A 108,137-nucleotide genomic window follows, 5' to 3' on the forward strand; every position below is an offset into this window, starting at 1 on the left:
TCCTTGATTGAAGTGAGTGCGTCCTGCACCGCCGTCCGGGTGTCCTTCGATTTGATGTTCGAGGCTTCGGAGTGCTCCTGGGTGACGTGAGCGACGACATCGCTGATCAGCTTGTCCTCGGGCACGTAGATAGAGACGAGTTGGGTTCCCGAGCCCTGGTACCCTTTGAGTTCCTCTATGACCTTCCGGAACTCGTATTTCTGCTTGTCAGATTGTTCCTGTTCCTGCTGCTCGCTCATTACTCTATGTTGGCCGAGGTGGCGTAAGAACCTGTTGACAGCGAGGGGCGCGAACGAAGTGAGCGGCCCTCGTACCGAAGCGGCGACCGAAGAGAGCCGCGGAGGAAGCCAGTGCGATTCGAGCGAAGCGAGAATCGCAGGACGGGCGAGCGGGGAGGGACGACCCGCGAGCAGCGAAGGGCGCGAACGAAGTGAGCGGCCCTCGCACCGGAACGGCGACCAACGGGAGCCGTGGAGGGAGGGAGCGAAGCGGCAAAGCCGTGAGGCCGATACGACAGACGTGACAACCGAGATACCTGACTGGCCGTGAAACCACCTATTCTGAACGTCGCCTGGCCCGTCACGATCCAACAAATGACAGTCGCATTTATATGACTGCCTGCATTGTACCCAAGCAATCAGACTATGGCGGGGTATGTGTGTACGATTGCGGGCGGCAAGGGCGGCGTCGGAAAGACGACGACCGCGGTAAATCTCGGGGCTGTGCTTCAGGAGATGAGCTACGATGTCGCCGTCGTCGACGCGGATCTGGGGATGGCGAACCTCGGCTCGATGCTCTCTGTAGAGCCCGAAAAGAGCCTCCACGAGATTCTGGCCGGTGAGGCTGCCGTGAGTGAGGCTTTGACTGATGCGCCGGGTGGACTCACGGTGATTCCGGGTGAACAGTCGCTGGAGGCGTTCGCGGACGCTGATCCCGCAAAGCTCAGGAAAGTCATCAAGACGCTCCGAAATGCCTACGACGTGGTGTTGATCGATACCGGGGCTGGACTGAGCCACGAAGTCGCCGTGCCGCTTGGGCTGGCCGACGGAATCGTCCTCGTCACGACCCCCGACGACGTTGCGGTGGGCGATACGGTCAAAACGGCCCAGCTAGCGAACCGAATCGACGGGACCGTTCTCGGTTCGATCATCAACCGCGCGACCCGACACACTGACGTCGCGGCCATCGCCGAGCAGATGGAGTTCCCGCTGCTTGCGGTCATTCCGGACGACCCGCAGGCGACGACAGAGGAACCGCTCGTGCTCAACGCCCCCGAGAGCACGGCTGCCGACGCCTATCAGCGGCTGACCGAGGCGCTGGAGGGTGTGTTCTTCCGCGGCGAGAGCCCCGAAACGGATATCGAGACGATACTCGACGACGAGTGGTTCCTCGACGACACTGAGGATCACTCCGATGTCGACGACGACGAGGACTCCGGCGGTGTGTTCGGCCTCTTCAACTGACGGCTCTGTACCCGCCAGCCGGTCCGGTCTCAGCCCGCCGCTCCGACCGCATCTCGCTGTCTCTGACTCATTCCGGAAGCGGCGGCCACAGCGTCGCGACCGTTTCCTGAATGAGTTGAGTCTGTGCCCGGCGCAGTCGCTCCGAGAGCGACGACGCAGAGATGTCCAGTTCCTGGGCCACGGCGTCCAGCGACGTGCGCCGCGGAATCTCGAAATACCCCATCTCGTACGCCGTCCGTAGCGCTTCCAGTTGTCGGTCAGTGAGCCCGTTGCCGGGCGACTTCGGCTCCGCATCTCGGGTCAGCCGCTCAAGTCCGAAGTCCGCGTTTCGCTGCCAGAACGAGGCGAACTCGGTGAACGCCGCTCGGTCGGCGAACCATCCCAGTTGCTCCCACCCGTCTGCGGTCACGGTTATCCGTTCGATGATGGCGTCTGCCGTGGCGAGTGCTTCGAGTCCGTCCAAGTCGTCGATTTGGCCACCGAGTTGCTCCTCGAAGCTCAGTGCCGGCACTGCCTGATACCGACGGGTGTCGCCGGCCGTCCCGATCCGCGTCCACTCCTGAACGTCGTAGGCATCAGTGAACGCCCGCTCGATGGCCTGCTCGGAGCCACCCGTCACGGTCCCAATAAACAGCGGGCGACGACCGTGGTTGTACTGCAGTGAGAGGGTGATCGTCGCTTCGGGTACCGCAGCCGCGACCGACACGAGCGGCAATGAGTCGCAATCGATCTGAAATTCTGCGATAAGCCCCATACGGCATCGCTCGCTGCCAGTGCTGAAGCGCCTGTCGAAACAGAGCATCGGCGTGGCTGTCGGTCCTGCTCTTGACACCCCTACTTAAACGGCCCAATCACTGAGAGAACGGCTTAGCCCGACTGCGTTCGACCGTATGTTGTATGCAGCCGACACAATCCGCAGATGAGATCGGAGTCGAGTTCGAGCGCTACGGCGACGGCCAGCCACTCCTCCTCCTGTACGGCGGGATGGCCCCCACGGAGTACTGGGGACCGGTTATCCCAGAGTTCGAGGGCTACGGTGCTGTCGTCCCCCAGCGTCCGGGGTTCGGGACCTGTCTCGACTCCCCGGCGGAAACAAACGCCGACGAGGTGCTGGATCGTGAGGTCCGATATGTCCGGGCGCTTGCCGACGCTGTCGACGGCGACCCAATCCTGTTCGGCCACTCGTACGGCGCACTCACCGCTATCGAGGCCGCGGCGGGTACGTCGGTCGAGGCAGTTATCGCGTACGAACCGGCGGTACTTCCCGCCGAGTACCGGGCCGACGCTGACCTCGCTGACCGAATGGCATCGCTCGTACAGGATGGAAAGCGAGAGGAAGCGGTGAAACGCTACATCGAACAGGTCCTTCACCCAGACGGTATCGAGGACCTCGACGCCTGGCTTGCGGAGTGGCCTGTCTGGCCCGACTGCGTGGCCCTCGCTGAGGAGGTCGTTCGGATGAACCGGTCCGTCGAGCAGTACCGGCTCCCCGACCACTTCGATGTCGACACACCGACTCTCGTTCTGTCTGGCACCGGCGGGCCGGACTTCCTCCGGCAGAGTGCCCGGGCCGTTCACGACGCACTCCCACACAGCCGATTCGTCGAGTTCGATGGGGTCAGCCACAGCGGCCCCGCCGAGGCACCTGCACTAATCGCGGCGGAAGTCGACGCGTTCCTGCAGAATTAGGCCGGCTCGACGGACTTTTCGCGGCAATCGCGCCTGTCACATCGGATTCCCGACGCAGACCGCTCCTACATCGAGGTCGGCGCTTCGACGCCCAGCGCGTCGAGGGCGTTCGCAATCGTGGTCCGGGTCCCGTCGACGAGGGCCAGCCGTGCGGCGCGGGTCTCGCCGTCGGCGTCGAGAACCGGACACTCCCGGTAGAAGGCGTTGAACGTTTCGGCGAGGTCGCGGGTGTAGGTGGCGACGGTGTGCGGCGTCAGGTCGTCCGCGGCCGCCTCGATGACGGCGGGGAACCGGGCCAGTTCGCGGAGCAGGTCCCTCTCTTCCGGTTCCGACAGTGGATCGAGGTCGGGTTCGGCTGGGATGTCAGCCTCCACGTCGCCGAGGATGCCACAGCAGCGCGCGTGGACGTACTGGACGTACGGCGCGGACTGGGCCTCGAAGTCCAGCGCGCGGTCCCACTCGAAGGTGATGCCCTTCGTCGGCTGTTTCGAGACGATGTCGTAGCGCACCGCGCCGATGCCGACCTGACGAGCGATACGGTCGATATCGTCCGCGTCGAGGTCGCCGCGGGTCCGGTCGTCCAGTCGGGACTCAACCTCTTCGCGCGCGCGGTCAATAGCTTCATCGAGCAGGTCGTCGAGGTCGATGCCGGTCCCCTCCCGCGTGCTCATCCCGCCTTCGGGAAGGTTCACCCAGGAGTAAAACACCTGTCGGAGCTGGTCGGTGTCGTTGTCCAGCAGTTCCAGGGCCGCCGAGAGCTGGTCGGCCTGGAGCTTGTGGTCCTCACCCAGCACCGTGACGGCGCGGTCGTAGGTATCGAACTTCCACTCGTGGTGGGCCAGGTCGCGGGTGGTGTACAACGATGTGCCGTCGGAACGCAGGAACACGAGGTTCTTTTCGAAGTCGGGCAGGTCGAGCTGCCAGGCGTCCTCCTCGTAGACGGCGCAGTCGAGGTCCTTCAGCCGGTCGACCAGGTCGTCCGTGTCGCCGTTGCGCATGAACCGCGTCTCTTTGACGAACTCGTCAAACTCCGCAGGGAGGCGACCGAGCGTGTTCTGCATTCCGCCCAGCACAGTGTCGACGACCTCGGCGACGCGTTCGTACGTCTCTTCGTCGCCGTCTTCGAGGCCCTGCAAAATCGACTGGACCTCGGCCTCCGCTGCCTCGACTTCGTCGGGGTCGCCCTCTTCGAGGACAGTATTGCCCTTGCGGTAGTACCGAACCATCTCGTACTCCGGGGACTCTCGCTCGGGCTCGGGCAGGTCGGACTCGTCGAACGTCTCGTAGGCCCAGGTGAACACGGCAATTTGGCGGCCCGCGTCGTTGACGTAGTAGTGGCGGTCGACGTCGTAGCCGGCGTAATCGAGCACCCGAGCGACGGCGTCACCGATGATAGGGTTTCGTGCTCGCCCGACGTGGACCGGGCCAGTCGGATTCGCGGAGGTGTGCTCGACGACGACGCTGGTGTCGCGGTCGGGAAGCCGCCCGAACTCGCTCTCCGTGACTGACTGCAGGGTCTCGGCGAAGTACGCCTCGCTCGGGAGGAAATTGACGTACGGCCCTTGTGTCGTCACAGCACTGACGTAGGTGAGGTCGTCCGTGTCAATCGCCTCGGCGATGTCGCCGGCGACGTTCGGTGGCGCAGTACCGACCTCGCCGGCCAGCCGGAAGGCGACGCTCGACGCCAGCACGGCGTCGACGTCCTCCGGTGGTTCCTCGATACCGAGGTCCTCGGCCGGCAGGTCGAGGGCTGTGAGTGCGTCGGCGAGGGCGTCCTCGACCTCCGCACGGAGCTGCAGGAACATACGCCGGGCTTTCGCGGCGGGGAGTAAATGGGTAACGAAACCCCAGCCACGTTAGACCGATTCCTGTCTGTCTCAGGTCAGGAGCCGCGGGCCGAACACCATCAACAGGAGGCCGCCGATCATCGACACCGTGATCGCGATGGAGACGGCCGTCGTCACCCGCCGCCCGTCCGAGACGGGGAGCCGCGAGACGAACGACTCGGTCGATGCCCGCAGGATGTGGCCGCCGTCGAGCGGGAACGTCGGGATGAGGTTGAACTGGCCGATGACGAGATTGATCCAGCCAGTCCAGAACAGGACGTTCGCGAGCAGGAACACCGGCGTCGTTCCGAGCGCTCCGAGCGGTCCCTGGACGGTGTAGAAGTTCGTCGCGATGCCGGTGAAGCCGGCGAAGTTGTAGCCGAAGCCGCCGGCGACGCCGATAAAGGGGAGCAAGAGCGTGCTGAAAATCCGCTGGGCGAACGAGAACTCGGAGACTGACGTGGGGGTGTCAGGCGATCCGCCGAGGAATTCCAGGAACGCGGCGGCGGGATAGGCGTCGATGCCGAAGTCACTGACCTGGATGCCGCTGATACCCTGCTGGATGCTGACGCCGATGATACCGTTGTCGACCTGCTCACTCTCGGCCATCGTCACCTCGTAGGTCTCGCGTGCACCGTCGACGTAGCCGGTGACCGACACCCGGTCACCGGGTTCGCCGCCCTCAAGCGCCTGCATCAGCGCCGTCCCGCTGTGCGTTCGCTCCCCGTTGACCTCGGTGATTATCATGCCTTCGCCGCTCGGTGCCCCTTCCCCGGCGAGCGGGCCGTCCTCGGCGACCAAGACGTATGCGCCGAGCGGGGTCGTGACCGTCTCCCCGGACTCGGTTTCGACTGTTGCAACGGGATTGTTTCGAGCCGCCTGTTCGAACTCACTGCTGGTAGCCACGGCAGTCCCGTTGACCGAAACAATCGTCTCACCGGTTCCAAGCGGCGCGCTCTGGAGGGCCGCCGAGACGACGACGGACCGCTCGACGGTGACTGTTTCGGCATCCTTACGGGCCACTTCGACAGTCTGTGCGTCGCTTTCGGCGAGCACCGATTCGAGTTCCTGCTGGCTCTCGACCGACTGGCCGTCGACGGCCGTAATAACGTCGCCTGACTCGATACCCGCATCAGCGGCGGGGGTTCCGTTGATCGGACTTCCGACCGGCACGCCGTCGACGACGGCGATAGCGCCGGCGACCGGCCCGAACAGCAACAGGAGCGTGATGATCGCGAGCGCGAAGTTGTTGGTCACGCCGGCCGTGTACATCCGGGCCTGCGCACCGCGGTCGGACCGCAGGAGTTCGTCTTCGTCGGGTTCGACGAACGCGCCGATGGGGATGATCGCCAACAAGGCCAGCCCCATCGACTCGATGTCGATGTCCTCGACGCGACAGAAGAGCCCGTGGCCGCCCTCGTGGACGACGAGGCCGAGCAACAACCCGAGCACGATCTCGGGTGCGACCGACAGCGGGAGGAAGTCGTTGACGCCGGGAATCGCCAGCGCGTTCCGCGGCTCGTTCAGTGCGGAGGGCTGTGGGTTGACGAGCGCCTGGTAGGCCCCGAGCGCAACGAGGAGGAAGGAGCCGACCATCACCACGAGTCCGAACCCGACGCCGAGGTTCCCCCAGGCCCGCCAGAACCGCTTTGGCCGTGCAAGCCAGTCGAGGACAGCTTTGCCCTTCTGCGTGTGAATCGTCGTAATCGGGCCGCTAAAACGAATATACTCGGGGACAACGCCGCGGGTCCGCAACGCCATCGCGAGGAGGGTGTAAGCGACAAGGCCCGCAAGGACCCACGTCAGCGTACTCACCATTTACCCGAAACTAGGTTTAGCCAAGCAAGAGGGTTTGGTTTGGGACACACCGCCAGCAGCCAACGGTGAAGTGACCGCGCTGCAAACGACCACACAATGTACGACCACGTTCTCATTCCCGTCGACGGGAGCGACGAATCCACGGCAGCCGCACGGCGCGGCCTCGCACTGGCCAAGGACTTCGACGCGACTGCCGAGGCGGTTCACGTCGTCGACCAGCGAGCACGCAGGCTCACGCGAACGGATCGCGAGAGCGGACGCCTCCACGAACACGGCGAGTCCGTCCTCGCGGACATCGAATCGCTCGCCGCCGATATCGGCCAGCCCGTCACGACGGAGCTTCTGGAGGGGAAACCGAGCGTACAGATCGACAAGTACGCCCGCGAAACCGACGCAGGGCTCATCGTCCTCGGTCGACAGGGACTGACCGGTCTCGGGAAGCGACTCCTCGGTGGCGTCACCGAACAGCTCCTGCATCGAACTGCGGTGCCCGTGCTCGTCGTTTCGGGGGAGAAACAGGCGGAAAGGCGCGAATTCGACTACTCACGAGTCCTCGTCACAACTGACGGGAGCGAGAACGCAAACACGGCGACGCGACACGGCGCGGCGGTAGCAGACCGGTACGACGCGACAGTACACGTCCTCAACGTCGTCGATATCCAGGCCGCCGGCGGAGCGTTCAACGCTGGCGGACTGAACGAGGCGTTCATCGAACGACTGGAAGCGGACGGGCATGACGCCGTCGCAGCAACCGCCGACGACCTCGAAACGGCGGCTTCGGACGTATCGGTAGAAACCGCCGTGGAACGGACGGACTCGCTCGATGGCGTCGCCGCTGGCATCCGCGAGTACGTCTCCGATCGGGACATCGACCTCGTCGTGATGGCGTCACACGGGCGCTCGAACCTGAAGCGCCAGCTGCTCGGTAGCGTCACGTCGCAACTGCTCCGAACTGTCGATGTCCCCGTGCTAGTGACGCCCCGTTCGACCTGAGCGGATGGACGAACCACCCGTTCTATGTATCGTGGGAATGTATCGCAAGACGGTGCCGGACAATGCCAGAAACCTGCGGTATCTGTGGTGAGACGGTCCCCTTCGACGCTACCGTCCACGCGATGATTCACACGCACAGCGAGACGGGCGTCATCGACGTGTACGTCTGTCAGGACTGCTACGACGAGCGTCTCGGACCGATGTTCGAACGGGTCGACACGCAGGAACAGTCGCCCTGAAGTCGCCGTTTCAATAGCCTGTTACGGGTGGGTAGGACCCGCCTACCCCGGGACTACTCGTTCCGGCGGAACCGTTCCACAACGAACTCCTGGTCCAGTTTCGCGATGAACGTCCCGAGCTGCGGGCCTTCGGTGTCGTCGAACAGGAGCTGGTAGCCGGCCGAGAAGAACTCGCCGATATCGATGTCGTTTCGCTTCGCCGTCTCGTAGATCTCGGATTGAATCGCCTCGCCATCGTGGCCCTCGGCGATGAAATCGGCCAGTTCGTCCAGCGCGGCCGCCGTCGCGTCATCGAAGGACACGTCCGGAATCTCGGTTCGCTTGAGTTCGTAGTTGAATTCGTTGTTCGTCAGGCTGGCCCACTCCTGGGCGCGCTCGACGCGGGCGAGCGCCTGTTCGACGGCCCACTCCGGCGCATCGTCCGGGATGTGGCCCTCTTTCCGGGCGATCTGCTCCCGCTGTTCCGGGTCGTCGGTCATCCCGAGGACGGCGGCGAACGTGTAGGGGATTCGAACCCGCTGTTCACGCGGTTCGTCCACGACCATCGGATAGGCTCGCTCGGCGAGTTCCGCGTCGTCCTCGCTGGCCTCGGCCTCTCCGAAGTACCGTCGCTCGAACCGGTCGAACTCGTCGACGAGCTGGTCGACGTTCTCGACGGAGAAGTCCCGCTGCTTCCGCGGGTCCTTCACGAAGAAGTATTTGAACACCTCGGGTTCGAGGATATCCAGCACCTCGTCGACGGTGATGACGTTGCCCGAGGACGAGGAGAGCGGTTCGCCGTCGAGCGTAAACCACTCGTACACCATCGGGACCGGCGGCTGGATGTCCAGCACGTTCTCGGCGACGTCTTCGCCGGAGGGCCAGGAGCCCTCGGCGTGGTCCTTGCCGAACGGCTCGAAGTCGACGCCCAGAATTTCCCACTGGGCGGGCCACTCGAACCGCCACGGGAGCTTCCCGTCCCGGAGCGTCGCCGTTCCCTCGTGACCACAGCCCTCGATGGTCTGGTCGCCGGCTTCGACGTCCTCACAGACGTATTCGACTTCGCCGGCGTCGAGGTCGACATCGGTGACGCCCTCGGTGAGCTTGCCGCACTCCTCGCACTGGGGCAGGAACGGGACGTAGTCGTCGCCGACCTTGTTCTGGTATTCGGCGAGCACGTCGCGGGCCCGGTCGGCGCGTTCGAGCACGCGGCGGGTCACGGGTTCGAACTCGCCGTCGGCGTACAGCTCGGTGTTGGAGACGAACTCTACGTCGACGCCGACCAACTCGGCGCTTTTTCGCAGGAGTGTCGTGAAGTGCGCGCCGTAGGAGTCACAGCAGCCGAAGGGGTCCGGGATGTCGGTGTACGGTTTCCCGAGGTTCCGCCCGAGCGCGCCGGCGTCGACCTCGCCGAGGCCGACGACGTTCCAGTCGAGGTCGGCGAGCTGGCGGGGCACCGCCCGAAGCCGGTCTTTGTCGTCTGCGGTGAACACCTGTCTGACTTCGTGGCCGCGGTTCCGCAGGGCCTCGGCGACGTAGTAGCCCCGCATGATCTCGTTGAAGTGGCCGATGTGAGGAACACCCGACGGGGAGACGCCGCCCTTGATGACGATTGGGTCGTCGGGGTCGCGCGCTTCGATAGCGTCGGCGACGGAGTCGGCCCAGAACGCCCGGCCGCCGCCGCGGCCAACCTCGTAGGGGTCTTCCGCCATCTATGCCTCCGGGAGAATCTCGGACCCGTCGAACTCACCATCTTCGACCGCGCGCACGACGTGTTCGGGGTCGGTACCGTCGAGCACTATCGTCCGGATGCCGGACCGCTGGATGATTTTCGCGGCCAGCAGGTCGACGGGTGCGCTGCTGCCAGCGTCCATCTCGATGTCGGCGATCACGTCGACGAGTTCGCTCGCGCCGAGTTCGTCGAACCGCGTCGCGTCGTCGTCTTCGTTCGGGTCGGCGTCGTAGACGCCCGGGACAGACGTCGCGTACACGAGCAGGTCCGCGCCCACGTACTCCGCGAAGGCGGCCGCCACGGCGTCGGTGGTCTGTGCGGCGACGATGCCCCCGAGGACGGGGATGTCCCCGCGACGGATGGCTTCCCGGCCCTCGTCGTAGCTCTCGGCGGGTGTCGGCGCGGCGCGGTCGTCCAGGGCGGCGATCAGTAGCCGGCCGTTCAGCCGCGTGACGGCGATACCGAGCTGGTCGAGCTCGATTTCGTTTGCGCCGAGGTCGCGGGCGGTGCCGATGTAATCGCGTGCGGTCGGTCCGCCGCCGACGACGGTCCCGAGCGTGTGTCCCTGTGCATCGAGCGATTGGATGGCGCCGGCGTAGTCGGCGACCCGTTCCGCGTCGAGGTCCGGGGCCAGTACGCTTCCGCCAATGGAGACGACGACTTTCATTAGCCCGCCGTAACCGCGATGCACTCTTAAGGGTTGTCAAGGCCACTGACTGCTGTCTCTCTAGTCGGCCCTTTCTGGTACCCACTGCGATCGCTGTCGGTCGCGTCCCCGCGAGAATGTCCGTCTGACGCGTGCCCGACGTGCTGACGCGTGTCTGACGCTTCTGGAAAACTAACGGTGAAATGCGCCGCTTGTTGGCGCTACAGATGGTGATATCTCTCTTTCACAGACCGCTCAAAACACCACGAAACTTGCGTCGATTTACGGTCTAAGAAGGCTTTGTGAAATGTCTAAAAGAATCTGAACCGGTTGTAAAAAATGCGTTTTAGCTCGATTTGTCCTGAAAGTGACCGAAGTGACCTGAAGGTTCCTTCCTTTATATACTCCCGGCGGGGTTACGAAGAAGTGAGGTGACAAAGATGAGCGCTACCGCAACGCCCTCCGGCGAGGAAGAGCCCTCCAAAGAAGAGCGACTGAAGTCGTTCCTCGCAGAGAAGGCAAGTGACGGCGAGATGTATTTCAAGAGCAAGTTCATCGCTGATGAAGTCGGTCTCTCCCCGAAAGAGATCGGTGCCCTGATGGTCAAGCTCAAGGACAGCGCGTCCGAGATCAACGTCGAGAAGTGGTCGTACACGAGCGCGACCACCTGGCGTATCGAGCCAGCGTAGACGACCGGTCCCCGCGTACAGTTCTCGGACGATAGTACCTGCTATAGTAACAATTGAAACGATTTATACACTGATCGCACTGCCATCGTGCGATCAGGTGTGCATTGATTTTCAATAGCTACTATAGCTGTGTGATCGTTCGCGGAGTATTTGTGCCCGCAACGTTTACGAGTAGCCGATGAGTGGCTCCGCGGACCCGCCGTCGCCTGACCGACTGGCCGGCGTGTTCTCTGTCTCGTCAATGCGGCGGACGGATGGATCTGTCCAGTATCTCGGCGACCCGATAGTGCCACCAGCCGCCGCTGTCGAGCAACTCAGACCGCTGTTTCGACAGCGGGGCTACGACGTTCGGCTCGAAGAACTCGGCCCGGAATCCGGCGATACAGCAGCCACTACGAGCAACGGTGGTACTACTGTCGTCGGCAGTCCGGCGGTCGATGACTCGATGACCGCCACCGGTGGTGCGTTGAACGCGCGCCCGAACCAGTACGCACTGATCGCGGAGCCCGCCGACACGGACACTGGCGGTATCCCGTGGCTCAACATCGGGCTCCTGTTCGCGACTATCGCGTCGACCCTCTACGTCGGCGCGAGCGCCTGGTACTACATCCCGGTCGCGGAGGACCCGCTTCGGATTTTCGAGGCCTGGCCGTTCGTGGTCGCGATGCTCGGCGTGCTCGGTATCCACGAACTGGGCCACTACGCCGCGGCCCGATACCACGGTGTCGACGTGACGCTCCCGTATTTCATCCCGTTTCCGTCGTTTCTCGGAACGATGGGGGCGGTCATCAACATTCGCGGACGCATCCCCGACCGGACGGCGCTGTTCGATATCGGTGTCGCTGGCCCGCTCGCTGGGCTCGTCGCGACGACCATCGTCACGGTCATCGGCCTCTCGATAGACCCGATTACGGTGCCGGAACGCGTGGCAAGCAGCGACACCGGCGTCATCATTACGTTCAACTATCCGCTCCTGTTCCAGGCGCTGGAAGCCCTGGTGAACACGCTGGGACTCGGGACCGAGGTCGGCCCCGGCGAATCGGTCCACCCGATCGTGTTCGCCGGCTGGGCCGGGATGTTCTTTACGTTCCTGAACCTGCTCCCGGTTGGGCAACTCGACGGCGGCCACATCGTTCGGTCAATCGTCGGGCAGCGCCAGGAGACGGTCGCCGCCGCCGTTCCCGGAGCGCTGTTCGCACTCGCCGGCTACCTGTATTTCACCCGCGACCCGCCGCCGGTCGGTTTCGGCGTCTGGGGCCTGTGGGTGTTCTGGGGCCTGTTCGCCACCGGACTCGCGTATGCTGGTCCGGCCAGACCGACAGTAGATACGGAACTCGACCGACGGCGGGCGCTGCTCGGCCTGTTTACGTTCCTACTGGGGCTGGCCTGTTTCACGCCGGTTCCGTTCGAGATAAGTGCGATTTGACCGTTAGCTCGCGTCGCGGTCTGGCCGTTCTCAGTGTGAGTACCCGCGGTCCGGAAGCGTCTCCCCGTTGAGCGTGACACCGAGCTCGGTGGCCGTTCCGATCCGGTGGAGCGAGCACGGCACGGCTTGTCTTGCCTCGGGAACATCCGCCTCGGGCAGCGTACAGACCAGTTCGAAGTCCTCGCCGAAGAACACGCCCAGCTCTCTCCGCTTCTGCTCAGTCTCCGCGAGCGCGTCGACTTGCGCGTCTATCGGGAGCGGCTCTTCGACAGCAAAGCCACAGCCGTTGGCCTCGGCTAACTGGTGCAGCGAGCGGGCCAGCCCGTCGCTCGAATCCATCATCGCCGTCGCGTGCGGTCGGAGCGCGACGCCCGCACGTACGCGGGGTTCGAACTGAAACAGCTCGTTCGCCCGGTCGGTATCACCCCGGTCGAACAGTTCGAGCGCGGCTGCTGACCGGCCCAGCGTGCCGGTGACACAGACCGCGTCGCCGGGCGACGCGCCCGAGCGCCGGATTGGGTCCGCGGCCGCCCCGATGGCCGTCGTCGCGACGGTGAACTCGTCGTGGCTGTCCAGGTCACCGCCGACGTACTCCGCGCCGACCGCGTGACACACGTCCTGTGCGCCGTCGACGAACGCCGCGAGTTCGTCCGCTTCGAACGACGGCGCGCCGTACGCGGCCACCGCGGCTGTCGCGTCGGCCCCCATCGCGGCCACATCCGACAGCGAGGCGGCGACGGCCCGCCAGCCCGCCGTGTAGCGGGTCGTCCCCGTCGGGAAGTCCGTCCGCTCGTGGAGCATATCCGTCGTGATGACCTGGCCGTCCACGACGGCGCAGTCGTCGCCCGCGTCGGGAAGTCGGTCGGCGAGGTCGGCGAGTGCAGCCCGCTCGTCCATACCCGGTCGTCGGTGTCCCGGGGCAAAACCCTCGGGGTATCGGTCGGCGGGACAGGGTCGGTGGGTTGAAACCGGAGACTGCCAATCCCATCCACATGGATGGGAACCGGATGGCGACGGTCGTCGGGTTCGCGGCAGCACTGGCCGTCCTTGGGGGGCTGGTGTGGTTTGTCGGCATCGACGAGACGCTGGATGCGCTCACCACGGCGGACCCGTGGGCGCTTCTCGCTGTCGCGGGCATCGCCATGCTCTGGCTCGTCTCGTGGGGGCTGGCGCTGTGGACGGTCCTCCGAGCGCTTGACGCACCGGTTGCGCCACACACAGCCGTTCTCGTGTTCGTCGCCGCCGTGTTCTCGAACAACGTCACGCCCTTCGGCCAGGCCGGCGGCGAGCCCGTGAGCGCGCTGTTGATATCGACAGCCGCCGACACCGAGTACGAGACCGGGCTGGCGGCTATTGCTACCGTCGACACGGTCCACTTCCTGCCGTCGGTCGGGTATGCCATCGTCGGCTTCACGTTCGTCGCCGCTGGAGCGGTCCAGTTGACCCGAAACCTGGCGTTTGCCGCCGGTGCTGTCGCGGTGCTCGCGGTCGGCATCCCCATCGCCGCCGTCCTGGGCTGGCGACACCGGGACCGCATTCAGGCGGCGGTCGTTCGCGGTGTCGCACCCGCCCTCGCCGCGGTGTCGAAGGTCGTTCCCCGGTGGTCCCCGCCGTCCGCCAAAAACATCGAGACGCGAATCGAGGGGTTCTTTTCGGCCATCGAACGCATCGCGACGGACCGGCGGACAGTCCTCCAGACCTTCGGGCTCTCGGCCTTTGGCTGGGTCTGCCTGTCGGCGTCGCTGTGGACGTCGCTGTACGCCGTTGGGGCACCAGTCCCGGTCGAGGTCGTCCTGCTTGTCGTCCCTGTCGGGAGCATCGCCAGCGTCGTCCCGCTTCCCGGCGGGTCGGGCGCTATCGAGACGGTACTCGTGACGCTGCTGGTCTCGACGGCCCCGATTTCGGCCGCCCTCGCCACCTCTGCGGTGCTGATCCACCGCGTCGGGAGCTACCTGCTGCCGACGGTTATCGGCGGCGGCGTCGCTGCCGCGCTCAGTGTCGACCGGGCCGCGTCCGAGGAGTGACACTCACGGTTCCCGACGGGAGAGAGCATCACTGCCCTATGGGCGAGTGAACGGTTCACGCCCGCCGACTGCGAACGACGCGTTTAAATGACGGCGACGGAAAGGAATCTGCAATGGCTACACTCTACGACGTTCCCCCCGAGGAACTCATCGAGGCACTCACGGAGACGCTCGCAGACGAAGACGATATCGAAGCCCCGGACTGGGCCGAGTACACCAAGACCGGTGTCGACCGCGAACTCCCACCCGAGCAGGAGGACTTCTGGGCACGACGAGCGGCCAGCCTCCTCCGGAAGGTCGCCGTCGACGGTCCCGTCGGCGTCAACGCCCTCCGCTCCGAGTACGGCACCTCGAAGCAGGGGACGACCCGCTACCGCGTCCGGCCCCACCGGAAGACCAAGGGCTCGGGCAACATCATCCGAACGGCGCTCCAGCAGCTCGAAGACGCCGGCTACGTCGAGACCAGTGAGAACGACGGCCGCCGTGTCACCGGCGAAGGCCGCAGTCTCCTCGACGACACCGCAGGCGACCTCCTGACGGAACTCGACCGTCCGGAGCTCGAACGCTACGCGTAACTGACGCCTTTCTCGCTGTTTTTCAGCCGGCCCGTAGCTCCTGCTCCGAAATCGTTTTCCGACCGACTCCAGTACTCTAATACAACTATGAGTGGCGACCCCAGCGAGGAGGAGCTCGAAGAACTTCGGAAACAGAAGATGGAGCAGCTCAAGGAACAGCAGGGCGACGAGGGCGAGGCGCAGGAGGCGGCCAAGCAGCAGGCCGACGCCCAGAAGCAGGCAGTCCTCAAGCAGAACCTCACCGACGGCGCACGCAAGCGGCTCAACACGGTCAAGATGTCGAAACCGCAGGTCGGGGAGCAGATCGAACAGCAGGTCGTCGCGCTGGCCCAGAGCGGCCGCGTGCAGGGCCGGATCGACGAGGACCAGATGAAGGAGCTCCTCTCGGAGCTGACGCCCGACTCCAAGAGCTTCGACATCAAGCGCCGGTAGATGCGCTGTGCCCTGTTGTACAGCGGGGGCAAGGACTCGACGCTGGCGGCGCTCTTGCTCGACTCCTTTTATGACGTGACGCTCGTCAGCGGCTCCTTCGGCGTCTGTGACACTGCCCCCGCTCGGGAGGGTGCGTCGGCCGTCGGCTTCGACCACGCGACGGTCGATCTAGATCCGGACGTGGCCCACGACACCGTTGAGCAGATGTACGACGACGGCTACCCGCGCAACGGCATCCAGCAGGTCCACGAGCACGCCGTCGAAACCGTCGCCCGCGGTGACTGGATCGCCGACACCGACGGCATCGACACGTTCGACGCCGTGGCTGACGGCACCCGACGCGACGACCGGGTCCCGACCATCGAGCGCCCGCTCGCCCAGAGCGTCGAGGACCGCTTCGGCGTGGACTACCTCGCGCCGCTTGCTGGCATCGGCCGCGGGGCTATCGACGCGATGGCTGCAAACCGACTCGTGGTCGAGAGCGGCCCCAGCGCCGAGATTCCGAAGGCCGACTACGAGGTCGAACTCCGCGCGCTCCTGCGGGAGCGCTACGGCGAGGGTGCCGTGACCGACGTGTTCCCCGAGCACACGCAGTCACGCGTGCGGGGCCTGCGGTAGCCGTCAGCGGTTCGGTCCTGCGCGTGCGTTCGTCGGATCAGGCGATGTCCCGGCTGGTGTCCACGTTGATCCGGTCGGTGAGGTCGAGGAATATCGGTTCGGTGAGCGCTCGGCCCCCGCGGAACTTCGGGACGAAGAGCCTGTTTTCGATGGCGTCGTCGTTTCGCTTCGTTTCGAGATCGAACACGATGTCGCTCGTGTACTCTGTCCGGTGGCGCTGTGACGGCGTGGAGCCGTGTTTGAGCGCGTACAGAACCGCAACGCTGTCGGTCTGTGTGAGTCTGGATTGCAGCGTTTCGAGGAAGGCCCGAAACTCCCCCATGTCGGCGCGCTCAAGTGGTTCGACCGGATCGACGACGAGGAGCGACTCCTCCGTGACTCCCTCGACGTGGGCGAGCGCGTCGCTGATCGGGGCTTTGCGGTCCAGTTGGCTGACTGCGAGGTCGTCGTACGTCCCCCGCTGGGACCGCAGCGCCGACGTGACTGTTGTCGGTGCCTGTTCGCCGGAGAGATACACCGTCTCCTGCTGGGCGACGAACTCGGAGAGAAACAGCTCCGCCTGGCTCGCCGGTTCGGCGAGCAGCGTGACGAGGCTCCCTGTCGGAATGCCGCCGTCGAGCTTCCGGTCGAGTGCTCGAACCCCCGTCTCGAATCGCTGTGTCACTGTCTCACCCCGCGCGGCGTCCACCGATGCCTTGCCCATCCCATAGGGCCACCCTCGATAGACCGCGTCTTTGTTGTCCCCTCTCTAACACGGACCGTTCCCCGTGTAGCCGGCCACTAGCCCTTTTGACGCCAGCGCGTGCCGGCCACGCCCGTCTGTCACGGACGGACTACTGTCGAAAGCAGCAGCGAGCCCCTGTTTTAGTGAGTCTTTACTGGGCACGGTTCGTTGGTCACGGTCAGCGTGAACGAACAGGTTCAAGCGCGCCCTCGCTGTAGACGCGGGTATGTACGACTCCGTCAAGGGCTTTCGTGATTTCTACCCCGAGGAGATGCAGGCTCGGCGGTGGGCCATGGACACGCTGGAAGACGTCGCACAGCGCTACGGCTTCCGGGGGATCGGCACGCCGGCGCTGGAACCGACCGAGATGTACGTCGACAAGAGCGGCGAGGAGATCGTCGAGGAGCTGTACAGCTTCGAGGACAAGGGCGGGCGCGAGGTCGCGCTCACGCCGGAGCTGACGCCGACCGTCGCGCGGATGTTCGTCGCCAAGCAACAGGAACTCTCGAAGCCGATCAAGTGGGTTTCGACGCGACCGTTCTGGCGCTACGAGGAGCCCCAGCAGGGGCGGTTCCGTGAGTTCTACCAGACCAACGTCGACATCTTCGGGTCGGCGGAGCCGACGGCCGACGCCGAGATTCTGGCCGTCGCCGTGGACATGCTCACCGACCTCGGGCTCACCGCCGAGGATTTCGAAATCCGCGTCTCCCACCGGGACATCCTCGCGGGCGTGCTGGAGTCCTTCGGGGCCGACGTGGACGTGCCCGAAGCGATTCGCGCAGTCGACAAGCGGGCGAAAGTCGACCACGACGACTACCTTGACGCGCTCGTCGAGGCGGGGCTCAACTACGGGCAGGCCGACAAATTCGACGAGATGCTGCAGATCGATGCCGAGGAAATCGAAACGCTCGCGGACCTCACCGGCTCCGAGGACGTCCGCGCGGCGACTGACAATCTTCAGGCGGTGCTCGACGCCGCCGAGGACTTCGGCGTCCGCGAGCACCTCACCGTCTCGTTGACGACCGCGCGCGGGCTGGACTACTACACCGGCGTCGTCTTCGAGTGCTTCGATTCGACGGGCGAGGTGTCCCGCTCGGTGTTTGGCGGCGGCCGCTACGACGATCTCATCGAGGGCTTCGGCGGCCAGCCGACGCCGGCCGTCGGCTTCGCGCCCGGCCACGCCACCCTTCAGTTGCTCTGCCAGCGCGCCGGCGTCTGGCCCGCCGAGGAGCTATCGACGGATTACTACGTCCTGCAGGTCGGCGACACGCGCCCGACCGCGGCCCGCATCGCTCGCGACCTGCGCGAGCGCGGCCACGTCGTCGAGAGCGACGTCGCCGACCGCTCCTTCGGCGCGCAGATGGGCTACGCAGACGGCATCAACGCCGAGACGGTCGTCATCGTCGGCGAGCAGGACCTCGAAAACGACGAGGTGACGCTCAAGGAGATGGACGACGGCGAGCAGATCAGCGTCCCGCTCTCGGCGTTCCCGGGCGACCACGACCGGCCGACGTTCGAGAACTTCGCGGAGTAACGCGGCCGAGCCATCGGTCCGCGACAGTAGCTTTTTGCGACCACCGTGTCGAGTAGTCGACATGCAGCTCCCCTCCATCGCCCTCCCGAGGTGGAAGCTCGTCGCGACCATCGCGATACTGTCGACGGGCCTTGCTATGCTCGCAGGTGCGGCCGGCCTTGGCGGGTCGATTGCACCGGTGTCGATCATCCTCGGCTGGTTCATTCTGGCCCCGCTCGTCGCCCTTCTGGGTTCGAAACTACCGATGATCGAGTCCCCGGAAGACGAGACAGCCCAGGATGAAACCGATGCACCCAACGCAACGGAACCGACGGTGGACCCGGTCGATCACCTCCGAGAGCGCTACGCCCGCGGTGAACTGACAGACAGCGAGTTCGAGCGGCGGCTGGACCGCCTGCTGGAGACCGAATCGCTCTCAGCGACCAGCGAGGCAGAGAACACGACCGGTGAGGCCGACAGGGAAGTCAGCCTCGAAACCGAGTGAACTGGCGAGTCATCGCCATCTGGCCGTACCGCGGGTGCGTGTGCAGCCGAGGCACTTGCGGCCTCACTCCTTCGAGCTAACGACCTCGAGATCACTGTCGGTCAGGCGAACGTGCAGAAGCGCATCGTCCGGGCCCGGATCGACCACGTCGTCGAGTTCGGGCGCACAGCCGGTCATTCCGAGGTCGTTGAAGCCATAGGCGCCACAGATCACCGCGTCGACCAGCCGGTGATAAGTGCCGTCCCGCTCGGTCGCCAGCAGGTAGCCCACGCCCTCGATTGCCGTGTCACACGCCGTGCAGGTCAGTGTCTCTGGATGCGAGGGGGGTCCATAACTCCGCCTTCGCGTAGCCGCTACTTGTCGCTGTGTGCGGCTGTTCGTGAATTTCCCGGTCAGAGCGCCCGTTCCATCTCCATTTCCACGCGCTCTTTGGCGATCGTCTCGAAGCCGACCGACTCGTACAGCGCTCGTGCGACGTGGTTGGTGTTCGAGACGGAGAGCCAGACCCGTTCGAGGCCGTTCTCCTGGCCGTAGCCAAGCAGCACGCGGATGAGCTGTGAGCCGATCCCGGCGTGCTGGTAGTCCGGATGGACGAAAATCGCCAGTTCCGAGGTGTCCTGATAGGGGACGAGGACGGCGTGGCCGACGGATTGCTCCTCGTGCCAAGCGACGACGTTCAGGCCGTCTTCGACGAGATTCGGCAGCCAGTCGCGGATGTCCGCTTCCGTCCGGGGTGGGACGCCCTGTGACCGGGAGTCGGGCCCGAAGTCAACATACATCTCCACCAGCGGGTCGATGGCGCCGTCATAGGCCTCGATTGTCACCGTCCGCCCGTCGTTGTCGGTGAACGTTTCGGGCGGGCGGGGGAAGTCGTGATCCGCCGCGGCGGCGTTGGACATACTCCCACCTTTGTTCTCAGCATGCCTAAGTTCGTCTATCCTTCCCAGCGACTGAGATTCGGGTGAGACAAGTGGCTCGCAGTCGACAAATCGGTATGCGCGCCTATCGCGTGGCCTACGACGGCCGACCGTATCACGGGTTCCAGCGCCAGCCCGACGTCGACACTGTCGAGGGGCGACTGCGCTCGGCGCTCGTCCGCCTCGGCGTCTGCGAGCGCGGCGACGGCTTGCCCGAGTGCTACGCGGCCGCTGGTCGGACTGACGCCGGTGTGTCCGCGCGGGCACAGACAGTCGCCTTCGACGCGCCGGCGTGGCTCTCACCGGCGGCATTCAACGGCGAACTTCCGGACGACATCCGTGTGTGGGCCAGTGTCGATGTCTCCGAGGGCTTCCATGCGACCCACGACGCCACCGAACGCACCTACACCTACTACCTGTACGCGCCGACGGACGCAGACCGACTCGGACGCGAACCGGTCAACGACGAGCGGTGGGGCGAGGCCGTCGACGCACTCGCCGGGAGCCACGACTTCCACAATCTCACGTCCGACGACACCGGCACTGAGCGCACGGTGGACATCGACTGGACGCGAGACGGCCAGTTCCTCGTCGTTCGGCTCACGGCCGGCGGGTTCTGCCGCCAGCTGGTTCGTCGGCTCGTCTCGCTCGCGGCGGCTGTCGCGGACGGCTCCGCCCAGCTGTCGAAGGTCGACCGTATCCTCTCGACGGAGTCCGCCAGCGGCCCCGACGGCGTCCCGCCGGCCCCGCCCGAACCGCTGGTGCTGACCGACGTCCGTTACCCGAATGTGACTTTTTCTCGGGACGAGGACGCCGCTGCGGACGCACGGGCGGTCTTCGAACACCGACGCACCGAAGCCCGCACGACAGCGCGAGTCGCCGACCACATAACCGACGGGCTGTAGTCCCTCGTCGCTGAAACGAAGGCTTACTTCGGCCCCGTCCCAAGAGCGGGCTATGAGTTCGGTACCCGCACGGAGCGACATCGACGAGGCGTACAAGTGGGACCTCGACTCCCTCTACGCCAGCGACGAGGATTGGGAAGCCGCCTACGAGGAGGCGGAGGAACTGATCGAGGACCTGTCCGCCTACGAAGGACGGGCCACCGAGGACGCTGCGACGCTGTTAGAAACCCTTGAGACCTACGAGGAACTGATGCGGACGGTGTCGAACGTCGCCGCCTACGCCCGGATGCGCCGGGACGAGGACACGACAGACGACACGTACCAGGCGCTGACTGCCCGCTCGCAGTCCCTCTCATCCGAGGCCAGTTCGGCTGCCTCGTTCCTCGACCCGGAACTGCAGGAGTTGGACTACGACGATATCGAGGCGATGCTCGACGCGGAACCGGGGCTGGAGCCCTACGAGCATTACTTCGACGACGTGCTCCGGATGAAAGACCACACTCGCTCGGCCGAGGTCGAGAATCTCCTTGCGGAACTCGGTGAGGTCACCGGCGCGCCCGGCGAGGTGTACAACATGCTGGCCAACGCCGACATGGAGTTCCCGACCGTCGAGGACCCCGACGGCGACCAGCAGCCGATCACGCTCAACAACTTCACGACGCTGCAGAAACACCCCGACCGGGAGTTCCGCCAGCGCGTCTACAGGGCGTTCTACGACGAGTGGGAGACGGTCCGAAACGCGGTCGGCACGGCCTACAAGAACGCCGTCAAAACGGACGTGAAGATGGCCAACGCCCGGGACTACGACACCGCTCGCGAGGCAGCACTGGACGGCCCGAACGTCCCCGTCGAGGTGTACGATACGCTCGTCGACACCGTCCACGATAACCTCGACACGCTCCATCGCCATGCCGACCTCAAGCGCCAGTCAATCGGGGCCGACGAACTCCGGATGTGGGACCTCTACGTCCCGCTCGTCCAGGAGGAATCCCCCGAAATCGAGTACGAACAGGCCTGCGAGTACGTCACCGAGGCCGTCGCGCCGCTGGGCGATGACTACCAGTCCCGGCTCGCCGACGGGCTGGACTCGCGGTGGGTCGACGTCTACGAGACCGAGCACAAGCAGTCCGGCGCGTACTCCGGCGGGACCTACGACTCCCAGCCGTTCATCCTGATGAACTACCAGGACGACGTGGAGTCGATGTACACGCTGGCCCACGAACTCGGCCACTCGATGCACTCGGAGTACACCAGCGAGGAACAGCCCTACGTCTACTCCGGCTACGAGATATTCGTCGCCGAGGTCGCGAGCACCGTCAACGAGACGTTGCTGACCCACCACCTGCTGGATACCGTCGAGGACGAACGCCTGCGCCGACATATCCTCAACGAGTACCTCGAGCGGTTCCGGTCGACGCTGTACCGCCAGACGATGTTCGCCGAGTTCGAGCACCGCACCCACGAGATGTCCGAGGCCGGCGAGCCGCTGACCCCCGACCGCCTGGACGACCTCTATCGGGACCTGAAAGGCGACTACTACGAGCCGGCGGTGCTGGACGACCGCATCGCCCGCGAGTGGATGCGCATCCCGCACTTCTACCGGGCGTTCTACGTCTACCAGTACGCGACCGGGATTTCGGCGGCCGTCGCACTCGTCGACGGCATCCTCGATGAGGGCGAACCCGCCGCCCAGCGGTACGTCGACTTCCTCCGGAGCGGGTCGCGGCAGTACCCGCTGGAGCTGCTTCGCGACGCCGGCGTCGACATGGCCAGTCCTGACCCCGTCGAGTCCGCCCTCTCGACGTACAGCGAGTACCTCGACGAGTTCGCCGAGCTGCTGTAGGGCGGCCAGTAGCTATCCGGTGCCTGTCTGGCTGTTCGAGCCACCGGTCTAACCGAACGCTACAGCCCCGTCTCGACACGGATAACTGTTTCACCCCCTGTGACCCGAAGGCACTTTGTGTCTCAACCGTATAGTACCGACCATCCAAATGTCGCGCAGTCCCTCGCTTCCGGAACGACCACGGTTGGAACTTGATCCCGATATGACGCCTGACGAGCGCCTGGAGGCACTCCGGGAACATTTCAAAGAGATAGTACAGGTCAACGAACAGCTGACTGAGCAACTGGACGCCGCCCGTGACCGGCAGCACGATCTCACGGACGAGGTCGACCAGCTCGAACGGGAAAACGAGACGCTCAAAACCTCGTCGCTGTACATCGCGACAGCCGAGGAGCTGACCGACGACGGCGTCGTCGTCAAACAGCACGGCAACAATCAGGAAGTGCTGACGGAAGTCTCGCCGTCCATCCGTGACGGCCTTGAGGCCGGTGACCGCGTCGCCATCAACGACTCTTTCGGCGTCAAACAGATCCTCGATCCCGAAACCGACGCCCGCGCACAGGCGATGCAGGTCGATGGCTCGCCGGACGTTTCCTACTCGGACATCGGCGGCCTCGAAGAACAGATCCGTGAGGTCCGAGAGGCCGTCGAGGAACCGCTCGTCAACGCCGAACAGTTCCGTGAGGTCGGTATCGAACCGCCAAGCGGTGTCCTGCTACACGGCCCGCCCGGCACCGGGAAAACGATGCTGGCGAAGGCCGTCGCCAACGAGACCGACGCGACGTTCATCAAGATGGCCGGCTCCGAACTGGTCCGGAAGTTCATTGGTGAGGGCGCGCGACTGGTCCGAGACCTGTTCGAGCTTGCCGCCGAGCGCGAACCGGCTATCATCTTCATCGACGAGATCGACGCCATCGCAGCCAAGCGAACGGAGTCGAAGACCTCCGGCGACGCCGAGGTCCAGCGGACGATGATGCAACTGCTTTCGGAGATGGACGGCTTCGACGAGCGCGGCGAGATCCGCATCATCGCCGCGACGAACCGCTTCGACATGCTCGACCGGGCCATCCTCCGCCCCGGCCGCTTCGACCGCCTCATCGAAGTCCCGAACCCCGACGTCGAGGGCCGCGAGCGCATCCTCGAGATCCACACCCAGGAAATGAACCTCGATGACGACGTGGACCTTGGCGCGTTTGCCACCGAGACCGACGGCCTCTCCGGCGCGGAACTGGCCTCGCTGGCGACAGAGGCCGGGATGTTTGCCATCCGCGACGGCCGGACGACGGTCCAGCAGTCCGACCTCCACGACGCCTACGAGAAGATTGAAGCCGACGACGACGCCAGCAGCGTCCCCGTCGCGTTCGCGTAACAACCACCTTTTTCAGCGTCGCCTTTCCTCGCGCGCTCGTAGAGCGCGCTGTGGAAGGCTCCTTGAAAAACGTGGGCGAAAAAAGCCGGCCGCTCACGCTGCTCGCGGCCGGGGAAACCGCGGCCATTCGGCCGCGGTATGCTAACCGCACCGATTCTCATTGTCTATTCTGCGATAACTGTGTTCGGTCGTTTCCGTTCTTATCGTGACTGCCTCCCGTCCCCACGCGATTTAAGCCACCCCGCCCGGTATCAGCGCCCGTGACAGAGCGCGGACGGACGCGGCGGGCGTTTCTGGGGACGCTCGCGGCGACGATGGTCGGGTCAGTTGCGGGGTGTCAATCACAGTTCGATCCGCTCGCATCGACGGCGCTTGACGAACACGCCGCCACACAGTTCCGGCAGGGGCTCCTGAACCAGGGGTATCAGGACGTATCGGTTCCGGACGCTGTCGAGCGGGCCTGGGAACTCCCGGCCAACCGCGGGGACCACACCGCGGCAAAGGGGAGTCCCGCGCTGGCACCGACTGGCGACCTGATTCTGGCCGACGATACCGGCCGCGTGCGGGCCATCGCACCTGATGGCGAGGTCCAGTGGGCGACGACCATCACGCAGGCGACGCGCGGGAGCCACGGCACGCCGGCTATCGCCAACGACACCGTCTACATCGGGGCCTACGACGGCGCGCTGTCGGCGCTGGACCTCGAAACCGGAAAGCGGCGCTGGCGGACGGAACTCGGTGATGCCATCGGCGCGAGTCCGACCTACTACAACGGGTCGCTGTACGTCGCTGTCGAGCACGCGGCTCCGAGCGGGAGCGTCGTCGCTGTCAACGCCGCCACCGGCGACGTGCAGTGGCGCGACAGTCGACCGACCGACCATCCGCACTCGACGGTGGCGCTGGACCGCGAACACGGTCGTCTGCTGTTTGGCTCGAACGACGGCTACTGCTACGCGTGGTCGTTCCCGGGCCTGGAACAGGTGTGGCGCTATGACACCGGCGGCGACGTGAAAGCCCCCGTCGCCGTCGCTGACGGGACCGCTATCGTGCCGTCGTGGGCCGAGACGGTCACCGCCGTCGACGTGACCGACGGCTCGGAGCAGTGGACCTTCGAGGCCGACGCCGACGTGATGTGTGCGCCGGCGGTCCACGACGGCACCGTCTACGTCGGCAGCCACGACGACCGGGTGTACGCGCTCGACCTCGAAAGCGGCGAGGAGCAGTGGCGCTACGACACTGGCGGGTGGATTATCGGGAGCGTTGTCGCCACCCGAGACCACGTCCTCGTCGGGTCCTACGACGGGCGACTGTACGCGCTGGAGCGGGACACCGGTGCAGTGGCCTGGACCACCGACAACCGCGGCCATGTGACGAGTGCTCCGCTGGTGACCGCCGACGCCATCTACTACGCGGAGCGTGCGGCCGAGGGCGACCCGAACCGACCGGGAATGTGCTACAGACTCGTTCCGGCATAACGAAGCGAAACCCCTTACCCCGCGGACCGTCGAGAATCGCCTATGAGTACCATCCGGGTCGTGTGGGGGACTGCGACCGGCCCGACCGCACTGGCCGCGTACGACGCGGCACTCGCCGAGGCGGGCGTCCACAACTACAACCTCATCTCGCTCTCGTCGGTCATTCCTACCGAGCCGGCTATCGAGGTGACAGGGACGGCACCGGATCTGGGGCCGCCCGGCGAAGCGCTAGAGGTCGTCCAGTCCTCGGCGACAGCCGAGCCCGGTGAGAGCGTGGCCGCTGGTATCGGCTGGGCCCGCAGCGAGGACGGGCCGGGCATCTTCTACGAGGTCGACGGCACCAGCGAGGACGCGGTCCGGATGGAAATCCGCGAAGGACTGGCCGCCGGCCGGGACCTCCGGGATTGGGAGTTCGTCGAGGAGAACGTGTACGTCGAGTCGGCGACTGACGATGCCCAATACGCCAGCGCCGTCGTGCTCGCCACCTACGGCGAGAGCCACCCCGTCGTGTAAGCGGCGTTGCACCGACGGTTCCGGTCAGAACTGTGTTCGACCCTGGGTTTTTAGTCTTCCCCCCCATAGAGACAGAGAACGTTCATGTACGGTAATACGTCGTTTGGTGGGGAGACGGAAGAAGTGACGCTGACCGCGGAACAGCGCGAGGAGCTCCGCCGGGACCTCTCGAGCGTCGCCGCCCGGACCCGCGAACTCCTGCCCGGCGAGTTCGTCGTCGGCTCGGAGATCAGCAACAGCACGACTGGACCGCGGGCCACAATCGCGGTCCAGCCGCCCGTCGGATCGGTCGTCAGCGCCGACTACACGCCCGAGGACCCGGAGAGTGCGAGCATCTCCGACGCCGAACGCGACGACCTCGCGCAGGGCATCGCCGCCTCCGCCGCCCTGCAGGTCAAGCAAGTGATGGGCGACGACACCTCGCCGACGGCGCAGTAACAGTCGCTGCTCTCAGTTTTCTGCAGCACAGTCGTGGTGACGCGTAGTCGCTGATATCAAGCCCGACCGCCGCTGGTGACCGGCGGGTCATAAAACAGCGCGTAGCCGATGGAGCCGGTCGCTGGGAGGCTGCCGGCACTCAGCGCCGTGACGAAACTAAGCGAGGTGACGACGGCACCGAGCGACGCCAGTAGCATCGAGAGGGCGATGCTGGCAAGCACGAGGTCAGGCATCGACAGGGACCCAGGCATTCGTGTCTGTATGGAGACACGCCTCCTAATTAAATATTATTACTCGCGCAAACAGCGCACCGAGTACCGCCTATTTGCCCCAGAAGGGGTCGCGATTCCGGTGTTTCTCCAGATACATCGACAGCGCCTCGCGTTCGTCGACGGAGATGTCTTCCTTGAGTTCCTGTTCGAGAATCTTCGCGTGTTTCTCCGGTATCTCCACCCAGAGGTCGTCGCCTTCCTCGACCTGGCGGCCGACGGTCGGCCCCTGAATCGAGACGGCCATGCGCTCGCCGGCGCGGGCCGAGTCGACGTCTTCGCCCTCGTCCTGAATCGTTTTGAGGGTCCCGACGCGGTTTGCCTCGCCGTTCTCCCACCTGACGACGTTGACGTTCCGACGGAGTTCACCTGAGAGGATTTCGACGCCGACGACGGCGGGGTCGGACTGGCGGAAGGTGTGGTCCTGCAGAATCCGGAACTTCGCCGGGCGGGTGATGTTCTCCAGAATCTGCTCCTGCTGGGCCTCCTCGATGGCGGTGACGTGGTCGTCGTAGGACTCGACGAGCTGGTAGATGACGTCGTCCTCGAACAGCTCCACGTCCTCCTGTTCGGCGAGGTCCCGAGCGTCGTCGAGCACTTCGACGCTGAAGGCCAGAATCGCCTGATTGGTCGGCTCGCCGGCCGTTTCGGCGACTCGCACGTCCCGCGGTGCGACCGCGCCGACCTCGGCGCGCATGACGGGGATCTCTTCCTCTTCGAGGGTGCTTGAAAGCGCCTCCAGCGAGCCCAGCGTGTCGGCCTTGATGACGACCCCTTCTTCTTGGGTCGTCACCTCGATCTCGGCGAGTTCCTCCTCCACCTCGGCGATGACCTCGCTGCGGTCGCGGTCGCGGATGACGCGGATCGGCGCACCGGCCATCGCGTCGCCGAGGTCCGGCGCGGCGATCTTGACGCCGTCGGCGGCGGCGACCTGCTCGACCTGTTCGAACTCCTGTTCGGTCCGGATCTCTTCGAGCGGGCGTGGCCGGAGCAGCGCGCGGACGTCAGTGACAATTGGCCCTTGAAGGCCGCCGACCACGATGGTGTCGTCGTTGCGGATGGTCCCGTCGTAGATGATGGCGTCGAGCGTCGTCCCGAAGCCCTGGGTGTCTTTCACTTCGAGGACGGTCCCGACACCGGGACCGCTGGTGTCGATCTCCATCTCCTCTTTCATGTACCGCTGGGACAGCCCCATCATCACCGTCAGCAGGTCGGGGATGCCCTCGCTGGTTTCGGCCGAGACCGGCACGACGCCGATGTTAGCCTGGAAGTTCTGGACGCGCCAGTACATGTCCGCCGAGAAGCCGTTGTCCGAGAGTTCGCCGATGATCTCGTACAGCTTCTCGTTGAGGTCGGACTGGACGCGGTCGGACTGGGCGTCCATCGTCTGCTGGACCGGCTGTCCCTCGTTGGGGTTCCAGCCGGGGACGGTGTCAATCTTGTTCGCGGCGACGATAAACGGCGTCTGGGTTCGCTTGAGGATGTCGATGGCCTCCAGCGTCTGTGGCTGGAAGCCGTCGTTGACGTCGACGACGAGGATGGCAATGTCGGCGAGCGCGCCGCCCCGGGAGCGAAGCGTCGAGAAGGAGTGGTGGCCCGGTGTGTCGATGAACAGCAGGCCGGGCAGGTCGAAGTCAGTCGGGTCGACCAGGTCACCGGCGATTTCGGAAATCACGTCCAGCGGGACGGCTGTCGCGCCGATGTGCTGCGTAATCGCGCCCGATTCGCCGGCGGTGACGGCCGAACCGCGGATCTTGTCGAGCAGGCTCGTCTTCCCGTGGTCGACGTGGCCCAAAACGGCGACGATGGGCGTCCGCAGGGTGTCGTCGGTGGCTGTGGTGGGGTCCGTGTCAGACATAGATGGCTCCAGAAGTTGTCAGAACCGAGTCGTCGGTGGCAGTTAAGTTCGTCGTCATCAGACGCGCGCGACCGAACGTAGGGCTAAGCGGGCGTCACTCGGTTACAGTGAACGACCCCGTCATGCCGACGCTCTGGTGGGGGACGCAGTGGTACTCGTACTCGCCGGGGACCTCGAACCGATAGGCGTACTCGTAGCCCGAACTGTACGTCGTCCCATCGTCGCCGGGCGTCCCCGACCAGTCGCTGTCTTCCGGCGTCGCGGTCGGTTTGACGTTGTGGCCGCCGGCCTTCCAGACCCACAGAACGGTGCTACCGGCCGGGACCTCGAAGGTTTCCGGAGCGAAACTGAAGCTTCCCGGCGCGACGGCGACCTCCTGTTCGGCGTCCACCGGCGTTCCGGTCGGCGTGGGCGTCGCTGTCTCGGTCGGGGCGGCCGTAGCAGTCGGTGTCGGCGACTCAGTCGGAGTCGGTGTCGCCGTTTCAGTTGCCGTCGCGGTTCGAGTCGGCACTTCTGTGGCGGTGGCTGTCGGTGACGGTGTTCCGTCGCCACTACAGCCTGCCACGGTACCGATGACGGCGGCCGCGAGGCCCCCGAGAAACTGCCGCCTGTTACTGTCCATACGTCCCCATCGGCCGCCTCTCGCATAGGGTTGTGGCTCGCTGTAGATGTTCCGGGGCGTGGGACGGTCGAGGACGGCACCATGGCCGCCGATACTGGTATCCATCCGTCCCCATCGCCGCTCACCTGTCGGACATCCCCGTGGCGTTTATGTAACCTCGTTCGGAACAAGGGGGTATGGCTGCAATACTCGCAGAAAACCTGTCGGGGAAAGACGTGATGGGGACTGACGGCGCGGAGATCGGCAGTCTCTACAACATCACGATGGACTTTTCGTCGGGCGCGCTGCACAACCTCGTTATCGACCCTGCGGAGTCGCTCCGCAACACGAACTTCGAGTACAGTGACCAGGGCCGCCTGCTTGTCCCGGTTGAGCGGGTCAAGGCGGTGAAAGACCACATGATCGTCAAACGCTAGATGTACGTTCTTGACTCCTCGGCATTTATCAACGAGTATCACACCGACGAGCAGATCGCAACGATTCCGCTCGTCAGAGAGGAACTGGAAGACGAGGCCGCCTATCGCTTCGACGCCCTCGAAGGCTCGGGCATGCACCTCCACATTCCCGAGGACAACACCGTCGAGCGCATCGAGCGCGCTGCCAGCGAAACCGGTGACCTCGCGGAACTCTCGGAAACCGACATCCGGCTGATCGCGGCCGCGTTCGAACTCGACAGTCGACTCGTCACAGACGACTACGCGATGCAGAACGTCGCGGAGAAACTCGACGTGAGCGTCGAGGTAATCGCCCGCGACGGTATCACCGAACAGCGGGACTGGCTGTTCCAGTGTGCCGGCTGCGGCCGTGAGTTCGACGAGAACCGCGACCGCTGTCCCATCTGTGGCAGCTCACTATCGCGGAAGAACCCGGCTTAGACGGTCTGTTCGTCCCGGGCTTCGAGTCCGAGCTCGACCAACTGTGAAAGCACTTCCTCCTCTGTGATGCCGTAGCGCCGCGCAAGCGTTTCGATGATCCGCGCTTGGTCGTCATCACAGACGATGGTGAACCGCCGAGCCATGCCATCGCCTACAACGGTAGTTCGCATAAATACCCGTCAGACAGCAGTCAGACGGCTCAAACTGCCGGATTTCCTGTAATCTCGATGTACAATGTGAGAAACTGGATGGCGTTGAACGCCCCGTGGATGAAGATCGGGACGAGCAGGTTCTCGGTCTTGAGATAGCTGAGGCCCAGCAGCGTCGACAGGACGAACACCAGTAACAGCGAGAGGGCGGTCTGTGTCGGCGTGCCAGCGGCGTACTGTCCGAAGTGGACGACGCCGAAGACGGCGCTCGTGAGTATAATCGCCTGCAGATCACTGAAATCGTCGTAGAGGTACTTCTGGATGATGTTTCGGTAGATGAACTCCTCGCTCGGCGCGATAGTGAGAAACGCCAGCGGCACCATCACAAGCAGGAACGACGGGTCTCTGTTGGCTAGCTCTTCGACGCTGCTCCGAGCCGCTTCGAGTCCGAGCGCCTGAATGAGGTAACTGAAGCCAAACAGCGCGACCATGAGGACGACGACGCCGCCGACGCCGTAGCCAACGTCGCGGAGACTGGGTCGCCGCAAATCGAGATCAGCCCAGGTCCGGTCTAGCCGGTTGGCGACGGCCGCCCCGAAACCAACGAAACCGACGCCGATACCGATAGTGAGCGTGATGTACACTGGGCCGGTGACGGTTCCGCCGTCGAGCGCCGCGGCGCTGACAAGCCCTGCGGCCGCGGCTCCGAGCACGACGAACTGGGCGAACAGCGTGCCCACGAGGAAGCCGGCCAGCCCGATTCCTGTCGCGACCGAGAGCGCTCTGGCGACCGTGTACAGCCGGTCGTTCGGCACGTCGGACGCCAGCGCCCAACCCAGCGCAATCGTCACGCAGCCGGCCAGCACCGTGAGATACACGGCGATTCCGACGGTCGCTTCGACGCCGGTACGGAACTCCGGTCCGAAGAAGGCGACGAGCGTCGCGAGCGTTGCGACGACGCTTGCGCCCGTCGCGCCCAGGCCCGCCTGTCGGCGGTCGAGTGCGCCGTGACGGACGAGTGAGAAGGCGAGCGCCGCGACGACGAAGCCGGCGACGGCTATCTGTCGGGCGGTGACCGGGCCGACCGTCGTCGCCGGTGTCATCCAGCTAACGACGCCGGTTTCCGTGGCGACGAGTACGACGAGACCGAGGCCAGCGGCGAGAACACCCCAGTTCGCGGCAGTGTCGTCCATTATCGGCAGTCCGTTGCGCCGGCCTAAAGGGACTCCGTTTCGCCGATCCGCAGCCGCTCGCGCTCGTCGATAACCGCCGTCTCGTCCGTCGTTTCGCCGCGGATGAGCGCCCGCGTGGCGTTTTTGCCCCACTCGACGGCCGGCTGGGTGAATGTCTCCACGTCCGCGAGTTCGCCGACGAGGACGCAGGCCGCCTCCATCGCGTACAGCAGTTCGCCGACGCTCTCTGCGTCGAGTCGGTCGATCTCTACTTCCAGCGCCGGCCGGTCAGCCGCCGGCAGGCTCGCCACCGTCGCTTCGTACTCGGCGTCGATGAGGCCGCCGAGGTCGGTTCCGGCGAGATACGAGAGGTCATCGTGGTCCGGGTCGGGAATCGCCACGTCGGCGCGCTCGCGCGGTCGGACGAACGTGACGACCTTGTCGCGGTGGCCGGCGCGGTACAGCTGGAGCTGGGAGTGCTGGTCGGTCGCGCCCAGCGCCCGCGCCGGCGTCTGGCCCCGCCCGTCCTTGCCCAGGCTCTCGGCCCAGAGCTGTGCGAACCACTCGCCGAAGGACTCCAGCCGCTCGGCGTAGGGCATGAATGCGTTGACTTTCGCGCCCTCCTCTTCGAGTGCGTAGGCCATCGCGCCGTAGGCGTAGGCCGGCGAGTCATACAGCGACGGCGCGAGGTCGTCAGCCGCCTGCTGACCGCCGGCAAGCAGCCCCTCGATGTCGATGCCGAGGATGGCTGGCGGGACGAGCCCGACCGCCGAGAGCGCGCTGAAGCGGCCGGGGACGCCCTCGGGGACCGGCAGCGTCGGCAGGTCGTGCTGGTCAGCGAGCGCCCGGAGCGGGCCGGACTCGCCCGTGGTCACGACGATGCGCTCGGTCCAGTCGACGCCCCGGTCCTCGTAGGCCTCGCGGACGACGAGGAAGTTCGCCAGCGTCTCCGCCGTCGTCCCAGAACGCGAGACGACGTTGATGGCTGTGTCGGCGAGGGAGAGGCCGTCGAGCGTCCGCCGGACGTGCTCCGGGTCGACGTTGTCCAGCACGACGTGACTGCCCGGGTCCTCTGCCAGTGCCTCCGTGATGGTTTTCGCCCCCAGCGCGGAGCCACCGATACCGACGGTGATGACTGACTCGGCGTCGGCGACTGGCGCGACGGCGTCGCGGATGGTCTCGGCGTCGGTTGCTTCGGGGAGGTTCAGCGACGCGTAGCCGAACTCGCCCTCCTCCCGTCCCTGCTCGATTTGCTCGTGGGCCGCGGCCACCCGCTCGTCCAGGTCGTCAAGTGTCGCCCGCTCGACGCCCGGGTCGGCGGCACTGGCAAGCGCGGCTCCGATATCGACGTACATACTGGGGGTGTCGATGGGCGGGTACAAACAACTCCCGGACGGCATGGCAGCAGACGTGGCTCCGTTGTCACCGCTGGCCAGACAACACCGCGCTTAACCACGCGCTCGCCTAACCCATCGGCATGACAGACGCGACGGCAGAGCAGTCCGTCACAGCCGACGCCGACGACGACCGGCCCGAACCGTACAACGGCCTGCCGGGTGCGTTCCCATACGCGTTCCGGGCCAGCGACTCGCTGCTGTTCAAAGCCTACGTCCCGGTTGCGCTGTTGCTGTCTGTGGCGATTACGCTCGTGTTCTCGTTCGGATTGATAACGCAACTCGCCGAAACCGGGAGCGTCCGCGGCGGAACGTTCACCTTTTCGCGGAGCTTCTTCCTGTTCGTCGGGCTGTTGCTCGTCGCGCCGCTGCTGGCTCCAGTGCTCTCCGTCGCGCGCCGCCATCGACGGACCGCATCCTCGGTCGCCTACGACCGCGCCCTCGCCCTTTCGGCGTTTCTGTTCATCGGGTCGATATACCTCGCGCTGTTGACCTCCGCTCCGGCGGAGCTTCGAGAGCCGACACAGAGCGCTGTCGTCGGCTTCTTCTACTCGTTGCCGCCGATTGCCGGCGTCGTCCCGCCGATGCTCGCGACGCTGGGGATATATCTGACTCACCGACTGTTGAAGTAGCACCGCCAGTCCACGGCTGTCCACTCTTACGGCATACCACTCCAGCCCGTCCCCGGGTCGAAACGGGCAAGAACGCCCGTGCCGAACGTATCTCTATGACAGCCATTGAAGGGACATTTCTGGTCACGAATGCTGATGACGCGTCGGCGACGCTTCGGAACGTCGCGGACTCGCAAGTGCTGACACTGTCGGACAACCCCGGCGTCGAGGCCGGCGAGGTCGTGGAGGGGACAGTCGAGCCGGAGCCGCCGATGGAGGTCACGTACACCGTCACTGAAGTCGCCGAGCGGCGACGCATTCCCGTCGAGACGGTCGACCTCGCGCCGACGGCGCAGACGACCGAAATCGCGGCCGAACAGGCCCCCGGCGAGCTAACGACGGTCGAACGCGCCGGCGAGGGCGAGGTTCACGTCCTGACGGTTCCGGACAACGAGACGGACGAGGCGGCGGCGGATGTCGTCGACGACGAGGCCACCCTCTCGCGGGCGGCCAGGCTCGGCGTCGACCGCGTCGAGGTTCGGACGGCAGAGGGCGTCGTCAGTGTGCGCTACCTGCCGGACTGACGCGTACTCTCGTCCGCTCCAGTTTCCTATTCGGTCGGTCCGGCGGCGCTCTGGACCTGCCAGCCGCCGGCGACCCCGCAGGCCTCGCGCTCGGTGTAGACGAACGCGGTGTCTTCGGTCACCGCGGAGCCGCCGTCGACGGATTCGACCCGGAGCGGGAAATCTAGCGTGTCGCCACAGCAGCCGACACCGACGAACTCCGTCCACACGTCGCCCGGCGCGGCGGTGTCGTGTGTCTTCCGGAGGTACGCGCGGAACGGCGAGCCGTCGATTTTGTCGCGACCCCAGCCGCTGAGGTCCGCCGGATAGGAAAGTTCGACCCTGGTTGCGCTCTCGGGCATAGTCGGATATACGTGATAAACTGCCATAGATGTACGGCACGGCGGATGTCAGCGGCAGTGATTGAGAAGGCTTATTCGCCCCCGTCTCACACCGTTCCGTCATGTTCGAGTTCGAGGTCCCGGAAGTCGATTACACCCAGTATTCGAACCGCCAGCTGGTGGCGGTTCCGCTGGTGGTGCTTGCGCTCTCGCTCGCGGTCATCGGTGGCTGGTGGGCTGTCACCGGGGCACCAGTCGACCGGGGCATCGACTTTACTGGCGGGACGGAATTAACGATAGGGACAAACGCGACGCTCACAAACGAAGACATCAAAGCCACATTCGATGAGCCGGTTGTTTCGGTGCAGGGTATCACGACGACTTCGGAATCCACCTACGAGAATCAATATGTCGTCACGTTCGATAATTCGGCCAACGTGTCTTCGGTTCGGTCCGCTGCCCAGTCGGCAGAGGAACTGACGCTGTTGGGGAGCGGAACGACATCGCCGCTGTTTGGCGGGCAAAACCAGCGTCTCGCAGTCATCGGTGTCGGAGTTGCGTTCCTCGGGATGAGCCTGCTCGCCTTCGCCTTCTTCCGTACATTCGTCCCGAGTATCGCCATTGTTATTTCGGCGTTTTCCGACATCATGATTCCGCTCGCGATAATGAACCTCCTTGGAATCAAGCTTTCACTGGGAATCGTCGCAGCGTTCCTCATGCTGATCGGGTACTCTGTCGACTCGGATATTCTGTTGAATAACCATGTTCTCAGACGTTCAGGCGGGTTTTACGAATCGACGTACCGTGCGATGCGAACCGGTGTGACGATGACATTAACGTCTATTGCAGCGATGACCGTGATGGCGGTCACAGCGACACTATTCGGGATTGGCCTGATGGCCGATATCGGTCTGATACTGGTTCTCGGACTGACGGCAGACCTAATGAATACGTATTTACTCAACGTTACGCTGCTTCGCTGGTACAAATATGAGGGGGTAAACCGATGAGTACTCTTCGAGAAAATTGGCGAGTCGCTCTACTGGTCGTGCTTCTCCTGACCAGTGCTATCGCGCTATTCGTTCCCGGTGTCCCGCCGGGAACGAGTGCCGATGGACCGACCGACGAATCTGCCCCAGAAGCGGGCGAAGCCGAACAGTTGACAAACCTCAACTACGGTATTCAGCTCAGTGGCGGAACCCGACTTCGCGCCCCTATCGTCGGCATCACTGCCGAGAACGTCAACGTGACACAGGCGGATTCGACACAGCTTGAGCAAACAGTGGCCGACGAACTTGACCTCGACACGGTAGACGTCCGAGTCCGACCTATCACCTCCGAGCGAAGCACAGGGGCTGTGGAGGTCGTTACAAAGAACGTCACGCATCAAGAACTCCGAACGGCACTCGAGAACAACGGGTATCAGCCGACTACCGTACGTGACGGCGTGACCCAGGAGACGCGTCAACAGATGGTCGAAGCTGTTGACGAGAAACTCCGGACATCAGCGCTCAGCGGTGCGTCAGTCCAGATCGTCAACGTTCCCGGTGGCCAACACTTCGTCAGTATTACTGCCCCAGACCGGGACCGAGAAGAGCTCGTCGACCTGCTGAACGAGCGCGGGACCGTCAAAATATACGCCGTGTATCCCGGCGGTGAAAACGGGACCTTCGTCCGCGAAGAAGTGCTCAAGCGGTCTCAGATGAGTGATATCTCGGCTGCGGACAGGGAAGGCGTCGGTTGGGCTGTGTACATCACAGTCAGCCCGGATGCCGCCGACGAGTTCTCACAACGAATGGTCGATGCCGGGTTCGGCGACGGGGCTCCGTGTGGAAACTACAACCATTCGGATATTCAGCAAACGACTGCCGGTGGGTCGGCAGACCCAGCACTCGCAAACGACGAACCTGGCTGTCTGGTCCATACGTTAAACGGTGAGGTTGTCACAGCCCGGGGTGTGACGCCGGGCCTCGGCGAGAGCTTCGCCAGTGGCGAGTTCGCCAACGACCCTGTGTACGTGATGCAAACTGGAAGCTCGGAAAACCCCGCTGAGACGGCCAATAAAATCGAGCTGAACCTTCGTGCTGGACAGCTTCCGGCGCCGCTCGACCTCTCTGAAGACTCCGGCTCGTCGCTCGACCCGGCGCTTGCAGAGCGGTTCAAGCAGAATTCGCTGTTGACCGGATTGCTGGCTGTCCTCGCAGTCAGTCTCGTGGTCTACGTGCGATACAAACGGGTTGAGGTCGTCGTCCCGATGGTCGTCACGGCGCTGTCGGAGGTGTTCATCCTCCTCGGGTTCGTCGCCTTCGTCCAGTATCCGCTGAACCTCTCGCATCTGGCCGGGTTCATTGCGGTTATCGGCACGGGGGTGGACGACCTCATTATCATCGCTGACGAGATTCTCCAGCAGGGAGAGGTCGAGACGGGACGCGTGTTCCAGAGCCGCTTCCGCAAGGCGTTCTGGGTCATCGGCGCGGCCGCGGCGACGACCATCATGGCGATGAGTCCGCTGATGGTCCTACCACTCGGGGACCTTTCCGGGTTCGCCATTATCACCATCGTGGGCGTCCTCATCGGCGTACTCGTGACGCGCCCGGCCTACGGTGATATCCTGCGAAACCTCGTGCTGGACGAGGACTGAGCGGCTCTTGCTTTCTGACTGACACACCCCACGTTCGCTGTCGAACTGTACCCGTTCAAAAGTCGCCCAGCGACGCCTGTTCTGCCGCCGCCAGCACGTCGTCACACGTCGACCACGAGCGGCGAGCACACGCCGGTAGCTCGCCGTGGCGGTCGACGTAGTCCGCCAGGAACGCCCGCGTCGTCGGGTCGCTGGGGTAGCCCGACCCCACATCGCCGTACTCCTCGGCTAGGTCCGCGACGTGTGCGTCGCGGGCGACCTTCGCGACAATCGAGGCGGCACCGACCAGTGGGTCCGTCTCGTCTGCGCCGTGTTCCGCGGTCACCGCCACGTCAGTATCGACCGCGTCCGCGACCCGGCGACCGAACCGCGCCGCGTCGGTGTCGCCGGCGTCGACTGTGCCCGATAGACCGTCTCGGGCTACTGCCGATAGCGCCTCTGCCTGCCCGTCGACGGTCAGCGTGTTCATGTCCGTCCCGTCGGCATCGATACGTTCGACCGGAATCTCGGCGACACCGACGGCGTCGGCCGACTCGCGGATGTCGCCGGCCAGTCGCTCGCGGCGCTCCGGCCTGATGTCCTTCGAGTCGCCGACACCATCGGGTAGAGCCGCTGGGTCGGCCCGGACAGCGGCGGCGAACATCGACCCCAGAACCGGCCCTTTCCCGGCCTCATCGACGCCAAATCGCATGACTATCCTCTGGACGGCGCTGCAAAAACAGCTTCCGATTGGACGGCGGCCCAGCGCGTTACTCTCTGAGGAACTCGTCTTTCGCGAACGGCTCGTCCTCGCCCTGCACGTCGATTACGTCGAGCGCCGTCACCACGGCGTTGGTCTCAAGCAGGCCGGCCAGGCTCGGCTCCGTGCGCCCCTCGTCGCTGGAGACGAGTTCCTTCACGTACAGGCCGCCCTCGCCGTGGATGCGGAGTTCGGCGTGACGGTCGTCGGTCAGTTCGCCCTCGGCGTCGTACACCGTCCGCGTCCGGGTGATGTCGGCCCGGCGGTGGGTGACCCGCTGGGGCGTCTCCTGCTGGATAGTCGTCCCGTCCAGTTCCGCCAGCGCGTCCTGCAGGGCGTCGGCCTCAACCGGCTCCCCGAACTCCACGTCCATGCGGTAGGTCTTCGATGCGTCCAGTTCCTTGACGCGCTCGACCATCTCGTGGGTCGCCGGGTGGAGGTCCGTCACCTCGACCTTCCCATCGGCGAAGGCGTTGATGTCGGCTTCGAGTTCGTCGGCGTCCACGTCGCGCTTGCGGGGTTCCATCACCTCGATGACGAACGGGCGGCCCGAATCGAGCATCCGGGCGTCGACGTCCTCGCGGCCGGCGCCGTGGAACACGGCCTCCTCGCCGTCCATCGCCTCGCGGACGACGGGCGCGGACAGTTGCTCGACGCTCTCGTCGTAGCGGTAGCCGCTGCCGCCACAGCCGTCGCAGGGCTCGCCCTGCCACAGTCCGGTCCCGTTGCAGTCGTTGCAGGGCCACTTCGTCTGGGGAATATCGCGTTCGAGCTTGCGGTAGCGGCCGTAGACGAACGCGGAGTTGACGTGGGTCTCCACCTCATCTGTCGCGAGGTCGAGCGTAAGCTGGACCGCCGGACGGCCGAACTCGACCTCCGCACCGGTCAGGTCGCCGATCCGTTTTCCGACCTCGCGGTTGAGTTCGGTCTTCAGCGCTTCGCCGGCGTCGGGGTCTAGCCCGATGTCTTCCCGGAGCAGTTCGTCGTTCTCTTCGAGTAGTGGCGGCACCTTCGTCCCGACCTGGTAGGTGTCGAACTCGTAGCCGCGGACGGCGCTCGCGGCCTGTTCGGCCCACCAGTCGAAGCGGTCGCATTCGTTTTCACAGACCCAGCAGTCCTCGCCCGCCTCGAAGGGGTCGTCGTCTGCGAGCGCAACCGTCACCCGCAGGGCGTGGCCCCGTTCGGCGTTGGCCAGCCCGAAACTCCGGTCGGCGAAGAGTCGGCCGAGACAGGAATCACACAGCGGCCCGGTGGCAAGCGCCGCACGGGCGTCCTCAAGTATGCTCATTGCCTGAGCCGACGCGTCGCCACCGTAACTGCGTTTCGACCTCTCGGTCACCCGAGTCGGTCAGCCCTGCGACCTTGCCTGCGCTCACTTGCCAGCCATGCCGCCGTCGTCTGTGGCTTTGCCTTCCGACTGTGCTTGGTCGAACAGTTCGCCCGGAACCTCCTCGGCCGAGATGGAGATGGACCGCTGGGGGAACGGAATTCCGATGTCCTCAGCCTGGAACCGCTTGTAGATCGCGCTGTTGAGCTCGTGGGTCGCACGGGCTGTCAGGGCCGGGTTGCTGACCCAGCACAGGAGCTCGAAGTTCAGCGCGGAGTCGCCGAACTCCCGGAATCGGACCCGCGGATTCGGCCGTTCCTGCACGAGGTCTTCGGCCTCGGCTAGTTCCAGGAGAATCTCCTCGACGTGGTCGATATCCGTCCCGTAGGCGACGCCGACAGGCACGCGAATCCGGCGCTTGCGTCTCGGCGTCGACTCGTTGATGATGGCGGCATTGTTGAGCTTCGAGTTCGGCACAGTAACGAGGATGTCGTCGCGAGTACGGATGACTGTCGAGCGGACAGAGATGTCCTCGACGCGACCGCGCTCGCCGGTCTCCAGAACGACGAAATCGCCGACCGCGTACGTCCCGTCGAGATACAGCGACAGCGAGCCGAAGAAGTTCGCCAGCGTGTCTCGGGCCGCCAGCCCGACAATGATGCCCATAATCCCCGCCGAGGCAAGCAGTGGCGTCACGTCGATGTCCCAGAGGACCAGTAGGAGGAGGACGCCGCCGCCGGAGATGAGCGCGCTCCAGACGTTCTGGAGGATAGGGACCATCTGGCGGTCGATGTACGCCGAATCCGTCGCGATGGTTGATGCCTGGCGGCCGATACGCAGCAGAATCACCATCCAGACGATGACGACCAGCGAGAGCGTCCCGGCTTCCAGCGAGACGGCGACCGCCGGCCGGATGTCATAAATCTGTGCGCCAGCGTACGCGCCGCCGAGGCCGACTGTGACGTACACGGCGGTGTGGATTCCACGGAAGACGATGTCGTCGACGTCGCCCTCGATATGGGGTGTGACCCGTCTGAGCAGTCGGTCGCCGAGGACGCGGATGACCAGCGCGAGCGCGACTCCGCTGCCGACGAGCACGAGAAACCCCTGCCAGGCCGGTAGTCCCGACAGCAGGTCTACCACCCCGCTTCCCAGTTGCATACCCCCGTTTGGACACCAGCGCTATATATACTGCCACGTCGACGGCCCGAACCGAACGGCCTTTGTCCCGCGGCGTCCGCTCCGTGGGTATGAACCCGATTCTCGTCGCTATTCTGCTGGGCCTGCTGCAAGGGATACTGGAGTGGATTCCGGTCTCCAGCGAGGGCGGCGTCGCCCTCGCGTCGACGGTGGCCACTGGCGTCTCCCCGGCCGCCGCGACCCGCCTCGCGCTCTTTCTCCACGCCGGGACAGCGGTCGCGGCGACGGCCTACTACCGCACCGAAGTTCGAACCATCCTGCGTTCGATCCGAGAACTCTCCCGTCGCCCGTTCGCCGACGAGACGGCGGACCTCTCGTTTATCGTCATCGCGACGGCGGCGACCGCCGTCACCGGTCTTCCCGCGTATCTGGTGCTCGACGCGGCTGTCTCAAATCTTGAGGGCGGGCTCTTTCTGGCGCTGGTCGGCGGCCTGCTCGTCGTCACCGGTCTGCTCCAGCGCTTCGCCGCGGCGCTATCGCTTGGTGAGCGCGAGATTCCGGACGGGGTCGACGCCGTGCTGGTGGGCGTCCTGCAGGGCCTGGCTATCCTTCCCGGTGTCTCCCGGTCCGGGACGACGGTGAGTGCCCTGCTGCTCCGAGGCCACGAAGGCGAGTCGTCGCTTCGGCTCTCGTTTCTGCTGTCGATTCCGGCCGCGCTCGCCGCGAACGTACTGGTCCTCGTTGACGACGGCGTGCCGGCAATCGACCCGCTGCCGGCCGTTGTCGCCCTCGCTGTGAGTGCCGTGGTCGGCTACCTCACCGTCGATGCGCTGGTCCGCCTGGTGCGACAGGTCCCGTTCTGGGCGGTCTGTACGGTGTTTGGCGGGCTGGGCGTCGTCGGCGGGCTGCTCGTCGCGCTGTAGCGACCAGAGGGCGGCCTACTCCTCGTACTCGACTTCGGTGCCGCTGGCGACCGGCTGAAGGATGTACTCGCCTGTCTGGCCACGCTTGACCGGGGTGAAGTCGGCCGTGAACACGGTGCGGGTATCCGCGCGGATTTCGTACTCCTGCGTGAACTGTAGCGGCGCGTCGCCGGGCGTATCGACCGTCGCGTCACCGCCCTCTGCGAGCGTCCCGTCGACGCCTGTCACGTCGAGCTGGAGGAACTCGTAGGTGTCAACCTCGAGTTCGGTCTCGTCGACGAGCGAGGTGTTGCCGTCCTGCAACTGGACCAGGTCGGCTTCCTGGGCCTCGTCGAACTCGTGGTACTCGCGGGCGTCGCTCGTGTCCGCTGTCGTCGATTCTTCGGTCGCTGTGTCCTCCTCTGAGACTGGCTTTACCCAGATACCGGCCATCGTGATGACACACGATTCGAAATCAGCGATGTCGCCCGGCTGGTCGGTCACCTGTGTCGCGAGCGTGCCTGTTTCGGTACCGCTCCCGGAACAGCCGGCGAGGCCGACCGTGCTCGCTGCCGCGAGGCCGCCGGCGGCTTTCAGATAGTCGCGTCGAGACGTCGTTCCTGACTGCTGTGGATCGTGCATACACTTTTTTACAGCCGTCCCAGGGTAAAGGAGCCGGCAGATAGTCAGGCCGATTTCAGCCGAGTTTCGCCCGATTTGCCGGCAGTGAACGGTTTCTGGGTGACACAGACCGGGTGGTATCGACCAGTGCCGTGCTGGCGACGATGGAAGTTATTTATCCCTTGGCATCAAATCTGTAGTACCAGCGGCCATGAGTGGTGACGAACGCAAACTAGTCGACACATCGGGGGACTTCCAGTACGTCGTCCGCGATGGCGACACGGTGACCGACCCGAAGTGGCGTTCCTGTCGACTCATCGTCACCAACAAGCGACTCATTCTGGCGACGAACGGCTCGAAACAGCCTATTCCACACTCCAACATCACCCTCCCGTCGAACCCCGACGATCTGGTCCCCGACGGCGGGACCGGCGGTGCAACCGCGCTGGAGGTCGGCAACAACGTTCTGCTCGTCGACACGCCGAACCTGGACGACTTCGAGACGGAGTACGTCCGCGCCACGCTACAGGGCGAGGTCATCCTCGCGCGACAGCAGGCGGTCGTCGGCGGCGTCGTTCAGGAGGACGCCGAGTGGAGCAAGGCACGGTTTCAACTGGACGATGACATCATCCGCCTCCAGTTCCCCGGCGGCAAGAGTATGTCCTTCGAAATAGAGGACGTCGGAACCATCGAAACCGGGACCAGTACCGTGATGGGCCAGGAGCGGGAGGTCATCGAGGTCGAACACACTGACGACCAGGACCGCAGCGTCGAGACCCACATCTCGGGGATGGACCACCACACGCGGGCGCTGAAGACGCTCTTTACCCGCGTTATCGAGGACCGTGAGGACGATTACGAACTCTCGGAGATGGAGAGCCAGGTGTTGATGGCGCTGTACTCCGGTGTCTCACCGTTCGAGATGTCCGATTTCGTCGGAACGACGCCCGACGAAGTCGAGGAAATCTATCAGAAACTGCTTGATATTGGGGCGGTTGACGAGGTCCGGGTTCGGACCGAGGTCGCGTTGAACGCGCAGGGGCGGAATATGGCGAGTGAGGCAATGAGTGAGAAATAGCGAGGGGCCGACCGGAGGAGGGCCCTCGGATAGCGAACGAGGAACGCAGTGACTCGTGAGCGGCGTGGCGCTACGCGCCGTAGAACGACTTCCTCTGACGCCGGTCGATCAAAGATCAGGCGGGGACCGCTCCTGACCCGGAGCGGTGGGGCGGTACCGCCGAACGGCGCATCCACTGTGACCCACAGTGGAGGTTGGCCTGCCGATCATATTGTGGTCCAGGCAGTCCAGCCGGCCTCGCGTGCTGTTCCCGTCTCGCAGCCGTTACTCGCGCAAGAACTCGGTGTCTTCGGCCTCCGTCACCGACACCCCGTCCGGAAGGTCGGACTCCGGAACCGGCGTCAGGGTGAGGACGTCACCCGCCTCCGTCTGTACCCACTCCTGTCCAGTCGCTTGGCTCCAATCGTGTGGTTCCCAGAACCCCGACTCGAAGCGCATCCAGATGTCGAGACCACTGTAGTACTCTCCCGTCGAACTTTCGTATATCATTGCTGAACTCCACAGCGTCTGCTGCCGTCGAAAGAGTCAATGCACCTACATGGTCTTATTAGTACCGGCGAGACCGAAATTCTACGGCCTTGAGAATAGAGGGGTGCTTGGATGGCCCGGGTACGGAGGTGATTCAGCCACTATACGTGTATGTTTCACAAACCCCTCGTGAATTGGCTGTGAATCCGTCGCCACCGTGAAAAACGGAGCCCGACCTACTGCTGTTCCATCGCCAGCTCAAGCGACCAGAAGAAACCGTAGTACGCGACGACGCCGCCGGCGAGCGTCAGGTAGTAGACCCACTGCGGAGCCGACAGCAGGTCGAAGATGACGCTCACGGCGGTTACCCAGGCGATAGCGAACACGAGGTCGACGAACATCCCTCGCTTGTGGTCGCGGACGTGGTCGCGGAGGGTGTCGACGACGCTCATCGGCGGCCTCGCGAGGTCCGCAGCGATTGGTGTCGATTCAGTGCCATGGTACTGTCAGTCTTCAACGTCCGTCTCGCCGTGGACGTCGACGACGAGCACTGGCAGTCGCGTCCGGCGGAGCACTTTCTCCGTGACGCTGCCGAGGATGACGCGCTTCAGTCCCGAGCGGCCGTGGGACCCCATCACGACGAGGTCGATGTCGTTGTCCTCGACGAACTTCCGGATGGCGCGGGCCGGTTCGCCGGCGGTGATGTGCTCTTCGACTTCGAGGCCGTGTTCGGCGGCGCGGTCGCGGACGTAGCCGGTGGCGTCGTCGGCGTCTTGCTTTATATCGGTCATCTCCTCTAAGTTCCCCTGGCGGATGCGGTCGACCTGCTCTGTCCCCAGCGAGTAGCTGGTGGCGTCGACATCCACGACGTACAGCGCGTGGACCGTTGCGCCGTACTTCGAGGCGATGTCGACTGCCTGGTCGACCGCGTTTTCGGCGGTTTCGCTGCCGTCGGTCGGAACGAGAATGTTGTCGTACATGGGTTTAGTCGTCTGCGGGGGTGCCGCCGCTGGTGCTGTCACCGACGACGTCTGCGGCGGTTTCCTGTTGCCCCATCGGCTCGGGGCTGTGACACTGTCGAACCATCTTCTTCGTCTCCAGGGGCGGCTCGGGCGTCGCCAGCGAGACGGCGATGGTGACGATGAACACGACCGGCGTCCCGATCAGCGCAGCGCCGATGGGCGGGACGTACTGGGCGTATATCGGAACGAGTGCACCTCCCTCGCCAGCGGCTGCGCCGAGCGCACCGATGTAGTTCGGCAGGACGCTGTTGATAATCGAGGTGATCCAGATGAGCAGGCCGAGCACCATCCCGGCCAGCGCGCCCTGACGGTTCGTGTTCTCCCACCAGAGGCCGAGGAAGAACATCGGGAACAGGACGACGCCGGCCAGCGAGAACGCGTAGGCGACCAGTTCGCCGATGAGCGCCGGTGGGTTGAACGCGGTCACCGTTACCAGCGCGCCCATGCCAATGATCGTCCCGCGACCGATGAGCACCTGCTGTCGCTGGGTCGCGTCGGGGTTGATCAGTTCGGTGTAGATGTCGTGTGCGACCGCGGAGGAGGCCGTGATGAACAGCCCGGCAGTCGTCGCGATAGCCGCGGCCATCGCACCGGCCGCGACGAGGCCGACGAACCACGTCGGAAGTTTCGCGAACTGCGCGGCGAGCACGACGATCACGTCACCCTCAGCGCCGGACATCCCGCCTTCTGCGGCGTAGGCGCTCGCGCCGGTCGTCGCTTCGAAGAGGTCGACGCCGAAGGCAGCCATCGCGGGCGAAGCCCAGTACAGCAGGAGGATGAAGAACAGCCCCCACACGCAGGACCAGCGAGCGACGCGCTCGCTTCTGACCGTGTAGAACCGGACGAGGACGTGCGGGAGGCCGCAGGTCCCGACGATGAGCGAGAACGCCGTCGCGATCCAGAGGTAGAACGGCTGGTTCACGAACGGTGCGGAGAACTCGCGACCGAGGTCGGCGATCAGCGCGCCGTACTCGATCTGTGGAAGTATGGTCGAGTAGCCCTGCGAGAAGCCGACCACGTACACGCCCGCGAGGAACGCGACGATGAGGATGGTGTACTGGACGGCCATATTTTTCGTCGCCCCCAGCATCCCCGAGAGCGCGAGATAGCCGACGGTGATGGTCATCATCACGACGATCATCGGGATGATGTCGAGGCCGAAGACGTACTGACCGACCAGCCCCATGCCGCGGGCCTGGCCGACGGAGTAGACGTACGCGATGAGTAGCGTGGTGAACGCGGCCAGCGCGCGGGCGGTCGGCGAATTGAACCGGTCGCCGACGAAGTCCGGCGCGGTGTACTTCCCGAACCGGCGCATCTGCGCGGCCAGGAAGATGAGCAGGATGAAGTAGCCGGTCGTCCAGCCGACGATGAACGCCAGGCCGTAGAAGCCCGAGAGCGCGACCAGCCCGGCCAGTCCGAGGTACGAGGCGGCGGACATCCAGTTCGCGCCGATGGCCATCCCGTTCTCGATGTTCCCGATGCCGCGGCCGGCCACCCACATCCCCTCGGTGTCGGCCACCTTGAAGACGTAGCCGATGACGAGGAACGAGGCCATCATCAAGAAGACGATGATCGCCGGAACGAGTTTGAACGAGATGTCCAGCGCTTCCGCCTGTAACGGGACCGTCACTGCTCGACACCCCCGTCAGCGGCCGTCGCCTCGCCGGTCTCGGGAGCCGTGCTCTCGACGGAATCGGGGTCGATACCGTACTTCTGGTCGAGCCCGTCCCGGTATCGCGTGTACACTATCGCCAGGATGAGCGCACCCGTTGGCGCGCCGAGCGAGACGAGGAAGTAGTGCAGCGGGAAGCCGAATATGGGCGTCTGCACGGTCATCATCTCCGGCGCAAGCGCGGTCAGCGTCACCGGCCCGAACACGACCAGCGCCCAGAGCACGAAACTGCTCCAGATGATCTTCAGGTGGTCGCGCATGAACGGCGTGCTCGGCCGTAACAGGTTCACCTCCCTGTCGAGGTAGTCGATGTCCTCGTGGGCGGTCTCCGTGCCGCCATCTGATTGGATAGTTGACTCTTCTCGATCCGCAGGCGTGTCTCTTGACATGGGTTGATAGGTTGAAAATTCGTGGTGCTGTTCGCCGCTACGGCTCAGTCACCCTGGACTTTGGTCTCGATATCACTGACGACGTCAGGGTTTCGCAGCGTGCTCGTATCGCCCAGTTCCTCGCCGTTGGCGATGTCTTCCAGCAGGCGGCGCATGATCTTCCCGGAGCGGGTCTTCGGCAGTTCGGGCGTGAAGATGACGGCTTCCGGCCGCGCGATTGGCCCGATAGCGTCCTCGACGCCGTCGATAATCGCACTACGGAGGTCTTCGTCTTCCTCGTAGCCGTCCTCGGTGATGACGTACGCGTACACCGCTTCGCCCTTGATATCGTGGTCGCCACCGACGACAGCGGCTTCGGCGACGCCTTCCACGCCGACGATAGCGCTCTCGATCTCCATCGTCCCGAGGCGGTGGCCGGAGACGTTGATCACGTCGTCGACCCGCCCCAGCACGGTGATGTAGCCGTCGTCGTCGATCTTCGCTCCGTCCTCGGGGAAGTACACCCAGTCGTCGGAGTCGTCGCTATCGGTGTCCGAGTACTCGGCCCAGTATTCGTCGATGAACCGTTCGTCGTTCTTGTACAGCGTCCGGAGCATGCCGGGCCACGGCTTGTCGACGGTCAGGTAGCCGGCGCGGCCGGGTTCGACTTCCTTACCCTCGGTGTCGACGATGCGGACGTCGTTGCCCGGTAGCGGCGGCCCGGCCGACCCGGGTTTCATGTCCTTGACGCCGGGCAGCGTCGTTATCATCATGCCGCCGGTCTCGGTCTGCCACCAGGTGTCGACGACGGGGCACTCCTCGCCCCCGATATGTTTGTAGTACCATTTCCAGGCGCGAGGGTTGATCGGCTCACCGACCGTCCCCAGCAGGCGCAGGCTGGAGAGGTCGTGCTGTTCGGGGTACTGCTTGCCCCACTTCATGAACGCGCGGATGGCCGTCGGCGCGGTGTACAGCTGGTCGGCCTCGTATTCCTCGACGATGTCCCAGAGGCGGTCCTTGTCGGGGTAGTCCGGCGTCCCCTCGTACATCATCGTCGTCGTCCCGAGCGCGAGCGGGCCGTAGACGATGTAGGAGTGGCCGGTAATCCAGCCGATGTCGGCCGAGCAGAAGTACGTGTCCTCGGGTTTGATATCGAGCACTGCCTGAGAGGTCCAGGCTGCCCACGCGAGGTAGCCACCCGTGGAGTGTTTGACGCCTTTCGGCTTCCCGGTGGTCCCGGAGGTGTACATGAGAAACAGCATATCCTCGGCGTCGCGGTCGACCGGTTCGACCGTCTCGCCCTCGTTGTCGGCGATGACATCGTCGAAGGCGACCTGATTGCCCGCGTAGTCGTGGTCGAAGCCGTCGCCGTCCATCAGGCGCTCGGCGACGATGGCGCGTTCGACCTCGTGGTCGACGCCGCTCAGCCCCTCGTTGGCTTTGTCGAGGTGGTCGAGCGGGTCCCCTCGTCGGTAGTAGCCGTCGCAGGTGACAAGATACTCAGAATCGGCGGAGTTCATCCGCGTCGCGAGCGCGTCCGCGGAGAAGCCGGCGAACACGACGGAGTGTGGCGCGCCGATGCGGGCACAGGCCAGCATGGCTATCGGCAGCTGCGGGATCATCGGCATGTACATCGTCACGACGTCGTCCTCGCCGACGCCCATCTCCCGCAGGCCGGCCGCGAACTCGTTGACCTTCTGGTGAAGTTCCTCGTAGGTGTAGGTGATGTTGTCTTCCTCGACCGGCTCACCCACCCACTCGATAGCGGCTTCGTCGCCGCGCTCCTCCAAATGGCGGTCCAGACAGTTCGCCGAGGCGTTTAGTTTCCCGTCCGTGAACCACTCGTAGAACGGCGGGTTCGAGTCGTCGAGTACCTGATCGTAACCCTCCTCCCAGTCGAGCAGGTCGGCGGCCCCCTCCCAGCACTCCGGCCAGTTCTCGGTAAACTCCTCGTAGATACCCTCGTCCGTGACGTTCGCCTGCTCGACGAACGACTCCGGGGGCTCGAAAACCTCCTGTTCTTCGAGCCGTGCTTCGAGTTGGACATCTTCATCTGACATGGTCTATCATCGATATTTCACAGTGGCCATATAAACGGGGGGTCTAACTACGATAACATGAAACAGGGTTTCAGTTGTCGGTCGGCTGTCGCGGTTCGGTCGGCCGGTCGTCGAAAAACGCGGTCAGGACCTTCTGCTGGGCTTTCCTGAGGTGATTGTGTAACGTCGGCGACGAGACGTCTAGCGAGTCCGCTAGCTCTTCGGCGGTCGACCCGCGGGGCCACTCGAAGTAGCCGCTGTGGTAGGCCGCCTGGAGGACGGTCTCCTGCCGGTCGGAGAGCGTGTCGGTCAGTCGGTCGCGGAACCCTGTCTCTGTTTCGGCCGGCCGTTCCGTCTCTCGCTTCGCCGCTAACGACGTCTCCGGGTAGGCGTCGGTGACGGCGTTGACTGTCGGTCTGATGTCGGCCTCGCTGGGGAGCTCGACGGCGATAGTCGCCACGCCGTCGGTGGCCGTCACAGAGCGAACGCGGCCACCGCTCTCGACCAACTGGAGCGCTGGCGTGTCGGTGACTACGACCTCCAGTAGCACGCCGTCGCTGTGCTCTTCGAGGAGTCTGGCGTCGGTCACGCCGTCGTCGGTGTCCGCGTACGACAGTATCGCGTCGGCCGAGGCACCTTCGACCATCAGGTAGTACAGCAGCGACTGGCCCGCAACGGGAACGACGCCGGACAGTTCGACCGTACACTGCAACGCCCCGGACACCCCGGCGGTGAAGGTTCGCCCGTCCGCACAGTGGAACTCCAACTCGGTCACCGTGTCGGCAAGCAGGAGTCGCTTGCGTTCGGCGGCGACCTGTGCGTGGCCGACCTGAACCCCGAGTGCGGACAGTACGGCGCGTTCCGCGTCGGTAAGCTCCTCCCTGGAACCGACCCCGATGACACCGGAGACGGCGTTTTCTCTGACGAGCGGGACCAGAGCGACCGGTCCGGCGCTGTCGTCGACGACACGAACCTCGCCCACGTCTAGCGGCGCGGTGACCGACTCGATATGCTCGTGAATCTGGCGCTCGACGGCCGACTCCGAGATCTCTGTCGTCGTGCGCAGTGTCAGCCCGTCGCCGGTACGCTCGGCGAGCCAGGCGAACTCGAAGCCCGCCGTCTCGGTCAGGTGGTCACAGACTGCCGTCGCAATTGCTTCGCCGGTCGCGGCGGCCGCAAGCGCCTCGCTGACCGTCGTGATCCAGTCGAGGGCTCGCCGGGACTCGCTCGGGGCCGCCCGCTCGCCGGACTCATCCACGGCCGCGACGATGGTTTCGCGGTCCGGTTCGTCAAGCAGGGGGTCCAGTCGGTCGAGGCGGTCCCAGCCGCCGAGCGCGCAGACCACGTCCGGCGGGACGCCGTCGTCCAGCAGACTCGCAGCGAACCGCCATCGGAGGTCGCGCGAGGAAACCCCTCGCAGGTGCGGCGCCGTCTCGGCGGCCCGGTCGGCCACCTCGCTGACGAGCATCTGGAGCCGCCGCGGGGAAACGGAAACCAGCGGCTCGTCATCGGCTTTCCCGGACGCGTTTGCGTACTTCCGCATGTCGTGTTCGACCGAGTCCGGGAGGTACGTTTCGCGTACAACCTCGTTGCCGTCCCGAACGGCAAGCAGGCGATGTCCCTCGAACTCGGTGATATCGGCCAGCCGAACAGCCGTCATCTCCGCCGGACGGAGTCCGACCTCCGCGCCGAGCCGGAGCACGAGGTCGGACCGGTGTGTCTCGGCCGCACGCCGGAGCTGTTCGTACCCTCGTTCACCGATGCGGTCCGCTGCTCCGTCCATACGTTTCGGAAAATAAAAGAATACCGAAATAAGTATTGCGGTCATATCGTGCGTTTGTCTGAGAAAAGACCGATAAAACAGTCACTAAAGACACTATTGCCGCCCCAATGTTTCGGCAATATAGAAAAATACGAAACTTCTCACTCCTTTCTCGTCGTCGACTGGATTTCGCCGAGGATTTCGGGGTTCCGTAGCGCGCTGGTGTCGCCCAGGTCCTCGTCGTTGGCCACTGCCGTCAGCAGGCGGCGCATAACCTTGCCCGAGCGCGTCTTCGGAAGGTCGGGCGTGAACACGATTTCCTTGGGGCGGGCGATACCACCGATAGCGTTGACGACGCCCTCTTCGATGGCTGCTCGGAGTTCGCTCTCGGCGTAGCCGTCCTCCGGGGAGGCGAACGCGTACACCGCCGTTCCGGTCGTCTCGTCGTCGGCACCGACGACGGCGGCTTCGGCGACGCCGGTGACGCCGGCGACCGTCGACTCAAGTTCCTTGGTGCTGAACCGCCGGCCGGCGACGTTAATCGCGTCGTCAATCCGACCGAGAAAGGTGATGTAACCGTCGTCGCCGACCGAGACGCTGTCTTCGGGGTAGTACCGCCACTCCCCGGCGCTGTCCGGGACGCTGCCCCAGTCCGCTCCGTCGAGTAACGCGCGCGGCATCCCCGGCCAGGGGCGCGTCACGACGAGTTCGCCGGCCGTGTCCGACTCGACCGCCGCACCTTCGCGGTCGACGACGGACGCCTCGATTCCTGGCAGCGGCGTTCCCGCGGCCCCGGGTTTCATCTCGTCGACGCCGGGCAACGTCGATACGAGCACCGCTCCGGTTTCGGTCTGCCACCATGTGTCGACAATGGGGCACTCGCCGCCGCCGATGTGCTCGCGATACCACTCCCATGCGCGAGCATCCATCGGTTCGCCGACCGTACCCAGCAGGCGTAGACTGGAGAGGTCGTGTCGGTCGGGGTACTCCTCGCCCCACTTCATGAACGCCCGAACGGCTGTCGGCGCGGTGTAGAACACGTCGACGGCGTACTTCTCGATGAGTTCCCACAGCTGGTCTTTTTTCGGGTGGTCCGCCGTACCGTTGTACAGTACCGTCGTCGTTCCGAGCGCGAGCGGGCCGTAGACGATGTAGGAGTGGCCGGTAATCCAGCCGATGTCGGCCGAACACCAGTAGGTGTCCTCGGGCTTGATATCCAGGACCGACCGGGCGGTCCAGGCGACGTGTGCGAGATACCCGCCGGTCGTGTGGGTGACGGCCTTCGGCTGGCCGGTCGTCCCCGATGTGTAGATGCGAAAGAGCGGGTCGTCCGCCGCCCGCGAAACCGGCTCGACTTCCTCGCCCTCGTGGGCCGCCAGCAGGTCGTGATAGTCGTCGTAGTCGTCGCCTAAGTGCACATCACGGCCCAGCCGGTCGAGCACCACGACCGACACGTCGTGGTCGACGGCGATGCGCGCGTTATCCGCCTTGTTCTTTTGTGCGACGGCGCTACCGCGGCGGTAGTAGCCATCGCAGGTGATGAGGTACTCCGAGTCGGCTCGCTCCATTCGCGTCGCCAGTGCGTCCGCGGAGAACCCGGCGAAGACGACGTTGTGTGGCACACCCAGGCGCGCACAGGCCAGCATCGCGACCGGGAGTTCGGGCACCATCGGCAGGTACAGCGTCACCACGTCGTCCGGGCCGACGCCGCGCTCGCGCAACGCCGCGGCGAAGGCGTTGACTTCCCGGTACAGTTCGAGGTAGGTGTAGGTGCGGGACTCGCCGAGGTGCCCCTCCCAGACCAGTGCGAGCTGGTTCTTCCGCTCGGGGAGGTGTCGGTCGAGACAGTTGTATGCGGCGTTTAATCGGCCACCGGGGAACCATTCGAACGGTGGCCCGTCTGTTCCACGGAGCACCGTCTCGAACGGAACCTCCCAGTCAAGCAACGCGGCGGCCTCGCGCCAGCAATCGGGCCACTCCCGTTCGAAGCGGTTGTAGACGGCCGGGTCCGTCACGTTCGCCTGTTCGACGAACCAGTCCGGTGGTTCGACTGTCTCTCGCCCCGTCTGGGACTGGCCCCGATCCGGTTCGTCACCCCGTGTCATCAGTTGACAGTACACCGCCGTACTCAAAAAATATCCTATCTAATTGTGCACGATTCCGCTGTGAGTGGCTCACCAGTGCAGTCGGCCGTTCTCACTTTCGACACTGGCGACGGAACTTATATTGAGTCCTGCGGTCAACGAGTGTACGAGAGGCCGGTACGGGGTATGAGCGACACCGAAAAGAAGATCGCCGATACGAAGGGGCAGTTCCTTCAGGCGGTCTCACAGGGCCAGCGCCTCACCGACGCCGAGTGGCGAAACTGTCGCATTATCCTTACCACCGAGCGGGTCGCCCTGCTGGGTGACGACAAGCGACAGATTTCACTGACCGACATCGACCGTATCGCCGACCGGTTCGACGTGAACCAGCAGAGCGCCGGCGTCTCCGACTACGTCGCGCTCTACGTCGGCGAGGACGTTATCCTCGTGTCGGCATCGGACCACGGGACGTTCGAGACCGACTTCTACCGGGCGAGTCTCGACGGCGCAATCGTGCTGGTTCAACACCCTGCACTGAAAGGCGGCGTCGTCCAGTCCGCCGAGTGGACGAAGGGTCGCCTCAAAGTGACCGACGAGGCGCTGAAACTCGCGATGGCTGACGGGCAAGCCGTTGTCATCGACCGCGCCGACATCGGTGACCTCGCTGTCGAAGAGAAGCAGGTCAGCGGCGAGGAACGGACGGTCATTCAGGTCGAGCACAGCGAGGACGACATCAGCGTCGAAACACATCTCGCGGGCGAGGAGTTCCACGCAACCGTCCTCCGGACGATGCTCGAAGAGAGCGCCGAACAGAACCAGGCCGATCTGGACCTGAGCTCGACTGAGAAGCGGGTAATCATGGCGCTGCACTCCGGCGTGTCGCCGTTCGACATTCCCAACTTCGTCGGCATTGACGTTGAGAAAACCGAGGAAATCTTCGACCGACTGATCGAACTCGACGTGATAAGCGTGCTCCGGGAGCGGACGGAAGTGAATCTGACGACGAAGGGCCGTCGGGTCGCCGGCGAGCGGATGGGCGAGCAGTAGTCCGTACCCGGAACCAGTGAAGCATCGCGAGGACCGACTGTCTCGGACGCTCCCTCCCGTTCGGTTTCGACGCCACAAACTGGACATGCGTGGCGAGTAGACGCCGACCAATCTCGGTAAGGCCGCCATATTGAAGCCCCTCCTCCGTCTGCAACAGGTATGCACATCGATACGGCTGTGGTCCTCGCTGCGGGTGAAGGGACTCGCCTCCGGCCGTTGACGCGAAACCGGCCAAAACCAATGCTTCCGGCCGCGAACCGTCCGATCCTCGAACACGTCTTCGACGCACTAGTCGAGGCAGGCATCGAGAAGCTGGTCGCCGTCGTCGGCTACAAGCGCGACCGCGTTCAGGACCACTTCGGGCCGACGTACCGTGGCACTCCTATTTCCTACGTGAGCCAGACGAAACAGCTCGGTAGCGGGCACGCGCTCCTCCAGGCGCGGAGCGTCGTCGACGGCCCGGTTCTGGTGATGAACGGTGATCGTCTCGTCGACGCGGCCACTATCGAGTCGGTAGATACCTCCTACGCGGAGACTGGGCACACAAGCATCGCTGTCATCGAACGACAGGACACCAGTCGGTACGGTGCCGTCGAGGTACAGGACGGCGATATTGTCGACATCGTCGAAAAGCCCCAACACGACGAGTTCAGGCTCATCAACGGCGGCGTGTACGCCTTCGACGGCGACATCTTCGAGGCTATCGACGAAACGACGCGGCACGCCGGCGAGCTGGCATTGACCGACACTATCGAACTCCTGCTCGAATCTGACCGCATTCAGGCAGTCGAGGTCGACGGCATGTGGGTCGACGCGACATACCCGTGGGACCTGTTGACCGTCGCGCGCGAGGTACTGGCGCGGGGTCGGGTCGTCGAATCGGCCCGCGACGAGCAGGTATGGGTCGACAACTCCGCACGCGTTCACGACGAGGCGACCCTCCAGTCGCCGGTCGTCATTGGCCCGGACTGCGAGGTCGGACCGGACGCTGTCATCGGTCCGAACGTCGCGCTTGGCCGTAACACCACTATCGGGGCCAACAGTGTCATCCAGCACACCGTCCTCGACGCCGATACGCGTGTCGACCCGAGTTCGACCCTCATCGATACTGTCACCGGTCAGGACGTGAACCTGGGCGTCAATACGGTCGTCCCCGGCGGCCCGGCCGATGTCCAGGTCGGCACGGAAGTGTTCGAGGACCAGCGGCTCGGTGCCGTTATTGCCGACCGTGCTGTTGCGCTCGGGGACGTGAGCTTCGTCTCCGGATCGCTCGTGGGCCCCAACGCTCGGCTCGCCACTGGCGTGACAGTCGATGGAACCGTCCGCGAGGGCGCGGAGGTGGTCCGCTGATGTGTGGTATCATCGGCTGTGTCGGCCGCGGCGACGAGACGCTCGATACGCTCGTCCACGGCCTTTCGAAACTGGAGTACCGCGGGTACGACTCCGCTGGCGTCGCACTGGCGAACAGCCACATCGACCTGTGCAAACACTCCGGCAAAATCGCCGACTTGCGCGACGCGCTGTCGGAACGGACGCTCTCGGGCTCGGTCGGCATTGGCCACACTCGCTGGAGCACGCACGGCCCGCCGACCGACGAGAACGCCCACCCCCATCAGGATTGCACCGGTGAGGTCGCAGTCGTCCACAACGGTATCATCGAGAACTACCAGTCCCTGAGAGACGAACTCGTGAGCGCCGGCCACACCTTCACATCTGACACCGATACGGAGGTCGTCCCCCATCTCATCGAGGACGCGCTGGATGCCGGAGCCGACCCCGAAGACGCTGTCAGAGAGACGGTCAGCCGACTTGAAGGCAGCTACGCCGTCGCCGTCGTCATCGCCGGCTGTGACTCGGTGTTCGCCGCGCGGAACGACTCGCCGCTCGTGTTAGGCATTGACGACGATGCGACGTATCTGGCCAGTGACGTACCCGCCTTCCGGGACTTCACCGACAAGGTCGTCTATCTCGCTGACGGCGAGTTCGCCCGACTCAACGGTGATGGGTGGACTGTGACTGACATCGACGGCAATGTCGTCGAGAAAGACATCGACACTATCCAGTGGGACCCCGAGGAGACCGGCAAGAGCGGCTACGACCACTTCATGCTCAAGGAGATTCACGAACAGCCGCGCGCGCTCCGGCAGTGTCTCCGCGGCCGCGTCGACGAACTCGCCGGGACGGTCGACATCGGCGACCTCGGAGATCTCTCCCCGACCGGCGTCCAGTTCGTCGCCTGCGGGACCTCCTACCACGCCGCCCTGCACGGCGCGCAACTGTTCCGCGAAGCCGGTATCCCCGCCCAGGCGTTCCTCGCAAGCGAGTACGCCACTGCCACGCCACCCATCGGTGACGCGCTCGTCGTCGGCGTCACACAGAGCGGCGAGACCGCGGACACGCTATCGGCACTTCGGGCGGCCCGCCGCCGTGGCGCGCGCACGCTGGCCGTGACCAACGTCGTCGGCTCTACCGCGGCCCGCGAGTGCGATCACGCGCTGTACATCCGTGCTGGGCCGGAGATCGGCGTCGCCGCGACCAAGACTTTCGCCTCACAACTGGCCGCGCTGAACCTGCTCGCGCTCGGAACGTCCACAACCGGCGACGCCCGGCAGGTCATCAGCGCGCTCCGCGACCTCCCCGGCCACGTTCAGGAGGTTCTCGACGAATCTGCCGCTCAGGAGGTCGCTGAGTTGTATCAAGACGCCAACGCCTACTTCTTCATCGGCCGCGGGTATCAGAATCCCGTGGCGCTCGAAGGCGCGCTGAAAATGAAGGAGATTACGTACAAGCACGCCGAGGGCTTCGCTGCGGGTGAGCTGAAACACGGCCCGTTGGCGCTGGTGACCGAGAACACGCCCGTGTTCGCTATCGTGACTGGTGACGACGAGCGCACCCGCAAGACGATCGGGAACGTCAAAGAGGTCGAAGCAAGGGACGCGCCGGTGGTCGCGATTACGGACGGACAGAGCGACGTTGAACGGTACGCCGACCATGTGCTCCAGATTCCGGAGACCCATCCGCGAGCCGCTGCAGTGCTGGCGAACACGCATCTGCAACTGGTGTCGTATCACACGGCTGCGTTGCTGGGGCGGAACATTGACAAGCCGCGGAATCTGGCGAAAAGCGTGACAGTCGAGTGAGCAGCGCGTAGCTGGCTATTTGCGGCTCTCTGAGAGCTCTACCGGATCGGGGTTGCCACTAATTTAGCTGTTGTTGAACCGGAGCGGCTCGCTTTTCCAGAGCAGGCTACAGAGGTGGGGGCAGAATTTCTCTAGGGTCGCGCAACTTAAGATGTGACAGCACCGTGCATAGAGTGTATAACTCGTATGCTTCCCAGGGTTTGTGCCGCGATACCCTCTGCTGGAGCGTTTTTCGGAGATACGTGAGTTCACTACGAACGGTGTACTCCGGCCGATACTGGAGCAAGTGGGTCGTACAATGGCCTGCCAGTTCTCACCGATTTCTGTATGCCATCACGAGGTCAATAAGAACGCTCCAGACCTGCCTTGAAACAAGCTTCATATCATAGCTAAACGACTGGTCACGCACGTATTCGAGGTCGTATCGTAGCTTTTCGCTCGGCTCTTTTCCAGTCACATGATTAACCTGGGCAGGCCCGGTCAGGCCTGGCTTGACGAACCATCGTTTCTGCCAGTCAACGACACCGCTCTGGATATCCGAGTCCAGTTCCGGCCGTTCTGGCCGTGGGCCGACGACGCTCATATCTCCCCGTAGTATCGACCAGAGCTGTGGGATCTCATCCAAGTGCGTCTGTCGCAGCACTCGGCCAACCGATGTCACGCGTGGATCGATCCCACCCGCATCCTCGTCACTGATTTTCACGCCGGTCTCGTCTTCGGCGTTCTCGATCATCGACCGGAACTTGTAGATGGAGAAGGTTTCTCCGAAAACTGCTGTTCGGTCTTGCTGGTACAGTATTGAGCCACCGTCTTCTGCTTTTATCGCAAGTATAATGCCAATAATCACGGGCGATAGCGCGACCAGCCCAGCCGATGCAAACGCGATATCGAACGCGCGCTTGAGAATATAGTCCTGTATGTCCCATGGCTCGATCTCCACGTCGATCAGGGTTCCGACGCCACCGCTGGCGGTCAACACAGAGTCTGTATGGTCGCGATGGACTTTCGCGTTGACACCGTACTCGTAACAGGCGTCGAGAGCGCCGAAGAACTCTGCCCGGTCGGCATGTTCAAACGCTAGCACAACAGTGTCGATATCATACTCGACGAGTACGTCCTCGATTCGCGAGAGGCCACCTAGCCGTTCCAACCCACTGGTGTTAGTTCCGCCGTCAGCGATGGCTTCGGTCCGTTCGACTGTCGTAATGACACTCGTTGGACAGAGATAGCCCAGAAGCGTCCCGTCGACTTCACTTGCCACTTCTTCTATCACCTTGAGGTCGTCCCCAACGACGATGGTTCGTTCGCCGTTTGACGACGGCCGCTTGCGAATCCACACGAACCATGCGGGCAGTGCGACCAGTAATAAGGGAGTTACTAACACGACCGTCAAGCGCGGCAATCGGTACGTGTAGTCGAAGTAGCCGATTGTTGCCAGAACAAGAACTGCTACGAGCACCCGCTTCTGGGCCAGTGCTATAGCGTCGAGAATTCTTCGCGGGCGGGGTTTGTACAGTGGGAGGAACACACTAACGACGACTGCGATTGTGACCAACAGTTCAAACGTGAACTCCGACCCAGTTGGGGGGTCAGTCGGTAGCCGATTGAACACCGGGATGGTTGTCGCTATCGACTGGATGGTAGCGTTGTTAACAAGTGCGACGGCGGCCGCTGTCAGCACGACGACGCCGGCTACACTTGCGACCCGGTACCGCCAGCCACTATCCATTATCAGTGTGATTGCCGAGTTCCGGGATAAGTCCTGCGTCCCGGGACTCAAATACTGAAGCTACTGTAGTCAAACCGCCCTGAATAGACGGTGTGCTACTGAGAGACAGTATTGCACGAGAGCTGTTTGCGTACTGACGCACCCACGACGAACGTACCAGCGCAGTCGTATCGGCTATCACAGCGTCGATCCAACTACGTGACTGTGTGGTCCTCACTGGTTACTGACCAGGCTATCCTGTGTTGGCCTCTCACTCGCTTGCAGCGATGTTCTCGGCAGCCATTTCCGGGTCAATCTCGCCCTGCAGCCGTTTCTCGGCCTGGTCGCGGTCCGCTGGATAGCCGATATCGTTCCGCCAGCCGTCCATGCGGATCGCGTCGATCGTCCGCCCGGAGTGCAACAGGAGGTCAATCGCGTCACTGATCTCGTACTCGCCGCGGTTGGAGGGCTGTACCAGATGGCAGGCGTGGAAGATGGCCGGCGTGAACGTATAGAACCCGGTCATCACTAGGTTCGACGGCGGGTCCTCCGGTTTCTCGACGACTTCGGTGATCTCGCCGTACTTGTTGGTGTCACAGACACCGTACCGCCCGGCCTCATCCCATGGGACTTCCTCAACGAGGAAAGCGGCGTCGGCACGTTCCTCCGCCTGCCGGTTGACGACATCTCGGAGGTTCGCTTCGAAGATGTTGTCGCCGAGCATCAGCATGAAGTCGTCGTCGACGTGCTCCTCGACGGTCAGAAGCGCGTGTGCGAGGCCGTTCTGTTCGCGCTGGTGGGTGTAGGTGATCGGGACGCCTTCGAACTCGTCCTCGTAGTGATTAATGATGGCCTGCTTCTTGTAGCCGACAACTACCAGCAGTTCGTCAGCGCCTAGTTCGATCAACTGCTCGAAGCAGTGGGTCAGAATCGGTTTCCCCGCGACCTCTACCATTCCCTTCGGCTTGTCTTCGGTCAGCGGGCGGAGACGGGTCCCCTCACCAGCGGCGAGTACGACAGCTTTCATATATCTCAATTCGTTGGCCGTCCGATAAAACTCTTGTCGAATTATAAGATCCGAATTATAATATCCGCCCCTCGACTACTGCCGCCCGATGAACGTCAGTATTGTCGGGAGCGGATACGTCGGGACGACGGTCGCGGCGTGTCTTGCGGATCTCGGACACGAAGTGGTAACGATAGACATCGACGAGGACATCGTCGACACGGTCAACGACGGCCGGTCGCCGATACACGAACCTGGCCTCGACGAACTCGTCGCCGAACACGGCGGCGGTCGACTTCGGGCAAGTACCGACTACGACGAGATCCTCGATACTGAACTGACGATGCTGGCGCTCCCGACGCCCTCGAACGACGACGGGAGCATCGACCTCCAGTTCATGGAAGCCGGTGCGGCATCCGTCGGCGAGGCGCTGGCCGGTGCCGAGAACGCGGCAACGGATCCACACCTCGTCGTCACGAAGTCGACTGTCGTCCCAAACACGACCGAGGACCGGCTCGCCCCCCGTATCGCCGACGCCGGTCTCGAACGCGGGACGGACTTCCTCGTCGCGTCCAATCCCGAGTTCCAGCGCGAGGGGACGGCCGTGGCGGATTTCCTGAACCCCGACAAACTCGTCTTCGGGACGGACGACGACCGTGCGACGGCGCTTCTCAACGAACTGTACGAACCGCTTCGCGAGGCCGCTGACGATGATGTGCCGGTCGTCGAAACCGGTATCGCCGAGGCCGAGATGATAAAGTACGCCAACAACACGTTTCTGGCGACGAAAGTCAGCCTCATCAACGACATCGGGAACATCTGCAAGGAGTTCGGCGTCGACGCCTACGAGGTCGCCGATGCCATCGGACTCGACGACCGCATCGGCGACCAGTTCCTCCGGAGCGGCGTTGGCTGGGGCGGCAGTTGCTTCCCGAAGGACACGGACGCCATCATCGCCGCGGCACGGGAGCAGGGCTACGACCCTGCTGTTCTTTCTGCGGCCGTAGAACTGAACGACGACCAGCCCAAGCGCCTCCTCTCCCTACTTGACGACCACGTCGACGTGTCCGGCAAACGCATCGCCGTTCTCGGCCTGGCGTTCAAACCCGGAACGGACGATATCCGGAACACGCGCGCGGTTCCGGTCATCGAGGGACTCAAAGAACGTGGCGCGGAAATCGTCGCCTACGACCCCGTTGCCACCGAGAATATGCGCGAACGCTATCCCGACATCGAGTACGCCGACTCGGCCGCAACCGCTCTCGCGGGTGCGTCAGGCGCTGTTGTCGTCACTGACTGGGACGAGTTCGCAGCGCTCGACGCTGCGTTCGACGAGATGGCAGACTCCGTCGTCGTTGACGGTCGACGCATCATCGAGCGGCGCGACGGCATCACCTACGAAGGATTGACCTGGTAGCGCAGTCAGTTACCTGCCTGTATTTGCCTGTCGATGACGGCTACCGTGCCGGCAGCGAGTAGCGCCACAACGAGCACGGTCGGGTCCGAAGACACGTACAGGCTCGGCGTCGGCGGCCGCCAGTTCGTGAACGGATACAGCCAGGCGCTCGCTCGCCCGTCGGCGTACACTCGCATCCCATCGAGCAGCAGCGACGTGAGGCCGCCGAACGTCACGAGTCCGAACACGCGCCGCCAGTGGCGTCTCTCGAATGCGACGGTGATGACACCGGCCAGTAGCAGGACTCCGCCGAGTGTGGAGAGGGGCGCATAAGTGAACGGCATGCCCAGAAACGCTTCGACAGTGCTCCCGTCCACCACGATCCCGACTTTCACCAGATCGGGAATCGCCGCACCGCCCATCCCAACGATGACCCAGCGCTGATCGAGCCAGTCGATGCGCCAACTCGCGACCGTCAAAAGGATGTATGGTACGAGCAGGTGAGTCAGCAGGTCAGCCATCGCGGGCCTCCAGTGTCCACGTATCTCGGTCAATTCGCCAATACCGGAAGAACAGGAGCAGGAATCCGAGCGCGCCGACAGCCGAGGCACCGTACTTGTAGAACTCCGCCCACCGACTGCTGTTGACGACTTCGACGCGCTCGGCCGCTATCGTCTGATTCGATTCAAGCGTTCCGTACACCTGAACGACGCCACCGGGTTCGACGGCCGCTTCCGTCCCAGTGACCCTGAGCGTTATTGCCGTCCCGTCGCTTTCGGCCCTGATTGCCATTCCGCCATCGCCGGTCTCTGTCACTGTTCCAAACACCATGAGGTGCTGTCCGACGTACGACTCGTACCCGGTCGAAAGGTCCACAGCATCTGGATACGGGGACCGCTGCTCTTCTGTAACTGCCGCGTGGACGAACAGTCCACCGAGTATCAGACACAGCACAAGTACGATGACGGCACGAACCCAGACGCGCACACTCTCTGTTCTTTCGGTGGGTACAATGGTCGTTTCGCTTCAGAACCACAGCGTGTCTGTCTCGGAAAATCACTCGACAGTGACGTTGCCGCCGTCGTACACTGTCTGTTCTGTGACTTCGACGGTCGTTTCACTTCCGCTATCGGTCGTCACGGTGTACGTCCCGGGGTTTGCGACGGTAACAGTGAACGCACCGTTTCGGTCGGCCGACGTCCGGCGCTCGTAGTCGACCTCCCTGTCTGAGACGGCGACTGTCGTTGCGACCGAGACGGTCGAATTCGGGGCTGCAGTCCCCCGGATCTCTCCACCGGGAACGACCGCGAACGCCTTGTGGCTCCCGTCTTCGCTCGTGAAGAGCGGCCGGTAGCGGGCCAGTCCGTCCACATCTCCGTTCTGGCTTCCGAAGTGCTGGTGTAACCGAGTGTACATCGTGCTCGGTTCCTCCAGTTCCATCTCTGTCGTTACGACGTATCCGACTCGACCGGAAATCCGATTGTGGGCCTCATCAGGGTCCGTTGCTGCGACAAACGGCCCGTACGTCTGGCGGGCGTAGCCGTAGCTCCGTGACTCACCGTTGACGAAGTAGTTGTACACGCGGTTCTGTCCCCAGCGGCTGAGGACGTAGTTTTCGGGGTATTCGAGCCCGCGATCGGCGGCGTCTGCCTCGATTGCAGTCGCCGCGTCGTATGTCCCGTCCTCGACGAGCACCTGACTCGTCTTCACCGGCACCTGCACCATTCCGAGGGCCCCGAACAACAGGAACAGTACGACCAGCGACGCAACTGCCCGGGTGTCGGGAACGAGTACGTCCCGTAGGTCGCTGTCGCCAGTCGTCAGCACCGGTCGGGCGAGATCGACCCACGAGGCGGCCCAGACGAACGCGAGGCCGGCGAACAGTGCGAGAAACGGGGCCAGTTCGCCGACGAAACGGACCTGAATCACGGCGAGAGCGAACAGCACCCAGGCGTAGCTACTGGCGACGAGCCAGCCGCTTCGGTCGTTCCGAGCGAGGTCGATGCCCCACACCATCGCCGGGAGTGCCAGGAACAGCGTCAGGCCGAGCAGGAACAGGAAGCCGAAGGCGTCTGCGCTGAACAGTCCGTACGTCTCGGCGATCGCGTCGGACCGAAACAGCGTATCGAGCCGCCTGTCGAACGTGCCCCACTGTTCTGTGAAGCCGAAACGAAAGACGAGGAGGCTGACGACGCCAAGTCCGACATCGACCACAGCCAGTTGTCTGGCAGTGCCACCGAATCGTCTGGCCGCTTCTGCTGTCGCGATGACGACAACAGTGCCCAGCGTCAGCAGTGCTGGCGTGCTAGCGACGAGCGCAGTCTGCCAGCCGGTGACAGTATGAACACTCCAGGCGAGTATCGCGCCGAGGCTAACGCCGGCAAGGACCGGCGCGTTCCTGACCAGTGCCGACCGGTCGTTTGAGCCATCCAGCAGTGTCTGTCCAAGCACCACCAGACAGACCGGCAGGACAAGCAGCGGCCCGGCTTCCCACGCAAGTACCTGTCCGGCAATCCCGACACCGATACCGACCGCGGCGATCCACGGCTGTGGTCGACGAAGCGACGTTCGGCTCGTGGCCGTCGTTAGCGCGACCACGAGTGCAAGCGCGGTGAGTCCCAGCCAGGGATAGTCGAAGGCGTGGTGATCTGCGAAACCCAGGCTCGTCCGAAAGGCGTGGCCGGGAATAAATGCCAGGAAGAGGACCGATGCGAGACCGACACGCCGATCGCCGGACACCCGAACCGCGAGTAGATAGAGCAGGACGCCCGTGACGAGTGCCGACACGACCGGATACCAAGCGAGAACGTGGCCAATAACTGCTTTGCTCCCGCCGAAGAGGCTGGCGACCCACCAGAGCGTCGCGACCGTGAGTGGCTCCCCGTTAGTTACTACATCCGGAATCACGGAGAGCGCTCCGAAATCGGCCGCGCCGCCGGCGTTGGCCGCGACCTGCTCGACGTGATATCTGTAGTAATACGGATCGTTACTCGACAGGACGATGTCGTCGCCGCGGTAGATCGACCCGATGACGTACGTTCGGGCGACAAACACGACCGCTAGAGCAGCGACGAGCAGGCCAGTTGCTCGCGCGTCGAAATCAAACCGTAGCGCGTCACCGAGAGCCGTCCCGCTCTCGCTGTCGCTACCGACCTCGGAGTCGCCGCTGAGCGCGGCCCGCACAGCGTCGGGATCAGCGACGCGGTACTCGTCACCGTCTTTCTCGACGATGCCCGCGGAGACGAGTTCACCGAACTGGCCCGAATCGATGGGAATGTCGTCAAACGTCCAGCCGTCCTGTTCGTCGTCGACGGCCAGAACCGCCGCTGTCGTGTCTCGTAGCTCGGGCCGGTCATCGAGTACCGCTCCCGCCCCGGGCGTATCGCTCATGTATCTTCTCTTTCCGGTCTGGCGAATAAATCCATCGGGACTCGTCGTCTACGTGTTTGCCGACTCTAGCGCCGCTCGAATCGCCGATTCTACGTCGTGTTCCGGCGTCCAGCCCAGTACGTCCGTCGTTCGGCCGGTGTCGACCGGGAACGAATCGACGAGCGTCTCGTCGTCGCCACGCGGGTTCTCGACCAGTTCCACGTCGGCATCGATGTCGGCGATATCGGCGGCGATATCCCTGACGAGGTTGGCGACGGTATGGACGCCCGGGTCCTCGTCGCTTGCGATCTCGTATTTTTCGACGCCGGTCTCGCCGCGGTCCAGTTGCTCCAGTAGCCGTTCGCAGCTATCGACGTAGGCCCGGGCCACGTCCTTGACGTGAATGAAGTTCCGGGACTGCGTTCCGGGCTCGTAGACGGTCAGCGTCTCGCCAGCGAGCGCGCGGTTCACGAAGAAGTTGATAACGGTCCCCTTCGAGACGGTCTGGCCGTCTATCTTGTGGCTCCCATAGAGGTTCGATATCATGAACTGGTGGGCAGGGAACGCGCCGTCGGCGTACGTCTCGACATCGCGCTCGTTGAGCAGTTTCGTTCGGCCGTACCAGTTCAGCGGGTCCCGTGGGTGGTCGACTGTAATGGGGAATTCCTGTGGGTCGCCGATGACGGCCATCGAGAACGGGAAAATCAGTGCTGCGCCTGTCTTGCGGCAGAACCAGGCGACGTTGTCCGTTCCCTGTACGTTCACTTCGTACGCTAGGTCTTGTTTCTCCTCGCAGTCGTCGACGCCGGACACCGCCGCAAGGTGCATCACGACGTCGGCCCCGTCTAGCGCCGCTTCCAGACGGTCTCGGTTCCGGATGTCGACGTGTTCGATGTCGACATCGCCGACTGACCGCACGGTACCGCGATAGAAGTTGTCGATGGCAGTTATCTCCCAGTCGGGGTGGGCCTGCTGTAGCTCGTAGATGACGCGGCTGCCGATGTAGCCCGCACCGCCGGTGACAGCGATGTGGGACGTGGTGTCTGTGGGTTCTGTCTCAGGCATTGGTGGTGAATTTCTCCGCGAGGTCGCGAACGCCCTCGCGGAGCGTCCACGATGGTTCGAAGCCAGTCTGACTCAGTCGGTCGAAGTTGACGTGATACGACGGGCCGGGATGCTCGTCTTCGAGATAGGTCACGTCGACTGGAGCGACCTCGTCCGCGACGATGTCTGCAATCTCCGAAATCTGGTAATTCGATTCCATCGACCCGACGTTGTACACCGGTTCGTCCCAGGACTTGGGATCGCACACCGCCTCCGCGTAGGCGCGGGCAGCGTCCTGAACGTGGATGAACGGCCGCCAGTTCGAGCCGTCGCCGTAGACAGTGAGCGGGCGGTCGGTGAGCGCGCGGAACACGAAGTAGTTCACGACGAGGTTGAACCGGATGCCCGGCGAGTGGCCGAAGTTGGTAGCCATTCGCAGGGCGGTGCCAGTCATATCGAACTCGTCGCAGTACTCCTGCAGTAGCGTCTCGGACTGGAGTTTCGTCTCCGCATAGGGATTGATTGGGTCCGGGTCGACTGTCTCGTCAATGTCGGTGCTGGTCGCGCGGCCGTAGACGTTACACGAGGAGGCAAAGACGACGTGGTCGACGCCGAGCTTGCCCGCCGCGGTCAGGACGTTCTCAGTGCCGTCGTAGTTGATGGCGAACGTCTCCTCGCGGCGCTCGTGGGTACTCGACGCGCCAGTGATAGCCGCGAGGTGGATGACGCGGTCGACGCCGCGCATGGCGCTCTCCACGTCGCCGTACTCGCGGACATCGCCACGGCGGAACGCGAGGCCGTCGCCGAGCGTCCCCAGCAGCGCCCGCGGCGACCCCGAGGAGAGGTCGTCGAAGACGACGATGTCGTCGACGCGGGCGTCCTCTCGGAGCAGTGGAATCAGCGCGCTGCCGATGTAGCCACAGGCCCCGGTGACCAGCACGTCCATCGTCAGTCCTCGCTCAGGACGCCCGGCAGGAACCGGTCCTCGTGGGCTTCGATGGTGTCGGCGTACCGCGTCAGCGTCTCGAAGATGTCGCCGACGCCGTCCTCGAAGGACTGGGACTGGCCGCCGATGAGGTCGTCGTAGCGGTCGTTCTCGATCTCCATCTTGTGGGTCTCGTCCTCGTCGCGGGGGTTCTCGAAGTGCTCGACGTCGACGTCGAGGTCGTACTCGCCGCCCACGTCGGCAATCGTCTCGGCGATTTCGACGATGCTGATGGCGCGCGTGACCTGATTGTACACCGTCAGTCCGTCAGGACGTTCGTCAGGGTCGGTCAGCGCCACTTCAGCCAGCCCTTCGACGGCGTCCTCCAGCGAGATGAACGGCTTGCGCTGTTCGCCCTTGCCGTAGACGGTGACGGGGTAGCCCGCGACGGCCTGCGCACAGAAGCGGTGCGTGACCGTGCCGAAGTAGTAATCGAAGTCGAAGCGGGTCTTGAGCCGGTCGCCCTCGCGGGTCTCCTCGGTCTCTGTCCCGTAGACGATGGCCGTCCGAACGTCCGAAATCGGGATGTCGAACTGCGTGTGGGCCAGGCGCATGTTCTGTGCGTCGAAGCCCTTGGTCGCGTGGTACCAGCTCCCGCCCATGTTGGGGAACGGCACGTCGTCGCGCTCACCTTGGTTCTCCATCGCCGCACCGCCCTCCGGAATCGGGAACTCCGGCGCGCCGTAGACGCCCGTCGTCGTCGTCTCGACGAAATGGGTGTCCGTGAGGTCGTGTTCTTCGAGGCCCCACAGGAGGTTCCGCGTCGCCTGAAGGTTGTTGTGCTGGGTGTAGTTCGCCCGCTCGCCGTTGATCTGGGAGTACGGCGCGGACGGCTGCGCGGCGGTGTGGACCACGACTTCTGGTTCGTGGACCGCCAGCAGTTCATCGACGAAGGACTTCTCGGCGAGGTCGCCCTCGACGAAGGAGAGGTTCGTCAGCCCGTGGACCTCGCGAGCCGCGTCGAGGCGTTCGTCGATACTGGCGACCGGTGTCGCGCTCGTCGCGCCGACGTCCTCGACCCACTCTCTTCGGGCGAAGTTGTCGACAAGCAGCACTCGGTCGTCCGTTCGGTCCGCGATTCGCAGTGCGGCCGGCCACCCGACGTAGCCGTCGCCGCCAGTGATGAGGATGGTCATAGTTACTCAGTTAGTGAGTAACTGCGATGCGTAATCAATCTTCTGTTCAGTTGCCTGCTAGTCTCGTACAGCCTGACTACTCATGAAACACGTATTCGTCCTCAAAACAGCACTGTTCACCCGCTACTGGGTGATATCGAACTGCTCGAAGTATTCCGTGACGTACTGGTTCGCGTCTGCCGGAACCTCTGTGACGATGCGATACGAGTCGTGCTGGTCGTCGAGTGCTATTTCGGCCCCGTTGTCGGGGACGGCTCGATACACAATTGGTACCGTGTGTCGGGAGTCGACGCCATCAACTGAAGAAACGTCCCAGAAGTGTTCGCTGACACCGAGCTGTTCCGTCGCAACCGATGTGAGGCCAAGCTCCTCTCGGGCGATGCGCGCCGCCGCGTCGTCCAGTCGCTCCCCCTTGTAGAGGCGACTCCCCGGCCAGAACCACTCGCCTTTGGCTGGCTCGTTCTGACGTCGTGTGAGTACGATTCCGTCCTCGTACTCGACGACGAGGTCGACACAGGGCTGGGGCATGTTGTCGAGACAGGTGGCGAACGTCTCCGTCGGAATGCGTTCGTCGTGGCGGTCCATACCTCCCGCTTGCGGGCCGCCGGTGAAACCGCTCCGCTTCTCGCTGTTTCGCAACCGTTAAAACTGCCCCTGTCTTCTATCCGATTGCTATCGCACGGGCCGGTGGGGTAGCCTGGTATCCTTCGGCCTTCGGGTGGCCGTAACCGCGATTCGAATTCGCGCCGGCCCATACCATACAAACCCTTTTTCCCGGGTTTCCTAACAGTTAGCGGCCGCTCTACGGGGTGGTCGCTGTGAGTATTCAGCGGGCTCACGAGCTGTCCATCTGCGACTACTGCGGCGGCTACATCGAATCACCACGACAGCCGTGTCCGGCGCTAGACAAGGGGGTGTGTCGTCCATGAGCCGTGCCAGCCGGAGCTGGCAAGCGAGCGACGACCTGCCTCAGTCTGTTGGTGGCCCGTCGACGTTGTCGATGCCCGACGACTGGACGCTGTCGACGGCGTGGAAGCGCGCACAGTCCGAGAACGACCGAGGCGGCGCTATCAACGACGCCGAGCGTGTCGTCTACCTGAGCGACGGCGACAGCACTCACCGCGTGCTGTGGGCGCTACAGGGCCGCACACTCGTCGCAGACTGCGACTGCGCCGGCTACCAGTACCACGGCGGCTGGTGTGCCCACGTCGCTTCGCTGTGGTGGCAGTGGGTCCGCGGGCAGATCGTCGTCGCACATCTCGACACCGGCCGCGAGTACCCATCACCACCAGCATGGCTCCGCCTCGACGACGAACCGACCGCTTTCAACCAACTCACTCCTGCCGAACTCGACGCTTACCTGACCTGTGACCTCGGAAGCCTCGGGGTTCGGGAGTACGCCCGACTCTCCGGTCGCTCGCCCGGAACCATCGGGAACCTACTCCGCTCTGCCCGTGACGAGATGGAGGGCCGCCGATGACACAGGCGCGCACGCCCGCCCTAGCGCGTGACCTTCTGGCGACCCCATGGGGGGCTGTCCTACACGTACCAACATCGGCGTCCGTCACGCCGCCGTATGGGGATTCGGCCCCGTCTTACGGGGAGGTGGCTAGTCAGACATGACTGGTGGAAGCCAACTTCACGAAGAAGATGGGAGTGACAAAATCACCTTCCGTCTGTCGACCACGCTGAAAGAACAGTACAAGGAACAGGTCGACAACATGAGCGCCGATCTAGAGGAATACGTTCGTCAGCGCGTTTCGGAGCCGGAGACTGATGGCGGGCTTGAACCATATGCTGACCCGGACAATCGAGAACTTGCCATTGCCTACCGGACGCTCTGCGAGAAGCGCACTGATAACGGCATTGTCCGAGGAGAAAGCGCGAAGCGTGCACTTGCTCAGGCTGTCGATAGTATCGACCAACAAGACGCACAGCGCCTTCTTGCCCGGCTTGAGAAGCGCGGGTATGTCCATCTTCAGAACGGGATACCACCAAGCGACTACACCGCTGTCCACGTCCGACCGTTCTCACGTAAGGGTGGAACTCAGAACCAAACTGCCGATGCGTGATTTCCGTCTTGCTTAGTTAATTATTAACTAAGCAACAGGTTTTATTTTGTATATCGCCCCATCAAAGACTATGACTCGAAATACAACCGGTGTATCGATGCCCGAGTCAATGGTCGAAAACATAGACGAGAGCTACGTAGCGGCCGGATATCACAGCCGATCCGATTTGATCCGAGATGCGGTTCGTGACAAGTTGTCTCAGATTGAACGCCAGTCAAAGTAACCTGTTTCTCTATTCTCTGCTGTTGACAACAAGCGAGAACCCTTGGTAGTAGTGCCACTATCGCCGGCCGCATGGCCGCCAGCGAGGAAACAGACAGCTCCCAACCCGCGGACCCTTCTACAGTAGCGGAATTAGAGGCGCTACCGTACAGCGAGAAACAGCGTCTCGCCGGGGAACACGGGTACGGGCGAATTGTCGGTGTAGAGGAGGCAGAATTAGAGAATTTTCTCACAGATACACTCGCACTCAGTGAGAGCGAGAACGTCGACAGTGGCAACGATAGCGAACCGGAGGGAGGAACCCAGACAGTGACAAACTCAGAGAGTACGAGCGCGAGCACAGAGACACAGACAGACGCTATCTCCGTCGGTCACGAGGGGAAAGAGAAGCTATCCCCTGAAGGAGCGCCAGACGACGAAGGAACAGCAGTAGAACCACCCAGCGGTGTCGACTTAGACGGGCTGTCACCAGACGACCTCGAACCGAGTGAGTCGGCGTCACCAGCGAATCAGAGCGAGAATAGCGAACACGCTGAGAAACCAGAACAGCAGGAGCAAAACGACAGTAGCGAGAACAGCGAGGATAGCGGTGGCCTGTTGGACCGGATACGCGGCAATAGCGACCGTTCAACAGACGAAATCGTAGCGGAAGCAGATAGCGAGGGAGAACGACAGCGCCGCGAGGAAGTCCGTGAGACGTTCGCTGATGCCTTCGGGGAAGAGTCAGGAGAGAGCGGCGACAGTGCCGAGGGACAACCCGACTCCGGCGGTGACCACTCACCAGCGGGAACCCAGCAGGCCAGCGGCATGGTAGTTGATGAGACGGTCGTGAAGCACCTCATTGGAATGCCCTTCTCGATGACCGCGACGATGACTGACTGGGAGGGCTGGGAACTGTCTGAACAGGAGAAAGCGGCCAACGCAGAGCTGTTCATCGCCATGTGCGACGAGCACGATGTCGATGTCAGCCCGACAGCGATGTTCGCTCTATCGATGCTGGGAACCGCTGGGGGCCGAGCGATGCGCTATCGTCGCCATCGAGATACTGACCCGGTTGAGACTGACCGGAAACAGAGCGAAGACGCTCCTGAATTCAACGACGACGTGACAGCGGTACGCGGTCAGGACGGCCGCCGAGATCGCCGCGACACTCGCGCCGAACACAGAGCAGAACAGAGCGAGAACAGCGCAGAAAGCGAATTCGATTTTGAAGACAGCAGTACCTGGTAATCATGCAGGAAATCATTCAGCAGCTCGCGTTAGTAGCGAGTCAGGCAGACGAATCGCCCGAAGAACGAACGCAGCGACTCAAACAAGTTGCCGACGACAGCGGTGCAACGGCCCGGACACTCTACGAGGTGGAGGAAGACCTTCGCGGACTGGGATGGTCCGCCCTCGTCGACAATGAGGAAACAGTCGACCAGATCGAGGCGAAGCTACAGGGGTTCGCTCCGATGTTCGGCCTCGACCCACAACGCGCGGAGGACCAGTTCGGTCCTGAGACATTCATCCATCTCTTCTCGCAGTACGCGCTTGCGAGGCCGGAGGCGACAGCCTACGCTATCGCTACGCTTGACGACGTACTCACTCGGCGCGGGCTGTACGATGAGCTTGACGTCGACGTACCGGAACCCGGCGAGTACAGCGGCAGCGAGGGGCAATAGCAAGCGATGGATATTGACCTGAGCGAAATCTCGGTCATCCTCGGCCAGAAGAACTCGGGGAAGTCAGTGCTATTCGAGCACCTGCTGACCCAGACAGAGCGCTACATCTGTATCGATCCGAACGCCGAGCATGGGCCACCGGGTGCGGTGTTTCCCGATAATCCCGGTGACGTGCTCGACCACTGGATGCGCGGCAACACTCAGCAGGTAATTCGAGAAAATCCGTTCACCGAGGATGTCCTCGACGAGTACCTTCGAGCGTTCGGCCAGCTCAAGCGGTGTTACCTCTATCTCGATGAGGCACACAACTGGATGTCCGCACATCATATTCCCGAAGTCCTTCAGCACCTCGTGAAGTGGCACGTCACCCACGCTAACTGTGGGTTGGTACTCGCCGCTCACAAGGCGAAAGAAGTCCACGATCAGATCTGGACACAGACGGACAACTACCTGATTTTCGCCTACGGTGACCACGAGGACAGCAAATTCAGCAAGGTGAGTATCCCCGACAAGCACCGGGTGACCGAGATGGACCCGAACGCGTACCAGTTCCTCACGTACAAAGATGTGGCTGGAGCATCATCGACTATCAGAGGGCCGGTTGAGATTCCGGCGCACCTACGATAGCGTAAAATAGCGCGTACAGACTTCTCGCGGCCATCCGCTATCGGTGTTGTCAACAAACAAATACTGAATCATCCCTCGCGGCAACTACTGGTCGCATGGTTTCGACCAGCACAAGCGGAAACTCGGAGTCGGGTGGGTCACCCAGTAGCTCCGGGTCCAATGGTATCGTCGAGTTCCTGAAAACGCCCATCGGGATGGCTGCTGTGGGCGGGTTCGGGGCTGCAATCATCGCGGGCTACTTCATCATCTGAATTATGGCACTACAAGTCTCTGAACGGAACGCTGCTATCGGTGCCAGCGCGGCGGCAGGGCTTCCCGTTCTGATGTCGGCAGGAGGTATCAACATCGAGGATCGACTGGTGGACGTATCGAATGCAGTGTTTGAGGGCGACCTCGGCTCTGCATCGATGGTCACCGGTGGGGCCTTCTCGCTCATCGGGCTCGGGCTCATTGCGGCAGCATGGGTCGGCCCGCTTCGGGGCTCGCTCGGGATGCTCGCTATCGGTATCGGAATCGGCTTCGCTATGCTCGGTGTCCAGAGCTTCGACGCTGCACGGAGGGCCAACTGATGACCGACGAAACACTCAGCACGGAACTCCAGTACGCGACAGTCTCCGAGAACGTCGCGGGTACGCCGACGCCGATCACGACGTGGGACGTGCCGGAGGGAATCGCTATCTCTATCGCACAGGGATCGCCAGCGATTCTCGACGTTGAAGCCAAGGACGGCGGCAACGTCTCGCGCTCGACGAAGATCGGCTTCGGCTATCGGGAACCGAACGACCCGCTGGATTCGTGGACGGTCATCAGCGAGTTCGCCGTCTCACCGTTCAACACACTGTCGCTGAAGGACCAGCAGTCCGGCGAGAACGCACAACGCCGCCGGGTTCGGTTCCTCCGTGACCGAGTTCCGAATGGGCGGCTGACGCTGGAAGACGCTGACGAGCTGGCGCTTCTGGTGAACGGCCCCGACGTGGTCGACCCGGCAACGCTGTTCTTCAACTACCCCATGCAGGTGGACAACCGGTAGACCATGAGCGGAGCCAACGCACGGCCGGGGAAGACGGTCTACCTCGGTTCTGAGATGTTCGATTTCAAGAGCTATCAGCCCGGTTCAGAGGGAATCGTCGCCACGACGAAGGTCCCGAGCACACAGGTCTGGAAGGTTCCAGTCGGGATGCCGCTGGTGGTAGCACTCGTCGGCAAACAGACAGCGACGGCAGCAGGGGGTGACACTACTACGGTCGACCTCACTCCCGAGGCCCCGATCGTCGACTACATGGACGACGTGACTGCCGGCGAGTACACGACCGACGCCTCGCTCGTCGGCTACTTCGACAGCGACGGTGACGGTGACCCGGATACGCTCATTACTGACAGCACAGACACGCAGTACACTGGCACGTTCGGGACTGACGGCGATTTCGTTGCGTCGGCAGAGCTGAAAGAGACGACCGGAAACGGCGATGTCTCAGTCGCCTTCTACGCGGTGATGCGCCACGGGCTGACGAAGATACAGAAGCGCAACAGTGGGAAGGGCAACGTCTCGCAGGAACTTCAGAGCGAAGACAGTATCACATGGGCGTTCTCGAACCCGGATTCGCCGGAGACGGACCGCCAGATCACATGGGACGGACGCAACAGCGGGATGCGCGGTGTCCTCCCGCCGAAGTTCAACATGGACCTGCTGTTCTTCGACACAGAGTTCGCCACGGCTGTCGAGGCAGCCGACGCGGAGAACGTCGAGGTGAGTATCCCGGTGAATCAGCGGCCCCTTCGACCGGATGAGGAGGCTGCTGAACTCCGGCGAAAGGTGACCCAGACCATGGTGGCCTAACGGGCCACCGTTCCAACACATGGTGATTCTACACGACACTGACGACCCAGATAGCAGCAGTACCGATACTGGCTGCCCGTGTGACAGCGGCGGGAACGTGCTTGCAGGGCTTGCGGAGAAGGCCCGGATAGTGGCCGACCTGATAGCGCCGTTCTCGTCGCTGTTGACTTCGCTGGTGCAGGCTGCGACTGTTCTGGCACTGATTCGGGGGCAGTCGATATGAGCGGGTATGGACTCATCGGGACAGATACACCGATAGACGATCTGCTTGAACAGTACTTCCCCGGCGCACCGAGGAACGTGCTGTACGAGGCTTTCGAAGACGAAACGAACGCGCTGCTGGCGGCCCTGCTGATGGAGATGCGGGGCGACGACATCGACCAGAACGTTTCGGGCGACTCGGAAGCGGTGTACTACAGCGAACCCGGCGTTCCGGTTGACGATACCGACGAAGAGACGGTTTCGTGGGACTTCGCCGCGGATACCGTCGTCGTCTACGGATTTGACTCCCCGATAGTTGTCGCGTTCAAGTCGACAAATAAGGCTGACCGGTTCATCCCCCTGACCCCGTCGGACGCGCCGTTCTCTCTGTCCCCGCCGGGCGGACTGGGTGCCTCAAAGCTGTGGTATCGGAAGATGACCGAGGGAGACGCCAGTACCTCCCTGAACGTGCTGGCACTCAAGTAAAATGACGTTTACAGGACCAAACGCAGTTACCTGGGGCGAAGCGCTCGCGGCACTCCGCGACAACATCGACAGTATCAGTGGCTGGAGTATCATCGACACATCGGCCAACGGCGGTGCGACTCCGCTCACTGCTGGTGAGTGGTTCGTGCTGGAGACGCCGAATGGCGAGAACCATCGTCTCAAAATCCGAGATAACAGATATAGTAGTGGTATCATCATGGAATCCGGCCCCTCATGGGACGCTGGAAATTCGACATGGGCCGACCGCTACGCCAACGATATCGAAGCGAAAACCGGAGATGATGGATACGACACTCCGATGGCGTACGCTCCCGACGACCATGGTGGCGAGCGGATGTCTATGTCCCACTCTGTGAGTTACTATCTGGACTATACAGAGTCTGGATGGGTATTCTATGCGGAACGGAACGAGGGCGACGGTAACGACGAAGATCTCGCCATCGGAATGGCCGAACTCTCGAAGACGTGGGACTTCGACTCGGCGGCCAACCGCGAAAGTAACTACGCAATCTTGTGGCACGCACAGTGCTTCGACGGTGACTACGATAACAGACGAAAGAGGCAGTGGACGAACTTCCTCCCGGCGATGAGCGGCACGCAGTCGGGAAGCACACACCACGGCCGCGGGATGGTGAATCCCGACAACAACTACGCGAACTACACCACGACCGACAATGTCGTTGCCAGTTCGCAGTATCGGAACAACCGCAACAACGATGCAATCATCGGGACCCATGACCTGTGGATTCGGGAGGAAAGCGGTCAGGACGCAAGCCACGAGGACACGATACAGGACAGCGGTGCGAACAACCTGTACAAGCTCCTGAAGGCCCACAACGTCGCGCAGGTCGGTATCGGGATGAGGTAATCCGATGGCGACGTACACTGAAGTACCGGCCGGGACAACCGCAGGAAGCCAGACGCGCCCAATCCCGGCGAGGACGGGAGCCGCTGCTGACGGGGAAACACTGAGCACAGAGCGTCCAGCTCCGCAACGGGCGGCGACCGTCGCAGCTGGTGCGACGACCGACACGATACGGCCCCGTCCACGTCGGCCCGGTGACCGAGCAGATACGGTCACCGTCTCCCTCGACCGGCCACGGGTCACTCGTTCTCGGGACCACGCCACCAGCACCGACCGGAGCGGGGTACTTATTCCCGCAGCGTTTCGGCCGGTGAGAGTTTCGGTGGTGGACCCGGACGGGAATCCACTACCCGAAGTTGAATGGGTAATGTCGGCTGGTGTGTTCCCGACAGCGGCCGCTATCGACGGTAGCGCACAGGGTGACCTCCCGTGTCTTGCTACGACGTACAGCCAGTTTATGGGCGTAGCGCGCCGGGACGGTGGTCCTAACGGAGTTCAGTACACATGGTTCTCACCGGCTATCGATGCTGATGGGAACCCACTACAGGAGCCTATCGGCCCGCTTGATGACAGCGCTGAGATCGTTCTCGACCCGGTCGAGATCAAGGGTCTGTACGCTGGGACCGGGGCAGACTTCGGAGGGATGTTAGGATAATGGTGAACCTGAATATCGACCAATCAGAGCCGTATATCGACAGTATAGACGTACCGAGCGAGGCCCGCCCAGACGAGTCGTTCACCGTGACGGTCACAGTCGGAAACGAGAGTTCGATTATTGCCCCGCAGGATGGGACGTGTCAGAGCGGGATACTCCAGTTCAACACTGGATGGCGGACGCCGGTCATCATCTACGTCGACGGGCAAGAAGTCCATCGAGAAACGAAGTGCCTTGACGGCAATAGCGCCCCGAAGACGGTGACCAAGCGAGTGACGCTGGGTAGTGGAGAACACAGCGTCACCGCGGAAGTGCTGAAAGTTCCGAATGACACGGTTGCAGAAGAGCGGGCCGCGGAGGTAACCGTTCACTCTGATGCACAGGACCCGGCCCTGCCGACGACAGGTGACCGACTGACAGAGATGATTACCGATATCGCAGACGCACTTGGCGGAACGACCCAGCAGGTGATGCTGGGGTTCGCTCTAGCCGTCGTGCTGCTGGTGGTGATCTGAATGGTGACGTTCGCTGGCAGTATTCCAGACGGCGGGCTCGTACTGGAATCAGTCGGAACGACCTCGTTCGCTGTGTACAGTCCCGACGATCCGCGCGTCGACCGACGGCAGGAATATGAGCCCCAGCTACAGGCCGAAGTGACGAACACCTCGTTCAAGGAACGAGAGGCAGCGGTCATCTGGACATTCGATGAAACCCATGTCCAGAGTCAGACTGAGACGATTGAAGCCGGACAGACGGCTACAATCTCGAATCGGGTTCCGTGGGAGAGGCTACAGGAGAACTTCGACCTGATTCCGGGCGACTACGAACTCGGTGTGCAGCTGCTTGGCGGCCCGTCGTGGAAAAAGCAGACGACGACGTACGGAACGATGCACGTCTACGAGAAGCGTGTACCCGACTCCGGTGATGAGCCGAACGACGAACCCACGTACCCACCCATCAGTGACGGCGATCCGCCTGACGGAAGCAGTGACCCGCCGCCTGAGAACACCGGGCCAGAGTCTCCGCCTGCCCTGCTACCTGACGGGTTCCCGACGCTGCCGGCGGTCGGGCCGTTGACTGCCCCACAGACAACGCTCGCAGCCCTCGCGGTCGTTGCGGTGGTGGTGCTTCGATGACGGTAGCACGGCTACTGGGGCAGGTATTCGGTGCGTTGACCGGTACACTTGGTGTGCCCGGAACGCTGCTACTCATCGCCGTCGTCGTTGGCGCCGTGGCAATCTGGAGGGACGCTGATGGTTGAACCGTACACCGCAGCGGCATGGGCGGTCAGCGTCTCATCGATGCTCGTGGTCGGTATCACGGGCTGGGTCGGCCGCCGCGTGGTCGGCTACGTCGAGGAGACGCGCAACGAGGCGCAAGCGGCCCACGAAACCGCAGAGAAAGCCGTCCGTGTTCTCCGGGGTGAGGAAGGAATCGACGACGCCGGGCTCGTCGAGGACGTCCGGTCACACCGCCGGGCGCTCGTTGACGAAGGTATCTACCCACCGAAGGCAACGGACGGAGGTGAGAGCGATGCCTGACCTGACGTGGGTACAGCTGGGCGCTCTCATCTGGTTCTGTGTCACGTTGGCGGTCACCGACGGTGCGGCGCTCTCCCGGCTGGGAATCGCGTGGCTGGCGAAGCGGTTAGGACTACGGCCAGCCGAGATAGTGCGCTTCGAGGCGGCGGCTGGCGGTGGTGAGGAGTGACGGAAGTTCTCGATATCCGGTCGCTCCCTCGGACTCGACAGGAGCGGTTACAGCGGTCGAAGTCGTTTGGCGATGTTGCCGAGGAGATCGTGGCTGAGGTGTACGGCTTGGAGGGCCTATCGCTTGACCCGGACTGGTGGGACCTCAGACACCCCAGCAGGGCGACAAAATACCAGGTCAAATCGACATCAACGACAGTCGGCAACAGGTATCCCGGCGATGGTCGCTTTCGCGTCTGGGAAGGACAGACGCGCTCTCTCATCGCGTCGGACGCACAAGCGACAGCGTGGTACGCGTTTGTGTTCCTCGATGAGGCGGACGGCGTACTCCGAACCACGCGCATGAAGCCGTCGACGGTGAACAACCTCGTCCAAGAGCGGGGCGGATGGAACCGTTCGGGTCACTCGATGGGGAAGCAGCACAAAATCCCGTGGGACGAGGTTTTCTGAGTGTCCGGTTCTCGGGTGAGAGTCGGATGTCTGAGTTTATAACCTCCAAAACGGATATTTAGCTATAAATCCCCAAGCACACGACATATACCATAGATATTTAAACAGACAATATTAAATATGTAATATGGATTGGGAAAGAGGTACTGTACAACCCTCACTCAAAGAAGAGATACTGGATATTATGCAAAGTGATAAGGATCAGATTTGGAATCCTGCTGAATTACGGGGAGAAATCTATCCTGACCTCGAATTTCCAACGGGTGGTATATCTGATTTCGAAAACCAAATTGAGGCTTTCGGCGTTCTTAGAGCAACTTCTACAATTGAATCCCTCCTTGAAGTTCTGGTAGCAGAGGGAAAGGTAGAAAAGAGAGAATTCAAAGTTGATTCTATAGCAATGATTACAAAAAACGAAAAGGAATACGAGGAAGTGGCTAAACAAACTGAGGAGGAGGACGTAATGACTGTACAGACGTTCTATAAAGCTACTTGATAGGTCTGTCTCTATCTTCTCAGTCCGTTATATAATTCTGCGTGGACTCCTCACTCCAATGATCGTGTCCGCTTCTGTGGGGAGAGTCGGACAAATATTTTCCATCCACAATTGAATCCGAGCCCAATATTTACCATATGGTGGCATACTATTATAGACAATGTCTGACCCAATCGCGGGCGCAATTGCGGGTTCCGTTGCGAGCAAAGCTATTGAGAAAGTAGTGACCTATATTGATGAATCAGAAGATGAAGAGGCAGCATGGCGGCGGTCGGGTTTGGAAGTGGCTATTCAGGCAGAAGCATTCTATCAACAGGAACTCGTTGCGGGACGAACCTATGACCCTGATAAGATTGAGCATGAGCTAAATCAATACGGTCAAATGGCCCAACAGTTGGCTATTCGTGGAGAGGTAAGAGGATTTGAAGAAGAGTTTGTAAGTTTGCTTCGTGAGCTCGGTAATTCCCTTGGTGAGTTCGCTGATACACCCGGTGGAATGGGACATGATCGAACGGAGGATTGGGAGGATATGGTGAGCGAGCCACTGAGAGAACTAAAACAGCAAGTGGAAGCTTGAGACAAAACGAGAACGGACTGCAATTGTCCGATCCTCTGGCGAGCCGGATATTGTCGTGCCCGAGAACCCGGCATTCTGGTGCAATCTGGCCAAATCTGGCCCCTGTTACCCCCCGAGTTGACCGAAAAAACTAGATGTTTTGCAATAGAACTGGGGAACGAGTGCATGAGGCTGAAGGACTACGACAACGACGATGGGAAGCGGGTGTGGCTGTCGGACGACGAACTAACGCGATTTATCGAGCAGGCCGAAACGCCACATCAACGACTCGCGTTCCTACTGGCCGGTCGGGTCGGACTCCGGCGCTCGGAAATCATCGAGGTATGTCCGCAAGACCTCGTCGACGGACCGACTGGCGATCACATCCGAGTCTGGGAGAGCTACGCGAAGCGGGACAAGTACCGAGAGCCGCCAGTCCCGCAGGAAGTCGTTACCATCGCGGAGACGCTGGCGTACCAGCAGGACGACGACGAGCCGCTGCTGGACGTGGCTGGGTCAACTGTGTACCGCTGGGTCCGGCGTGCAGCTGACGCACTGGAAGAAGAAACCGGCGACAGGGGTTGGCAGTACCTCGACGTTCACGATCTCCGCCGGACTTGGGGCACGTACCTACTGGAACAGGGTGTGATCCCGTCCGTTGTGATGTCCTTCGGCGGCTGGGAGGACTGGGATACGTTCAGGAAGCACTACCTTGGAGAGTTCAGCCCGGAGGCGATTCGACGAGAGCGCGGGAAGGTCGACTTCCTCGAGGGCGGCGACGAGAGCGCGGAGGTGGTCCATCCAGGTACGATGCTGCCGGCCTCTCACCATACAGCGGACTAATTCTCTCAGTCACCGAAACAGATACCAACCTCTTGTACACAACGTATACATATGAGCACTATCCGAGTCACCGACGAAGTGAAAGAACGACTGCGTGACCTGAAGCGGGACGAGGAAAGCTTCAACGACCTTCTGGACCGACTCAGTCGAAGCGAGAAAGACGTAGAAGCAATAGCCGAGTCACTTCCCTCTGTCGACGAGAAAGAGATCGAGCAAATGGACGAAGCCCGCGAACGGCTGAATGAATCGCTGGAGGACCGCCGGTAGATGATTGTTCTCGACAGAGATATTCTGGTTAAGCTTCGAAATTCCGAGGAAGCGGTGGTTGAGCATTTGAAGCAGTACCGTACCGACGAATGGACAATCCCCTCTCACGTCGCGTGGGAGTCGTTTCAGCGCTACGACAGTCGGAGCGATATGCTTCAAGAGCAACAGCATCTCCGGTCAAGTCTTGACCGGATACTCCCGTTCACGTCGGACACCGCACTCGAAGCCGCCTATCTCGATGAGAAACTACAGTCTCAGGGCGTGACTCTCGATTCCGCGGACCTCCTGAATCTAGCAACTGCACACACCGAGGGTGGCACCTTCATTACCCACAACAAGAATGATTTCGACAAGGAGCCCCTTCTGGAACTTACCGACGTGGATGTTGTGCATACCGCCTAATCTTGCCGAGGCTTCATTTACTGGACGCTATGATAGTCTGTGACTGGAGCGGCTGGGACGGTCTACAGACGTTCCCTGACCACTACCGCGGGACGCACACGCCCGAGGCGAAACTGCGAGAGAGCGAGAAAGTGGGGTGGCTGTGATCCATTTTGTAGTATGCCATGTGGCATACCCAAAGGTCTAAATCAATCACTCACTAGGTTATTATAATGAGTATGAACTGGGAGTCCGAACGCGACATGGCGCGTGACGTTCGGGAGAACAAGGAACTGTACGAAGCCTGTGCTGCATCGCCTGAAGACGACGAATAGCTGTCTTATCGTTCTTCGGTTGGACTTCTGAGAACCGTTTTGAAGAACAGTATCCAGACGAGAAACATCCGGTCCCGTCTGTAGAGCGTATCCAGTCTGATATCCTCAATTTCTTTCCGGACTTTGTGTGGGCGAATGACTGTTTCGCGTAGGACCTGTGGCGGCCACTGACGGGTGCAAGCAGTCCAGCGTACTGAAGCCACTTGTACCTGTCCCGAATGTAGCCGGAAGAGATATCGAACCCACGTTCTCGTGAGAGGATGCCTGGTGATGCAAACCCCAGATTGAGTACGCTATTCAGCTAATTGGTATTCGAATTCTACTTCAACAACATCATTTGACAAGTTAGAGGGTGGTGCAGCTTCCCCTGCATTAGAATTGTCAAATATCAGTCTATATGTTCCACTTTCTAAAAATCCGCTCACTTCCTCACCTGTGCTATCAAGAGCACTAACATCGGTGAAATATTCGTACCTTTCTTCACCCTTGAATGAGGAATATTCTGATTCAGAGAGAACTAATACGTCAATTGCTGGTCCTTCTCGGACTATGAAATCGTACTGCAAACGGCCAGCCGAATTAAGTTCTAGAGTATAATACCACCACTCGTCTTCTTCTATATTTCTTGTATCGGACTCTGAAGCAACTACTTGGCTCAGGTTGCTATTTCCTGGGAAATCGTCCATTGAATCAGGAACACCATCTGCGTCCCTATCAGGTCGTGGAGTCGGTGTATCCTCTTGCTCTTGCTGCCCATCGGAACTACAGCCAGCGAAAGCGATTACAGAACTCGTCCCAGCGAATGTTTTGAGGTAGTCTCTTCTTTCCATGCGGGAAGACATACTGTCTTTTGTAATACCATAAATTTAGCTATATTATTCATGGCCTAATGCGGAAAGTGGCACCCAAATCTATCCAACCGGGTGGCGTGGCATATCGATCCTCGAAGACCTTGCTTGGTGTCGGCCGGGGACAGTGCTTCGCATTAAGCTCGCCCTTTAGATACAGAATGCCCTCGCTCGTCAGATCGTACAGATCTCCACTGACAGGTGAAACTAAACCGGCGTACTGGAGCCACTTACATCGATCCCGGATATGGCCGGACGAGAGGTTGAATCCACGTTCTCGTGAGAGGATGCCTGGTGATGCAAACCCATTCTCACGAATCCACTCCATGATACGCTCATCTACCTGAATCATCCAAGATGCGGGCTTTCGTGGTGTCATTCACGCTTGTTCGTGATTCTCGCCTACGCTGGGACCGTCGTCGCTATGCGACTCAACTTTATCAGGTGCATTCTCGGAAGTATCAATCTCACCTACTAGGTATTTCTCTCCCCGTTCTGTGATTCGATAGACACCGTTTCCAAGATCCTTCACAAGACCGTGTTCAGCCAACTTGTTCAAGCGGTTAGACACCTGCTGTCGACTCCGTACAATGAAATCCTGCTCGGATAGCTCTTTGGCGGTAGTTGTTTCAGTGCCCTCCAAATGTTCCAATATCCTATCATCAAGCAATACCATCCACTCGCCGCTGTATCTCATATTGATAACTAACTAATCGGCGTGCTAATATTCCTGTGGATAGCAAATCAGTTAGTACTTACCAACTAGGTTAGCTTGCGTAAAATATATTTGCTGTTGGTTAATTAGTTGCTAACGCAATGGCACAGAGAAGCCTGTCAGTGTCCATTTCGATGCCGGTAGAAATGGATGAAGATATCCAGAGAGAGGCAGAGAAGCACGATATGGGGTATTCAGAGTACGTTCGCCACGTTATCCGCCAGGCAACGGACTCACCATTTGAGTGCCCAGACGCAGTGCTGTGTAAGGACGAGAATCACGAAAAGGGGGCCGCGTAAATGCCTGGCAGCAATTCCCGGGGCCCCGATTTTTCTGAGGATACCCGCGACGAAAAGACTGACGACGACGCGGAGGACGGCCCATGAACGACGAGAAGATCGACCCTGAGGACCTGCCACTGCATCCGGAGTACACGCCGGCGATGGTCCAGATTCAGGGTCAGGGCGTCGTCTACGTCGCGGACTACCAGACGCTCGAAAGCGGCTGGGTACGTCTCACCGAATGGCGCGACCGCCGCGTCAAACTCCCGCCGCACAAGATCGAGGCAATTCGAGAAGTGCGGACGGAGTACTACGACGCTGGCACGGACGGCGAGTACGCGAAGGCGAAGCGCGTGGCCCACGACGAGCAGCGAGAGGAGGCCGGCGCTGACGACTCCGGCGGCAAGGTGGTGGTCGCGGATGACTGACGCCTATAGCCTCACAGTCGAACTCACGCGGGGCGGCGACAGCAACAACCGCGACAAGATGAAGGCGAAGGTCTCGGCTGACAGCGTCGACGAACTGCGCGAGAAGGTCGAAGCGGTTCGTGGCGAGATGCAGGAGTGGGCCGACGACTTCCGTAACATCCAGCCGCAGGTTCGCCGCCAGCTCCCGGACGACCAGAGCGAACTGAGTGAGTTAGAGGCATGACTCGCGGCGGTAGACGGCGGGGCGACCCTACAGAGCTATCTCCCCGCGAGGCTTGCCAGCGCTACCTTCGACGTCGCCGGTCCGACTCCACGGAAAAAAGCGTTCACGGCTGGGAGTACCGGCTGAAGCTCTTCGTTGAGTGGTGTGACTCCGTCGGCATAGAGACGGTCGGGGAACTGCGTGGCTACGATCTCGACGAGTACTACGAAATGCGGAGCGCGGAGATCGCGCCGGCCACGCTCGAAGGCGAGATGTGGACGCTGAAGATGCTCTTCGAGTTCCTCGAAGACCTCGAAGCGGTCGACCAAGGTCTATCAGAGAAAATCCGCATCCCTGACCTTGACCCAGAGGACCGGTCAAACGATACGAAACTTGCTGCCGACAAAGCAGCAGCACTGCTGTCGTATTACCGTGAGAGCGACAGAGACTACGGAACTCGGCAACACGCGTTCCTTGAACTCGCGTGGAACACTGGCGCTCGACAGGGCGGCCTGCGGGCCCTGGACCTGCGGGACACGGAGCTGGGAAGTAGCCCCTACGTCGAGTTTCGCCACCGACCGGAGACGGACACCCCGCTGAAGAACAAGCGCCGGGGTGAGCGTCCGGTGGCGCTTCCAAGAGAGACGGCCGACGCGCTGGAGGCGTACATCAACGGCCGTCGGTACGATGTGCGCGACGAGCATGGCCGTCAGCCGCTGCTGACAAGCGCGAAGGGGCGGCCGACGACCAACACCATTCGAGTGTGGAGCTACCTCGCCACGCTGCCGTGTAGCTACGGGATGTGCCCTCACGAGAAGGACATCGAGAAGTGCGACTGGAACGAGTACGCCCACGCCAGCAAGTGTCCGTCGAGCCGGTCCCCGCATCAGATTCGGACGGGTTCGATTACGTGGCACCTAAACCGAGGATGGCCGCCGGAGGACGTAGCTGAGCGCGTCAATTCTTCGGTGAGTACCATCGAGGATCACTACGACAAGGCAGACCCCGAACAGCGGCGGCGACGGCTTCGCAACCGGATGGAGGACCGTCGCCGACCACTCATCAATGAACTGGAGTTCACCCAATGACACCAACTGACCCATCAGCGACGATTCGACAGCGAACCGAGTATGAGCATCCTACGAAAGCGGTTAGTTCCGCGTCGCGCCGGCCCATTTCTATCGCAACGCAATCACGAGGAGCGACAGCGACGAGTGTCCGTTGTGAGGAAATGGCTCCGAGAATTCGAGCAGGGAAGTCGCAGCGCGAACGAAATGAGCGACCGTCTTCCCGTGTTCGACATTCGCGCCGGCCCCATTTTTCCACTTCCTACTGAGGAGCAACAGAACCGTCTCTCCGCATCGACTGTCACCCACCGCTCTGGCCTCGGGTGACTTCGTACGCCTGCCCGCGGAACCGGAACCGCCGACGACTCGTATCGTACCCGAGTACGCCGTCCACAGCATGCTCGTCGGTTTCGACGACGACGCGGCTCACATCGTCGGTCAGGAACGGGATGGCGTTGCGAAGCCCGCCGTCGGACATAGCGAACCGACCGTGTGCCATCACCTGTTCGGCGATGACCCGCTCGCTCGCGTTGTCAGTGCGAGTCAGCGTGAACGTCGCGTCGGCCGGCCGTTCGCCGTCGCCGTGGCGGTCGGTCGTCACCCTGACGGTGTCGCCGTCGCGCGCTGTCGGCACGCCGTCAGTCGGGGTCACTGCAGCACGGTCACCGACTAGCGCAACCAGAGCAGCACTCTCGTTCGTCGCGTGGCCGTAGCCAGCAACGATGGCGTACTCGCCGCCGCCGAGATAGCCCTGTGTGAGACCATCACAATGGCAGTCACCGGTACCACAACCAACAGCTGGTCCGTTAAACGCCCGGAGGCCCCACTGCTCCTGACTGCCCGGTTTTAGGAGCCGACAGTCGGCGGTGTGGGCTGCTGGTGCGACGTGAAACCACTCGCCGTCGACGAGTTTGTAGAGGTCCCAGTGGCCGCATTGCAGTCGCTCGTGGCTGTTGTTGACCATCTCGAAGCCGACTTGCGTATCTAGTTCCGCGCGTTCGGTGCTGGGCCGAACGAAGGCCGGGGTCGCCCTATCTGCTTCGTGGAACCACTGGACGTCGCCGGGAAGCGCCGGAAGCGAGCGGCCGGCGAACCGGGAATCGGTTTCCGGACCGGGACTTCGCGTGTCCCAGACGGAGACCGAGAGGGACCCGGCCTGACCGCGGAACTCGTAGGTGCCGGTCGGCCGCTCGAACTGACCCGGCTCACCGACAAGGGCGTACTCCAGCTGGACCCGTTCACCGGGATTTAGCCGGTACGTCTCTGGCATCCACGGGCCGACGTCGTCGACGCGCCAGTATCCCTCGTCTGTTCGGCCGAGTGAGGGCACTTCGTCGGCGAGGTCGTTGTTGTCCGTGGGTGCGAGATGGAGGCGCGCTTCGTGGTCGTAGCCGCTGGGTTGGCGGCTGTGTGTCTGTCCGACTCCTGGAATCCACTTGACCCTGAACGTGTTCTCGAACTCGTTGCTGTTCTGGAGCCAGCCCCGAAGCGTGGCCGGATGGTCGTCGGTCGCCGTCTGGTCGAACCAGAGCCCGACTCGCGCCCTGTCGGCGGTGTGGAGCCCTGGCGAACTGAGGGCATAGGTTCGCGGCCCGGTTTCCAGTTCGATGACGGTCGTCGGATTCTCGGGTCGGGGCGGGTCTCCGCTATCTGTCGGCGTCTCTGTCCCGCTGTCGTTCGCGTCGGTTGGTGACTGTGTCGGGCGTGGTGCGGGCGTTACGTCTGCGGTCTCGTCTGAGCCGAGGGTGCCGAACGAACAGCCGGCGAGTCCGGCCAGCACACCCGGGACCGACGCGAGGAGGGCACGTCTGCGCATAGTCCGCGATTCGTCGCACCCGGTAAACCCTTTCTGGACGCTCAGACGGCGTTTGTAGCGTCTTTCGTATCGGTACTGACAGCAGTCGACGGACGTAAATCGCCGTGGAGTGACGACTCAGTATGCGCCAGTTCGTCATCATCGGCCACGACGCCCCGACGACGCCGGAGTTCTCTCTCGACGACCTGGCCGGCGCGGCCGGCCGGCTTGACGTGCTCTGTCGGTGTGTCACCAGCGCGTTCTTCCTGAGCCACGCCATCCGCGAGGACGTTCGGGTCCATCTGATCCTGGCGGACGAGTACACCGTCACGTTCGAGGGGAGCGACCTCCGCCGACTGAACCCGGACGAACGGTCCACGGCGGCGCTGATCCGCAAGGCGCTGGAAGAGCGTGAGGAAGCTATCGGCCACATCCCAGTCGAAACCTCGCCGGGCGTGTCGCTCACGCGACGGGGGTTCGAGGGGACGCTCGACGACGCGGCGAGCCGCGGAACCGTCGTCCAGTTGCACGAGGACGGCGACCCCATCGTCGACGTTGCACCGCCGTCGGACCCGGTGTTCGTCCTCTCGGACCATCACGACTTCCGGGACGAGGAAGCGACGCTGCTGGCCGACCGCGCGGACGAGCGCGTCTCGCTCGGGCCGAAGGCCCTCCACGCTGACCACTCGATCACGGTCGCGCACAACTACCTCGATACGGACGGGTTCGAGCAGTACTGACGGGGCACACTGGGTGACTGCCAGAAGGGTTTTCCTCCGCGATTCGCTGAATAGTGTATGGATTATTGGGCTCGGAGACAGCGGCCGGTTGCGCTGTCGGACGACGCATCGACGCGACGAGGTATCGATGACTGACCGGGATGCGGTGTCACGTCGTGCGGTTCTGCAGACGGTCGCCGGAGCCGGCCTCGCGTCCGTCGCCGGCTGTTCGGCGTTCGAAGGCGGGAGCGACGACGCGGCCTCGACAGTCGAGGGCGAACGGGCCGAAGAACTCGCGCGCCGGTTCGCGCCGACGCTGTACTTCGATCAGGCGGAGCCGTGGTTCCCGACGGACCCGCGTCCGTACACCAGCGAACAGGACGGGGAAACCGTCGTCGACGGGTTCGACGCCTTCGACGGGTATCACGAGCGGATGACCGAAGGGGAGCCGCCGGACCCGACGGCGTTCTACAACGTTGTCGAGTACGAGAACTCGTCGCTCGCCGTCGTCCAGTTCTGGTTCTACTCGGCGTTCGACCAGTTCACGACGAACTTCCACTGGCACGACTGGGAGGTCCTGCATGTGTTCGTCGACACGGGGACGGGCGACCCGCAACTGTACGTCGCCAGCTCGCACTCCCGGAAGGTACCCAACAACGAGTTCCTCGACCCCGACCCGGAGATGGTCCCACGCATCCTCTCGGAACTGGGGTCACATTCTAGCGCGCTGTCGGTCAACGACGCTCGCGACCGGTTCACCCGGCTGCCGGAGGGCGACCGGTTCGCGGACATCACGAACAGCGCCGTCGAAACCATCGAAGACCTCGCGGAGATCCCCGTCGCTTACGGGCTCCCGCGCGACGAGGGGTCCCGGCTCCCCTACCTCGTTCCGGAGTACGAGGGCGCGCCGCTGTACGAACACGAGCGGCTCCCGTCGGTCAGCCGCGAGGACCTCATTTCGGAGTCGCTCACGATCCGTTCGTTCGACAGTCTCACCCAACCACCGACGGACCTGCCGACGCGGGAGACGGGGCTCGTCTTCCAGCACACTGACCGCGGCGAGGCCGACCCGGACATCGAGTACGATCTCGTGCCGAGCAGCGAACTGGAGCACATCGCCGATTTCACCGGCCCGCAGTTGAGCTTCGAGTTCGCCGTCCCCCAGTTCGCCGAGGACGCCGTCTCGGGCCACATCACGACGACGGGCGCACCCTGGAACCAGTCGCGATACGAGAACCCCGCCGCGGACATCTCCGAGCCCAACCACCGGGCGGCGCTGGCTGAACGATACGACGCCATCGGGGCACCGGCGGAGATACGGACCGTCGTTGCCAGCCTCTCGGAAGCGGTCTCGAACGACGACGCACCGGAAGACGAGGGACTGACGACCGAGGACACTGCCGTCGAGTCCGTCGCCCTGCTAGAGAGCGACCCCGAGGCCGTCCCGACCTTTTCTGGACTGGCCGTGGTCCAGGACGTGCCCGAAGGCGACCACCGGTTCACCGTCAACGGGGCTGGCGTCGCGCCACACAGCGAGACGGTGTCGGTCCACGACTCGGAGTCGGCTGACGGGCCGACGCGAGCCGGAGTCGATGGAGAACTCCCCCTGGTCGCCCGGGAGAACGCGACCCGCCTCGAAGTCGATCCGTCGGGAGCCGACAGCGACCTCACCGACCTCGCCGTTGAGGACGACTTCGCGGGCCGGCTGTACGACGCCCCGCTCTCGGAGCCCGATGCCGTCTACGTCCACGGCGGCGGCGCGTACACGACAGAGGTCCGGGATAGCGACGACGAGATCGGCGCGTTCCGCGTCAACCCGGACCCCGAAGCCGAGACTGCCGCAACAATCGACGAACCCCGAACTGGAAAGGCGTCGCTGGCGTCGTTCCTCGCCGATATTGCCGAGGAGACGCGGCAGGTGGTCGCCGACCAGGTGGACGACGATGATGACGACGATGACGGGACAGAGAACGGAAACAGCGGCAGCGGTGGCTCCGAGAACGCTATCCAGGGCCTCGAACGGGCACTCGCCGCTGTCGTCGAGGCCGCCAAGCGGGCGACGGAACGCGCCGAGGCCGGTGACCGCGGGAACGCTGACAAACAACTCCAGGCCGTCGCCGACCGACTCCAGCGCGTCGCGACCAGAATCGAGGACGCCAACGACGACCTTTCGGACCCACTATCGAACGCGGCCCGGAAGCGCCTCGATCAGGCCGAGCGGCGGACCGAGCAGGCGCAGGCCGCCGACAAACTGTAAGTTCTTCCCCTGCGCTCAGAGCCCGCCCCAGCGGGCTAGCGCGCCGGCGACGAGCACCAGTCCCCCGGCGATGAACGTTCCGGGGACCGGGAGGACGAACAACACGACACCGAGCAGGAGGCCGAACGTCGATATTCTCATTCCAACTACACATAGCACACCACGTCGTATCCGTCTGGTGCCTGTATATTCGTGGACCCGTGCCGGTTTTGCCAGTGGGGGCCACACTGCCGATATGGACGAGGAACTCACCTGGGAAACGCTCGGTGCCGAAACCGCCTACGCCTGTCCGGGATTCGATGTCGTCCGCGAGGACGTGCGCCTGCCCGACGGAACCGAGGAGGAGTTCGACTACGTGCAACACGGCGAGAGCGTCATCGTGCTCCCGTTTACCGCCGACGGCGACGTGGTCGTCATTGAGGAGTGGCGACAGCCGGTTCGACGGGTCAACCGCGGCCTGCCGGCCGGGACGATGGAGGACGGAGACGACGACCCGACCGTCGCCGCCGCCCGCGAACTCCGCGAGGAGACGGGCTACGAGGCCGACACGCTCGACCATCTCTACACGGGCGAACCGGCCAACGGCAACACCGATTACGTATTCCACTACTACGTCGCACGCGGGTGTGCGGCCACGGCCGACCAGGACCTCGACCACAACGAATCGATCCGGGTCGACACTGCTGATTTCGACTCGCTAGTCCAGTCGGTGCGCGACGGGACGCTCCGTGACAGTCGGTCTGCCGTCGGTATCATGTACTATGCCCTGTTCGAGCGCTGAACTGACGACAGTTTGAAAACCTGAGGGGTGGTACCATCTAACATATGGCATCGATCGAACTCGACAAACAGACGGAACGCCGGCTGGACAAACTGCGCGCGGCTGTCCGCCGTCAGACCGGCCACCCGATTTCGCGGGCGGAGTTGCTCGAACGGCTTGTCGAGGACGCCTACGGGTCCCGTGACGAGGTGGTCGATATGTTCCGGACGTCACAGGCGTACGTCGCCGACGAGGACTCCGGGACCGTCCACCGACCCGAACGGAAACTGGTTCCCGGCGGGGCGGACCGACCCGACGAATAGCGGCGCTGTGCCGGCCGGCGCGTCGCTCTGTCCACTGCTGCCCCCGATTTCGAACGGTTGCGCTCACGGGGGAACACAACCCTTAGGCGCGCTGACCGACGACGACGTGTAATGACGAATTTCGAGGTCCGCCAGTACGACGCCGCGGGCCGGCTGGGCGAGCTAACGGTGCCACGGGCCGGCGTCACCGTCGAGACGCCGACTATCCTTCCAGTGGTCAACCCACACGTCCAGACGGTCGCGCCGGCGACGCTGGCATCGGAGTTCGGCGCGGAGATCCTCATCACGAACAGCTACATCCTGCATGGCTCTGACGATCTCCGTGAGCCGGTGCTGGAGCAGGGCCTCCACGACTTGCTTGGGTTCGATGGGGCTATCATGACTGACTCGGGGTCCTTCCAGCTCGCCGAATACGGCGACATCGACGTGACTACCGAGGAGATTCTGGAGTTCCAGCACGAAATCGGCTCTGACATCGGGACGCCGGTAGATATCCCGACGCCGCCGGACGTGGACCGCGAGCGGGCGACCGAGGAACTCAACACGACCCAGAAGCGGCTCGAACACGCTGCCACCGTCGACACCGGCGAGATGCTCGTCAGCGCACCGGTTCAGGGTGCGACGTACCCGGACCTACGAGAGCGGGCCGCCGCAGACGCCGTCTCTACCGGACTGGACGTGTTTCCGCTGGGGGCCGTCGTCCCGTTGATGAACGAATACCGCTATGCCGATCTCGCCGACGTCGTCGCGGCCTGCAAGCGCGGGCTGGGGGAGGTCGGCCCGGTCCACCTGTTCGGTGCGGGCCACCCGATGATGTTTGCGATGGCAGCGGCGCTGGGCTGTGACCTGTTCGACTCGGCGGCGTATGCGCTGTACGCTCGCGACGACCGCTATCTCACGGTTCAGGGGACAGAACTGCTGTCCGAACTGACATACTTCCCGTGTCACTGCCCAGTCTGTACCGACCACACGCCGGCAGAACTCGACGCGATGGACGCCGACCAGCGCGAGGAGCTGCTCGCCAGACACAACCTGCATGTCACCTACGGCGAAATCCGGACGGTCAAGCAGGCGATCCGCTCGGGCAATCTCATGGAACTGGTCGACAGTCGCGCCCGCGGCCACCCGGCCATGCTCGACGGCTACCGCGCGCTGCTGGACCACGCTGAGCAACTCGAACGGACTGACCCCGTTTCGAAGGACGCTTTCTTCTACACCTCGAACGAAAGCGCTCGCCGGCCCGAGGTCCGCCGCCATCAGAACCGACTGGAGCGCCTCCCAGTCGAGGGCGACGAGGTGCTGCTGACCGAAGGCAGTTCCAGCGCACAGTACGACGAGACCTGGGGCGTCCGTCCCCCGTTTGGCCCGTATCCGCGCGAACTCGCCGACACATACCCCCTGACCGCGGAGGTCCCTGACCGGACCGACCGGGCGGCCTACGAGGCCGCAGCAGACGGTGTTCGGCGGCTGGTCGAACTCCATCCCGACGTGTCCTTCACGCTGGTCCACGACGACTGGCCGGCGACGGCGCTCGACCGTGTTCCCGACGGCGTCCGCCTGCGTGACTTGCACGCCCGCGACTGACGGCGCAGTTGTCTCGGCCGCTGCCGGTCAGACTGTCGGCACGGCCACGTTCTCGTCGGCCGCCTCGCGCCAGGAACGGGTCGGCTCCCAGCCCAGCAGTTCCGTGGCCTTGGCCGTCGAATACGCCGCAGCGTCTCCTTCGACCGTGCAATCGTCCGGGACAGTACCGTACTGCTCGCGCATGAGTTCGACCAGCGGCCGGCCCAGCGCGTTGTCGGGGCCGACGCAGTTGAACGCCTCATGGCCCGAAACCTCGCCCGCGAGCGCGGCCTCAACGAGGTCGACCACGTCTCGCACGTCCACGTAGGACCAGTAGTTGCCTGCGCCGGCCGCGAGGTCGTTGACGTACCCCTCGTCCCGACAGGGGTACTCTCCGGGAATCTGTATCCAGGAGGGGCGAATCGACGCCACAGCGATGCCGTCCCGGCGGGCGATTGTCTTCCCGATTTCCTCGGTGACGACCTTCGAGAGCCCGTAGTCGTCCTCCGGCCTAAGCGCGTGCTGTTCCGTAATCGGGAGTTCGTCAGGAACCGGTGTCTCTTCGGCGAAAAAGAAGCCGTACGCGCCATCCGAGGAGCCCTGCACCACGTCAGCGCCGACGCGGCCGGCCGCCGAGAGCACGTTGTGTGCCGCCAGCGTGTTGTTCCGGAACAGGTCTACCCCCGGGTGGTTCCCGGCGACCGGAATCGCCGCCCAGTGGACCACTGCATCCGGGTCGATGGCGGTGAGCGCGTCGAACACGCCCCCGGCGTCCGTCAGGTCAAGCGCTCGGTACCCGACGGCCGGATGCCCCCCATCGTCGGGGAGGCGGCGGTCGAGCACTGTCACGTCATGCGGTCCGGCGAGGCGGTCGACGATCCAGCGCCCGGAACTCCCACGGCCGCCGGTTACGACAACATCCATACCTGCACTGTGGCTGCTGGCATCCAAAGCGTGGTGGTGTGGTTGCGTTTCCGTGACTGGTGTCCGATTGACTCGCTACAGGTCAAGCCGGAACCGCTCACCGTGCGTGAACGTCGTCCAGCCGAGGATGCGCTCGTCGCGATGCGGTCGGTCGGGGTTATCGATTGCCGCCTGCTGGGCCGAGACGTACGTCGGGACGTTCTTCACCGGCTGGCCGCTCTGTTTGAGCGTTTCCAGATAGGTGTCTTTCTCGTAGTACGAGTAGGCCACCTCGTACAGCGAGGACGCAGCCTCCTGCTTTCTGGCGGGGAAGCCGTCGTTGTTGACGAACCGATCAGGGGCTCCCTCGCCCATCGCTTCCCAGGCCTCCGGGTCAGCCACGTACGGTGCGTGGGCGTCAAGAATACGTTCGATGGCACCCCTGTCACCGTCGAACTTCTGGTACTCGTACAGTGTGGGGCCGCTGAGTTTGTCGGCGTAGAGTCGGCTGAGTTCCGCGGCGGTGACCAGTGCCTTCGCCGCGTACAGCGAGTACGCCAGACTCGACGCACGAATAATCTCGTTTTCCAGCAGGCCGTCCTCGCGGAGTTGGTTGAAGCCGGTCTCGCGGTTCCGTTGGATGGCATCACGGAAGCGATCCCAATCCCGGAGATACACTGACCCGGCGGCGTGGGTCATCTCCTGCCAGTTGAAGATGTTCTGTTGCCCCATCTCGGTCGGAATGTTATGACCGACATCGTCTAGGAACGTTCGGACCCACTCCTGCAGGTCGGCCTCCGTGCCGACGCCGTCGTCGGTCCACGCCTCGTGGCCGCGAACGAGTTCCGCGCCCCACCACATTTTCGGGAGCGTAATGAACTGCTCGATGCTGTTCGTTTTCACAGGGGCCATATAGGTCTCCGAGCTCAGGAACCAGTGGTCCAGCAGTTCGACGGCTTTCTCGGCGTATTGATCCGCACCGGTGTACTGGTAGGCGAGGCCAAGATCCCGTATTCTGTCCCCTGTCCTGATGGCGGCAACGTAGTCCTTGCGCGCTCCGGGGTCCTCGGGGCCTTTCGTTTTGAACTCGTGGCCGTCGCCGTTGTCCGTGACGCTCTCGGGATCCGCTGCCATCGCGTCGCGGACATCGTCCATGAAGGCTTCGTGGGCCCCTGTCCACGGGCTGTCTCCGTTCTCGACACGGGACTGTATCGCATCCAGTGTATCGAGATGGACGAACATTGCGGGCCCGCTTTCCACTGTTGACTCGGCGACCTGTTCCGTCGGTGTCGGCTCCGTCTCGTGTGACGCGGCCCTCGCGTCCGAGTCCCCTGAGGAGAGGCCGGTCGAACAGCCCGCCAGCGCTACGGCTGTCCCCGAGAGGGCGAGCAACACGTCTCGTCGTGTCTGTCGCTGCACGAACGGTCAGTCGTCCCCTATAGATTTAGTTAGGGCCCAGCTAATCAGCGGATAGCGACCTGTCCGCGATAATCATGGCCACATAACTGTCGACTGGGACGAAGTATGGAGCGTTTGAACGTACCTTCGGTCGCCACCGAGGCCGGTGCTGGTACAAAGGCAAGATAGTTGGTCGCGCGTGGCTGACGCCATTGCATGACCGACTACTTCGAGATCCACGAGCGCGACAGCGCCGCGCGAGTGGGTGAGTTACGCCTCGCCGACTCCGTGACGACGCCGGCGCTGGTCGACGACGTGGACACAGAAACGCCGGGCGACTGCCGGCACGTCCTCGACGACGCCGGAAGCCGCTGGCCCACCGAGCAAGACGCCCCCGATGGCGACGACTCGCTGCTCACTGTCCTGCCCCACCGCGGACTCCCCGCTGGCACGCCGGACGAAGTCGCCGAGGCCTTCGCCGTCGACTATCCCGACGTGTCGTTCCCGAGCGCGGCCGTCGTCTCGCCCGATACCGCGACCGACCACGGCAGTGACGCCTACGTACTCGCCGGCGCGCCCGGCTACGTCGGGCACGCGTCGGCGTTCGTCGACGCCGTCACGACCGTCCGGGAGGCTATCCCCGCCGACACCGCGCTCTACCTGCCTGGCGTCGCCACGCCGCGAAACGTCGCGACGCTCGTCTACGCCGGCGTGGACCTCGTGGACCCCGACCGCGCCGTCGTCCGCGGGACTGAGGGTCGGTATCTCACGACCGACGAGGCGTATTTCCTCGAAGACCTCGACGAACTCCCGTGTGCCTGTCCAGCCTGCCAGAAACCGCGTGAGCAGTTCGACCGCGAGGACTGCGTCGAACACAACGTCAACGCCCTCGCTGCGGAACTCCGCCGCGTCCGCCGCCGCATCCGTGACGGTAGGCTTCGGGACTACGTCGAGGGACAGGCCAGACAGGACAACTGGCTCACTGCGACGTTCCGGCGACTGGACCAGCAGTACAGCTACCTGGAGGAGCGCACGCCGCTCATCCGGCGGGCCGACCTCTCGGCGGCCAGCGACGACTCGTTGCGTCGCGTCGAGATCCAGCGCTTCGCCGAGCGCGTCACCGACCGCTACGTGCCGCGCTTCGACGACCGCCCGCTTGTGCTGGTCCCCTGCTCCGCGCGCAAACCCTACAGCGACTCCCAGAGCCACAAGCAGTACCACGACGCGATCAAGTGGCGCGCCCACGTCGTCTCGATGACCTCGCCCATCGGCGTCGTGCCCCAGGAACTCGAACTCACCTACCCCGCCCAACACTACGACTCCGTGGTGACGGGCAACTGGACCGCCACCGAAATCGAGTTCGTCAGCCGCGTGCTTGAACGGTATTTAGAAGGCACCGACTACCCGAAAATTATTGCCCACGTACCCGGCGAAGGCTACCGCGACATCTGCGAGCGCGTGGCCGACTCGCTGGGCCGGGAGTTCACCTACACAGTCACCGACCACCCGACCACGGCGGATTCGCTGGGGAACCTCGCTGCCGAACTGGAAGGCTGGGACCGCTATCCGAAGCGGGAGCGCGAACACAACACCATCCGCGCCGTCGCGGACTACCAGTTCGGCGAGGGCGCGGGCGACGAACTGTTCGACGATCTGTCGACGCAGGGCCGGTATCCGCAACTGCGCGCCGACGACGCCGACGGCGAACAGCTGGCGGCGCTGGCCCAGCAGTACGGGGTCCTCTCGCTGACCACCGCCGGGGCGCGCCGCTGGGTCGAGAGTGACGTTCACACCAAAACGGTCGAAATCGAGCCGTTCGTCCCCCACGGTTCGGTGCTTGCACCGGGAATCACGGACGCAAGCGACGATATCCGCGTCGGTGACGACGTGGTGATTCAGGGCGACGCGGCCTTCGGTGTTGGCCGCGCCCAGATGAGCGGCCCGGAAATGCAGTCCTCGACGCGGGGCATCGCCGTCCAGATGCGCCATACCGAAGAGCAGTAGCACCACTGACCGACGCTGCATCTGACCGTCCGACTTATCTGCCGAACGGGAGAACCGCCAGTATGGACTGGTCGGGATCCCGCCGCTACCTGCCCGCTGTCGGGTTTTCGCTGTTATTACTCGTCACCTCGCTTCTCCCGGTTCCTGAAGGGGCGGGCGAGCAGGTCCCAGCACTCCTCGGTTTTAGGCTGGACAAGTGGGTTCACGCGGCGAGTTACGGGCTACTGGCGGCACTGCTCGCGTGGGGTCGACAGGCCCGCGATGTGACCACAGTTGTGGCACTCGTGACCGTCTCCGTCTGCTACGGGGCGGGAGTCGAACTGCTACAGGGGCTCGTCCCGTCACGCGGTGTGAGCGGTACTGACTTCGTGGCCAACGCTGTCGGGGCCGTTTTGGCCGGACTGGCGTGGCTCGTGGCCCACCGCTCCGGCGCACTTTCGGACCGAACCGACCCACGATCCCGGCAGTAACGAAGCGGCTTTACGCGCTCATCGGCTACCTCGCCGCAATGAGCAAGCCCAGTCCCGAAGTCTACGAGGAGGGCAAGGGCATGGACGCCCACAACTCCGTGATGCGTGACATCAGGTCGCGCAACGACTCGACCTACGACCCTCGTGAGCCGACCCGCGTGTGGCTCGACGAGGACAACACGCCGGACGGCGTCTACCAGAGCCTGACCATCATCCTGAACACCGGCGGCTGCCGGTGGGCGCGTGCCGGCGGCTGTACGATGTGTGGCTACGTCGCCGAAAGCGTCGAGGGCGGCAGCGTCGCCCACGAGGACCTCATGGCCCAGATCCAGCACTGTCTGGACCACGAGAGCGAGAACAGCGACGACAAAAGCGGCCTCATCAAGATCTACACCTCCGGGAGCTTCCTCGACGAGCGCGAGGTGCCGGCGGAGACGCGCCGGGCCATCGCCGAAACCTTCGCGGACCGCGAGCGTATCGTCGTCGAGTCGCTGCCGGACTTCGTCGACGAGGAGACAGTCGGCGACTTCGTCGATGTGGGCCTGGAGACGGACGTAGCCGTCGGCCTCGAGACCGCAACCGACCGCGTGCGCCACGACTGCGTCAACAAGTACTTCGACTTCGCCGACTTCGAGGAAGCCTCCGAGGCGGCGCAGGCGGCCGGCGCTGGCGTCAAGGCGTATCTGCTGATGAAACCGCCGTTCCTCTCGGAAGCCGAGGCCGTCGAGGACATGAAGCGGTCCGTACGGCGCTGTGCGGCCGTCGAGGGCTGTCACACTGTGTCGATGAACCCCTGTAACGTCCAGCGCTACACGATGGTCGAGGAACTGTACCACGACGGCGGCTACCGACCGCCGTGGCTCTGGTCGGTCGCCGACGTGCTGGAGGCGACCGCTGACGAGGATGTCATCGTCGTCTCAGACCCCGTCGGCCACGGCAGTGACCGTGGCCCGCACAACTGCGGCGAGTGTGACGACAAGGTCCAGCGCGCTATCAAAGACTTCGACCTCCGGCAGGACCCGTCGGTGTTCGAGCAGGTGAGTTGCGAGTGCGAGGCGACGTGGGACGCCGTCATCGAACGTGAGAAGAGTTACTCGCTTCCGCTCGCTCGATAGGCCCTTCGACCCGGAGAACCCGTGTGACGGCCTGCCGACCAACGTTTATCCGTCTTTCGCGCCTAAGACTGTTCGATATGACCCCGAACGGTGACCAGGACAGGCGCAGTTTCAATACACGCGGGACGGTCGCGGAATGTGACCTGTGTGGCGAACGGCGACAGTGTATCGACGACGATGGGATGGTTGCCTGTAGTGCCTGCCAGTCCGAGCTGCTGCCGTCTAACTGGGGTCTCTGAGGCGTCCCTTCGAAGTCACCGTGTTTCACTCGCTTACGACGACTCATCCGGCCCCGACTGTTCGATAGCGGGAATGACGCCGACGGTCGCGGTTGCCTTGAACGAGGCGACGAGTTCCGCGCCCGTGGTGATGTCGAGTTTGTCGAGGCTCGTATCGGTCACCACCGCCGACAGCGTCGTGTCCGGGTCGACTGCCAATGCGATCAGCGCGATAGAGGCACCTTCGTCGATACGCTCGACGGTGCCCGCAAACTGGTTCCGCGCGCTCGTTCCCGCCGGTTCGGGCGCAGCGGGCGGTGCGTTCAGCGTCACCGTGTCGGCGCGGATGCCGACTTCTACGGTGTCGCCGGCTTCGGCGTCGGTGTCGACGATGGCCCGGACCGTTCCCGGCGGCGTCTCGACGGTCGCCAGTTCGCCGTCGCGGTCCACGATGGTCCCTCGGAGGACCGTCTCCGCTGTCGTCGCCACGCCGTCGAACTCGGCTTGCAGGCGCTGAAAGCGGGCCAGCAGTTGCTCGGCGGTGTCCGTGAGCTCGCTGCCGCCGCCACCGCTGCCGCCGCGACTGCGGTCGACTAGCGGGCCGAAGGCGTCCTCCAGTTCGACGATTCGGCGCTGGGCGTGGGCGTAGGACCGGCCGAGCGCGTCAGCAGCGGCGTTCAGCGACCCGTGGGCGGCGACCGCCTGCAAGAGCGTCCGGTCGCGGGCAGTCAGCGCCACGTCGCCCTGCCCCAGTTGCACTTCGACGTCCGCGGTCGCGTCCATACCGCCACATGACCGTGCCATCACAAAGGCGTTGCCGCGCGGAACCTATGAGCCCGCTGAGGCCAGTGTGACAGACATCACCATCAACAATTAAGAACCCTGCCGCCGTCGTTGTGTCCATGTCGATGCAACGCCGACGCTTCCTCGCATCACTTGGTGCCGCCTCCGTCGTCGGACTCGCTGGTTGCGCCGGCGAGAGCAACACCAGCGAATCAACGGCGGCACAGACAGACGGTGGAGGGAACGGACAGTCCGGTGGGTCGCAGACTGGCTCGGGCCAGATCGGTGACGGCGAACTGGTCCTTGCCACAACGACGAGTACCTACGACACGGGGCTTCTCGACGCACTCCATCCCGTGTTTGAGGAGAACTACGGCGTGACGATGAAGACCATCCCGAAGGGGACCGGCGCGAGTCTCCGGACGGCACGGGATGGCGACGCCGACGTGATCCTCGTCCACGCCCGCAACGCCGAGGACAAGTTCATGCAGGACGGCTTCGGCGTCAACCGCCGGGACGTGATGTTCAACGACTTCGTCATCGTCGGCCCGGAGGACGATCCGGCGGGCATCAACGGGATGGGTAGCGCCACCGAGGCGTTCACCACCATCGCCGAGAGCGAGTCGACGTTCGTCTCGCGGGGCGACGATTCCGGGACGAACAAGAAGGAACTCATCATCTGGGATGAGGCCGGCACGGACCCAAGCGGCGAGTGGTATCGCGCTGTCGGCAAGGGGATGGGCGATACGCTTGTGCAGGCGAGCCAGACCGGTGCGTACACGCTCGCCGACCGCGGGACCTACCTCTCGATGCAAACAGAAATCGACCTCGTGATTCACGTTCAGGGACCATTGAACGACGGCCCGGTCATCCTCAAGAACCCCTACGGCGTGATGGCGGTCAATCCCGCGAAATACGACGACGTGAACTACGAGGCGGCGATGGCCTACATCGGCTTCCTGACGAGCCCGACCGGCCAGTCGATGATCGCCGACTACACCGCCAACGGCTCGCAGTTGTTCTTCCCCAACGCCATCGCCGAGGAGCCGAACTTCGGCCAGTACGTCCCGCAGGGGTACACGGCACAGCAGGCCAGCAGCCTCTCACCGCGCGACAAGGAGTATCTCTACTGGGTCGACGAGCAGGTGCCGGCGGACTACTGACCCCGATGATTCCACTGCAAGCACAGCTCCCGGACGGCGGCTGGACGTACGTCGTGAGCATCGTCACCGTCTCGCTGTACGTCAGCCTCACCGCCGTCGGTCTTAGTACGCTGTTCAGCCTGCCCGTCGCGCTGGGTATCGGCTTCACCGATTTCCGCGGGAAGCGGTTGGTCACAGCCGTCGTCAACACCGGCATGGGGTTCCCGAGCGTCGTCGTCGGGCTAGTCGTCCTCATTCTTCTGTCAAACAGCGGCCCGCTGGGGAGCCTCGACCTCGCGTTCACCCCGCGGGCGATGATACTCTCCCAGTTCATCCTCGCGACGCCGGTCCTGCTGAGCGTCAGCCTCTCGGCGGTCGAGGGCGTCGACCAGTCGGTCCGCGACGCGGCCTACGCGATGGGCGGAACCAGAGTCGACGTTGGGCTGGCGGTCATCAAGGAGGCCCGTTTCGGCATCGTTACCGCCATTCTTGCCGGGTTCGGCCGGGCCATCAGCGAGGTCGGATCGATACTCATCGTCGGCGGCAACATCGTCTACAGCGACGGACAGTCCTACACTCGGACACTGACGACGGCGATAACAGTCGAGGCACGGCAGGGGCGCTACGAGGTCGGTCTGGTTCTCGGCGTAATACTCCTCGCGCTCGTGCTGGCCGTCAACGGACTGGGATCGTGGCTCAGGAATCAGGGCCGGGGTGAGCGCTCGGTATGACGCTCTCCGTGACCGAGGTAAATGCTGGGTTCGGCGGCTCGACCGTCTTCCAGAACGTCTCGCTGGCGGTCGAACCGGGGGAAGTCGTCACCGTCGTCGGTCCCTCTGGCACCGGCAAGACGACGCTGCTGCGCCTGCTTGCGACCTTTCGCCGACCCGACGATGGAACGGTCGCATGGGACGGCGACGATATCTGGGCGATGGCTGACGACGAACGATTGAGTATCCGCCGGCAGGTGAGTATGGTGTTTCAGGAGCCGAGCCTCTTCAACGCGCCCGTCCATCGGAACGTCTCCTACGGCCTGCGCGTCAGAGAACCCTGGCGAGCCCGAGTTCGCCGGAGTCTCGGCGAACTCGTCGGCTCGTCACGGCCCGCCGATACCGTTATGGCCGCGCTCGAAACGGTCGGACTTGCGGAATCGGTCGACCAGAACGCGCTCTCGCTGTCCGGCGGCGAGGCCCAGCGTGTCGCGTTCGCGCGGGCACTCGCCGTTGACCCGGCGGTCATGCTGCTGGACGAACCCACATCGAACCTTGACCCGTACAACACGGCGCTGCTGGAAAACGCCATCGAGCGGGCGCGGGACCGCGGCGTCGGCGTCGTCGTCGCCACCCACGACATGCACCAGGCGAAACGCATCTCGGACCACATGGCCTTCCTTCACGACGGCGAACTGGTCGAGACCGGCCCGCCCGAGCAGTTGTTCGAGGACCCCACCGACGCCCGGACGGCACGGTTCCTCGACGGCGAACTGCTCGTCGGTGACCGGGAAGGGTCGCGTGTACCGCAGCCGCCGACAGCGGACCCATAACTGGCGATTTCACTTACACTCCGGTAAGCGTGCGCTTATACGGCTTGACCCACAAAGCTGGACTAGGGACCGCCGGACTATGTCACACGCTCCGCTGGTCCCTTCCCCTTTGAAACGAACTCCGTAGCGGTGCGACTACGCGTCCGGTTCAGATCTTCTGTGAAACCACCGCAATGAAAGTCGAAGTCGGCGGCGTTACTCGGCGAAGCCCTCGAGCACGCCCTGGCCATCGGTCCGGCCCAGGTCCGAAAGCGTCGCCCGCTCGGGATGGGGCATCATGACGGCGACGTGGTCGTCCTCGCCGGTGACGCCGGCCACACTGTGTTTCGAGCCGTTCGGGTTCGCCTCGGGGGACACATTGCCGTCCTCGTCGCAGTACTTGAACAGGATACGGTCTTCGGCTTCGAGTTTGTCCAAGCGGTCGTCGGAGATTTCATAGCGGCCCTCGCCGTGGGCGATGGGGAGTTCGACGACCTCGCCGTCCTCGTACTGGCTGGTCCAGGGTGTGTCGGCGTTCTCGACGCGCAGGTGGACGTGTTCACACTGGAACCGGGCGCTCTCGTTGGTCGTGAACGCGCCGGGGGTCAGCGACGACTCACAGCCGATCTGTGCGCCGTTACAGATGCCAAGCACTGGCGTGCCTTCGCTCGCTGCCTCACGAACTTCGGCCATGATGGGCGAGCGGGCGGCCATCGCACCGGCACGGAGGTAATCGCCGTAGGAGAAACCGCCGGGGAGGACGACGCCGTCGACATCCTCGGGGAGGCCGTCCTCGTGCCAGACGAGTTCAGCGCCGAAGCCGAGTGACTCCAGAGCCTGCACGGAGTCGCGGTCGCAGTTCGAGCCGCCGAACTGGATGACGGCGATGGTCACGCGGGCCCCCTCCGTGAGACAGTACTGACCATTGCCGTCAGTTTCGAGGCGATGGTCATTCTGCCTGTGCCACCTCGATGTCGTAGTCGTGGATGGTGGGGTTCGCCAGGAGCCGCTCGGCCATCTCCTCGGCGCGTTCGGCCGCGTCCTCGGCGCTGTCGGCGTCGAGGTCCAGTTCGAACACGTCCGCCGAGCGGAGGTCGTTCAGGTCGAAACCGAGGCGTTCTAGGGAGCGCTGTGTCGTCTCGGCTTCGGGGTCGAGGACGCCCCGCTTGAGCCGGACGGTGACGGTCGCGGTAAAGGCAGTCATTACTGGCAAGCGAGCGGGCAGCGGAGAAAACGCTTGTGTTCTCCCGGCAGGTCACGTCCCGGCGCTGACCGGCGTCCAGTCGGACGGCTGGTCGGTCAGCCCTTTGACCCGGATGTCGAGGTCGCCCGCGTCAGCGTGCAGATACCGGTGGGGACTCGCGTGTAGCCGCTGGCGTACGTCGAGATCGGTCCGAGTGTAGCGCCGCGGCTCGCCGTCGGTACAGTACACTGCGCCGATAGCCCGCCCCTCCTTGTCCGTGATTCGCACGCCGGCGTAAGACCTGCTGTCGAGCCGTTTCAGTGCGTCAACTTCGGCGAAGCGAGGGTCCTCGTGGGTGGCCTCGGCGACCATCGCCTCGCCCGAGAGAATCGTGTGGGTGCAGATGGAGTCCTCGCGGGAGCGCGTCGACCGTCTCCACACGCTCGTCGGAATCCGGCTGGGCACAGAGTACGGTCGGCGAATCACTCATCACGGCCATATATACACGGAGCGACACACAAAGCGTTGGTCTCCACGCTAGGTGGAAAACGAAGGCTTTTGCCGAGGGACTGCCGACTCTGGGTCAAATGAATCACGACGCTGTCCGGAGGTGGGAATCGTGACGCGCGGTCTGACCGAGATTACGGTCGTCGGCGAGGACGATACGGGCCTCATCGCCGAAGTGACCTCGCTCCTGTTCGAGCGCAGCATCAACATCGAGGACCTCGACCAGGCCGTTCGGGAGGGCGTCTTCCGGATGACCATGCGCGTCGACACGTCCGAGATGGTGACGACGGAGGAGAAGCTCCGCGAGGACCTCACCGAACTCGGCGACGAACTCGGCGTCGACGTGCAGGTCCGGTTCCCGTCCGACCGCGAGACCCAGACCATCGCCGTCCTCGTGACGAAGGAGTCCCACTGTCTAGAGGCGCTATTCGAGGCCTGGGCCAACGGCGACCTCGGGGCCGACATCGAGGTGGTCATCGGGAACCACGACGACCTCGAACCGCTGGCGGCCAAGTACGACGTCCCGTTCCACGACATCGGCGACGAGAAGGGGACGCCGGACGAGGACCAACTGCTCGACCTGCTCGCGCAGTACGACGCCGACCTCATCGCGCTGGCCCGGTATATGCGCATCCTCTCGCCGGACGTCGTCTTCCGCTACGAGAGCCGCATCATCAACGTCCACCCGAGCCTGCTGCCCGCCTTCCCCGGCGCGTCGGCGTACATGCAGGCCATCGAGGAGGGCGTCCGCATCGCCGGCGTCACCGCCCATTACGTGACGACGGACCTGGACCAAGGGCCGATCATCACCCAGCGCGCGTTCAACGTCCCCGACGACGCCACCGAAGAGGAACTCCAGCAGATCGGCCAGCCGCTGGAAGCCGAAGCGCTCATCGAGGCCATCAAACTCCACCTCAACGACGAGGTGAACGTCCACCGTGGCCGGACGAAGCTTCGGGACCCCGAGGAGACCTCGGCCCAACTCGGCGCACCGGAGAAACTCGACCAGCTGAACCCCGACCGTCCCATCGACGGCCTCGGCGAGTTCGTCGCCGAGGACGACGGTGAGATCGAGGCTGACGACTGAAAACGCGCTGTACTTTCAAACAGCTCAGAGTTCGCCAGCGGCGCTAACGGCTTCGTCGAGCGACGGCGCGTCGAACACGTCGCCACCAATGTAGGCGTTCGTGCCGGCACAGTAGAGGTCGCGAGCGACCTGGATTACGTCCTCATCGAGCGGTTCTGGCGACTCCGCACAGAGCGATTTCCAGTCGGCGACGCTCTCCGCGTCGGCCTGCTCTTTGGCCTCGCTCACGGCTTCGACCCACTCGGGCTGGGTGCGCTTGTGGTACTGTCGGATGACCTCCTTCGAGACCTGCTGGCCCCCGTAGGAGAAGCGGTTCTCGTCGAACGTGCCGACCACGTCGGCCACGCGTATCTCCCCGTCGTAGTACAGGCACTCGATTTTCCCGTCCTCGTGGACCAGATCGGCCTCGGCGGCCTGCTGGGTGACGATGTGGTTGACCGCCCGAGCCAGTTCTTCGAGGCGGTCGATGCTGGCCGTGCCGGCGATCCGGTCGGCTGCCTCCCGGTCGAGATACCGGTCCTGCTCTTCGTATTTCGTCGAGAACTCCACGATGGGCTCGTCGAGGTCGACGACCTCTTCGGGCCAGGTGTCGTAGTCGAGCCCGTGGTCGGCGGGCTCGGTCCGGGACCGTAGCGACGACCCGACGCCGACGCGGTTCCGGAAGACGATCTCCAGGGGAATGAGGTAGTTCTCGTCGGCAGCCCCGTGGTATGCGTCGTAGTCGTAGCGCCCGTCCTCGAAGGGGAGGTCCGGGACCTGCGTGAGTTCGATGACCATCTCCTCGGGGGCGGCGTCGGCCGACAGCGCCTCGCCGAGGTCCAGCACCTCGTCGCTGTCGGGGAGCCTGACGCCCTCGTAGTGTGTCGGGACGTGGTTCTCCTCCAGCAGTTGGAAGTTGTACGCGCCCATCGTACACAGCGACGCGCCCTTGTCGGGGATCCGGTCCGGCATCTTGCCCCAGTCGAACACGGAGTAGTCGTCCGTGAACACGAACGCGCCGCGGCCGAGGTCTTCGGCCGTCGCCGGTTCGTCCACGCGGAATTCCTTGACGCTCGTCATTGTGCCCGCCTTTCGGGCCGGGGACAAAGACGTTTCTCATACTGTCGGCTGTAACTATTGTGAAATGTTCGCGGTGGCGAAATTCGTCACAGACAGTATCACTCGCGCTCGGAAGGCAACGTTTTCCGTCGGGCTGTCGACTGACCTCCTGATGGCTACCAGTCTGTTGGTCGAGGCTGCGATCATCGTCGCCGCGACGGCAGCGATCTGGAAAGGGAGCGACTGGCTCGAATCCGCGAGCGAACGGCTCGCGACGTACTACGGCCTCCCGGAAGTCGTTCAGGGCGCAATCATCGTCGCCGTCGGGTCGAGCTTCCCGGAGGTCGCAGCGGTCGTGCTCTCGGCGCTGGACGGGTCGATGTCTCTCGGTGTGGGCGCAATCGTCGGCTCGGCGATTTTCAATATTCTCATCATCCCCGCAGTCGCGGGCATCGCCACGGACGACGAACTCGAATCGAGTCGGACGCTCGTCTACAAGGAGGCGCAGTTCTACATGCTCGCCGTCTCAGTCCTGCTCATCACGATGGCGCTCGCGGTCATCTACTATCCCGGCGAGGCGACGCTCACGGGCGTCATCACGCGGCCGCTGGCGGCGATTCCGCTCGCGCTCTACGGCCTGTACGTCTTCATCCAGTACCAGGACACGGCCGACCACGACCCGGGGGAAGACTGGACCGCCGGTATCTCTGTCGGGCGGCAGTGGCTCTTTCTCTTGCTCGGCCTCGCGGTCATTCTCGTGGCGGTGGAGAGCTTGGTCCACTCCGTCAAAGTCATCGGCCGGGCCGCCGGCGTGCAGGAGTTTCTGCTCGGCGTGACGATTCTGGCGGCGGCGACGAGTCTCCCCGACACGCTCGTCAGTGTCAGAGCGGCCCGCGACGACCGCGGAGTCACGTCGCTCGCGAACGTCCTCGGCTCGAACACGTTCGACCTGCTCGTCGCCATCCCGCTCGGCGTCTTCATCGCCGGCGCGTGGACCGTCGATTTCGCGATGGCCGTGCCGATGTTCGGTGTCCTGACCGGGGCGACGATTCTCCTGTTCACCGCCCTCCGGACCGACCTCGTGTTGAGCGAACTCGAATCCTATGCGCTGCTCGGCGCCTACGCGGTATTCGTCGCCTGGATCGTCATCGAGACTGCGGGCTGGGTCGGCGGCGTATTGCCGACCTGATCTCTCTTCCGGAACTGCAGCCGCTTGCGTCCCGAAACACGGGGACCTGTCGACCTTGTGGACCATGTGCGTACCCATACGTTTTTGACCGTTCTTTCCCTCCTGTCCAGCAATGCCGGACGTCCCAGAGACCGTCGGTACGCCGGACGGCTCCGTCGAGTTCGAGCACCGTCCGACGACTGCCCAGTCGTTCGAGAACGCGCTCGCCAAGGCGAGAAACGGGACGCGACTGACAGTCGACGACGCAGTCGAACTCCTCACGACGGGCACCGACCGGGACGGCATCGACCACTACCGGAAAGAGCAGGTACTCGAAGCGGCTGACCGACGCCGGGCGGAGGTCGTCGGCGACGAGGTCACCTTCGTCGCGAACCTCAACAACAACGTCACGACGGCCTGTAACACCGGCTGTCTGTTCTGTAACTTCAAGGACCGCTCCGAGCAGTTCCGCAGCGACTACCAGGAGGACCACGGCGGCTTCACGAAGACGCCGAGTGAATCCCGCGAAATCGTACGGGACGCCCTCGACCGCGGCATCTACGAGGTCTGTTCGGTATCGGGGCTCCATCCCGCGCTCGCGCTGGACGACGAGCACCGGGAGATACTGGAGACGAGCGACCGCGGCGACCTGAACTACCGATCGCCCGACAAGTACGAGAAAGACCCGGCCACCTACTGTGAACAGATTCGGGCGATGAACGTCGGCGACGTCCACCTCCACTCGATGACGCCGGAGGAAGCCTATCACGCCCGCCGCGGCACCGACTGGTCCTACAAGGAGGTGTACGGTCGCCTCCAAGACGCTGGCCTCGACAGCGTGCCCGGTACCGCCGCCGAGATTCTCGTTGACGAGGTCCGGGACGTCATCTGTCCGGGCAAGATCGGGACCGACGAGTGGCTCGAAGCGATGGAGGCGGCCGCGTCGGTCGGCCTCGACATGACCTCGACGATGATGTACGGCCACGTCGAGAACGAGCGCCACCGCGCGCTGCACCTGCAGCGCATCCGCGACCTGCAGGACCGGACCGGCGCGATCACGGAGTTCGTCCCGCTGTCCTTTGTCCACGAGGAGACGCCGCTGTACGAGCGCGGGATGGTCGACGGCGGCGCGTCCATCGACGAGGACGAACTGCTGATCGCCGTCTCACGGCTCTTCCTCGACAACGTCGACCACATCCAGTCCTCGTGGGTCAAATACGGCGACACGCAAGGGCTGAAGATGCTCACCTGCGGCGCGGACGATTTCATGGGAACCATCCTCTCCGAGGAGATCACCAAGCGCGCCGGCGGCGACTACGGCGAGTTCCGGTCGTTCCAGGAGTACGCCGACATGATCACCGCCATCGGCCGGACACCGGTCGAGCGGTCGACGGACTACGAACAGCGCCGCGTCATCGACCCCGACGCCGACGTGCTCGGCCCGCAACTCGGGCCACAGGCTGACGGAACGCCGTTGCTCGACTGAAGTAGTGGACCACGGCTGGGCACTGGCCGTGGTCGACGTGGTAGAGTATTCTGCCTGGCACTGCTGTCAGAGGCACGTCCAGGCATGATATGTATTGGTGTGCCAGTACATGTGTAGCTACGGCCTAGTCGACTAGGTGAGTAGTGTCCAGGATCCGTTCTGACCGTGACGGCTGTTCATGCGCAGAGGCCAGTGGGCGGGATCACACGCTCGCCGGATTCACGCCACGGTCCAGTATCGACCGGAACCGTTCGCCGTCGTCGTCCTCAGCCTCGATAGCCGCCTCGATGGGCTCCGAGAGCCAGCCGTCATCGACGAACCGGTCGTAGACGGGCAGCCGCTCTGTCAGGGGCACCTCGGCGGCGTCGGCGACGGCCGTCAGTTCCTGCAGCGCGGGCCACTCGTACTCGGGGTTGATGTGGTCCACAGTCACTGGGGAGACGCCGCCCAGGTCGTCGATACCGCAGTCGGTCAGGTCCCGGGCGGGCGCGAGGTTCGGCGGAACCTGTACCGACACCTCCTCGGGAAGCGCTGCGCGAGCCATCGCCGTTACCCGGCGCATCGTC

At 63.4% G+C, this 108,137-nt stretch carries 122 protein-coding genes and 1 tRNA gene (2 of these 123 cut by a window edge); 73 read left to right on the forward strand and 50 right to left on the reverse strand.

Annotation, left to right across the window (positions count from 1 at the left end):
• Positions 1-239, reverse strand: partial view of a peptide chain release factor aRF-1 gene (prf1, locus tag ACNO8S_RS01465; RefSeq protein WP_050037492.1) — the beginning only. Its footprint begins 1,018 nt before the window's first position; the window shows 239 of its 1,257 coding nt (coding positions 1-239); its start codon is at positions 237-239; the stop codon falls past the left edge of the window.
• A gap of 405 nt (positions 240-644) precedes the next feature.
• Between prf1 and ACNO8S_RS01470 the strand changes: the two genes are divergently transcribed.
• Positions 645-1,463, forward strand: coding sequence for a MinD/ParA family ATP-binding protein (locus ACNO8S_RS01470; RefSeq protein WP_050037493.1), 819 nt, complete (start codon positions 645-647; stop codon positions 1,461-1,463).
• Positions 1,464-1,530: 67 nt separating this feature from the next.
• Here the strand turns inward: ACNO8S_RS01470 and ACNO8S_RS01475 are convergent, their stop codons facing one another.
• On the reverse strand, positions 1,531-2,217 hold the full coding sequence (locus ACNO8S_RS01475) for a helix-turn-helix domain-containing protein (RefSeq protein WP_050037494.1): 687 nt from the start codon (positions 2,215-2,217) through the stop codon (positions 1,531-1,533).
• A gap of 143 nt (positions 2,218-2,360) precedes the next feature.
• On the opposite strand from ACNO8S_RS01475, the gene ACNO8S_RS01480 reads away from it, so the two are divergent.
• The gene (locus ACNO8S_RS01480; protein ID WP_420182365.1) at positions 2,361-3,152 is read left to right on the forward strand and encodes an alpha/beta fold hydrolase; all 792 of its coding nucleotides are present in this window, start codon (positions 2,361-2,363) and stop codon (positions 3,150-3,152) included.
• A 65-nt stretch (positions 3,153-3,217) separates the two neighbouring features.
• Here the strand turns inward: ACNO8S_RS01480 and argS are convergent, their stop codons facing one another.
• Together argS and ACNO8S_RS01490 are read right to left on the reverse strand one after the other, a co-directional pair.
• The gene (argS, locus tag ACNO8S_RS01485; protein ID WP_151144560.1) at positions 3,218-4,957 is read right to left on the reverse strand and encodes an arginine--tRNA ligase; all 1,740 of its coding nucleotides are present in this window, start codon (positions 4,955-4,957) and stop codon (positions 3,218-3,220) included.
• A gap of 72 nt (positions 4,958-5,029) precedes the next feature.
• The gene (locus ACNO8S_RS01490) at positions 5,030-6,796 is read right to left on the reverse strand and encodes a site-2 protease family protein (protein WP_420182366.1); all 1,767 of its coding nucleotides are present in this window, start codon (positions 6,794-6,796) and stop codon (positions 5,030-5,032) included.
• 96 nt (positions 6,797-6,892) lie between these two features.
• Here ACNO8S_RS01490 and ACNO8S_RS01495 point away from each other — a divergent pair, with 96 nt between their 5' ends.
• Both ACNO8S_RS01495 and ACNO8S_RS01500 read left to right on the forward strand, forming a co-directional pair.
• Entirely contained in the window at positions 6,893-7,789 is an 897-nt protein-coding gene (locus ACNO8S_RS01495; RefSeq protein ID WP_050007567.1) for a universal stress protein, read from the forward strand.
• Positions 7,790-7,851: 62 nt separating this feature from the next.
• Positions 7,852-8,028 (forward strand): hypothetical protein, encoded by a 177-nt coding sequence (locus ACNO8S_RS01500; protein ID WP_014039419.1) that lies wholly within the window; start codon positions 7,852-7,854, stop codon positions 8,026-8,028.
• Between the two features lie 53 nt (positions 8,029-8,081).
• On the opposite strand, the gene lysS is transcribed toward ACNO8S_RS01500, so the two are convergent.
• Both lysS and pyrH read right to left on the reverse strand, forming a co-directional pair.
• Positions 8,082-9,719 carry a lysine--tRNA ligase gene (lysS, locus tag ACNO8S_RS01505; protein ID WP_420182367.1) on the reverse strand — a complete coding sequence of 546 codons (1,638 nt, stop codon included), beginning with the start codon at positions 9,717-9,719 and terminating at the stop codon, positions 8,082-8,084.
• Complete coding sequence (pyrH, locus tag ACNO8S_RS01510) at positions 9,720-10,406, reverse strand: UMP kinase (RefSeq protein ID WP_014039421.1); 687 nt, start codon at positions 10,404-10,406, stop codon at positions 9,720-9,722.
• Positions 10,407-10,825: 419 nt separating this feature from the next.
• On the opposite strand from pyrH, the gene ACNO8S_RS01515 reads away from it, so the two are divergent.
• Positions 10,826-11,074, forward strand: coding sequence for a DUF7123 family protein (locus tag ACNO8S_RS01515; protein WP_004518404.1), 249 nt, complete (start codon positions 10,826-10,828; stop codon positions 11,072-11,074).
• Positions 11,075-11,252: 178 nt separating this feature from the next.
• On the forward strand, positions 11,253-12,500 hold the full coding sequence (locus ACNO8S_RS01520; protein ID WP_191449656.1) for a site-2 protease family protein: 1,248 nt from the start codon (positions 11,253-11,255) through the stop codon (positions 12,498-12,500).
• A gap of 30 nt (positions 12,501-12,530) precedes the next feature.
• Here ACNO8S_RS01520 and thiL read toward each other — a convergent pair whose 3' ends face one another.
• A complete protein-coding gene (gene thiL, locus ACNO8S_RS01525; protein ID WP_151102870.1) occupies positions 12,531-13,397 on the reverse strand; it encodes a thiamine-phosphate kinase in 867 nt (288 codons plus the stop codon).
• Between the two features lie 95 nt (positions 13,398-13,492).
• Here thiL and ACNO8S_RS01530 point away from each other — a divergent pair, with 95 nt between their 5' ends.
• The 4 genes from ACNO8S_RS01530 to ACNO8S_RS01545 all read left to right on the forward strand — a co-directional run bounded on the left by ACNO8S_RS01530 (position 13,493) and on the right by ACNO8S_RS01545 (position 16,149).
• Complete coding sequence (locus tag ACNO8S_RS01530) at positions 13,493-14,524, forward strand: lysylphosphatidylglycerol synthase transmembrane domain-containing protein (protein ID WP_064287374.1); 1,032 nt, start codon at positions 13,493-13,495, stop codon at positions 14,522-14,524.
• Positions 14,525-14,637: 113 nt separating this feature from the next.
• The gene (locus ACNO8S_RS01535; protein ID WP_050007718.1) at positions 14,638-15,099 is read left to right on the forward strand and encodes a 30S ribosomal protein S19e; all 462 of its coding nucleotides are present in this window, start codon (positions 14,638-14,640) and stop codon (positions 15,097-15,099) included.
• Positions 15,100-15,186: 87 nt separating this feature from the next.
• Complete coding sequence (locus ACNO8S_RS01540; protein WP_014039426.1) at positions 15,187-15,531, forward strand: DNA-binding protein; 345 nt, start codon at positions 15,187-15,189, stop codon at positions 15,529-15,531.
• Complete coding sequence (locus ACNO8S_RS01545; protein ID WP_420182368.1) at positions 15,532-16,149, forward strand: DUF7411 family protein; 618 nt, start codon at positions 15,532-15,534, stop codon at positions 16,147-16,149.
• Positions 16,150-16,186: 37 nt separating this feature from the next.
• On the opposite strand, the gene ACNO8S_RS01550 is transcribed toward ACNO8S_RS01545, so the two are convergent.
• A complete protein-coding gene (locus ACNO8S_RS01550; RefSeq protein WP_014039428.1) occupies positions 16,187-16,852 on the reverse strand; it encodes an RAD55 family ATPase in 666 nt (221 codons plus the stop codon).
• A gap of 247 nt (positions 16,853-17,099) precedes the next feature.
• Here ACNO8S_RS01550 and hisS point away from each other — a divergent pair, with 247 nt between their 5' ends.
• The gene (gene hisS / locus ACNO8S_RS01555; RefSeq protein ID WP_420182369.1) at positions 17,100-18,407 is read left to right on the forward strand and encodes a histidine--tRNA ligase; all 1,308 of its coding nucleotides are present in this window, start codon (positions 17,100-17,102) and stop codon (positions 18,405-18,407) included.
• A 61-nt stretch (positions 18,408-18,468) separates the two neighbouring features.
• Entirely contained in the window at positions 18,469-18,891 is a 423-nt protein-coding gene (locus ACNO8S_RS01560) for an SHOCT domain-containing protein (protein WP_014039430.1), read from the forward strand.
• A gap of 63 nt (positions 18,892-18,954) precedes the next feature.
• Here the strand turns inward: ACNO8S_RS01560 and ACNO8S_RS01565 are convergent, their stop codons facing one another.
• Both ACNO8S_RS01565 and ACNO8S_RS01570 read right to left on the reverse strand, forming a co-directional pair.
• Entirely contained in the window at positions 18,955-19,161 is a 207-nt protein-coding gene (locus ACNO8S_RS01565) for a hypothetical protein (RefSeq protein WP_014039431.1), read from the reverse strand.
• Positions 19,162-19,283: 122 nt separating this feature from the next.
• Positions 19,284-19,790 (reverse strand): GNAT family N-acetyltransferase, encoded by a 507-nt coding sequence (locus tag ACNO8S_RS01570; protein ID WP_014039432.1) that lies wholly within the window; start codon positions 19,788-19,790, stop codon positions 19,284-19,286.
• A 95-nt stretch (positions 19,791-19,885) separates the two neighbouring features.
• Here ACNO8S_RS01570 and truA point away from each other — a divergent pair, with 95 nt between their 5' ends.
• From truA to ACNO8S_RS01600, 6 genes are all read left to right on the forward strand, one after another.
• The gene (gene truA, locus ACNO8S_RS01575) at positions 19,886-20,713 is read left to right on the forward strand and encodes a tRNA pseudouridine(38-40) synthase TruA (RefSeq protein WP_191449659.1); all 828 of its coding nucleotides are present in this window, start codon (positions 19,886-19,888) and stop codon (positions 20,711-20,713) included.
• Between the two features lie 52 nt (positions 20,714-20,765).
• Complete coding sequence (gene pepF, locus ACNO8S_RS01580) at positions 20,766-22,556, forward strand: oligoendopeptidase F (RefSeq protein ID WP_191449660.1); 1,791 nt, start codon at positions 20,766-20,768, stop codon at positions 22,554-22,556.
• Positions 22,557-22,704: 148 nt separating this feature from the next.
• Positions 22,705-23,925, forward strand: a complete 1,221-nt coding sequence (pan2, locus tag ACNO8S_RS01585; protein ID WP_420182370.1) for a proteasome-activating nucleotidase Pan2 — start codon at positions 22,705-22,707, stop codon at positions 23,923-23,925.
• 260 nt (positions 23,926-24,185) lie between these two features.
• On the forward strand, positions 24,186-25,400 hold the full coding sequence (locus tag ACNO8S_RS01590) for a PQQ-binding-like beta-propeller repeat protein (protein WP_146417985.1): 1,215 nt from the start codon (positions 24,186-24,188) through the stop codon (positions 25,398-25,400).
• A 42-nt stretch (positions 25,401-25,442) separates the two neighbouring features.
• Positions 25,443-25,913 carry a pyruvoyl-dependent arginine decarboxylase gene (locus tag ACNO8S_RS01595; protein ID WP_014039437.1) on the forward strand — a complete coding sequence of 157 codons (471 nt, stop codon included), beginning with the start codon at positions 25,443-25,445 and terminating at the stop codon, positions 25,911-25,913.
• An 84-nt stretch (positions 25,914-25,997) separates the two neighbouring features.
• Positions 25,998-26,351, forward strand: a complete 354-nt coding sequence (locus ACNO8S_RS01600) for a DUF5811 family protein (protein ID WP_004518427.1) — start codon at positions 25,998-26,000, stop codon at positions 26,349-26,351.
• Positions 26,352-26,407: 56 nt separating this feature from the next.
• Here ACNO8S_RS01600 and ACNO8S_RS01605 read toward each other — a convergent pair whose 3' ends face one another.
• From ACNO8S_RS01605 to ACNO8S_RS01615, 3 genes are all read right to left on the reverse strand, one after another.
• Positions 26,408-26,602, reverse strand: coding sequence for a hypothetical protein (locus tag ACNO8S_RS01605; protein ID WP_050037510.1), 195 nt, complete (start codon positions 26,600-26,602; stop codon positions 26,408-26,410).
• Positions 26,603-26,672: 70 nt separating this feature from the next.
• Positions 26,673-28,478 carry a translation initiation factor IF-2 gene (gene infB / locus ACNO8S_RS01610; protein ID WP_058990875.1) on the reverse strand — a complete coding sequence of 602 codons (1,806 nt, stop codon included), beginning with the start codon at positions 28,476-28,478 and terminating at the stop codon, positions 26,673-26,675.
• 94 nt (positions 28,479-28,572) lie between these two features.
• Positions 28,573-29,100, reverse strand: coding sequence for a plastocyanin/azurin family copper-binding protein (locus tag ACNO8S_RS01615; RefSeq protein WP_420182371.1), 528 nt, complete (start codon positions 29,098-29,100; stop codon positions 28,573-28,575).
• A 176-nt stretch (positions 29,101-29,276) separates the two neighbouring features.
• On the opposite strand from ACNO8S_RS01615, the gene ACNO8S_RS01620 reads away from it, so the two are divergent.
• Positions 29,277-29,516: a PRC-barrel domain-containing protein gene (locus tag ACNO8S_RS01620; protein ID WP_004518435.1), complete on the forward strand. Its 240-nt coding sequence runs from the start codon at positions 29,277-29,279 to the stop codon at positions 29,514-29,516.
• Positions 29,517-29,975: an NOB1 family endonuclease gene (locus ACNO8S_RS01625; protein WP_014039441.1), complete on the forward strand. Its 459-nt coding sequence runs from the start codon at positions 29,517-29,519 to the stop codon at positions 29,973-29,975. It abuts the gene before it with no gap.
• Here the strand turns inward: ACNO8S_RS01625 and ACNO8S_RS01630 are convergent.
• The 3 genes from ACNO8S_RS01630 to ACNO8S_RS01640 are packed head-to-tail and all read right to left on the reverse strand — an operon-like array spanning position 29,972 to position 32,651.
• Positions 29,972-30,118, reverse strand: a complete 147-nt coding sequence (locus ACNO8S_RS01630; RefSeq protein ID WP_050007795.1) for a CopG family transcriptional regulator — start codon at positions 30,116-30,118, stop codon at positions 29,972-29,974. The genes ACNO8S_RS01625 and ACNO8S_RS01630 overlap by 4 nt on opposite strands.
• A 56-nt stretch (positions 30,119-30,174) precedes the next feature.
• Positions 30,175-31,317, reverse strand: a complete 1,143-nt coding sequence (locus ACNO8S_RS01635; RefSeq protein WP_050037512.1) for a CPBP family intramembrane glutamic endopeptidase — start codon at positions 31,315-31,317, stop codon at positions 30,175-30,177.
• 23 nt (positions 31,318-31,340) lie between these two features.
• Positions 31,341-32,651 (reverse strand): glucose-6-phosphate isomerase, encoded by a 1,311-nt coding sequence (locus ACNO8S_RS01640; RefSeq protein ID WP_420182372.1) that lies wholly within the window; start codon positions 32,649-32,651, stop codon positions 31,341-31,343.
• Positions 32,652-32,773: 122 nt separating this feature from the next.
• On the opposite strand from ACNO8S_RS01640, the gene ACNO8S_RS01645 reads away from it, so the two are divergent.
• Together ACNO8S_RS01645 and ACNO8S_RS01650 are read left to right on the forward strand one after the other, a co-directional pair.
• Positions 32,774-33,322: a hypothetical protein gene (locus tag ACNO8S_RS01645; protein WP_050007796.1), complete on the forward strand. Its 549-nt coding sequence runs from the start codon at positions 32,774-32,776 to the stop codon at positions 33,320-33,322.
• A 95-nt stretch (positions 33,323-33,417) separates the two neighbouring features.
• Positions 33,418-33,885, forward strand: a complete 468-nt coding sequence (locus tag ACNO8S_RS01650) for a DUF5812 family protein (RefSeq protein WP_420182373.1) — start codon at positions 33,418-33,420, stop codon at positions 33,883-33,885.
• Positions 33,886-33,911: 26 nt separating this feature from the next.
• Here the strand turns inward: ACNO8S_RS01650 and ACNO8S_RS01655 are convergent, their stop codons facing one another.
• Positions 33,912-34,226 (reverse strand): hypothetical protein, encoded by a 315-nt coding sequence (locus ACNO8S_RS01655; RefSeq protein ID WP_420182374.1) that lies wholly within the window; start codon positions 34,224-34,226, stop codon positions 33,912-33,914.
• 101 nt (positions 34,227-34,327) lie between these two features.
• Between ACNO8S_RS01655 and secF the strand changes: the two genes are divergently transcribed.
• Positions 34,328-35,215 carry a protein translocase subunit SecF gene (gene secF, locus ACNO8S_RS01660; RefSeq protein ID WP_014039448.1) on the forward strand — a complete coding sequence of 296 codons (888 nt, stop codon included), beginning with the start codon at positions 34,328-34,330 and terminating at the stop codon, positions 35,213-35,215.
• On the forward strand, positions 35,212-36,846 hold the full coding sequence (locus ACNO8S_RS01665; protein WP_129755985.1) for a preprotein translocase subunit SecD: 1,635 nt from the start codon (positions 35,212-35,214) through the stop codon (positions 36,844-36,846). The genes secF and ACNO8S_RS01665 overlap by 4 nt, the downstream gene beginning before the upstream one ends.
• Before the next feature lie 55 nt (positions 36,847-36,901).
• Here the strand turns inward: ACNO8S_RS01665 and rnhB are convergent, their stop codons facing one another.
• The 3 genes from rnhB to ACNO8S_RS01680 form a co-directional block, all read right to left on the reverse strand.
• Complete coding sequence (rnhB, locus tag ACNO8S_RS01670) at positions 36,902-37,537, reverse strand: ribonuclease HII (RefSeq protein ID WP_420182375.1); 636 nt, start codon at positions 37,535-37,537, stop codon at positions 36,902-36,904.
• A gap of 58 nt (positions 37,538-37,595) precedes the next feature.
• Positions 37,596-38,873, reverse strand: a complete 1,278-nt coding sequence (locus tag ACNO8S_RS01675) for a tRNA pseudouridine(54/55) synthase Pus10 (RefSeq protein ID WP_014039451.1) — start codon at positions 38,871-38,873, stop codon at positions 37,596-37,598.
• An 84-nt stretch (positions 38,874-38,957) separates the two neighbouring features.
• Positions 38,958-40,073, reverse strand: a complete 1,116-nt coding sequence (locus ACNO8S_RS01680; RefSeq protein ID WP_050037517.1) for a mechanosensitive ion channel family protein — start codon at positions 40,071-40,073, stop codon at positions 38,958-38,960.
• A gap of 89 nt (positions 40,074-40,162) precedes the next feature.
• On the opposite strand from ACNO8S_RS01680, the gene ACNO8S_RS01685 reads away from it, so the two are divergent.
• Positions 40,163-40,975, forward strand: a complete 813-nt coding sequence (locus tag ACNO8S_RS01685; protein ID WP_050037518.1) for an undecaprenyl-diphosphate phosphatase — start codon at positions 40,163-40,165, stop codon at positions 40,973-40,975.
• A 15-nt stretch (positions 40,976-40,990) separates the two neighbouring features.
• On the opposite strand, the gene ACNO8S_RS01690 is transcribed toward ACNO8S_RS01685, so the two are convergent.
• Entirely contained in the window at positions 40,991-41,596 is a 606-nt protein-coding gene (locus ACNO8S_RS01690) for a DUF4382 domain-containing protein (RefSeq protein WP_014039454.1), read from the reverse strand.
• A 190-nt stretch (positions 41,597-41,786) separates the two neighbouring features.
• Here ACNO8S_RS01690 and ACNO8S_RS01695 point away from each other — a divergent pair, with 190 nt between their 5' ends.
• On the forward strand, positions 41,787-42,653 hold the full coding sequence (locus tag ACNO8S_RS01695) for a CheF family chemotaxis protein (protein ID WP_008311015.1): 867 nt from the start codon (positions 41,787-41,789) through the stop codon (positions 42,651-42,653).
• A 264-nt stretch (positions 42,654-42,917) separates the two neighbouring features.
• Here the strand turns inward: ACNO8S_RS01695 and ACNO8S_RS01700 are convergent, their stop codons facing one another.
• From ACNO8S_RS01700 to acs (ACNO8S_RS01735), 8 genes are all read right to left on the reverse strand, one after another.
• Entirely contained in the window at positions 42,918-43,142 is a 225-nt protein-coding gene (locus ACNO8S_RS01700; protein WP_064287508.1) for a hypothetical protein, read from the reverse strand.
• A gap of 215 nt (positions 43,143-43,357) precedes the next feature.
• Complete coding sequence (locus tag ACNO8S_RS01705) at positions 43,358-43,573, reverse strand: hypothetical protein (protein ID WP_014039456.1); 216 nt, start codon at positions 43,571-43,573, stop codon at positions 43,358-43,360.
• A gap of 54 nt (positions 43,574-43,627) precedes the next feature.
• Positions 43,628-44,101, reverse strand: a complete 474-nt coding sequence (locus ACNO8S_RS01710; protein WP_014039457.1) for a universal stress protein — start codon at positions 44,099-44,101, stop codon at positions 43,628-43,630.
• Between the two features lie 4 nt (positions 44,102-44,105).
• Positions 44,106-45,776, reverse strand: coding sequence for a sodium:solute symporter family transporter (locus ACNO8S_RS01715; RefSeq protein WP_420182376.1), 1,671 nt, complete (start codon positions 45,774-45,776; stop codon positions 44,106-44,108).
• Positions 45,773-46,207, reverse strand: a complete 435-nt coding sequence (locus ACNO8S_RS01720) for a DUF4212 domain-containing protein (protein WP_420182377.1) — start codon at positions 46,205-46,207, stop codon at positions 45,773-45,775. The genes ACNO8S_RS01715 and ACNO8S_RS01720 overlap by 4 nt, the downstream gene beginning before the upstream one ends.
• 44 nt (positions 46,208-46,251) lie before the next feature.
• A complete protein-coding gene (gene acs, locus ACNO8S_RS01725) occupies positions 46,252-48,246 on the reverse strand; it encodes an acetate--CoA ligase (RefSeq protein WP_050037520.1) in 1,995 nt (664 codons plus the stop codon).
• Between the two features lie 70 nt (positions 48,247-48,316).
• Positions 48,317-50,008, reverse strand: coding sequence for a bacterio-opsin activator domain-containing protein (locus ACNO8S_RS01730; protein WP_420182378.1), 1,692 nt, complete (start codon positions 50,006-50,008; stop codon positions 48,317-48,319).
• A 140-nt stretch (positions 50,009-50,148) separates the two neighbouring features.
• A complete protein-coding gene (gene acs, locus ACNO8S_RS01735) occupies positions 50,149-52,092 on the reverse strand; it encodes an acetate--CoA ligase (RefSeq protein WP_420182379.1) in 1,944 nt (647 codons plus the stop codon).
• A 165-nt stretch (positions 52,093-52,257) separates the two neighbouring features.
• Between acs (ACNO8S_RS01735) and ACNO8S_RS01740 the strand changes: the two genes are divergently transcribed.
• The 3 genes from ACNO8S_RS01740 to glmS all read left to right on the forward strand — a co-directional run bounded on the left by ACNO8S_RS01740 (position 52,258) and on the right by glmS (position 56,258).
• Positions 52,258-53,118 (forward strand): CheF family chemotaxis protein, encoded by an 861-nt coding sequence (locus ACNO8S_RS01740; RefSeq protein ID WP_014039463.1) that lies wholly within the window; start codon positions 52,258-52,260, stop codon positions 53,116-53,118.
• A gap of 159 nt (positions 53,119-53,277) precedes the next feature.
• Positions 53,278-54,468: a bifunctional sugar-1-phosphate nucleotidylyltransferase/acetyltransferase gene (glmU, locus tag ACNO8S_RS01745; RefSeq protein ID WP_050037523.1), complete on the forward strand. Its 1,191-nt coding sequence runs from the start codon at positions 53,278-53,280 to the stop codon at positions 54,466-54,468.
• Positions 54,468-56,258: a glutamine--fructose-6-phosphate transaminase (isomerizing) gene (gene glmS, locus ACNO8S_RS01750; RefSeq protein ID WP_014039465.1), complete on the forward strand. Its 1,791-nt coding sequence runs from the start codon at positions 54,468-54,470 to the stop codon at positions 56,256-56,258. Before glmU ends, glmS begins: the two co-directional genes overlap by 1 nt.
• 313 nt (positions 56,259-56,571) lie before the next feature.
• On the opposite strand, the gene ACNO8S_RS01755 is transcribed toward glmS, so the two are convergent.
• Both ACNO8S_RS01755 and aglF read right to left on the reverse strand, forming a co-directional pair.
• Positions 56,572-57,987: a sugar transferase gene (locus ACNO8S_RS01755; RefSeq protein WP_014039466.1), complete on the reverse strand. Its 1,416-nt coding sequence runs from the start codon at positions 57,985-57,987 to the stop codon at positions 56,572-56,574.
• A gap of 250 nt (positions 57,988-58,237) precedes the next feature.
• Positions 58,238-58,993: a UTP--glucose-1-phosphate uridylyltransferase AglF gene (gene aglF / locus ACNO8S_RS01760; RefSeq protein WP_014039467.1), complete on the reverse strand. Its 756-nt coding sequence runs from the start codon at positions 58,991-58,993 to the stop codon at positions 58,238-58,240.
• Between the two features lie 88 nt (positions 58,994-59,081).
• Between aglF and aglM the strand changes: the two genes are divergently transcribed.
• Entirely contained in the window at positions 59,082-60,389 is a 1,308-nt protein-coding gene (aglM, locus tag ACNO8S_RS01765; protein WP_064287517.1) for a UDP-glucose 6-dehydrogenase AglM, read from the forward strand.
• Positions 60,390-60,394: 5 nt separating this feature from the next.
• Here the strand turns inward: aglM and ACNO8S_RS01770 are convergent, their stop codons facing one another.
• The 7 genes from ACNO8S_RS01770 to ACNO8S_RS01800 all read right to left on the reverse strand — a co-directional run bounded on the left by ACNO8S_RS01770 (position 60,395) and on the right by ACNO8S_RS01800 (position 67,487).
• Positions 60,395-60,889: a hypothetical protein gene (locus ACNO8S_RS01770; RefSeq protein ID WP_420182380.1), complete on the reverse strand. Its 495-nt coding sequence runs from the start codon at positions 60,887-60,889 to the stop codon at positions 60,395-60,397.
• Positions 60,882-61,355: a hypothetical protein gene (locus tag ACNO8S_RS01775; RefSeq protein ID WP_420182381.1), complete on the reverse strand. Its 474-nt coding sequence runs from the start codon at positions 61,353-61,355 to the stop codon at positions 60,882-60,884. The genes ACNO8S_RS01770 and ACNO8S_RS01775 overlap by 8 nt, the downstream gene beginning before the upstream one ends.
• A gap of 69 nt (positions 61,356-61,424) precedes the next feature.
• Entirely contained in the window at positions 61,425-63,758 is a 2,334-nt protein-coding gene (locus tag ACNO8S_RS01780; protein WP_420182382.1) for an STT3 domain-containing protein, read from the reverse strand.
• A 48-nt stretch (positions 63,759-63,806) separates the two neighbouring features.
• A complete protein-coding gene (locus ACNO8S_RS01785; RefSeq protein WP_420182383.1) occupies positions 63,807-64,802 on the reverse strand; it encodes an NAD-dependent epimerase/dehydratase family protein in 996 nt (331 codons plus the stop codon).
• Positions 64,795-65,727: an NAD-dependent epimerase/dehydratase family protein gene (locus ACNO8S_RS01790; RefSeq protein ID WP_420182384.1), complete on the reverse strand. Its 933-nt coding sequence runs from the start codon at positions 65,725-65,727 to the stop codon at positions 64,795-64,797. The genes ACNO8S_RS01785 and ACNO8S_RS01790 overlap by 8 nt, the downstream gene beginning before the upstream one ends.
• 2 nt (positions 65,728-65,729) lie before the next feature.
• Positions 65,730-66,902 carry an NAD-dependent epimerase/dehydratase family protein gene (locus tag ACNO8S_RS01795; protein WP_420182385.1) on the reverse strand — a complete coding sequence of 391 codons (1,173 nt, stop codon included), beginning with the start codon at positions 66,900-66,902 and terminating at the stop codon, positions 65,730-65,732.
• A 123-nt stretch (positions 66,903-67,025) separates the two neighbouring features.
• Positions 67,026-67,487, reverse strand: coding sequence for a GDP-mannose mannosyl hydrolase (locus ACNO8S_RS01800; RefSeq protein ID WP_420182386.1), 462 nt, complete (start codon positions 67,485-67,487; stop codon positions 67,026-67,028).
• Positions 67,488-67,583: 96 nt separating this feature from the next.
• On the opposite strand from ACNO8S_RS01800, the gene ACNO8S_RS01805 reads away from it, so the two are divergent.
• The 25 genes from ACNO8S_RS01805 (at position 67,584) to ACNO8S_RS01925 (ending at position 80,275) form a co-directional block, all read left to right on the forward strand.
• Positions 67,584-67,656: transfer RNA gene (locus ACNO8S_RS01805), tRNA-Pro, on the forward strand.
• Between the two features lie 171 nt (positions 67,657-67,827).
• A complete protein-coding gene (locus ACNO8S_RS01810) occupies positions 67,828-68,382 on the forward strand; it encodes an SWIM zinc finger family protein (RefSeq protein ID WP_004964360.1) in 555 nt (184 codons plus the stop codon).
• A 139-nt stretch (positions 68,383-68,521) separates the two neighbouring features.
• Complete coding sequence (locus tag ACNO8S_RS01815; protein ID WP_058992735.1) at positions 68,522-68,974, forward strand: hypothetical protein; 453 nt, start codon at positions 68,522-68,524, stop codon at positions 68,972-68,974.
• 109 nt (positions 68,975-69,083) lie between these two features.
• Positions 69,084-69,197 carry a ribbon-helix-helix domain-containing protein gene (locus ACNO8S_RS01820; RefSeq protein ID WP_420182779.1) on the forward strand — a complete coding sequence of 38 codons (114 nt, stop codon included), beginning with the start codon at positions 69,084-69,086 and terminating at the stop codon, positions 69,195-69,197.
• Between the two features lie 71 nt (positions 69,198-69,268).
• Positions 69,269-70,426 (forward strand): hypothetical protein, encoded by a 1,158-nt coding sequence (locus ACNO8S_RS01825; RefSeq protein ID WP_420182387.1) that lies wholly within the window; start codon positions 69,269-69,271, stop codon positions 70,424-70,426.
• Between the two features lie 2 nt (positions 70,427-70,428).
• Complete coding sequence (locus ACNO8S_RS01830; protein ID WP_058992730.1) at positions 70,429-70,860, forward strand: hypothetical protein; 432 nt, start codon at positions 70,429-70,431, stop codon at positions 70,858-70,860.
• 6 nt (positions 70,861-70,866) lie between these two features.
• Positions 70,867-71,487, forward strand: a complete 621-nt coding sequence (locus ACNO8S_RS01835; protein WP_058992728.1) for a hypothetical protein — start codon at positions 70,867-70,869, stop codon at positions 71,485-71,487.
• A 95-nt stretch (positions 71,488-71,582) separates the two neighbouring features.
• A complete protein-coding gene (locus tag ACNO8S_RS01840; protein WP_154021006.1) occupies positions 71,583-71,738 on the forward strand; it encodes a hypothetical protein in 156 nt (51 codons plus the stop codon).
• A gap of 3 nt (positions 71,739-71,741) precedes the next feature.
• A complete protein-coding gene (locus ACNO8S_RS01845; RefSeq protein ID WP_058992725.1) occupies positions 71,742-72,056 on the forward strand; it encodes a hypothetical protein in 315 nt (104 codons plus the stop codon).
• Positions 72,056-72,517 (forward strand): hypothetical protein, encoded by a 462-nt coding sequence (locus tag ACNO8S_RS01850; protein WP_058992723.1) that lies wholly within the window; start codon positions 72,056-72,058, stop codon positions 72,515-72,517. Before ACNO8S_RS01845 ends, ACNO8S_RS01850 begins: the two co-directional genes overlap by 1 nt.
• A 3-nt stretch (positions 72,518-72,520) precedes the next feature.
• Positions 72,521-73,324, forward strand: a complete 804-nt coding sequence (locus tag ACNO8S_RS01855; RefSeq protein ID WP_058992721.1) for a hypothetical protein — start codon at positions 72,521-72,523, stop codon at positions 73,322-73,324.
• 19 nt (positions 73,325-73,343) lie between these two features.
• Positions 73,344-73,547, forward strand: a complete 204-nt coding sequence (locus tag ACNO8S_RS01860; RefSeq protein ID WP_064287524.1) for a hypothetical protein — start codon at positions 73,344-73,346, stop codon at positions 73,545-73,547.
• Positions 73,544-74,011 carry a hypothetical protein gene (locus ACNO8S_RS01865; RefSeq protein ID WP_336357625.1) on the forward strand — a complete coding sequence of 156 codons (468 nt, stop codon included), beginning with the start codon at positions 73,544-73,546 and terminating at the stop codon, positions 74,009-74,011. The genes ACNO8S_RS01860 and ACNO8S_RS01865 overlap by 4 nt, the downstream gene beginning before the upstream one ends.
• Position 74,012: 1 nt before the next feature.
• On the forward strand, positions 74,013-74,900 hold the full coding sequence (locus tag ACNO8S_RS01870) for a hypothetical protein (RefSeq protein WP_420182388.1): 888 nt from the start codon (positions 74,013-74,015) through the stop codon (positions 74,898-74,900).
• A gap of 364 nt (positions 74,901-75,264) precedes the next feature.
• The gene (locus tag ACNO8S_RS01875) at positions 75,265-75,552 is read left to right on the forward strand and encodes a hypothetical protein (protein WP_101349220.1); all 288 of its coding nucleotides are present in this window, start codon (positions 75,265-75,267) and stop codon (positions 75,550-75,552) included.
• A complete protein-coding gene (locus ACNO8S_RS01880; RefSeq protein ID WP_420182389.1) occupies positions 75,552-76,067 on the forward strand; it encodes a hypothetical protein in 516 nt (171 codons plus the stop codon). The genes ACNO8S_RS01875 and ACNO8S_RS01880 overlap by 1 nt, the downstream gene beginning before the upstream one ends.
• Complete coding sequence (locus ACNO8S_RS01885) at positions 76,068-76,688, forward strand: hypothetical protein (protein ID WP_420182390.1); 621 nt, start codon at positions 76,068-76,070, stop codon at positions 76,686-76,688.
• A 117-nt stretch (positions 76,689-76,805) separates the two neighbouring features.
• A complete protein-coding gene (locus ACNO8S_RS01890) occupies positions 76,806-77,093 on the forward strand; it encodes a hypothetical protein (RefSeq protein ID WP_064287529.1) in 288 nt (95 codons plus the stop codon).
• Positions 77,086-77,262: a hypothetical protein gene (locus ACNO8S_RS01895; protein WP_191907484.1), complete on the forward strand. Its 177-nt coding sequence runs from the start codon at positions 77,086-77,088 to the stop codon at positions 77,260-77,262. Before ACNO8S_RS01890 ends, ACNO8S_RS01895 begins: the two co-directional genes overlap by 8 nt.
• Positions 77,259-77,711, forward strand: a complete 453-nt coding sequence (locus ACNO8S_RS01900; RefSeq protein WP_420182391.1) for a hypothetical protein — start codon at positions 77,259-77,261, stop codon at positions 77,709-77,711. Before ACNO8S_RS01895 ends, ACNO8S_RS01900 begins: the two co-directional genes overlap by 4 nt.
• Positions 77,712-77,838: 127 nt before the next feature.
• Complete coding sequence (locus tag ACNO8S_RS01905) at positions 77,839-78,207, forward strand: hypothetical protein (protein ID WP_420182392.1); 369 nt, start codon at positions 77,839-77,841, stop codon at positions 78,205-78,207.
• Positions 78,208-78,367: 160 nt separating this feature from the next.
• A complete protein-coding gene (locus tag ACNO8S_RS01910; protein WP_420182393.1) occupies positions 78,368-78,784 on the forward strand; it encodes a hypothetical protein in 417 nt (138 codons plus the stop codon).
• Positions 78,785-78,949: 165 nt separating this feature from the next.
• Positions 78,950-79,606 carry a site-specific integrase gene (locus ACNO8S_RS01915; protein ID WP_121303816.1) on the forward strand — a complete coding sequence of 219 codons (657 nt, stop codon included), beginning with the start codon at positions 78,950-78,952 and terminating at the stop codon, positions 79,604-79,606.
• Between the two features lie 51 nt (positions 79,607-79,657).
• A complete protein-coding gene (locus tag ACNO8S_RS01920) occupies positions 79,658-79,873 on the forward strand; it encodes a DUF7557 family protein (protein WP_420182394.1) in 216 nt (71 codons plus the stop codon).
• The gene (locus ACNO8S_RS01925) at positions 79,874-80,275 is read left to right on the forward strand and encodes a type II toxin-antitoxin system VapC family toxin (RefSeq protein ID WP_191449902.1); all 402 of its coding nucleotides are present in this window, start codon (positions 79,874-79,876) and stop codon (positions 80,273-80,275) included.
• 607 nt (positions 80,276-80,882) lie between these two features.
• On the opposite strand, the gene ACNO8S_RS01930 is transcribed toward ACNO8S_RS01925, so the two are convergent.
• A complete protein-coding gene (locus ACNO8S_RS01930) occupies positions 80,883-81,419 on the reverse strand; it encodes a hypothetical protein (protein WP_420182395.1) in 537 nt (178 codons plus the stop codon).
• Positions 81,420-81,816: 397 nt separating this feature from the next.
• Positions 81,817-82,134 (reverse strand): MarR family transcriptional regulator, encoded by a 318-nt coding sequence (locus ACNO8S_RS01935; protein ID WP_420182396.1) that lies wholly within the window; start codon positions 82,132-82,134, stop codon positions 81,817-81,819.
• A 119-nt stretch (positions 82,135-82,253) separates the two neighbouring features.
• Here ACNO8S_RS01935 and ACNO8S_RS01940 point away from each other — a divergent pair, with 119 nt between their 5' ends.
• The 4 genes from ACNO8S_RS01940 to ACNO8S_RS01955 all read left to right on the forward strand — a co-directional run bounded on the left by ACNO8S_RS01940 (position 82,254) and on the right by ACNO8S_RS01955 (position 84,151).
• A complete protein-coding gene (locus ACNO8S_RS01940) occupies positions 82,254-82,451 on the forward strand; it encodes a hypothetical protein (RefSeq protein WP_058992702.1) in 198 nt (65 codons plus the stop codon).
• 83 nt (positions 82,452-82,534) lie between these two features.
• Complete coding sequence (locus ACNO8S_RS01945) at positions 82,535-82,861, forward strand: hypothetical protein (protein WP_420182397.1); 327 nt, start codon at positions 82,535-82,537, stop codon at positions 82,859-82,861.
• Positions 82,854-83,084, forward strand: a complete 231-nt coding sequence (locus tag ACNO8S_RS01950; RefSeq protein WP_058992698.1) for a DUF7389 domain-containing protein — start codon at positions 82,854-82,856, stop codon at positions 83,082-83,084. The genes ACNO8S_RS01945 and ACNO8S_RS01950 overlap by 8 nt, the downstream gene beginning before the upstream one ends.
• Complete coding sequence (locus ACNO8S_RS01955) at positions 83,081-84,151, forward strand: tyrosine-type recombinase/integrase (RefSeq protein ID WP_191449904.1); 1,071 nt, start codon at positions 83,081-83,083, stop codon at positions 84,149-84,151. Before ACNO8S_RS01950 ends, ACNO8S_RS01955 begins: the two co-directional genes overlap by 4 nt.
• Before the next feature lie 280 nt (positions 84,152-84,431).
• On the opposite strand, the gene ACNO8S_RS01960 is transcribed toward ACNO8S_RS01955, so the two are convergent.
• A complete protein-coding gene (locus ACNO8S_RS01960) occupies positions 84,432-85,946 on the reverse strand; it encodes a hypothetical protein (RefSeq protein WP_420182398.1) in 1,515 nt (504 codons plus the stop codon).
• Between the two features lie 122 nt (positions 85,947-86,068).
• Between ACNO8S_RS01960 and trmY the strand changes: the two genes are divergently transcribed.
• Together trmY and ACNO8S_RS01970 are read left to right on the forward strand one after the other, a co-directional pair.
• The gene (trmY, locus tag ACNO8S_RS01965) at positions 86,069-86,665 is read left to right on the forward strand and encodes a tRNA (pseudouridine(54)-N(1))-methyltransferase TrmY (RefSeq protein ID WP_014039477.1); all 597 of its coding nucleotides are present in this window, start codon (positions 86,069-86,071) and stop codon (positions 86,663-86,665) included.
• 127 nt (positions 86,666-86,792) lie between these two features.
• Positions 86,793-88,901: a hypothetical protein gene (locus ACNO8S_RS01970; protein ID WP_420182399.1), complete on the forward strand. Its 2,109-nt coding sequence runs from the start codon at positions 86,793-86,795 to the stop codon at positions 88,899-88,901.
• A 15-nt stretch (positions 88,902-88,916) separates the two neighbouring features.
• On the opposite strand, the gene ACNO8S_RS01975 is transcribed toward ACNO8S_RS01970, so the two are convergent.
• Positions 88,917-89,042 (reverse strand): hypothetical protein, encoded by a 126-nt coding sequence (locus ACNO8S_RS01975; RefSeq protein ID WP_255355512.1) that lies wholly within the window; start codon positions 89,040-89,042, stop codon positions 88,917-88,919.
• A 94-nt stretch (positions 89,043-89,136) separates the two neighbouring features.
• Here ACNO8S_RS01975 and ACNO8S_RS01980 point away from each other — a divergent pair, with 94 nt between their 5' ends.
• The 3 genes from ACNO8S_RS01980 (at position 89,137) to tgtA (ending at position 91,568) form a co-directional block, all read left to right on the forward strand.
• Complete coding sequence (locus ACNO8S_RS01980; protein ID WP_064287544.1) at positions 89,137-89,682, forward strand: NUDIX hydrolase; 546 nt, start codon at positions 89,137-89,139, stop codon at positions 89,680-89,682.
• A gap of 44 nt (positions 89,683-89,726) precedes the next feature.
• Positions 89,727-89,984, forward strand: coding sequence for a hypothetical protein (locus ACNO8S_RS01985; protein WP_014039480.1), 258 nt, complete (start codon positions 89,727-89,729; stop codon positions 89,982-89,984).
• Between the two features lie 111 nt (positions 89,985-90,095).
• On the forward strand, positions 90,096-91,568 hold the full coding sequence (gene tgtA, locus ACNO8S_RS01990; RefSeq protein ID WP_014039481.1) for a tRNA guanosine(15) transglycosylase TgtA: 1,473 nt from the start codon (positions 90,096-90,098) through the stop codon (positions 91,566-91,568).
• A gap of 27 nt (positions 91,569-91,595) precedes the next feature.
• Here the strand turns inward: tgtA and ACNO8S_RS01995 are convergent, their stop codons facing one another.
• Together ACNO8S_RS01995 and ACNO8S_RS02000 are read right to left on the reverse strand one after the other, a co-directional pair.
• Positions 91,596-92,471 (reverse strand): NAD-dependent epimerase/dehydratase family protein, encoded by an 876-nt coding sequence (locus tag ACNO8S_RS01995; RefSeq protein ID WP_014039482.1) that lies wholly within the window; start codon positions 92,469-92,471, stop codon positions 91,596-91,598.
• A gap of 75 nt (positions 92,472-92,546) precedes the next feature.
• Positions 92,547-93,692 (reverse strand): alginate lyase family protein, encoded by a 1,146-nt coding sequence (locus ACNO8S_RS02000; RefSeq protein WP_174878662.1) that lies wholly within the window; start codon positions 93,690-93,692, stop codon positions 92,547-92,549.
• A 372-nt stretch (positions 93,693-94,064) separates the two neighbouring features.
• Here ACNO8S_RS02000 and arcS point away from each other — a divergent pair, with 372 nt between their 5' ends.
• From arcS to ACNO8S_RS02015, 3 genes are all read left to right on the forward strand, one after another.
• The gene (gene arcS, locus ACNO8S_RS02005) at positions 94,065-95,852 is read left to right on the forward strand and encodes an archaeosine synthase subunit alpha (protein ID WP_064287547.1); all 1,788 of its coding nucleotides are present in this window, start codon (positions 94,065-94,067) and stop codon (positions 95,850-95,852) included.
• A 62-nt stretch (positions 95,853-95,914) separates the two neighbouring features.
• A complete protein-coding gene (locus ACNO8S_RS02010) occupies positions 95,915-96,322 on the forward strand; it encodes a VanZ family protein (RefSeq protein ID WP_014039485.1) in 408 nt (135 codons plus the stop codon).
• Positions 96,323-96,360: 38 nt separating this feature from the next.
• Positions 96,361-97,437: an archaeosine biosynthesis radical SAM protein RaSEA gene (locus ACNO8S_RS02015; protein ID WP_014039486.1), complete on the forward strand. Its 1,077-nt coding sequence runs from the start codon at positions 96,361-96,363 to the stop codon at positions 97,435-97,437.
• Positions 97,438-97,709: 272 nt separating this feature from the next.
• Here the strand turns inward: ACNO8S_RS02015 and ACNO8S_RS02020 are convergent, their stop codons facing one another.
• Positions 97,710-98,438 carry a TOBE domain-containing protein gene (locus ACNO8S_RS02020; protein ID WP_050037534.1) on the reverse strand — a complete coding sequence of 243 codons (729 nt, stop codon included), beginning with the start codon at positions 98,436-98,438 and terminating at the stop codon, positions 97,710-97,712.
• A gap of 119 nt (positions 98,439-98,557) precedes the next feature.
• Here ACNO8S_RS02020 and ACNO8S_RS02025 point away from each other — a divergent pair, with 119 nt between their 5' ends.
• The 3 genes from ACNO8S_RS02025 to ACNO8S_RS02035 are packed head-to-tail and all read left to right on the forward strand — an operon-like array spanning position 98,558 to position 101,123.
• Entirely contained in the window at positions 98,558-99,601 is a 1,044-nt protein-coding gene (locus tag ACNO8S_RS02025) for a substrate-binding domain-containing protein (protein WP_064287550.1), read from the forward strand.
• Positions 99,602-99,606: 5 nt separating this feature from the next.
• Positions 99,607-100,311, forward strand: a complete 705-nt coding sequence (locus tag ACNO8S_RS02030; RefSeq protein WP_014039489.1) for an ABC transporter permease — start codon at positions 99,607-99,609, stop codon at positions 100,309-100,311.
• Complete coding sequence (locus tag ACNO8S_RS02035; RefSeq protein WP_014039490.1) at positions 100,308-101,123, forward strand: phosphate ABC transporter ATP-binding protein; 816 nt, start codon at positions 100,308-100,310, stop codon at positions 101,121-101,123. The genes ACNO8S_RS02030 and ACNO8S_RS02035 overlap by 4 nt, the downstream gene beginning before the upstream one ends.
• Before the next feature lie 195 nt (positions 101,124-101,318).
• On the opposite strand, the gene purQ is transcribed toward ACNO8S_RS02035, so the two are convergent.
• The 3 genes from purQ to ACNO8S_RS02050 are packed head-to-tail and all read right to left on the reverse strand — an operon-like array spanning position 101,319 to position 102,750.
• Positions 101,319-101,996, reverse strand: a complete 678-nt coding sequence (gene purQ, locus ACNO8S_RS02040) for a phosphoribosylformylglycinamidine synthase I (protein WP_420182400.1) — start codon at positions 101,994-101,996, stop codon at positions 101,319-101,321.
• A 55-nt stretch (positions 101,997-102,051) separates the two neighbouring features.
• The gene (gene purS, locus ACNO8S_RS02045) at positions 102,052-102,306 is read right to left on the reverse strand and encodes a phosphoribosylformylglycinamidine synthase subunit PurS (RefSeq protein ID WP_014039492.1); all 255 of its coding nucleotides are present in this window, start codon (positions 102,304-102,306) and stop codon (positions 102,052-102,054) included.
• A 51-nt stretch (positions 102,307-102,357) separates the two neighbouring features.
• The gene (locus ACNO8S_RS02050; protein WP_023843121.1) at positions 102,358-102,750 is read right to left on the reverse strand and encodes a GAF domain-containing protein; all 393 of its coding nucleotides are present in this window, start codon (positions 102,748-102,750) and stop codon (positions 102,358-102,360) included.
• A 145-nt stretch (positions 102,751-102,895) separates the two neighbouring features.
• Here ACNO8S_RS02050 and ACNO8S_RS02055 point away from each other — a divergent pair, with 145 nt between their 5' ends.
• Positions 102,896-103,879, forward strand: a complete 984-nt coding sequence (locus ACNO8S_RS02055; protein WP_014039494.1) for a formyltetrahydrofolate deformylase — start codon at positions 102,896-102,898, stop codon at positions 103,877-103,879.
• A gap of 24 nt (positions 103,880-103,903) precedes the next feature.
• Here ACNO8S_RS02055 and ACNO8S_RS02060 read toward each other — a convergent pair whose 3' ends face one another.
• On the reverse strand, positions 103,904-104,938 hold the full coding sequence (locus ACNO8S_RS02060; RefSeq protein WP_014039495.1) for a phosphoribosylaminoimidazolesuccinocarboxamide synthase: 1,035 nt from the start codon (positions 104,936-104,938) through the stop codon (positions 103,904-103,906).
• A 151-nt stretch (positions 104,939-105,089) separates the two neighbouring features.
• Here ACNO8S_RS02060 and ACNO8S_RS02065 point away from each other — a divergent pair, with 151 nt between their 5' ends.
• Positions 105,090-106,106, forward strand: coding sequence for a sodium:calcium antiporter (locus ACNO8S_RS02065; RefSeq protein ID WP_050038269.1), 1,017 nt, complete (start codon positions 105,090-105,092; stop codon positions 106,104-106,106).
• 112 nt (positions 106,107-106,218) lie between these two features.
• Entirely contained in the window at positions 106,219-107,571 is a 1,353-nt protein-coding gene (gene cofH, locus ACNO8S_RS02070) for a 7,8-didemethyl-8-hydroxy-5-deazariboflavin synthase subunit CofH (protein ID WP_050037537.1), read from the forward strand.
• Positions 107,572-107,773: 202 nt separating this feature from the next.
• Here cofH and cofG read toward each other — a convergent pair whose 3' ends face one another.
• On the reverse strand, positions 107,774-108,137 hold the 3' portion of the coding sequence (cofG, locus tag ACNO8S_RS02075) for a 7,8-didemethyl-8-hydroxy-5-deazariboflavin synthase subunit CofG (RefSeq protein ID WP_014039498.1). Its footprint extends 743 nt past the window's final position; only the last 364 of its 1,107 coding nucleotides appear in the window; its start codon lies beyond the right edge, outside the window; its stop codon occupies positions 107,774-107,776.

This window comes from Haloarcula sp. KBTZ06 (genome assembly GCF_048595605.1).
GTDB lineage: Archaea > Halobacteriota > Halobacteria > Halobacteriales > Haloarculaceae > Haloarcula > Haloarcula hispanica.

Coding starts and splice junctions, on each gene's coding strand:
- ACNO8S_RS01470 (WP_050037493.1), top strand. CDS start 645: ATGGCGGGGTATGTGTGTACGATTGCGGGCGGCAAGGGCGGCGTCGGA.
- ACNO8S_RS01475 (WP_050037494.1), bottom strand. CDS start 2,217: ATGGGGCTTATCGCAGAATTTCAGATCGATTGCGACTCATTGCCGCTC.
- ACNO8S_RS01480 (WP_420182365.1), top strand. CDS start 2,361: ATGCAGCCGACACAATCCGCAGATGAGATCGGAGTCGAGTTCGAGCGC.
- argS (WP_151144560.1), bottom strand. CDS start 4,957: ATGTTCCTGCAGCTCCGTGCGGAGGTCGAGGACGCCCTCGCCGACGCA.
- ACNO8S_RS01490 (WP_420182366.1), bottom strand. CDS start 6,796: ATGGTGAGTACGCTGACGTGGGTCCTTGCGGGCCTTGTCGCTTACACC.
- ACNO8S_RS01495 (WP_050007567.1), top strand. CDS start 6,893: ATGTACGACCACGTTCTCATTCCCGTCGACGGGAGCGACGAATCCACG.
- ACNO8S_RS01500 (WP_014039419.1), top strand. CDS start 7,852: ATGCCAGAAACCTGCGGTATCTGTGGTGAGACGGTCCCCTTCGACGCT.
- lysS (WP_420182367.1), bottom strand. CDS start 9,719: ATGGCGGAAGACCCCTACGAGGTTGGCCGCGGCGGCGGCCGGGCGTTC.
- pyrH (WP_014039421.1), bottom strand. CDS start 10,406: ATGAAAGTCGTCGTCTCCATTGGCGGAAGCGTACTGGCCCCGGACCTC.
- ACNO8S_RS01515 (WP_004518404.1), top strand. CDS start 10,826: ATGAGCGCTACCGCAACGCCCTCCGGCGAGGAAGAGCCCTCCAAAGAA.
- ACNO8S_RS01520 (WP_191449656.1), top strand. CDS start 11,253: ATGAGTGGCTCCGCGGACCCGCCGTCGCCTGACCGACTGGCCGGCGTG.
- thiL (WP_151102870.1), bottom strand. CDS start 13,397: ATGGACGAGCGGGCTGCACTCGCCGACCTCGCCGACCGACTTCCCGAC.
- ACNO8S_RS01530 (WP_064287374.1), top strand. CDS start 13,493: ATGGATGGGAACCGGATGGCGACGGTCGTCGGGTTCGCGGCAGCACTG.
- ACNO8S_RS01535 (WP_050007718.1), top strand. CDS start 14,638: ATGGCTACACTCTACGACGTTCCCCCCGAGGAACTCATCGAGGCACTC.
- ACNO8S_RS01540 (WP_014039426.1), top strand. CDS start 15,187: ATGAGTGGCGACCCCAGCGAGGAGGAGCTCGAAGAACTTCGGAAACAG.
- ACNO8S_RS01545 (WP_420182368.1), top strand. CDS start 15,532: ATGCGCTGTGCCCTGTTGTACAGCGGGGGCAAGGACTCGACGCTGGCG.
- ACNO8S_RS01550 (WP_014039428.1), bottom strand. CDS start 16,852: ATGGGCAAGGCATCGGTGGACGCCGCGCGGGGTGAGACAGTGACACAG.
- hisS (WP_420182369.1), top strand. CDS start 17,100: ATGTACGACTCCGTCAAGGGCTTTCGTGATTTCTACCCCGAGGAGATG.
- ACNO8S_RS01560 (WP_014039430.1), top strand. CDS start 18,469: ATGCAGCTCCCCTCCATCGCCCTCCCGAGGTGGAAGCTCGTCGCGACC.
- ACNO8S_RS01570 (WP_014039432.1), bottom strand. CDS start 19,790: ATGTCCAACGCCGCCGCGGCGGATCACGACTTCCCCCGCCCGCCCGAA.
- truA (WP_191449659.1), top strand. CDS start 19,886: ATGCGCGCCTATCGCGTGGCCTACGACGGCCGACCGTATCACGGGTTC.
- pepF (WP_191449660.1), top strand. CDS start 20,766: ATGAGTTCGGTACCCGCACGGAGCGACATCGACGAGGCGTACAAGTGG.
- pan2 (WP_420182370.1), top strand. CDS start 22,705: ATGTCGCGCAGTCCCTCGCTTCCGGAACGACCACGGTTGGAACTTGAT.
- ACNO8S_RS01595 (WP_014039437.1), top strand. CDS start 25,443: ATGAGTACCATCCGGGTCGTGTGGGGGACTGCGACCGGCCCGACCGCA.
- ACNO8S_RS01600 (WP_004518427.1), top strand. CDS start 25,998: ATGTACGGTAATACGTCGTTTGGTGGGGAGACGGAAGAAGTGACGCTG.
- ACNO8S_RS01605 (WP_050037510.1), bottom strand. CDS start 26,602: ATGCCTGGGTCCCTGTCGATGCCTGACCTCGTGCTTGCCAGCATCGCC.
- infB (WP_058990875.1), bottom strand. CDS start 28,478: ATGTCTGACACGGACCCCACCACAGCCACCGACGACACCCTGCGGACG.
- ACNO8S_RS01615 (WP_420182371.1), bottom strand. CDS start 29,100: ATGGACAGTAACAGGCGGCAGTTTCTCGGGGGCCTCGCGGCCGCCGTC.
- ACNO8S_RS01620 (WP_004518435.1), top strand. CDS start 29,277: ATGGCTGCAATACTCGCAGAAAACCTGTCGGGGAAAGACGTGATGGGG.
- ACNO8S_RS01625 (WP_014039441.1), top strand. CDS start 29,517: ATGTACGTTCTTGACTCCTCGGCATTTATCAACGAGTATCACACCGAC.
- ACNO8S_RS01630 (WP_050007795.1), bottom strand. CDS start 30,118: ATGGCTCGGCGGTTCACCATCGTCTGTGATGACGACCAAGCGCGGATC.
- ACNO8S_RS01635 (WP_050037512.1), bottom strand. CDS start 31,317: ATGGACGACACTGCCGCGAACTGGGGTGTTCTCGCCGCTGGCCTCGGT.
- ACNO8S_RS01640 (WP_420182372.1), bottom strand. CDS start 32,651: ATGTACGTCGATATCGGAGCCGCGCTTGCCAGTGCCGCCGACCCGGGC.
- ACNO8S_RS01645 (WP_050007796.1), top strand. CDS start 32,774: ATGACAGACGCGACGGCAGAGCAGTCCGTCACAGCCGACGCCGACGAC.
- ACNO8S_RS01650 (WP_420182373.1), top strand. CDS start 33,418: ATGACAGCCATTGAAGGGACATTTCTGGTCACGAATGCTGATGACGCG.
- ACNO8S_RS01655 (WP_420182374.1), bottom strand. CDS start 34,226: ATGCCCGAGAGCGCAACCAGGGTCGAACTTTCCTATCCGGCGGACCTC.
- secF (WP_014039448.1), top strand. CDS start 34,328: ATGTTCGAGTTCGAGGTCCCGGAAGTCGATTACACCCAGTATTCGAAC.
- ACNO8S_RS01665 (WP_129755985.1), top strand. CDS start 35,212: ATGAGTACTCTTCGAGAAAATTGGCGAGTCGCTCTACTGGTCGTGCTT.
- rnhB (WP_420182375.1), bottom strand. CDS start 37,537: ATGCGATTTGGCGTCGATGAGGCCGGGAAAGGGCCGGTTCTGGGGTCG.
- ACNO8S_RS01675 (WP_014039451.1), bottom strand. CDS start 38,873: ATGAGCATACTTGAGGACGCCCGTGCGGCGCTTGCCACCGGGCCGCTG.
- ACNO8S_RS01680 (WP_050037517.1), bottom strand. CDS start 40,073: ATGCAACTGGGAAGCGGGGTGGTAGACCTGCTGTCGGGACTACCGGCC.
- ACNO8S_RS01685 (WP_050037518.1), top strand. CDS start 40,163: ATGAACCCGATTCTCGTCGCTATTCTGCTGGGCCTGCTGCAAGGGATA.
- ACNO8S_RS01690 (WP_014039454.1), bottom strand. CDS start 41,596: ATGCACGATCCACAGCAGTCAGGAACGACGTCTCGACGCGACTATCTG.
- ACNO8S_RS01695 (WP_008311015.1), top strand. CDS start 41,787: ATGAGTGGTGACGAACGCAAACTAGTCGACACATCGGGGGACTTCCAG.
- ACNO8S_RS01700 (WP_064287508.1), bottom strand. CDS start 43,142: ATGATATACGAAAGTTCGACGGGAGAGTACTACAGTGGTCTCGACATC.
- ACNO8S_RS01705 (WP_014039456.1), bottom strand. CDS start 43,573: ATGAGCGTCGTCGACACCCTCCGCGACCACGTCCGCGACCACAAGCGA.
- ACNO8S_RS01710 (WP_014039457.1), bottom strand. CDS start 44,101: ATGTACGACAACATTCTCGTTCCGACCGACGGCAGCGAAACCGCCGAA.
- ACNO8S_RS01720 (WP_420182377.1), bottom strand. CDS start 46,207: ATGTCAAGAGACACGCCTGCGGATCGAGAAGAGTCAACTATCCAATCA.
- acs (WP_050037520.1), bottom strand. CDS start 48,246: ATGTCAGATGAAGATGTCCAACTCGAAGCACGGCTCGAAGAACAGGAG.
- ACNO8S_RS01730 (WP_420182378.1), bottom strand. CDS start 50,008: ATGGACGGAGCAGCGGACCGCATCGGTGAACGAGGGTACGAACAGCTC.
- acs (WP_420182379.1), bottom strand. CDS start 52,092: ATGACACGGGGTGACGAACCGGATCGGGGCCAGTCCCAGACGGGGCGA.
- ACNO8S_RS01740 (WP_014039463.1), top strand. CDS start 52,258: ATGAGCGACACCGAAAAGAAGATCGCCGATACGAAGGGGCAGTTCCTT.
- glmU (WP_050037523.1), top strand. CDS start 53,278: ATGCACATCGATACGGCTGTGGTCCTCGCTGCGGGTGAAGGGACTCGC.
- glmS (WP_014039465.1), top strand. CDS start 54,468: ATGTGTGGTATCATCGGCTGTGTCGGCCGCGGCGACGAGACGCTCGAT.
- ACNO8S_RS01755 (WP_014039466.1), bottom strand. CDS start 57,987: ATGGATAGTGGCTGGCGGTACCGGGTCGCAAGTGTAGCCGGCGTCGTC.
- aglF (WP_014039467.1), bottom strand. CDS start 58,993: ATGAAAGCTGTCGTACTCGCCGCTGGTGAGGGGACCCGTCTCCGCCCG.
- aglM (WP_064287517.1), top strand. CDS start 59,082: ATGAACGTCAGTATTGTCGGGAGCGGATACGTCGGGACGACGGTCGCG.
- ACNO8S_RS01770 (WP_420182380.1), bottom strand. CDS start 60,889: ATGGCTGACCTGCTGACTCACCTGCTCGTACCATACATCCTTTTGACG.
- ACNO8S_RS01780 (WP_420182382.1), bottom strand. CDS start 63,758: ATGAGCGATACGCCCGGGGCGGGAGCGGTACTCGATGACCGGCCCGAG.
- ACNO8S_RS01785 (WP_420182383.1), bottom strand. CDS start 64,802: ATGCCTGAGACAGAACCCACAGACACCACGTCCCACATCGCTGTCACC.
- ACNO8S_RS01790 (WP_420182384.1), bottom strand. CDS start 65,727: ATGGACGTGCTGGTCACCGGGGCCTGTGGCTACATCGGCAGCGCGCTG.
- ACNO8S_RS01795 (WP_420182385.1), bottom strand. CDS start 66,902: ATGACCATCCTCATCACTGGCGGCGACGGCTACGTCGGGTGGCCGGCC.
- ACNO8S_RS01800 (WP_420182386.1), bottom strand. CDS start 67,487: ATGGACCGCCACGACGAACGCATTCCGACGGAGACGTTCGCCACCTGT.
- ACNO8S_RS01810 (WP_004964360.1), top strand. CDS start 67,828: ATGAGCCGTGCCAGCCGGAGCTGGCAAGCGAGCGACGACCTGCCTCAG.
- ACNO8S_RS01815 (WP_058992735.1), top strand. CDS start 68,522: ATGACTGGTGGAAGCCAACTTCACGAAGAAGATGGGAGTGACAAAATC.
- ACNO8S_RS01820 (WP_420182779.1), top strand. CDS start 69,084: ATGGTCGAAAACATAGACGAGAGCTACGTAGCGGCCGGATATCACAGC.
- ACNO8S_RS01825 (WP_420182387.1), top strand. CDS start 69,269: ATGGCCGCCAGCGAGGAAACAGACAGCTCCCAACCCGCGGACCCTTCT.
- ACNO8S_RS01830 (WP_058992730.1), top strand. CDS start 70,429: ATGCAGGAAATCATTCAGCAGCTCGCGTTAGTAGCGAGTCAGGCAGAC.
- ACNO8S_RS01835 (WP_058992728.1), top strand. CDS start 70,867: ATGGATATTGACCTGAGCGAAATCTCGGTCATCCTCGGCCAGAAGAAC.
- ACNO8S_RS01840 (WP_154021006.1), top strand. CDS start 71,583: ATGGTTTCGACCAGCACAAGCGGAAACTCGGAGTCGGGTGGGTCACCC.
- ACNO8S_RS01845 (WP_058992725.1), top strand. CDS start 71,742: ATGGCACTACAAGTCTCTGAACGGAACGCTGCTATCGGTGCCAGCGCG.
- ACNO8S_RS01850 (WP_058992723.1), top strand. CDS start 72,056: ATGACCGACGAAACACTCAGCACGGAACTCCAGTACGCGACAGTCTCC.
- ACNO8S_RS01855 (WP_058992721.1), top strand. CDS start 72,521: ATGAGCGGAGCCAACGCACGGCCGGGGAAGACGGTCTACCTCGGTTCT.
- ACNO8S_RS01860 (WP_064287524.1), top strand. CDS start 73,344: ATGGTGATTCTACACGACACTGACGACCCAGATAGCAGCAGTACCGAT.
- ACNO8S_RS01865 (WP_336357625.1), top strand. CDS start 73,544: ATGAGCGGGTATGGACTCATCGGGACAGATACACCGATAGACGATCTG.
- ACNO8S_RS01870 (WP_420182388.1), top strand. CDS start 74,013: ATGACGTTTACAGGACCAAACGCAGTTACCTGGGGCGAAGCGCTCGCG.
- ACNO8S_RS01875 (WP_101349220.1), top strand. CDS start 75,265: ATGTCGGCTGGTGTGTTCCCGACAGCGGCCGCTATCGACGGTAGCGCA.
- ACNO8S_RS01880 (WP_420182389.1), top strand. CDS start 75,552: ATGGTGAACCTGAATATCGACCAATCAGAGCCGTATATCGACAGTATA.
- ACNO8S_RS01885 (WP_420182390.1), top strand. CDS start 76,068: ATGGTGACGTTCGCTGGCAGTATTCCAGACGGCGGGCTCGTACTGGAA.
- ACNO8S_RS01890 (WP_064287529.1), top strand. CDS start 76,806: ATGGTTGAACCGTACACCGCAGCGGCATGGGCGGTCAGCGTCTCATCG.
- ACNO8S_RS01895 (WP_191907484.1), top strand. CDS start 77,086: ATGCCTGACCTGACGTGGGTACAGCTGGGCGCTCTCATCTGGTTCTGT.
- ACNO8S_RS01905 (WP_420182392.1), top strand. CDS start 77,839: ATGGATTGGGAAAGAGGTACTGTACAACCCTCACTCAAAGAAGAGATA.
- ACNO8S_RS01910 (WP_420182393.1), top strand. CDS start 78,368: ATGTCTGACCCAATCGCGGGCGCAATTGCGGGTTCCGTTGCGAGCAAA.
- ACNO8S_RS01915 (WP_121303816.1), top strand. CDS start 78,950: ATGAGGCTGAAGGACTACGACAACGACGATGGGAAGCGGGTGTGGCTG.
- ACNO8S_RS01920 (WP_420182394.1), top strand. CDS start 79,658: ATGAGCACTATCCGAGTCACCGACGAAGTGAAAGAACGACTGCGTGAC.
- ACNO8S_RS01925 (WP_191449902.1), top strand. CDS start 79,874: ATGATTGTTCTCGACAGAGATATTCTGGTTAAGCTTCGAAATTCCGAG.
- ACNO8S_RS01930 (WP_420182395.1), bottom strand. CDS start 81,419: ATGGAAAGAAGAGACTACCTCAAAACATTCGCTGGGACGAGTTCTGTA.
- ACNO8S_RS01935 (WP_420182396.1), bottom strand. CDS start 82,134: ATGAGATACAGCGGCGAGTGGATGGTATTGCTTGATGATAGGATATTG.
- ACNO8S_RS01940 (WP_058992702.1), top strand. CDS start 82,254: ATGGCACAGAGAAGCCTGTCAGTGTCCATTTCGATGCCGGTAGAAATG.
- ACNO8S_RS01945 (WP_420182397.1), top strand. CDS start 82,535: ATGAACGACGAGAAGATCGACCCTGAGGACCTGCCACTGCATCCGGAG.
- ACNO8S_RS01950 (WP_058992698.1), top strand. CDS start 82,854: ATGACTGACGCCTATAGCCTCACAGTCGAACTCACGCGGGGCGGCGAC.
- ACNO8S_RS01955 (WP_191449904.1), top strand. CDS start 83,081: ATGACTCGCGGCGGTAGACGGCGGGGCGACCCTACAGAGCTATCTCCC.
- ACNO8S_RS01960 (WP_420182398.1), bottom strand. CDS start 85,946: ATGCGCAGACGTGCCCTCCTCGCGTCGGTCCCGGGTGTGCTGGCCGGA.
- trmY (WP_014039477.1), top strand. CDS start 86,069: ATGCGCCAGTTCGTCATCATCGGCCACGACGCCCCGACGACGCCGGAG.
- ACNO8S_RS01970 (WP_420182399.1), top strand. CDS start 86,793: ATGACTGACCGGGATGCGGTGTCACGTCGTGCGGTTCTGCAGACGGTC.
- ACNO8S_RS01975 (WP_255355512.1), bottom strand. CDS start 89,042: ATGAGAATATCGACGTTCGGCCTCCTGCTCGGTGTCGTGTTGTTCGTC.
- ACNO8S_RS01980 (WP_064287544.1), top strand. CDS start 89,137: ATGGACGAGGAACTCACCTGGGAAACGCTCGGTGCCGAAACCGCCTAC.
- ACNO8S_RS01985 (WP_014039480.1), top strand. CDS start 89,727: ATGGCATCGATCGAACTCGACAAACAGACGGAACGCCGGCTGGACAAA.
- tgtA (WP_014039481.1), top strand. CDS start 90,096: ATGACGAATTTCGAGGTCCGCCAGTACGACGCCGCGGGCCGGCTGGGC.
- ACNO8S_RS01995 (WP_014039482.1), bottom strand. CDS start 92,471: ATGGATGTTGTCGTAACCGGCGGCCGTGGGAGTTCCGGGCGCTGGATC.
- ACNO8S_RS02000 (WP_174878662.1), bottom strand. CDS start 93,692: ATGTTCGTCCATCTCGATACACTGGATGCGATACAGTCCCGTGTCGAG.
- arcS (WP_064287547.1), top strand. CDS start 94,065: ATGACCGACTACTTCGAGATCCACGAGCGCGACAGCGCCGCGCGAGTG.
- ACNO8S_RS02010 (WP_014039485.1), top strand. CDS start 95,915: ATGGACTGGTCGGGATCCCGCCGCTACCTGCCCGCTGTCGGGTTTTCG.
- ACNO8S_RS02015 (WP_014039486.1), top strand. CDS start 96,361: ATGAGCAAGCCCAGTCCCGAAGTCTACGAGGAGGGCAAGGGCATGGAC.
- ACNO8S_RS02020 (WP_050037534.1), bottom strand. CDS start 98,438: ATGGACGCGACCGCGGACGTCGAAGTGCAACTGGGGCAGGGCGACGTG.
- ACNO8S_RS02025 (WP_064287550.1), top strand. CDS start 98,558: ATGTCGATGCAACGCCGACGCTTCCTCGCATCACTTGGTGCCGCCTCC.
- ACNO8S_RS02030 (WP_014039489.1), top strand. CDS start 99,607: ATGATTCCACTGCAAGCACAGCTCCCGGACGGCGGCTGGACGTACGTC.
- ACNO8S_RS02035 (WP_014039490.1), top strand. CDS start 100,308: ATGACGCTCTCCGTGACCGAGGTAAATGCTGGGTTCGGCGGCTCGACC.
- purS (WP_014039492.1), bottom strand. CDS start 102,306: ATGACTGCCTTTACCGCGACCGTCACCGTCCGGCTCAAGCGGGGCGTC.
- ACNO8S_RS02060 (WP_014039495.1), bottom strand. CDS start 104,938: ATGACGAGCGTCAAGGAATTCCGCGTGGACGAACCGGCGACGGCCGAA.
- ACNO8S_RS02065 (WP_050038269.1), top strand. CDS start 105,090: ATGGCTACCAGTCTGTTGGTCGAGGCTGCGATCATCGTCGCCGCGACG.
- cofH (WP_050037537.1), top strand. CDS start 106,219: ATGCCGGACGTCCCAGAGACCGTCGGTACGCCGGACGGCTCCGTCGAG.